General features: G+C 44.2%; 82 protein-coding genes and 1 tRNA gene (1 of these 83 running past the window's edge). 63 read left to right on the forward strand and 20 right to left on the reverse strand.

Annotated features, from left to right (window positions below; genetic code table 11):
- Positions 1–646, reverse strand: the 5' portion of a protein-coding gene (locus ABMY42_RS20290) for a LysR family transcriptional regulator (RefSeq protein ID WP_005452341.1). 245 nt of this gene lie to the left of the window's left edge; only the first 646 of its 891 coding nucleotides appear in the window; it begins with the start codon at positions 644–646; its stop codon lies beyond the left edge, outside the window.
- 478 nt (positions 647–1,124) lie between these two features.
- On the opposite strand from ABMY42_RS20290, the gene ABMY42_RS20295 reads away from it, so the two are divergent.
- From ABMY42_RS20295 to ABMY42_RS20400, 22 genes are all read left to right on the forward strand, one after another.
- Positions 1,125–1,331 (forward strand): Flp family type IVb pilin, encoded by a 207-nt coding sequence (locus tag ABMY42_RS20295; protein ID WP_005452340.1) that lies wholly within the window; start codon positions 1,125–1,127, stop codon positions 1,329–1,331.
- Positions 1,332–1,482: 151 nt separating this feature from the next.
- The gene (locus tag ABMY42_RS20300; protein WP_005452337.1) at positions 1,483–1,920 is read left to right on the forward strand and encodes a prepilin peptidase; all 438 of its coding nucleotides are present in this window, start codon (positions 1,483–1,485) and stop codon (positions 1,918–1,920) included.
- 21 nt (positions 1,921–1,941) lie between these two features.
- The gene (gene cpaB / locus ABMY42_RS20305) at positions 1,942–2,766 is read left to right on the forward strand and encodes a Flp pilus assembly protein CpaB (protein WP_005452335.1); all 825 of its coding nucleotides are present in this window, start codon (positions 1,942–1,944) and stop codon (positions 2,764–2,766) included.
- Positions 2,766–4,136 (forward strand): pilus assembly protein N-terminal domain-containing protein, encoded by a 1,371-nt coding sequence (locus ABMY42_RS20310; RefSeq protein WP_349266713.1) that lies wholly within the window; start codon positions 2,766–2,768, stop codon positions 4,134–4,136. The genes cpaB and ABMY42_RS20310 overlap by 1 nt, the downstream gene beginning before the upstream one ends.
- Complete coding sequence (locus tag ABMY42_RS20315) at positions 4,133–4,609, forward strand: hypothetical protein (protein WP_017190738.1); 477 nt, start codon at positions 4,133–4,135, stop codon at positions 4,607–4,609. Before ABMY42_RS20310 ends, ABMY42_RS20315 begins: the two co-directional genes overlap by 4 nt.
- A 2-nt stretch (positions 4,610–4,611) precedes the next feature.
- Entirely contained in the window at positions 4,612–5,853 is a 1,242-nt protein-coding gene (locus tag ABMY42_RS20320; RefSeq protein WP_050907103.1) for a chromosome partitioning protein ParA, read from the forward strand.
- On the forward strand, positions 5,850–7,121 hold the full coding sequence (locus ABMY42_RS20325; RefSeq protein ID WP_005452328.1) for a CpaF family protein: 1,272 nt from the start codon (positions 5,850–5,852) through the stop codon (positions 7,119–7,121). Before ABMY42_RS20320 ends, ABMY42_RS20325 begins: the two co-directional genes overlap by 4 nt.
- A gap of 1 nt (position 7,122) precedes the next feature.
- Positions 7,123–8,025: a type II secretion system F family protein gene (locus tag ABMY42_RS20330; RefSeq protein WP_005452326.1), complete on the forward strand. Its 903-nt coding sequence runs from the start codon at positions 7,123–7,125 to the stop codon at positions 8,023–8,025.
- A complete protein-coding gene (locus ABMY42_RS20335; RefSeq protein ID WP_005452324.1) occupies positions 8,022–8,864 on the forward strand; it encodes a type II secretion system F family protein in 843 nt (280 codons plus the stop codon). Before ABMY42_RS20330 ends, ABMY42_RS20335 begins: the two co-directional genes overlap by 4 nt.
- Positions 8,865–8,875: 11 nt before the next feature.
- Positions 8,876–9,598: a tetratricopeptide repeat protein gene (locus ABMY42_RS20340; protein WP_050937542.1), complete on the forward strand. Its 723-nt coding sequence runs from the start codon at positions 8,876–8,878 to the stop codon at positions 9,596–9,598.
- Between the two features lie 2 nt (positions 9,599–9,600).
- Complete coding sequence (locus ABMY42_RS20345; RefSeq protein ID WP_009697305.1) at positions 9,601–10,083, forward strand: TadE family protein; 483 nt, start codon at positions 9,601–9,603, stop codon at positions 10,081–10,083.
- Positions 10,070–10,630, forward strand: a complete 561-nt coding sequence (tadF, locus tag ABMY42_RS20350) for a tight adherence pilus pseudopilin TadF (RefSeq protein WP_009700149.1) — start codon at positions 10,070–10,072, stop codon at positions 10,628–10,630. The genes ABMY42_RS20345 and tadF overlap by 14 nt, the downstream gene beginning before the upstream one ends.
- Before the next feature lie 4 nt (positions 10,631–10,634).
- Positions 10,635–12,182, forward strand: a complete 1,548-nt coding sequence (locus ABMY42_RS20355) for a TadE/TadG family type IV pilus assembly protein (protein ID WP_274884315.1) — start codon at positions 10,635–10,637, stop codon at positions 12,180–12,182.
- Positions 12,183–12,190: 8 nt separating this feature from the next.
- On the forward strand, positions 12,191–12,871 hold the full coding sequence (locus ABMY42_RS20360; RefSeq protein ID WP_005452313.1) for an OmpA family protein: 681 nt from the start codon (positions 12,191–12,193) through the stop codon (positions 12,869–12,871).
- 118 nt (positions 12,872–12,989) lie between these two features.
- Positions 12,990–14,384, forward strand: coding sequence for a hypothetical protein (locus tag ABMY42_RS20365; protein ID WP_202987171.1), 1,395 nt, complete (start codon positions 12,990–12,992; stop codon positions 14,382–14,384).
- A 273-nt stretch (positions 14,385–14,657) separates the two neighbouring features.
- Positions 14,658–15,263 carry a VTT domain-containing protein gene (locus tag ABMY42_RS20370; RefSeq protein ID WP_029788542.1) on the forward strand — a complete coding sequence of 202 codons (606 nt, stop codon included), beginning with the start codon at positions 14,658–14,660 and terminating at the stop codon, positions 15,261–15,263.
- Entirely contained in the window at positions 15,241–16,371 is a 1,131-nt protein-coding gene (locus tag ABMY42_RS20375; RefSeq protein ID WP_069687692.1) for a D-alanine--D-alanine ligase, read from the forward strand. Before ABMY42_RS20370 ends, ABMY42_RS20375 begins: the two co-directional genes overlap by 23 nt.
- Before the next feature lie 263 nt (positions 16,372–16,634).
- A complete protein-coding gene (locus ABMY42_RS20380; protein WP_005452306.1) occupies positions 16,635–17,075 on the forward strand; it encodes a YHS domain-containing (seleno)protein in 441 nt (146 codons plus the stop codon).
- 29 nt (positions 17,076–17,104) lie between these two features.
- Positions 17,105–17,557 (forward strand): hypothetical protein, encoded by a 453-nt coding sequence (locus ABMY42_RS20385; protein WP_069687691.1) that lies wholly within the window; start codon positions 17,105–17,107, stop codon positions 17,555–17,557.
- 1 nt (position 17,558) lies between these two features.
- Positions 17,559–19,322 carry a lysophospholipid acyltransferase family protein gene (locus ABMY42_RS20390; RefSeq protein ID WP_349266714.1) on the forward strand — a complete coding sequence of 588 codons (1,764 nt, stop codon included), beginning with the start codon at positions 17,559–17,561 and terminating at the stop codon, positions 19,320–19,322.
- 24 nt (positions 19,323–19,346) lie between these two features.
- Positions 19,347–19,814 carry a GAF domain-containing protein gene (locus tag ABMY42_RS20395; RefSeq protein ID WP_005452302.1) on the forward strand — a complete coding sequence of 156 codons (468 nt, stop codon included), beginning with the start codon at positions 19,347–19,349 and terminating at the stop codon, positions 19,812–19,814.
- Between the two features lie 218 nt (positions 19,815–20,032).
- Positions 20,033–21,295, forward strand: coding sequence for an amidohydrolase family protein (locus tag ABMY42_RS20400; RefSeq protein ID WP_050907112.1), 1,263 nt, complete (start codon positions 20,033–20,035; stop codon positions 21,293–21,295).
- Positions 21,296–21,804: 509 nt separating this feature from the next.
- Here ABMY42_RS20400 and ABMY42_RS20405 read toward each other — a convergent pair.
- Positions 21,805–21,966 (reverse strand): hypothetical protein, encoded by a 162-nt coding sequence (locus ABMY42_RS20405; protein WP_009697120.1) that lies wholly within the window; start codon positions 21,964–21,966, stop codon positions 21,805–21,807.
- A 236-nt stretch (positions 21,967–22,202) separates the two neighbouring features.
- On the reverse strand, positions 22,203–22,523 hold the full coding sequence (locus tag ABMY42_RS20410; protein ID WP_005452298.1) for a hypothetical protein: 321 nt from the start codon (positions 22,521–22,523) through the stop codon (positions 22,203–22,205).
- Between the two features lie 206 nt (positions 22,524–22,729).
- On the opposite strand from ABMY42_RS20410, the gene ABMY42_RS20415 reads away from it, so the two are divergent.
- Entirely contained in the window at positions 22,730–23,803 is a 1,074-nt protein-coding gene (locus ABMY42_RS20415) for a sensor domain-containing diguanylate cyclase (RefSeq protein WP_050907113.1), read from the forward strand.
- Between the two features lie 68 nt (positions 23,804–23,871).
- Here the strand turns inward: ABMY42_RS20415 and ABMY42_RS20420 are convergent, their stop codons facing one another.
- Complete coding sequence (locus ABMY42_RS20420) at positions 23,872–25,098, reverse strand: aldose 1-epimerase family protein (RefSeq protein WP_349266715.1); 1,227 nt, start codon at positions 25,096–25,098, stop codon at positions 23,872–23,874.
- Positions 25,099–25,804: 706 nt separating this feature from the next.
- Here ABMY42_RS20420 and betI point away from each other — a divergent pair.
- From betI to choV, 6 genes are all read left to right on the forward strand, one after another.
- The gene (gene betI, locus ABMY42_RS20425) at positions 25,805–26,404 is read left to right on the forward strand and encodes a transcriptional regulator BetI (RefSeq protein ID WP_041060594.1); all 600 of its coding nucleotides are present in this window, start codon (positions 25,805–25,807) and stop codon (positions 26,402–26,404) included.
- Positions 26,405–26,420: 16 nt separating this feature from the next.
- Complete coding sequence (betB, locus tag ABMY42_RS20430) at positions 26,421–27,881, forward strand: betaine-aldehyde dehydrogenase (RefSeq protein WP_069687688.1); 1,461 nt, start codon at positions 26,421–26,423, stop codon at positions 27,879–27,881.
- A 19-nt stretch (positions 27,882–27,900) separates the two neighbouring features.
- Positions 27,901–29,601, forward strand: a complete 1,701-nt coding sequence (betA, locus tag ABMY42_RS20435; protein WP_349266716.1) for a choline dehydrogenase — start codon at positions 27,901–27,903, stop codon at positions 29,599–29,601.
- 26 nt (positions 29,602–29,627) lie between these two features.
- Positions 29,628–30,566 carry a choline ABC transporter substrate-binding protein gene (locus tag ABMY42_RS20440; protein WP_005425881.1) on the forward strand — a complete coding sequence of 313 codons (939 nt, stop codon included), beginning with the start codon at positions 29,628–29,630 and terminating at the stop codon, positions 30,564–30,566.
- A gap of 62 nt (positions 30,567–30,628) precedes the next feature.
- Positions 30,629–31,471 carry a choline ABC transporter permease subunit gene (choW, locus tag ABMY42_RS20445; RefSeq protein ID WP_005425967.1) on the forward strand — a complete coding sequence of 281 codons (843 nt, stop codon included), beginning with the start codon at positions 30,629–30,631 and terminating at the stop codon, positions 31,469–31,471.
- Position 31,472: 1 nt separating this feature from the next.
- Positions 31,473–32,657 carry a choline ABC transporter ATP-binding protein gene (choV, locus tag ABMY42_RS20450; protein ID WP_349266717.1) on the forward strand — a complete coding sequence of 395 codons (1,185 nt, stop codon included), beginning with the start codon at positions 31,473–31,475 and terminating at the stop codon, positions 32,655–32,657.
- A 163-nt stretch (positions 32,658–32,820) separates the two neighbouring features.
- On the opposite strand, the gene ABMY42_RS20455 is transcribed toward choV, so the two are convergent.
- Positions 32,821–33,477, reverse strand: coding sequence for an NAD(P)H-dependent oxidoreductase (locus ABMY42_RS20455; protein WP_005435698.1), 657 nt, complete (start codon positions 33,475–33,477; stop codon positions 32,821–32,823).
- Between the two features lie 287 nt (positions 33,478–33,764).
- Between ABMY42_RS20455 and ABMY42_RS20460 the strand changes: the two genes are divergently transcribed.
- Complete coding sequence (locus tag ABMY42_RS20460; protein ID WP_041060632.1) at positions 33,765–34,169, forward strand: hypothetical protein; 405 nt, start codon at positions 33,765–33,767, stop codon at positions 34,167–34,169.
- 88 nt (positions 34,170–34,257) lie between these two features.
- Here ABMY42_RS20460 and ABMY42_RS20465 read toward each other — a convergent pair whose 3' ends face one another.
- The 5 genes from ABMY42_RS20465 to ABMY42_RS20485 all read right to left on the reverse strand — a co-directional run bounded on the left by ABMY42_RS20465 (position 34,258) and on the right by ABMY42_RS20485 (position 43,564).
- Positions 34,258–35,049 (reverse strand): slipin family protein, encoded by a 792-nt coding sequence (locus ABMY42_RS20465; RefSeq protein WP_005435702.1) that lies wholly within the window; start codon positions 35,047–35,049, stop codon positions 34,258–34,260.
- 9 nt (positions 35,050–35,058) lie between these two features.
- A complete protein-coding gene (locus tag ABMY42_RS20470) occupies positions 35,059–36,426 on the reverse strand; it encodes a nodulation protein NfeD (RefSeq protein WP_281188032.1) in 1,368 nt (455 codons plus the stop codon).
- Positions 36,427–37,092: 666 nt separating this feature from the next.
- Positions 37,093–38,760 carry a response regulator gene (locus tag ABMY42_RS20475; RefSeq protein WP_349266718.1) on the reverse strand — a complete coding sequence of 556 codons (1,668 nt, stop codon included), beginning with the start codon at positions 38,758–38,760 and terminating at the stop codon, positions 37,093–37,095.
- Between the two features lie 58 nt (positions 38,761–38,818).
- Positions 38,819–39,961, reverse strand: coding sequence for an EAL domain-containing response regulator (locus ABMY42_RS20480; protein ID WP_017190715.1), 1,143 nt, complete (start codon positions 39,959–39,961; stop codon positions 38,819–38,821).
- Entirely contained in the window at positions 39,962–43,564 is a 3,603-nt protein-coding gene (locus tag ABMY42_RS20485; RefSeq protein WP_349266719.1) for a transporter substrate-binding domain-containing protein, read from the reverse strand. It lies immediately after the preceding gene.
- 259 nt (positions 43,565–43,823) lie between these two features.
- Here ABMY42_RS20485 and ABMY42_RS20490 point away from each other — a divergent pair, with 259 nt between their 5' ends.
- From ABMY42_RS20490 to ABMY42_RS20515, 6 genes are all read left to right on the forward strand, one after another.
- On the forward strand, positions 43,824–44,801 hold the full coding sequence (locus tag ABMY42_RS20490) for a cytochrome c peroxidase (protein WP_349266720.1): 978 nt from the start codon (positions 43,824–43,826) through the stop codon (positions 44,799–44,801).
- A complete protein-coding gene (locus ABMY42_RS20495) occupies positions 44,794–47,154 on the forward strand; it encodes an ATP-binding protein (RefSeq protein WP_349266721.1) in 2,361 nt (786 codons plus the stop codon). Before ABMY42_RS20490 ends, ABMY42_RS20495 begins: the two co-directional genes overlap by 8 nt.
- 120 nt (positions 47,155–47,274) lie before the next feature.
- Entirely contained in the window at positions 47,275–47,742 is a 468-nt protein-coding gene (locus ABMY42_RS20500) for an OsmC family protein (RefSeq protein WP_349266722.1), read from the forward strand.
- 495 nt (positions 47,743–48,237) lie between these two features.
- Entirely contained in the window at positions 48,238–49,248 is a 1,011-nt protein-coding gene (locus ABMY42_RS20505; RefSeq protein ID WP_349266723.1) for a DUF2804 domain-containing protein, read from the forward strand.
- A 9-nt stretch (positions 49,249–49,257) separates the two neighbouring features.
- Positions 49,258–50,115, forward strand: a complete 858-nt coding sequence (locus tag ABMY42_RS20510) for a sterol desaturase family protein (RefSeq protein ID WP_349266724.1) — start codon at positions 49,258–49,260, stop codon at positions 50,113–50,115.
- A gap of 103 nt (positions 50,116–50,218) precedes the next feature.
- Complete coding sequence (locus ABMY42_RS20515; protein ID WP_349266725.1) at positions 50,219–50,626, forward strand: hypothetical protein; 408 nt, start codon at positions 50,219–50,221, stop codon at positions 50,624–50,626.
- Between the two features lie 182 nt (positions 50,627–50,808).
- Here ABMY42_RS20515 and ABMY42_RS20520 read toward each other — a convergent pair.
- A tRNA-Gly gene (locus ABMY42_RS20520) sits at positions 50,809–50,883 on the reverse strand.
- Between the two features lie 325 nt (positions 50,884–51,208).
- On the opposite strand from ABMY42_RS20520, the gene ABMY42_RS20525 reads away from it, so the two are divergent.
- From ABMY42_RS20525 to ABMY42_RS20535, 3 genes are all read left to right on the forward strand, one after another.
- Entirely contained in the window at positions 51,209–51,727 is a 519-nt protein-coding gene (locus tag ABMY42_RS20525) for a DUF4136 domain-containing protein (protein WP_005452270.1), read from the forward strand.
- A 137-nt stretch (positions 51,728–51,864) separates the two neighbouring features.
- Positions 51,865–52,272, forward strand: coding sequence for a hypothetical protein (locus ABMY42_RS20530; RefSeq protein WP_069687680.1), 408 nt, complete (start codon positions 51,865–51,867; stop codon positions 52,270–52,272).
- 50 nt (positions 52,273–52,322) lie between these two features.
- Positions 52,323–53,000 carry a VTT domain-containing protein gene (locus tag ABMY42_RS20535; protein WP_005435728.1) on the forward strand — a complete coding sequence of 226 codons (678 nt, stop codon included), beginning with the start codon at positions 52,323–52,325 and terminating at the stop codon, positions 52,998–53,000.
- A gap of 85 nt (positions 53,001–53,085) precedes the next feature.
- Here the strand turns inward: ABMY42_RS20535 and ABMY42_RS20540 are convergent, their stop codons facing one another.
- From ABMY42_RS20540 to ABMY42_RS20550, 3 genes are all read right to left on the reverse strand, one after another.
- Positions 53,086–53,403 (reverse strand): hypothetical protein, encoded by a 318-nt coding sequence (locus ABMY42_RS20540; RefSeq protein WP_005452266.1) that lies wholly within the window; start codon positions 53,401–53,403, stop codon positions 53,086–53,088.
- A gap of 82 nt (positions 53,404–53,485) precedes the next feature.
- On the reverse strand, positions 53,486–53,905 hold the full coding sequence (locus ABMY42_RS20545; RefSeq protein ID WP_349266731.1) for a hypothetical protein: 420 nt from the start codon (positions 53,903–53,905) through the stop codon (positions 53,486–53,488).
- A gap of 210 nt (positions 53,906–54,115) precedes the next feature.
- Entirely contained in the window at positions 54,116–54,757 is a 642-nt protein-coding gene (locus ABMY42_RS20550; protein WP_005452264.1) for a murein L,D-transpeptidase catalytic domain family protein, read from the reverse strand.
- A gap of 574 nt (positions 54,758–55,331) precedes the next feature.
- On the opposite strand from ABMY42_RS20550, the gene ABMY42_RS20555 reads away from it, so the two are divergent.
- The 4 genes from ABMY42_RS20555 (at position 55,332) to ABMY42_RS20570 (ending at position 58,048) form a co-directional block, all read left to right on the forward strand.
- A complete protein-coding gene (locus ABMY42_RS20555) occupies positions 55,332–55,769 on the forward strand; it encodes an NUDIX domain-containing protein (protein WP_045490919.1) in 438 nt (145 codons plus the stop codon).
- 466 nt (positions 55,770–56,235) lie between these two features.
- Positions 56,236–56,934 carry an aspartate/glutamate racemase family protein gene (locus ABMY42_RS20560; protein WP_074051375.1) on the forward strand — a complete coding sequence of 233 codons (699 nt, stop codon included), beginning with the start codon at positions 56,236–56,238 and terminating at the stop codon, positions 56,932–56,934.
- Positions 56,935–56,982: 48 nt separating this feature from the next.
- Complete coding sequence (locus ABMY42_RS20565; RefSeq protein ID WP_009696122.1) at positions 56,983–57,156, forward strand: hypothetical protein; 174 nt, start codon at positions 56,983–56,985, stop codon at positions 57,154–57,156.
- 136 nt (positions 57,157–57,292) lie between these two features.
- Positions 57,293–58,048, forward strand: a complete 756-nt coding sequence (locus ABMY42_RS20570; protein ID WP_005452257.1) for a 5'-methylthioadenosine/adenosylhomocysteine nucleosidase — start codon at positions 57,293–57,295, stop codon at positions 58,046–58,048.
- A 94-nt stretch (positions 58,049–58,142) separates the two neighbouring features.
- On the opposite strand, the gene ABMY42_RS20575 is transcribed toward ABMY42_RS20570, so the two are convergent.
- Positions 58,143–60,479, reverse strand: a complete 2,337-nt coding sequence (locus ABMY42_RS20575; RefSeq protein ID WP_349266726.1) for an EAL domain-containing protein — start codon at positions 60,477–60,479, stop codon at positions 58,143–58,145.
- Between the two features lie 541 nt (positions 60,480–61,020).
- Between ABMY42_RS20575 and rbsD the strand changes: the two genes are divergently transcribed.
- The 10 genes from rbsD (at position 61,021) to ABMY42_RS20625 (ending at position 69,946) form a co-directional block, all read left to right on the forward strand.
- Positions 61,021–61,440: a D-ribose pyranase gene (rbsD, locus tag ABMY42_RS20580; protein WP_009696124.1), complete on the forward strand. Its 420-nt coding sequence runs from the start codon at positions 61,021–61,023 to the stop codon at positions 61,438–61,440.
- A 24-nt stretch (positions 61,441–61,464) separates the two neighbouring features.
- Complete coding sequence (gene rbsA, locus ABMY42_RS20585; RefSeq protein WP_050907146.1) at positions 61,465–62,970, forward strand: ribose ABC transporter ATP-binding protein RbsA; 1,506 nt, start codon at positions 61,465–61,467, stop codon at positions 62,968–62,970.
- Positions 62,967–63,950, forward strand: a complete 984-nt coding sequence (gene rbsC, locus ABMY42_RS20590; RefSeq protein ID WP_349266727.1) for a ribose ABC transporter permease — start codon at positions 62,967–62,969, stop codon at positions 63,948–63,950. Before rbsA ends, rbsC begins: the two co-directional genes overlap by 4 nt.
- A gap of 92 nt (positions 63,951–64,042) precedes the next feature.
- Positions 64,043–64,921 carry a ribose ABC transporter substrate-binding protein RbsB gene (rbsB, locus tag ABMY42_RS20595; RefSeq protein WP_005452246.1) on the forward strand — a complete coding sequence of 293 codons (879 nt, stop codon included), beginning with the start codon at positions 64,043–64,045 and terminating at the stop codon, positions 64,919–64,921.
- 204 nt (positions 64,922–65,125) lie between these two features.
- Positions 65,126–66,043: a ribokinase gene (rbsK, locus tag ABMY42_RS20600; RefSeq protein WP_005452244.1), complete on the forward strand. Its 918-nt coding sequence runs from the start codon at positions 65,126–65,128 to the stop codon at positions 66,041–66,043.
- 15 nt (positions 66,044–66,058) lie between these two features.
- Positions 66,059–67,066, forward strand: coding sequence for a substrate-binding domain-containing protein (locus tag ABMY42_RS20605; protein ID WP_005452243.1), 1,008 nt, complete (start codon positions 66,059–66,061; stop codon positions 67,064–67,066).
- A gap of 226 nt (positions 67,067–67,292) precedes the next feature.
- Positions 67,293–67,511 (forward strand): hypothetical protein, encoded by a 219-nt coding sequence (locus ABMY42_RS20610; RefSeq protein WP_005452242.1) that lies wholly within the window; start codon positions 67,293–67,295, stop codon positions 67,509–67,511.
- A gap of 158 nt (positions 67,512–67,669) precedes the next feature.
- Positions 67,670–68,407: a nicotinamide riboside transporter PnuC gene (pnuC, locus tag ABMY42_RS20615; RefSeq protein ID WP_005452241.1), complete on the forward strand. Its 738-nt coding sequence runs from the start codon at positions 67,670–67,672 to the stop codon at positions 68,405–68,407.
- 4 nt (positions 68,408–68,411) lie between these two features.
- The gene (locus tag ABMY42_RS20620; RefSeq protein ID WP_017190705.1) at positions 68,412–69,143 is read left to right on the forward strand and encodes a nucleoside phosphorylase; all 732 of its coding nucleotides are present in this window, start codon (positions 68,412–68,414) and stop codon (positions 69,141–69,143) included.
- Positions 69,144–69,265: 122 nt separating this feature from the next.
- The gene (locus ABMY42_RS20625) at positions 69,266–69,946 is read left to right on the forward strand and encodes a Crp/Fnr family transcriptional regulator (protein ID WP_005452238.1); all 681 of its coding nucleotides are present in this window, start codon (positions 69,266–69,268) and stop codon (positions 69,944–69,946) included.
- Positions 69,947–70,030: 84 nt separating this feature from the next.
- Here the strand turns inward: ABMY42_RS20625 and ABMY42_RS20630 are convergent, their stop codons facing one another.
- Positions 70,031–70,186, reverse strand: a complete 156-nt coding sequence (locus tag ABMY42_RS20630) for a DUF3012 domain-containing protein (protein ID WP_005452237.1) — start codon at positions 70,184–70,186, stop codon at positions 70,031–70,033.
- Positions 70,187–70,433: 247 nt separating this feature from the next.
- Between ABMY42_RS20630 and ABMY42_RS20635 the strand changes: the two genes are divergently transcribed.
- From ABMY42_RS20635 to vctC, 4 genes are read left to right on the forward strand one after another with little or no spacing between them, the layout of a single operon-like run.
- The gene (locus ABMY42_RS20635; protein ID WP_009703143.1) at positions 70,434–71,342 is read left to right on the forward strand and encodes a siderophore ABC transporter substrate-binding protein; all 909 of its coding nucleotides are present in this window, start codon (positions 70,434–70,436) and stop codon (positions 71,340–71,342) included.
- A gap of 22 nt (positions 71,343–71,364) precedes the next feature.
- A complete protein-coding gene (vctD, locus tag ABMY42_RS20640) occupies positions 71,365–72,300 on the forward strand; it encodes an iron chelate uptake ABC transporter permease subunit VctD (protein ID WP_009696070.1) in 936 nt (311 codons plus the stop codon).
- On the forward strand, positions 72,293–73,243 hold the full coding sequence (gene vctG, locus ABMY42_RS20645; protein ID WP_038899439.1) for an iron chelate uptake ABC transporter permease subunit VctG: 951 nt from the start codon (positions 72,293–72,295) through the stop codon (positions 73,241–73,243). The genes vctD and vctG overlap by 8 nt, the downstream gene beginning before the upstream one ends.
- A 2-nt stretch (positions 73,244–73,245) precedes the next feature.
- On the forward strand, positions 73,246–74,001 hold the full coding sequence (gene vctC, locus ABMY42_RS20650; protein WP_050907016.1) for an iron chelate ABC transporter ATP-binding protein VctC: 756 nt from the start codon (positions 73,246–73,248) through the stop codon (positions 73,999–74,001).
- 87 nt (positions 74,002–74,088) lie between these two features.
- On the opposite strand, the gene cueR is transcribed toward vctC, so the two are convergent.
- Both cueR and ABMY42_RS20660 read right to left on the reverse strand, forming a co-directional pair.
- On the reverse strand, positions 74,089–74,475 hold the full coding sequence (gene cueR / locus ABMY42_RS20655; protein WP_005437780.1) for a Cu(I)-responsive transcriptional regulator: 387 nt from the start codon (positions 74,473–74,475) through the stop codon (positions 74,089–74,091).
- Positions 74,476–74,835: 360 nt separating this feature from the next.
- Entirely contained in the window at positions 74,836–75,807 is a 972-nt protein-coding gene (locus ABMY42_RS20660; protein ID WP_272759943.1) for an AraC family transcriptional regulator, read from the reverse strand.
- Positions 75,808–75,923: 116 nt separating this feature from the next.
- On the opposite strand from ABMY42_RS20660, the gene ABMY42_RS20665 reads away from it, so the two are divergent.
- Together ABMY42_RS20665 and ABMY42_RS20670 are read left to right on the forward strand one after the other, a co-directional pair.
- A complete protein-coding gene (locus ABMY42_RS20665; protein WP_045487382.1) occupies positions 75,924–77,930 on the forward strand; it encodes a TonB-dependent siderophore receptor in 2,007 nt (668 codons plus the stop codon).
- 374 nt (positions 77,931–78,304) lie between these two features.
- Positions 78,305–78,586: a DUF2218 domain-containing protein gene (locus ABMY42_RS20670; protein ID WP_017818692.1), complete on the forward strand. Its 282-nt coding sequence runs from the start codon at positions 78,305–78,307 to the stop codon at positions 78,584–78,586.
- Positions 78,587–78,946: 360 nt separating this feature from the next.
- Here ABMY42_RS20670 and ABMY42_RS20675 read toward each other — a convergent pair whose 3' ends face one another.
- Entirely contained in the window at positions 78,947–79,195 is a 249-nt protein-coding gene (locus ABMY42_RS20675; RefSeq protein ID WP_349266728.1) for a hypothetical protein, read from the reverse strand.
- A 307-nt stretch (positions 79,196–79,502) separates the two neighbouring features.
- Here ABMY42_RS20675 and pcp point away from each other — a divergent pair, with 307 nt between their 5' ends.
- From pcp to ABMY42_RS20695, 4 genes are all read left to right on the forward strand, one after another.
- Complete coding sequence (gene pcp / locus ABMY42_RS20680; protein ID WP_038899545.1) at positions 79,503–80,141, forward strand: pyroglutamyl-peptidase I; 639 nt, start codon at positions 79,503–79,505, stop codon at positions 80,139–80,141.
- A gap of 166 nt (positions 80,142–80,307) precedes the next feature.
- Positions 80,308–80,571, forward strand: a complete 264-nt coding sequence (locus ABMY42_RS20685) for a hypothetical protein (RefSeq protein ID WP_005452225.1) — start codon at positions 80,308–80,310, stop codon at positions 80,569–80,571.
- Positions 80,572–80,634: 63 nt separating this feature from the next.
- Positions 80,635–81,621, forward strand: a complete 987-nt coding sequence (locus ABMY42_RS20690; protein ID WP_038899544.1) for a GTP-binding protein — start codon at positions 80,635–80,637, stop codon at positions 81,619–81,621.
- 164 nt (positions 81,622–81,785) lie between these two features.
- Positions 81,786–83,405, forward strand: coding sequence for a sensor domain-containing diguanylate cyclase (locus ABMY42_RS20695; RefSeq protein ID WP_009696016.1), 1,620 nt, complete (start codon positions 81,786–81,788; stop codon positions 83,403–83,405).
- A gap of 25 nt (positions 83,406–83,430) precedes the next feature.
- Here ABMY42_RS20695 and ABMY42_RS20700 read toward each other — a convergent pair.
- Positions 83,431–83,552 (reverse strand): transposase (locus ABMY42_RS20700; RefSeq protein WP_137408763.1); only part of this gene is annotated, 122 nt, incomplete at its 5' end.

Raw genomic sequence — 83,552 nt, forward strand, 5'->3', positions numbered from 1 at the left:
TCGTGCCTAAATCGTCCAATCTCCACAAGTTATATGAGGCAATGTTCGATAAGTTGAGCAACTCTTCACATCCATCCATAAGAAGAACACGCTGAGAAGGGTTACTGGTCACTGAGGCTAAATCTTCATGTGCAACCCACCAACAGTTAACGTGAAACAATTCGTCAATGTTAAAGTCGTTGTTTGTTTTGTGGTATGGGTTCCCCAAGGCAAGATCTATTTTTCCCTCGTTGATGTAATTTCCCAAAATAAAGCTTGGCTTGGTGACTACTACCAAATCGACATTTGGAAAGGCTTCCGAGAAATCCAACAGTGTTTTTTTTACATCTTTATTGAATACCAATGGATCGATCCCGACACGGTAAACAATTTGTTCTGAAATATTCATTTGTATCGCTGTTGTAATCAATTCTCGGTACCTTGATACAACGGGGGCGGATAAATGAAATAGACGCTTCCCTTTCTCAGTCAACCAGACTTTTGAATTTTGCCTATTAAATAAATTGAAGCCTAAGTCTGACTCAAGATTCTGAACAGCAGTGCTAACAGTAGATTGGGATTTTCCAAGCTTACGAGCAGCGGAGCTAAATGAACCTTCCTCAACTACAGCTACGAACGAAACAATATTTTCGAATTGTAGTTTCATGATTCGACCAACCTTTTAAAAGCAAGCAAATTATAGGTTTTTGATTTGTAATTTGTATATTTGCAACACAATAGCGTGATGAAACTCGTATTTCAACTCGTTTTATAAAGCAAAATTAATTATTGGTGCTAAATTCAACGTAAGTATATTCCTACATTGCATAAACAATCATCACATTTATCTATCTTTTTGATAAAAATAATTTTTGAAAATAATAAAGTAATGACTCTATTGATGATCTATGTCTCACCGTGTGAATTAATTACCTTATAGCGAGTATTGTAAAGAATACTCGATATATGTCTGTAAGCTATTGTAATTTAAGTGCTTGTTGGTTCTTTATGATTTTTTCAGCATAACTTGATGTGCCGGTCTTTGCCAAATCTATCGATTCTATCGATAGGGGCTATTTTTCCATACCTTTTGGTATTCAATAGAATGGCAAAGCTTTTGTAAATCAACTTCATAGGAACTAAACATGATTACTAAACTGTACGTAAAAACAAGCCTGTTTTTGTCACAATTTAAAAACGACGAGCGCGGTGTAACTGCAATCGAATACGGTCTAATTGCTGTTGCAATGGCTGTATTAGTAACTACAGCAGTAGGCTCAGACGGTTTCATCGGCAAGCTAGAAGGTGCATTCGCTCAAGTTGCGACTGCTATCGATACTGCGAGCAAATAAGCCAAGTAATTACCTTACTGGTTTATGTAGATAATATCGCTAGATATTTGTGCCAGACCTCTGTTTTCATTGGTCTGGCTCAGTTAATTTAGAATATCTAATAAATGTTATTTGAAGCTAATCTCGATAAATTCAGGCAAGAGTCTTAATTTTGAGTCATGAATTGTATTTATTAGTATTGGCAATCGCGTGTTTGTATGTATCTATTACCGATTTTCTTCATCGTAAAATACAAAATAACGCTTTGCTTTTACTCCTCTTGTTGCAGAGTTTTCTTTCACCATTAGATCTTCAGATTACAACCTTTTTGCTGGTGCTAGGGATAGGGTTAATACTTTATGCTCTGATTTGGATTGGAGCTGGTGATATTAAATATGCCGCAGTGTTGTCACTGACAATCCCTCTCAATGACCTACCATGGGCCTATATTATGACGGCGTTTGCTGGTGGTTTTTTAGCGATTATTTATTTAATTACTAGAAAATTAATAAGCAACACGTCGAGTAGCCAAGAAGGCATTCCGTATGGGATAGCAATTAGTGTTGGATTTTATTTAATAATTTTAACTCAAAATACGCCACATATTTAAACCTCCAAGAATGGGCACATTATGAGATCTCGACTGGTTTTACTTGTTGCTATTGTTGCCTTGATCGTAGGCGCGCTTGGCGTTGTCGACTTGTTCAAGAGTCAACCTCAACCCGAAGCTGTCGCTGAAGTGGTCGATAACAAAGATGAACAGCATGTTGCTGTATGGATGACCACCGAAGCTTATGAAAAAGGACATGCGATTAGTGCACAAGGAGTTATCAAACAACAGCTCCCACTTAGTGAAGCACTAACGCTTGGCGTCAGAGAAGACGCACAAATCAGTTTTTCACCATCCGTTTTATTAAACCGAAGCCTAAATCCAGGCGATGTTGTGTTACCAGAGTACCAAGTTTCTCCCGGTCAACCAGGGTATATCGATCTACTGGTAACGGAAGGCATGACCTTGTATCCACTGAAAGTGAGTGATCAGAACTTAATCAAAGATTACATTCGTCCTGGCTCATATATCGACATTCTTACCGTGAGCTCTCCAAACGCTAATCTTGCTGAAAATATGGATAAGCCGAAGCGCTTTCGAGGTGTAAAAGCGTCCATGTTCCTAAAACATGTCAAAGTACTCAATATTGGTGATGGCGAGGGTGAAAACAGCAACATTACCGCTCGAACACCAAATAAAGAAGACGGTATGACGACGGTGGTTATCGAAGTGAAGCCAGATGAGTTGGCAAAGCTAGCGTTGGCTCAACGAACTATGCATATCGAAATTTATCGAAGCCAAACCTATACGCAGCCGGAATACGCGGAAGTACGCAATGTTATCGATAATTATACCGGAATCGAAGAGTTACGCGGTAACGTTAATAATCCTAGAGAGGCTTTGTAATGATGATACACCATCGAATTAAGCAAGTACTGTGCGTCTCCTTTACCTCTCTTTTGATTGGCTTGCTTTCTATAACAAACACTTTTGCTGCTGACCGATCTATCACACTTAATGAAGGTCAGCACATTCAATTAAAGATGCCGATTGGAAAGGTGTTTATCAGTAACCCTGATATCGCCGACTACAAAATCATTAATGACAATACGCTAGTGGTTTTTGCCAATGGCATTGGTCAGTCTCGCTTGATTGTCTATGGAACAGACGATGATGTGTTGCTTTCTGACCGCATCATCGTTGATTTGGATCTAAGCGAGGTTAGACGTCAACTCAAGTTCCATTTTCCTGATGCCAAAGTCAAGGTTCAATCGGTGGGCGAGCAAGTCGCAGTGAGTGGTGTTGTTGATTCTGAAGAAACTCGTGATGACATTTATCGCATGGTGGCAACCTTACTCGGACGAGAAAAAACCGAGAAGTGGGAGAAAGTCGAAAAGCTGGAGTTCAAATCTGACTATTCAGATTATGAAGAGCCAGAGAGCATGGTTTTCGCTCGCAATATGACTTGGAAAGGAATCATTGAACGCATTAAGGTTGCAACGACACAACAGGTAAACGTCAAAATCTCAGTCGCTCAAGTTAATGAATCTTTTAGTAAAACAGTTGGGGTCGATTGGAGTTCTATTGGTTCTAAAGCGGGTGAGTTCGTATTTGACCAATTTGATGCGGCAAACCTAAGTACCTTGATCACTGCATTGGGTGACGATCAGGTTGCAGAAGTCTTGGCGGAGCCAAACCTGACGGTACTTTCCGGTGAATCGGCGAGCTTCCTTGTCGGTGGCGAAGTGCCCGTTATTGTGTCGAACAACAACAACGTGAATATTTCGTTTAAAGAGTTTGGTATTAAGCTCGACCTTACAGCGAAAGTACTTAGTCAAGACAAAATCCGAATGCAGCTAGCTCCGGAAGTGAGCGAAGTAGAAAGCTACGTCGAAGCTGCAGGCATTAAAGTGCCACAGTTGTCATCACGACGTGCAATGACAACCGTTGAACTGGCAGACGGAGACAGCTTCATCCTTGGCGGGTTAATGAGCAGTGCTGATTTAGAGAAAATGCAAAAGATTCCTTTCATTGGAGACATTCCTGTACTTGGTGCTGCATTTCGTAAAGCAACGACAGAAAGAAAGCGAACTGAGTTGATCATCGTGGCAACAGTAAACCTCGTGGAACCAATCAAACCGAAAGATATTCAGCTGCCACACATCAAGAAAACCTCAACGTTAGCGCGTTGGTTGAATATTGATTCTGACGATAATTCTAACACGTCATCGGATGCGACGATTCGTCTGCTATCTGAAGGAGGGTTTATTCAATGAAGAAGCTAGTACTTATTGCTTTATTGACATCGTCACTCTTTGGTTGCGCAACAGAGCGATATTTTGGCGGAAATGGCGCTGAAGCCGTGGTGTATAAAGAGCATCATAGCTTTGAGTTTGCAGTAAAGAATCGTGCAGAAACAGAAAAGCAGATTAAGCAACTGATTCAAAAAATCGAATCGATGGATAAAGAAGCCACTTACGTGATCGATTACAAATCCGCGCGCAGTAAAACGATGTTAAAGAAGACATTTGAGCAGTATCCGTCACACATTATTGCCCCGCAAAGAGTGGAATATCGTTATACGCCAGCTTTACCAAGTGATCTGAATATCCAAGTGACGTTAACGCGTTTGCAAACCCAGCAATGCTCGCCTGCACAGATTCAAGTTCAGTTAGGTGAACCAGACTGTTTTGTTGAATCGATGCGTCTTAAACAAGTGTCCTACAAGTCTAGATTAGTAGGAGAATAATAATGTTTGATTTAACTAAAGCATTAACAACGAAAGCAAAACCGGCACAGTCTTCGACGACAGGTGTTGCTGGATGTACGTTGTTTTATCAATCACAAGAGTGTTTAAACCTCGTTCAGGAAGTGTTTCGATTCGAAGGTTGGAATGACCCTGAATGTGTAAGAGCTAACGCAGGCTTAACCAAGCTGACGGAACAACATAGCAGTCATATTGTTATCCTTGAACTGAACGAATCGAACAACGTCGTTGAAGATGCTAAGTCTTTCGCTAGCAAACTACCAACACACAAAGGTGTCGTGGTCATTGGTAAAGAAGATGCAATTTCGACGCTTCGTTCCCTCAAAGACATGGGCTTTTACTACGTCTTTTGGCCGGTGAACAAACAAGAGTTCGCAGACTTCTTAAACCATGTTAGTAAGAACTTGAAGACGTTCTCCGGTGTTAGCCAGAAGCGTAAGGCGAAACGTGTAGCAGTGGTGGGTTCAAAAGGTGGTGTTGGTGCATCATTCATTACTACTGAATTGAGTTCGTTACTATCCACTCAAGGTTCCGATACCATTTTGGTTGATCACCAATACGCAGATACCAACATCGATGTTTTATTGGGACTGAAAGATTTTAAACCGCGCGGTATCGATGAGTTTACTGCTCCCTTGCATGAAATGGATGAAGAGGGAGCACTTAGCTACCTGTTTAACGCACGAAAAAATCTGCGTCTGTTGGCTATCGATGGCGACATGAGTCAAAGCGATATTCTCAACTATAACCAGACGCTCTGTGATCTTTTAGCTCGAAACACGAACTTCATTATTGAAGACTTCTCGGGCGGTGTGGACTTCAAAGTTGAACCTCAACTCTTGGTAGAAAACTTTGATGTGGTTGTGCTGGTTTTGGATGCGTCGGTATCTTCTGTAAGAAGTGCCAAACGACTGTTTGAGAAAATTTCCAATTTACAGCTCACATTATCGTCCCGAACTCGTGTGATTACGTTGGTGAATTATCACCGTCCGGAAAACGCGTATGTATTACAGCATCCTGACCTTACCAAATACTTAGGTGCGGATGTTGATCTCGAAGTGGGGTACTGCAAGTCGTTGTCGCACATCATTATTGATGGCAAACGAGGTCATAAGCACGATCGTCATATTAACCGTTCTATGGAACTACTGGTCAAGCTGATTAATGGTCAACCTGTTGATCAAAAAGGCATGGGATCTTGGTTGAAGAGGGTGCGTGCTAAATGAGTTCGAATAAAGACTTATACCTCGCGTTTCGCGGGCAAATATTTGAAGCACTAGATGCTGAAGCGGTTCAGAAAATGAGCCGCCGAGACTTAGAGGCTCAAATCCAAGCCGCTGTTGATCTTCTTGCAAACAGCTACCAACGTCCGATCACTTCGATGATGAAGTCAGGCTTGGTGAAAAGCTTAATTGATGAACTGTTTGGCTTAGGTCCATTGCAGCCTTTGGTTGAAGATCAGTCTATCTCTGACATCATGGTAAATGGACCTAACAACATCTTTTTTGAAAGACACGGTAAAGTCCAAAAGTCAGAGGTGTCTTTTGTCAACGAAGAGCAGTTGTTAGCAATTGCTAAACGCATTGCTTCGCGTGTTGGACGACGTGTTGATGAACTGTCTCCAACGGTTGATGCCAGACTTGAAGATGGCAGCCGTGTGAATATCGTTATCCCACCCATTGCGTTGGATGGGACCTCGATTTCAATACGTAAATTCAGAGAGCAGAACATCGGCTTTGAAGATTTGATTGGTTTTGGTTCTATGTCTCCTGACATGGCGAGAGTGCTGATGATTGCGTCTCGTTGTCGAATGAATGTGCTGATTTCTGGCGGTACGGGCTCAGGTAAGACGACGCTGCTTAACGCATTGTCTCAATACATCGCTGAAGATGAGCGTATTGTCACCATAGAGGATGCGGCGGAATTACGCTTGCAACAACCTAACTTGGTTCGATTGGAAACGCGAACTTCGAGCGTTGAGCAGACTGGGGCGGTGACGCAGCGTGATTTGGTGATTAACGCACTTCGTATGCGTCCAGACCGAATCATTCTCGGTGAGTGTCGTGGCTCTGAAGCGTTTGAAATGTTGCAGGCCATGAACACGGGACACGATGGTTCTATGTCTACACTGCACGCCAACACACCGAGAGATGCGATTGCGCGTGTGGAATCGATGGTCATGATGGCGAACTTAAACCAGCCGCTTGATGCGATTCGAAGAACCATCGTCAGCGCTGTGCAAATGATTGTCCAAGTTAACCGACTGCGCGATGGGTCTCGTAAGATCACCAGTATCTCTGAAATCGTCGGTTTGGAAGGCGATAGTGTGGTGATGGAAGAGATCTACCGTTTCCGTTATGACGATGCACATTTTGGAGAAACCGTTAAAGGTGACTTCGTAACCAGCGGCATCATGCAACGATCTGAGCTTGTAAAGAAAGCCCAATTCTTCGGGCTGTATGACGAGCTGATGGCATCGTTTAAGGGGATATAACATGCTTTGGCTCTCACTTATCCTCTTTGCGTTCGTACTGCTTTTGGTCAGAGACTCAAAGGTCAAAAAGGTCGATCAGTTTTTCAACATCGAAGAAGCTGAAGCGGAAAACTTCAATGCTATCAACGTAAAATCACTGGTACGAAAACAAAGTTGGCAAAAGTTCAAAGAGTCTATTTCTCCAACACTAAAAGTACTTGGACCACGTTCATCGCTGTATATCGCTTTGTATATCACGGCGAGTCTGATCGCCTCTTGGTACGTCGTGGTTAAGCTGTTGTTGATGACGAACACCGGGTTGATCGTAGGCTTGTCTTTGGTGTTTACCATCATGGGTTACCGCTACCTAGTGACAAGAAGGCGACGTGATTTTGAAAACACTTTCCCTGATGCGCTAAACATTCTGATGAGTGCGGTAACCGCGGGTGACAGCTTAATGCAAGCCATCAGTTATGTTGGCGAGGTGATGGATAACTCGATTGGGCGCGAGTTTAAACTGATGGGGGACCGACTTAAGTTGGGTGAGTCTCCGGAAGTGGTACTTCAACGTTCGTGTAAAAACTACCCTTACCCAGAGTTTCTGTTTTTCACTGTAACCCTTAGAGCAAATATTGCGCGAGGCGGTCAGCTGAAAGGCGTACTAGCAAGACTTATTCGAGTTTTGGTGGACGCAAGAACCCTAGAGAAAAAGAAGATGGCCATGACGTCTGAAGCGCGAATTTCTGCCAAGATTGTTGCGGCAATTCCGTTGATTTTCATGATCATTCTTAACTATGTAAACCCTGACAACGTCAATTTCGTCTTGTATGACCCTTCTGGTCGTATCGTGTTGTTTTATGTACTTGGCAGTGAGTTATTTGGCTTGTTCATTGTTTGGTTGTTAGTCAGAGGAGTACGCGCATGATGCTATTGATTGCCCTTATAGTACTGTTTGTTTCGTTGCTTTTCTTGATTTTCGATTCGCTTCGTACAGAACAACGACGCAAAAAAGTCGCCCTTTATATTGGCGGTGATGCTGTACGTGCGCCTTCCCGTGTTAACCGCTTTTTTGTTCGTTTCGGTAAAGAGCACCGACATGAGCTGGAACAAAAACTCATCGAGGCCGGCTATTACAACACAGAGTGGGCGAAGTTCTACTTCCCTGCCAAATTAGCGGTGCTCGTGGTTGTTACAGGATTGGTGTTGTTGTCGGATATGACAGCAAATAATCAGCTAATCATCATTATTTTTACGCTTATTGCTGTGATTGTCTTGCCGGATACTTTGCTTCAAATGCGACGCAAGATGTTGATTTTTAAGACATCATCTCAGTTGCCGTACTTGCTGGACATGATGTCAGTTTGCGTGCAAACCGGTATGACGATTGAGGCGGCATTGGTTTATCTGGGCAAAGAGTTGGCTGAGTTTGACTCTGACCTTTGTTATCAAATTAAACGCACCTCAGATTCGGCAAAAATCCACGGGCTAGAAAAAGCGCTAAATGACCTCAGTGATCGTATTCCAACGCCGCCAATACGAAGCTTCGTGCTGACTATCATTCAAAACTTGCAATACGGTACATCAGTGGCTCAGGTGTTGAGCGATCTCGCTGAAGACATGCGAAAAGTGCAAATCCTGACCGTTGAGGAAAAGGTAGGCAAACTCTCCGCTAAGATGAGTGTCCCGCTGATCCTCTTCATCATGTTCCCGATCGTTATTCTGATTCTCGCACCGGGAATCATGCAAATGACATTAAATATTTAGGAGAGTAACCAGTGATTGGAAAACGCATTTCTCTCGTTTTGTTAGTGCTGGGCGTGTTGGCAGGTTGTCAATCGACACCTTCGCAGCAGAGTCAGCTACAAGATGACGTCGCGAGCATGGAAAAAGTGAAAAACTACGATGGTTTAATCTCTCACTACAAATCTCAGTTAGAGCAAGGTTCGCAAGATCCTGAAGTGAAAGAAAAGCTGGCATGGGCGTATTTCCATAAAGGGGATATCGAGTCGGCAAACTTTTATGTTCAGCATTTGCAAAAAGAGGGGATAGAGAGCCCTGACTTGTACCAGTTAGAAGGGCAAGTGTTTGATGCAAAAAATGACACTGATAGCGCGGTAGAGGCGTATTTATCTTCCATTAAAACGGGTAATGAATCGGGACAAATCCATGTATTACTGGGTGTGTCGTACGCCAAGTTAGGTAAATACGAAGATGCTTACCAAGAGCTGAACAATGCACGTTTGCGTGGTTATGATGATGTCGCGATCAAGAACAACATCGCGATGATTCATATGGCAAATGGTGAATACGAGCAAGCCATCGAAACACTGATGCCAGTACTAAAAGATAACCCGGAAAATAAAGTAGTGAAGGCGAACCTAGCGATTGCCCTTATGAAAGCGCAGCAGATGGATGCAGCGAAGAAACTACTCAAAGGTGATTTTTCGGATCAAGAGCTCCACAGTATCGCCGTCGAATTAACTCAATATAGGAGTTAATGATGAAATTGCTTTCTAAACAAAAAGGGGTAACGGCGATCGAGTTCGTCATGGGCGCGCTCGTTTTGTTCTTTGCTACTTTTGCCATCTTTGAGTCGAGTTACCAAATCTATGTTGTGAACATGACGGAATATTCTCTTCGAGAAACTATACGAAACACCAAGATTTACGAGGGCAAAGGCATAAATCAGCAGTATGAGGACAAGTTTAAATCTCTGATCGAAGCTGATGGTAACTTGTGGCATTTCTTAATCGATAGCTCGCGATTTTCTATCAAAGGTCGTTACTACAAAACCTATGATGACTTCATTGCGAATAGAGGATATTCGGATGAGGGCTTGAACTTCAACTACAACTTAGCGGAGATAACGGTCACTTATCGTTACTCTCCGATCATAAAACTTGCCGGTGCAGCAGATCGAGATATCTCAAGCACAATGGTACTGAACTTAGAGCATGAGGGGTGGAAAGATGACGCTCCGTAAACAAGGTGTATGTTCTCCAAAACGCCAAAAAGGCTCATTTATGGTTGAGCTTGTGTTTATTCTTACTGCGTTATGGGGTGTTTACCTTTTTGCCGCGGATTTGAGCTATCAGTTGCTTTTGCGAGCCAAGCTTGATCGTTCTAGCTTTGCGTTGGTGAACGTAATCAAAGAGCGTTCGCGTTACTTTGAGGGCGACGTGTTAGGTGGAAAAAATCTAGCGGTAACCAATGCCGATTTAGAAGACTTATCCAAAGTCGCGAGTCGAATGCTCGGCACGCCCCCAAACGATGTGGCTATCAAAATCGAGTCATTGACCAATAAAGTGAATGTGGCGGTATTTACCAGCAGTAAATACAACAGACTAAATTGCAAAACGGATTCAATACTCGCACACGCAGATTTGGCTCCGGTGGAAAAGGGCGTGGTGTATCCATTGTACCGCGTCAGCCTTTGTGAGGAGCAAAGCTCTTGGTTCAAGCCGTTCTTTAATGGCGGTACCGGCACAACCGTGAAAGTTGGCTCTTCTTCAATAATGCCAGGGAGATAGTGAAATGGGAATGCAGCAATATCAGCATCGAAGTCTCCAACAACAAAAGGGCGTCGCCGCTGTATGGATGGGCTTGTTGCTCGTGCCTATTATGGGCGTCACTTTTTGGGCTGTTGAGGGCACCCGTTATGTGCAGGAGTCGAGCCGACTAAGGGATTCAGCGGAAGCTGCGGCAATGGCCGTTACGATTGAAGACCAACCGGGAGCAGCCCGTGCGCTGGCAACGAAGTATGTCGAAAACTATGTGAGAGACATCAAGTCAACCAACCTTTCTGCTCAACGTTTTTATCAAGCGGAAGACAAGGATACTGGTGCTCTTGAGTATATCCAATACACAGTGAATGCCAGAACAACGCATGACTCTTGGTTTGCAAGCAGCTTTATCCCATCGTTTGATAAGCAGCAGGAATTAGCCGGACGATCGCTGGCAAGAAAGTACCCTGCTTATCTAGGGGATAACAACATTGATATCGTTTTCGTCTCGGACTTTTCTCGCTCGATGAATGATAAGTGGGGCTCAAGTCGGAACAAAAAAATTGACGATTTGAAAACCGCGATCGATCAGATATCAAACAAGATTCTTTGTAAAAAAATCCGCCAAGACTTCGTCGACGGAGAGTGGAAAGACGTTTGTGATGAGCCTGGAGAAGACACCACCGGGGACAAACTGCTTAACCGAGTTGGTTTTGTGCCGTTTAACGTTCGCACCAGAGAAATTGTGGCAGGTAATAGAGCCAATGCGACAAGCCAACTAAGTTACAAGAACGGGTACAAGGCTTACTTGTCACCTTATAGCTACAACGATGTCGATTGGGACTACTGGCGCACGTATACATCAAGCGAAGTGAATAATTGTGCTTATTGGCAGTCGAGCTGTCGAAGCCCTCGGGCAGAAAATCACAATTATGCCAAACGTATTCGTGATGTTCTCGAAGCAGATCGCTACGCCGTAGCTGATGTCTACAACTATGTTGATTTACCGACTTCGGTATCGACCATGTTTACTGATAAATCAGGATTAAAGCCTAATTTCTATGGTGTGAGCGGCACCCGGCTGTTTAATGCTCATGGTTCTTCATATTCATCGCAATTTTATAACATCCCGTTGTCGAACAAACTTTCAGATTTGGACTCGATTAAGTCGATGTGGGCAGACGGTGGTACTGCAGCGTTTCAAGGCATATTAAGAGGATCTCAGGTTCTTCATGATGGAGACCCGAACAGTACCGATGAAGAAGAGCAGCAAGCTTACAACAAGAAAATCAAGATGTTGCTGATTTTGAGTGACGGGCAGGAAAGCCCTAACAACGGCATTCTGAAGGGGCTAGTAGACAACGGTATGTGTGACAAAGCCAGAGCAGAGATTCCGGGCTTATACATCGGTGTTATTGGTATCGATTTCCGTGCATCTCAACAAAGTGGTTTTCAAGACTGTGTTGTTAATCCAAGTGAAGACATCATTGATGTATCTAACTTAGATGAATTGATTGAAAAGATAGAAGAACTCATCCGCAAAGGCTCAAAAACAAGCGGAATAACTAAGTTGTACTAGAGGAAAATATGAAAAAGTTAGTCATTGGTGCATTCGCTATCTCGACGTTGCCGTTTAGCCTGATAGTTAAGGCAGAAGAGGGGATTAGCGTTTATTGCGACAATACCTTCAGCGAGTACCAACATAGTATCAAAGTGGATGACGTTGTCGGAATTGCTCAACATCGACAGGGCTTTTTGCAAATAGAGCAGAAGTCTAACAATGGTGAGCTCAAACAAGCATTGGCAGGTAAATCAAAGTTAGGGTTGGATCAAACAGGCTGTACGACATGGATTAGCAATCAAAATAACAATCATCAAGGTGATGGCTTGGTTGCGCGTCTGCATTTTGGTTTTGATAAATCCAACTTAACACCAATGGGCAGCAAAGCTCTGAATCAACTCGCAGGTTCGCTTAAAAATAGCGATAGTGCTATTGCGGTAGATGGTCATACCGACAGCAAGGGCTCTGAAGGCTATAACCAATCGTTAGGCTTGCAACGTGCGTTGACAACGTCTAACGGTTTGATTGCGCAAGGCGTGGATAAAAGCCGTATTGTCGTTCGTTCATTTGGTGAAACTCAGCCGATTGCGTCGAATTCAACCGCTGAGGGGCGAGCACAAAACAGACGCTCAGAAATATGGGCTTCTAAGAATGATCAGGCAAAACCAGATCAAATAAAACCAGACGAAGTAAAGCCAACGGAATAGGTTTTAATCGTAGAGCGTTCACCTTGCCTAAAACGCAAGGTGAAGCATTAACAACAATGGTGTCGTGGTGGGTCAATTTGGAGTGGCAGTGGGTAAATCTAAAACAATAATAGCCATTATGGTGGGGGTAGCGTGGAGTGGTATGACCGCTGCCTCAGAGCTCATTAACTTTAACGAGCAAGATACATTAAACAGCATTAATACTGCTTACGACCAGCAGTACAGTGCGCTGAGAATTGATGAAAACATCTCGCACTACAATAAATTGAATGCTGAAATAGAGTCCACCAAGATCAAATTGGCGACCAATGTCGAGATGATCAAATCTGACTCTAATCGCTTGAAAGACAAGTTGGTTGATGGTGTATATGACGAATCCTTAATTCTGACTTTGCGCAATATGTCTGCCAAAGTGAATTCAATGAAAAAGGAAATTGAAACCGCAGGGAAGTTGTTGGTCGAAACTAAGCAGCAATTGTCACAAGACCAACAAGAGGCAAGTCAAATCGAGCGGGTGAAGAATGACGCACTCCTTGCTCTGTACGAAAAGATAAAAGCGCGTCATTTGAATGAATCAAAACGTGTGATAAACGATACTTATTCTGGTCAATTGCAGTGTAACGTTGCGGAAAGTTTATCAACGTGCGTAAATCGAAATCTCCCTTCTATCAAGAACGCTTTTGTATTAAGCAAAGGTGGTTTATCTCGAATCAAACTCACGAGCTTTAAAGTCGTGGATGCAAACCAAAAATTAAACGGCGACCTTTCTTTCACTGCGGACGCAAGCTACAAGCACAATTACAGTGCGAATACAGAGGTTGAACTGAGACAAGCACTTGATCTTGATAACGTGCGCTTTGTGTTCCGTTCAAACTCACCACAAACGGTTTTCTACATTAATGACCAGGAAGTCGGCTCTGGCGAGCGAGTTGATGTAACGGGCAACTATGTGGGTATTTATAGTGTGCGAGCCGTGAACAATCATAAAACTCAGTCGCTTAAGCTAAATCTTAAAAATGGTGGCGACTACTTCTTCCCGTTTGCGAGCAAAGCCAGTGCTCCGAAGGCGGTTCCTACACGTTTAGCGGTAGAAGACAAGACTGATGCGAACAGTGAAAAGGCTCAACCTAAAGATACAGTAAGATTCTCTGAGAGTTTGTTACCACCTAAAGTCGTCGCTGAGCTGGAGTCTGCAGAAGAGCCCGATCTTCAGCGTTACACCAATAAGGTACTGTACAAAGATGAAGCCTTTACTTATCTATTGCCAAGATTCAGAGGTAACAAAAAGTCTCATGACATCTTCTTAAGTCAGGCTGACGCACAGAAATATTGTGAGCGTCTATCGTCTCGTTTGCCAAACAAAGCCGCTTATGAATACTTGCGCCTCTACACCTATCTATCTCCGGGAGATTACTGGACGAAAGATGGCAAAGTGTATTCATCGGAGAAGCATGAAGAATTGGATCAAGCATTTGATACAAATAAGTTCATTTGTATGGTGAACATGAACTAAGACATCGTTCCCCCTTTAAATCTTATTAGTAAACAAGCACATTTAAGAGCCGCATTTCGCGGCTCTTTTTGTTCCTATTACTGGAAACTTCCTGAATTCGACTGACGCAACAACGTTGGGCGTTATCGACTTTCTCTGTATTGCAGTGAAATTTTGTTACTGATGATCCTGTCTTTAACCATAGCCTCTAGTTATTTCTGTTCATCAATATGGATCGAAAAATCATCTCGTAGAGGCCTTGAATGACGAGTGAATAGCAATGGAACAGAGAATATGAGTGAAGTGGCAACGTTAGAAGCTTGGCTGTATCAAGGCAATGTGCCTCTGTCGATGCTATTTCTCGGAGTCGTATTGTTGTCATACTTACTTGAAGATTTGGCTATCGTTACTGCCGCTACTTTAGCGGTAGAGCAAGTGATGCCAACACCTCTTGCGTTATTGGCGATTTTTACAGGTATCGCCACAGGAGACATAGGGCTTTATTGGCTGGGGAAATTGGCACAAAAGGTACGTTTTTTCCGCTATCGCTTGCTTCGATATCAACGTGCTAGGCGCGTGCGACGCACACTTCATCATAAAGCTTTCATTACGTTATTCATCGTCCGGTTTATTCCCGGATTAAGAACCGTAGGATTTACGCTTAGCGGATTTTTGGATGTGCCCAAAATGAAGTTTCTCATCGCCGTGTTAAGCGCGACGAGTTTATGGACTGCGTTGATTTTTGGCTCTTTCTTCCAACTAGGCAGCATGCAATGGCTTCAACAACATCAAATAAACAGTTTGTTGATTCCGATTGGATTGGTCGTGATGTTGCTGCTCAACAAACTGATTTCAAAAACATTGTTAAGGAACACATATGGTGCAACTCGCCCACGTTGAAATGATCCCAAACGGAATGGTTAATGCCGGTATGCCCATTCTTCAAGAACCAAAGCGAGTAGTCTCTCCGTTTGAGTTTTTACCAGCTTGGTTTTTTTATACACCCGTGGTGATTCAAAGCGCGGTCCTCAGCGCTATCCACCGAGATTGGGCATTACCTTTGATCGCAAACCCTTCAATCAAGTTAAGCGGTATGGTGGGGGAGTCCAAGCATGACATTTTCGCTTCTTCGGGAGACAAAACTAAGCAGTGGATATTGCCTTTTATCACATTAACTAAGACGCATGAACAGCTTGAAACTGTTTTAGAAGACGCAACACAGCAGTTAAAACGATCGAGTTTAGAGTATCCATTGGTGGCGAAACCTGATCTTGGTTGCCGTGGTGCTGGCGTGAAGTTATTGCGTTCAGATGAACAGCTAAGAAGCTACATTAAAACGTTTCCCGTTGATGGACGTTTCCTGTTACAGAAGAAATCAGAGTACAGCGCTGAAGCTGGGGTATTTTACGTCAGGCAGCCAGGCGAAACCCGAGGGAAAATCATCTCACTGACATTAAAATATTCCCCTCGAGTGATTGGTGATGGGCAGTCTACGCTTAAGCAGCTTATCGAGAAGTGTCCAAGGGCTGGTAAGTTACAGCACCTTTATTTACCAAGGCACAGTGAGCAATTAGAAGTGATCGTCGCGAAAGGTGAAGAATTTCAACTAGCCTTTGCAGGAAGCCATTCACGTGGTGCCATTTTTCGCGATGGTAACCGATTCATTACGCAAGAGCTGGAAAAGACGCTCGATCAAGTGCTAGGGGATTTTAATGGGTTCCACTACGGGCGATTGGATATCAAGTTTAAAGATATTCACGCTCTAATGAATGGTGAACATTTTGATATCTTAGAGATTAATGGTGCGAGCAGTGAAGCGGCACATATCTGGGATAGCGATACACCACTAACTCATATCTTCGCCACATTGCTAAAGCAGTACCGATTACTTTATCAAATCGGATCAAAGCAGAAGCTGCGAGGGCATCAAACGCCGACACTGGGTGCTCTCATTCAAGCATGGCGAGAAGAGAAAGTCCTGACGCAGCTGTACCCGATGACAGACTAAAAGCATTGATCTATACCCAAGTATCTTGAGGTTATTTGGGTATGGATACCCCAACAACGGGTGATGAATGGGGACATCTGTTATTCAACTTCACGCCGTAAAACAGTTATTCAGTACTTTTCTTATTTAATTTTCAATTCTTTGTAATTTTTATCTCATTTGCCCTGTCTTTTTATTAACACCAAATAAATCACACAGTGAATATGCTTTCTTAGTGAGGGCAATACCTCGATAGAACGTATTTCCGAATAAGGAATTTAATGATGAGAAAATTATTCGCATTACTGATGGTATTAATCAGCTTCTCTTCTTTTGCGGAAGATGAAATTTATACCGGATTTTTTAGTAATAAGGCATTAAGCGGTTATGACACGGTCTCCTATTTTACAGAAGGTCAGCCTGTGAAAGGGAACAGTAACTGGAAAACTGAATACAAAGGGGCAGACTGGTATTTTTCTTCTCAAGATAATTTAAATAAATTTATAGAAAATCCAGAAGCTTATGCGCCACAGTATGGTGGCTATTGTGCATGGGCGGTATCCGCTAAAAATGATTTTGCCCCTGCGGATCCTAAACAATGGGCAATTGTTGATGGCAAGCTGTATCTAAATTACGACGCAGAAGTGAAGCAGTGGTGGGATGATGACCGCGCAGGACATATTGCTGCAGCCGATAAAAACTGGCCAACATTGATTCAGCAGTAATAAGACTCAGAAATAATAAGGTTCATCTCATGACATTTATTCCAAAGAAACATATACCTTCGATTTTTATTGCTTTCGTTTTTATTCAATCATTATTTTTTAAGTTTACTGGTTCATATGAAACCGATCATATTTTTGGCACGTTAGGAGAATGGTCAGGGATTCATTGGTTTGGTGTTTATGGCGGGTATTTAATTGGGATTGCTGAGTTAATTGCAGCCATTTTACTGTTTACTCGTTTCCATGGTGTTGGTTCAACAATGGCCGTTGGGATTATGACAGGAGCCATTTTATTCCACTTGTTTACGCCGCTAGGTTTTGTCATGCCTGAATTTAGCGCTACGGGCGAAGTGATAGGTAATGATGGTGGATTGCTATTTGGTATGGCTTGCCTTGTTTGGCTATCCGCTATTTTCTTAACCATTCGCGATATTAGAGCTCAGGGCTCTTTTACAAACACCTTGCTAATGAAAGGAGCCTAATATGGTTGAAAGTCCTTTCCGGTTATCAAGAAAAACGCCATTTGGAATAGGTGAGTCTGTTGTCGAGTGGGCTACTGGGCTTTCCAAGTTAGATTCCTTGTACAAGCAAGAACCGTTACCTGAAGATAGTCATTCATTTATGCATGAAGCGCTTGCTCGAATTGGTACTCAATATCGAGTTCAACATGGCAGCTTAGAGAATATTCCCAGTGACGGCTCGGTTTTGGTTGTTGCTAACCATCCGTTTGGTGGAATTGAAGGGATCATTTTAGCTTCCTTGATTTCCCAAGTGCGCAAGGATGTCAAAGTGCTTGCTAACGAACTGTTAAAGCGAATTCCTGAGCTGGATGAATTGTTTATTGGTGTTAATGTGTTTGGTGGTGAAAAGGCAAAGCAAACCAATCGACGAGCAATTAAAGCGGCGAACCAACATCTCAAAGAAGGTGGGGTGTTGATTATCTTCCCTGCTGGAGAAGTCTCCTCTTGGCAAGCCAGTGAAAATAAAATCACGGATAAAACATGGAGTCACTCAGTAGCAAAATTTGTTAAGCATGCTCAAGCGACGACTGTGCCTTTGTTTATAAGTGGTATGAACAGCAAATTATTTTATCAAGCAGGGAGAATTCATCCGCTTCTTAGAACGGCACTGCTGGGACGAGAACTTCTCAATAAGTCTGGTGAGATCATTTCTGTTTCAATCGGCAATCCAATCCCTTATCGCGAGATACAAGGGTTTGAAAATGATGAAGATATTACCCAGTACTTCCGTTTGAACACCTATTTAATGGGAAGTATGGACAGTCGCAAGAAGCTCACTCAACAAACTCTTCATGCAGAACCAATAATTGCGCCTATTCTTACAGAGACTTTAGAAAATGAACTTCTGGATCTGTCTGAGTTTAAATTATTAGAGCAGGCTGATTTTGAAGTGTACTGTGCGCCTACACCAAAAATGCCGCAAATGATGCGTGAGATTGGGCGCGTACGAGAAGAAAGCTTTAGAGATGTTGGAGAAGGCAGCGGCTTGAGCTGTGATGTCGACCTCTTTGATCCCAACTACCATCAGCTCTTTGTTTGGCATAAAACCAACCGAGAACTTGTGGGTGCTTATCGTTTAGGTCTGGTTGATGAGCTGATTGAACAAGGCGGAATTCATGCCCTCTATTCAACCAGTTTGTTCAAATATGATGAGGCGTTTATCAAAACTCTAGGTTGCTCGATTGAGCTGGGGCGCTCGGTGGTTGCGAAGCAATACCAACGCAACATGCACTCATTGCTCTTATTGTGGAAGGGCATTGCCTCTTTTGTTCAGCGCAACCCAAAGTACACCCATCTCTTTGGTCCCGTAAGCATCAGCAACGATTATAGCCCAGTGGCAAGGCAGCTCATCGCCTCCGTTATGTCGGTTCATTATTACGATAATGACAAAGCCAAATTGGTTTCGCCAACAACGCCTTTAGAGAGAAACGATCAAGAATTTTGGCGACCGGATATGTTGAGCTCACTCTCTCAGTTGCCTTTGTTATCCAAAGTGCTCAGTCGTCTTGAACGTGGTATGGGAATTCCGGTGCTTCTCAAACAGTACCTGAGCATGAATGGCAAGTTAGTCTGCTTTAATGTCGACCCTGCGTTTAACTTTACGCTAGATGGTTTGATTGTCGTGGATCTGACTTCGGTGCCGGAGAAAAAGCTTGGTAAATATATGGGTTACGACAATGCCGTGAAGTATCAGTTAGCCCATAAGAAAATGGATTTAAGTGAATAGCTATCTATAGGAGTAAGAAATACGATGCCTTTTATCAAATTAGCCAATTATCGTGATGAGCTGACAGCTCAACTCGAAAATATCGCCCATCAGTTTCAACTGCATTCCTTATTGATTATGGAATCTAAGCCGGATCAAATGGTGGTGTTTGCGGCGAATGAGCAACCTATTTACCACGTTGGTGATGCTGGTCCTAAAAGTAATCAACAAGGCTGTCATGAGCTGTACTGCGAACGCGTCGTTGATACTGCACAGCCGTTGCTGGTGGCGGATGCAAGTATGGATGAAGAGTGGAAGGGCAATGAAGACTTAGTGAAATTTGGTCTCGGTGTGTATTACGGTGTGCCAATCACCTTTAAAGGTGAAGTTATTGGGACGGTGTGCGCACTGAATAATGAGCCTTTCGATTTCGCGAAAGGTACGCCTAGTGCGATTGATCAAATCCATCAACTTCAACTCAACGTAGAGCAGCATCTCCAAGCCACTCACTGATTACTGTGAACTAAAGAAACTCTGACAATTCTTGGTCAGAGTTTCTTTGTTTGTCTGCTTCCTTAGTATTTAACACTTCTACTCCGACACTTTTTCTGGTTATTGTTGATTCACTGCTTAGACCAAGAATGTGTACTTGTCGTGAAATGGCAATTCTATTTCCGAGTCACTCGATATGATGCACCTGTATTGAGACAACTGACTCGGAGATAGAAACCATGAGTATCGTAATTAAAAATGCAAACGTGTTTAACGGTGTGGATGAGCAACTTCTGAAGAATGTGGACCTTCTGATTGAAAACAACTTAATCACACAAATCGGGAAAGTAGATGACTCGAATGCTGAGCAAATCATCGATGCCGAAGGCAAAACGGTGATGCCTGGCCTGATTGATGCGCACGTACACATCACGATGTCAGCACCATTTAATGTGATTGACACTATGACACGTGAAGAAGTCGCGATTCGATCAGCGAAAATCTCAGAAGAGATGTTGATGCGCGGCTTTACGACCATTCGTGACGTGGCAGGTAATACATTAGGTTTGAAAAACAGCATTGATAAAGGTTACGCCAAAGGTCCTCGAATTTTGCCTTGTATGGCAGCGATTTCGCAAACTTGTGGTCACTCAGACTACCGCCAAAACCAAGCGCAAGAACGTCTAGCGAGCGGTCATGAAGACTCGCCATTAATGAAGACGGGCGCATTTAAAGTCGCGGATGGTCGTGCAGAAGTATTGAAAGCTGTTCGTGAGCAACTGTTCATGGGTGCTTCCCAAATCAAAGTGATGGCAGGTGGCGGTGCATCCTCGACCTTCGACCCGCTGGATACGTTGCAATACACGTTAGATGAAATGAAAGCAGCGGTGGAAGCGGCAAGCGATTATGGTACCTATGTAGCAGCTCACATTCACACAGCACCAGCGATGAAGCGTGCAGCAGAAGCGGGTGTAATGTCCTTTGAGCACGCTACTATTATGGACGATGAAATTGCTCAAATTGTAAAAGAGAAAGGCATTTGGCTTGTTCCGTCATACTTCACGTCATCACTAATTGCGGAGCGTAAGATCCCGTTGCCAAACGAAGAGACTTACCGCAAGACAGAACGCGTAGGTAAGGCAATGTTTAAGTCTGCTGAGCTTATCAAGAAATACGATATTCAAAACCTAGCGTTTGGTACTGACTGTGTCGGTAAAGCAAACGTTCATGAAACTCAGATGCAAGAGCTTGGTGCGATTGAAAAAACGTTCGACACCATCACTGCACTGCGCATGGCAACTTCAAACTGTGGTCGTTTGTTTGAATTGTCGACTTACAAGCACCCTTATCAAGAAGGCAAATTAGGTCAAATTGTGGAAGGTGCGTATGCTGATTTACTTATCGTCGATGGTAATCCACTTGAGGGTGTCGATTGTGTAATGAAAGACGAAACTAAGAAAGTCATCATGAAAGATGGCGTGGTTTATAAGAACACATTGTAAAAACATTATCCTGTTATCAAAGGCGCTCATCGAGCGCCTTTTTTGCGTTTTGGGATTAGAGTGTATGTCACTTTTCAAAAACCTTCTCGGCTAATCTATTGTTGGCTTCATCCATTTGGTTCTTACTGCCAACATCTACTCGTGTTAAACCATCGTGCCCATTTTAAACTCATCCGTATTGGCTATCGAGAGCGCCTTTGTGTTCTTCTAGCATTGAGTTTAGTTATGTTCTACCACGGGAGTGTCGAAGGGAGAACACCATAAATTAAGCGGTATAGGAGAAGACAGAGGCAGAGATTTCATCTCTTAGAGCGACATCGTTACTGGCTGGTTATTAGATGGCGTGCGTAAAGAAAAAAGATAGGGGAAGGAGATGTCCCAAGCATCTCAAGGCTACTTGGGTAAAGCATAAAAGGGTTGATGAAATACAAACAAGGCAAACAAAAAAACGCGCCTTAAATAAGGCGCGGTTCGGACTAAAAAGGTTTTGGTGAAAGGACTTGTAGGGCTTACTTCATCACATAACGATAGGTTTTGATTACCAACCAGCCAAAGGCTTTGCTTAGAATTTTTACGGCTTTAAAAGCAACTTTACCAATCGTTACCATCAATTCGCCAGCAACAGTAAGGCACGTGTGTAAATCAGTTTGTTTGAACTCTGCGTAAGTCATGTTGGTCTCTCATTTTTAAGTGGGGGACTCCTGTCGCTCAATGCATACCCTGTAGCGATATAGTAGGAATAAGTGAGATTAGGGACTTACCATTTGGCGCCACCTCGCACGTAAAGATAGAAAATGAGTATTGCTTGGAATGGTTATAAATAACCAAGGTGAATTTATGATGAGTGGATTACAGATGCAAAAAAGCCACCACTAAACAGTGATGGCTTTGTCGGGCACTTGATCGACTAATATTTTACGAACAACATTTTTCTTAAGCTGTTACAGCGAGATTTATCTAACGGGTCACCAAGGTATTCGCCATCTTCAGCGGCTTTCTTCATTACTAAGGCTCTTGCTCGGTCACCGCTGTCTAGGTCTTGATACTCTTCCAGTGTTTTCAGCTTCAACAAACGGTATTTCGATTTGTCTTTGCCAGAGGCGACGTGGTCGTAGCAATAACTCATTGCTCCTGCATTCGCACCGATCTTGCTGGCGTCTGTAATCGCGTAAGCGTTAAAGCCAATTGTGCTCGTCAATAAGATTAAAAGGGCATTGCGTGCTTTCATTTCTGTTTCCTAATTCAAATAAGTTGACGAATAAGGTAGGGAGAAATGGATAACAAAAATTGCCATTAAGCGACATTTGCGAACAATCAATCACTTTGTCTGTTTTGTCAGAGCGAGGTTAGCGATAAACCAGTGGCGCGAATTGGTAAATTTCTATTCTCCGAATTGAATAACCTCTGCTCATTGAATTATTCGGAGCATACGTCATGAATGCGAGACAATTTACTAACGACAATAAACGGAAGTTGCTGCCCATTGTTTATCTGTTGACGATAACCGGCTGGGGTATTTACACACTTACGTATGATTACAGTTGGCAGGCACTGATGCTTTTTGCCATCGGGTTATTGATGGTTATTCGTAATTATTATCTTGAGAGCGAACGAATTGATGAAAAGATTGCCAGTATTGCTGCTCACTCAGTCATTGGTGTGGTGATTCTTGATCAATATTTGCGAGTAGACTACGTCAACAAAAGTTTCTTGAGGCTGACGGGGTACACAAGTGAACAATTAAATGGTGAAAATCTAAAGCAGTTTGGCTTTCGTCCATTAAATGAAGCACTTACTAAGTTGGGCGCTAAAGCGAATTGGAAAGACGAGATCAAAGTGACCAATCGTTTTGGAGACCACTTAACGTTAGATGTGCACATCACACATTATAAAGTGGGGGTAGGTACGCGAGATCGTTATGTCGTGAGTTTTCGAGATGTTAGTCATCGTGCTCGACTAGAGAGCAAATTAAAGAGCTTAGCAGAAAAAGATCCTTTAACGGCGTGCTGGAACCGTCGTCGTTTTGACGAAGAATTAGCTCGCTACGCAAACATCGCCGGTCGATATGGGTTTTCTAATGCCACCTTAGCCATCATAGATATTGACCATTTCAAACAAATCAACGACCAGCACGGTCATGATGTGGGCGATGTCGTACTCAAAGACCTCGCTAGATTGATGAAGTCGGAGTGTCGTGAAACTGATATTGTTGCACGTGTTGGGGGAGAAGAGTTTGCCATCATTATGCCTGAGACCAATACTCGAAACGCGTTTGAAGCGATTTACCGGCTGAAAGAAATCATTCAGTCGAAAAGTGTATTGGGCATCACGGTCAGTGGTGGCATTACGGCAATCAATCGTTCGGTTGAGCAAACCTATCGTCGAGCAGACAAGGCTTTGTATCAAGCCAAAAATTTAGGGCGAAATCGTGTTTGTGGCGCGAAAGGTGAACCGCTAAGCAAGCACGTTTCTGAGATGGAAGCGCTGATTGCTACTAGTTCTCGATAGTCGACTTCCTAAAGCATACATTAGATTAAGAGCCGCACATCGCGGCTCCTTTTATTGCTGAAGCATTGTTAATTATCTAGGTTTACGAGTGGCTTGCTGATCAGTTCCACTTTTTGACCCTGTTGGATTTTAGCGACTTCAGTGAGTGCTTGTTTGACTTCATTTTGGTTTCTAAGTACTGAGTAGGTTAGATCAAAGTATTTGCTTTCACCTGCTCGTATGGTCGGAACTAAGCCTAATGGGCGTTGGTACTTCGTGTTGTAGGCGTAACTGGTTCCGGGCTCAATGCCAGTCACATAACCCTGTTTGTATGTATCGGTATTTTTCCATAGTGTCAGCACAGGCAGTTGCTCTACGTTATAACTGAGCGCCACACCTTTATCGCTTTTTTTGTTGTGAAGCACCGCTAAACTTTGTCCGGAATCGTCACCTATTGGCTTCAAGTTAAAAACCATTTCATCATAGCTTTTTGTTGGTCCTTGATAGGTTTGCCAACTATCTAAGCCCGCCTTTGCATAGTTGTTGAATGGAGAGACTTCCTTGACTGCTGCGGAAAACTTCGCCCCTTTTTCAAGAATAGGTCTACCAAAGTTAGAGTGGTAAATAATCTGGTACTCGTCATCGTAGTCAGACATGTTGGTTAACTTATCGTGTAGAGAGAATGAGTTGCTACCTGGCAGTATTGATAACTCTGTATGAGTCACCAGTTCTGCTTTTTTGAAAGTGCGTTCTGAAACGGTACCTTGCACCCTAATTCTGTGTGGGGGATTATCATCAATGATCACTTTTACTGTAGAAGCGGGTGTATTTTGGACTCGACCATGCAGGCTTAGAAGCTGACCGTTATCATCAACGCCCGGGTGACCTGTCCATTCATACCCACAACGTACAAGCATTTCATTGAACCCATCGAGCCAGCCAAGACCATTGCGACTTTCCAGCTCGATGAATGCTGGGTTAACGATCTCTTTGACAGGTGAGTCCCAGCCAAGAATTCGCTCTCCATCCATTTTGACATCAAAGATGCCCATCCCACGAGTTGGGATAAGGGTAACTTCCAAAATGCCGTTGTCTATGACGAGAACATCAACACCAAATTGTTTTCCACCGTGCAAACGTTTTTTTTCAATGCTGAAGGGCAAGTCTGGATTAAAGCCGAGGGAGCGACTAGTCACTTTCCAATCTCCAACGTCTTGATTTAAAGCAGAATTAGTTAGAACAAATTCTGCTGAAGAAACAGGTAGGGTAGTAAGTCCGAGTAGCATAGCGGTACAAGCGAGGTACGAATTTTTCATCCTTTATTCCTTATTTATTTTTCAAATCTAAGTATTGCTGAATCGATTCAGCATTATTATATAAATTGCGCTATTTTTGAGCAAAGTAGGCTGATATGAGTTGTGATCAATATGCTCATTAGAGGGTTTTTTAATGATCTTTTTGATTGCTGAATCAAATTCAGCAGAAATATTGAGTGCGAAAATGAAAGTCGTTTTGCTGAAGCTCGCTCTTAGTTAACTAAATAGGGGCGTCAAACGACTCGGAGACACCTAGCTATTCCGGTTCGTTGTTTTCCTTGCTGTACTGGGCGATTTTAATTGACACGAAACGTTTACATTTTGTTGCTGTGGATTCGCTGTGGTGAAGTGGTATGCCATTCCTTGGTCAATTAACAAACTTAAAAATAAAATGTGTAGAAAATATTTGAGCTCATTGTATTTGTCTTTGTTTGTACTTTTGATAAGAACGGGGTCTTCATGGGTCTTTGTATCTATAATTTGCGTTATAAAAATTCTAATTATTGATTTTAAATGTTTTTATTTTTCTGTTTTTACGTATTAAATCTTCGTAAGTTCTATCTTTTCTCAAGTTTTAGTAATGATTGTAGTCGAAATGATTCGGCTGTATCTGTCATTTTTTCTAGATAATTAGTTTGAGTTCGAACTAAATTTAAGGCATTTTATATTTAACTAACCGTTCAATTAAAAATAACAAGGATGCAAAATGCCCAAGGTTGGGATGCCTGAAATCAGAAAACCGCAGCTAGTCAAAGCGACGATGTCGGTCATCGACAGAGTAGGTTTGCACGCCGCGAGTATCTCGTTGATCAGCAAAGAAGCAGGGGTATCAACAGGGATCATTAATCACTATTTCGGTGGAAAGCACGGCTTGTTAGAAGAGACCATGCGTGAAATCCTGCGCCAGCTTTCTGCCACCATCAAAGAGAACCTAAGCCAGCTGCCAGCTGATGCGCATCATCAACGTATTAATGCCATCATCGACGGCAACTTTGTGGGTTTCCAAGCCGAGAACCAAGTGGCAAAAACTTGGTTGGCATTCTGGTCGTACTCTATGCATGACGCACAGCTCAAACGTCTGCAACGAGTGAATGAACGACGACTCCTTTCTCATCTAAAAAAAGAATTAAAAGCTTTGTTGGATCAAGACCAAGCAGAGCTGGTGGCGCATGGTATTGCGTCACTGATTGATGGCATTTGGCTGCGCGGAACGCTCAACCCGCAAGGCATCGATGCCGAGAAAGCACGCGTCATCATCAACGACTATCTCGATAAACAGCTCACGTTCTACTCAAAACAAAAATAAAGAGTCAAACCTTCAAATGGATATGAAAGCACACTACATCGATGGTGCCATGCACCTAGGATGCTCAGAAGAACACTTCACCACATACAATCCAGCCAATGGTGAACCGCTTGCAAATGTGAAGCAGGCTAACCAGCAAGATATGCAAGCGGCAATTGAATCTGCCAAGCGCGGCTTTGCGATTTGGTCTGCCATGACGGCGACAGAACGCAGTCGCATTTTGCTTAAAGCGGTGGCGCTACTTCGTGAAAGAAACGACGAACTGGCAGCATTAGAAGTCGCGGATACGGGCAAACCGATTCAAGAAGCGAATTGCGTAGACATAGCAACGGGCGCAGATGTGATCGAGTACTACGCAGGTCTTGCGCCTAGCATGCATGGTGAACAGCAACCACTGAATGAATCACAGTTTTTTTACACTCGCCGCGAGCCTCTGGGTATTTGTGCGGGCATTGGGGCGTGGAACTACCCAATTCAAATCGCGATGTGGAAATCTGCCCCTGCACTTGCTGCGGGTAATGCGATGATCTTTAAGCCATCAGAAGAAACTCCGTTAACTGCACTCAAACTAGCAGAAATCTACAGCGAAGCGGGATTGCCAGATGGCGTGTTCAACGTTATTCAAGGTGATTACCGAGTAGGGCAAATGCTCACCGCGCATCCTGACATCGCTAAAGTCTCTTTCACGGGTGAATCGGGTACGGGCAAAGTCGTGATGGGTGACAGCGCCAATACACTAAAGCAAGTCACTATGGAACTTGGCGGTAAATCGCCAATGATCATTTTTGATGATGCCAAGCTAGACGACGCGGTTTCTGCTGCAATGGTTGCAAACTTCTACACCCAAGGTGAGGTTTGTACGCACGGTACACGCGTGTTCGTTCATGAAGGTATCTATGATGAGTTTGTCGCTCAACTTAAGAAACGTACCGAACTGCTGGTGGTTGGCGATCCGCTTGATGAGCAAACCCAAATTGGCGCGCTAATTTCCAAAGAGCACGAATCAAAAGTCCTTTCCGCAATTGAACAAGCGAAAGCAAGCAAAGCAACGCTACTAACCGGCGGCTACAAAGTCACAGAAAACGGTTTGGCGAGCGGCAATTTTGTTGTGCCAACGGTTTTCACTGATTGCGAAGACGACATGTCGCACGTGCAGCAAGAGATCTTTGGTCCCGTAATGTCAGTGCTTAAGTTCAGTGACGAAGACGAAGTGATTGCACGCGCTAACAACACCGATTACGGACTTGCAGCTGGCGTGTTCACGCAAAACCTCTCTCGTGCACACCGCGTCATTCATCAAATCCAAGCTGGCATTTGTTGGATTAACACCTGGGGTGACTCCCCAGCTGAAATGCCAGTTGGCGGTTACAAACTGTCTGGCATTGGACGTGAAAATGGTGTCGAGACCCTTAAGCATTACACCCAAACCAAGAGCGTGTTAGTGCATTTGGGTGATTTCGACAGCCCTTACGCCTAATCAGTCAGGAGGATTTGTAATGCAACAACGCTACGATTACATCATCGTTGGTGCTGGCTCGGCAGGTTGTGTTTTGGCGGATCGCCTGAGTGAAAGCGGTCAGCACCAAGTCTTACTGCTGGAAGCGGGTGGCTCAGACAAGAGCATCTTCATCCAAATGCCAACGGCGCTGTCTTACCCAATGAACACCGAAAAGTACGCATGGCAGTTCGAAACTGTAGCGGAAGAGGGGTTAGACGGACGCCAACTGCATTGTCCACGCGGCAAAGTGTTAGGCGGCAGCTCTTCGATCAACGGCATGGTTTATGTTCGTGGTCATGCTTGTGACTTTGACGAGTGGGAAGCAGAAGGCGCAAAAGGCTGGAATTACCAAGCGTGCCTGCCGTACTTCCGTAAAGCAGAAACATGGACAGGTGGCGCAGACGAATACCGTGGCGACAGCGGTCCGGTAGGGACGTGCAACGGCAACGACATGAAGTTGAACCCACTCTACCAAGCGTTTATCGAAGCGGGTAAAGATGCAGGTTACCCAGAAACGCAAGACTATAACGGTTACCAGCAAGAGGGCTTCGGTCCGATGCACATGACAGTAGACAAAGGCGTACGCGCTTCTACCTCTAACGCTTACTTAAGCCGTGCAAAAAAGCGCAGCAACTTCACCTTGATGAAAGGCGTAACTGCTCATCGCATTTTGCTTGAAGGCAAGAAAGCAGTCGGCATTGAGTTCGAGCAATCTGGCAAAATCAAACAGTGCTTTGCCAACAAAGAGGTTGTGTCGAGCGCAGGTTCTATCGGCTCGGTACAACTGCTGCAACTCTCGGGTATTGGTCCTAAGACTGTACTTGAGAAAGCGGGCATTGAAGTGAAACACGCTCTAGAAGGTGTGGGTAAGAACCTGCAAGACCACCTTGAAGTGTATTTCCAGTATCACTGCAAACAGCCGATCACGCTCAACAGCAAGTTAGGTTTGATCAGCAAAGGTTTAATTGGTACGGAGTGGATTTTGACGCGCAAAGGTCTGGGCGCAACCAACCACTTTGAATCGTGTGCGTTCATACGTTCTCGTGAAGGCTTGAAATCGCCAAATATTCAATTTCACTTCCTACCAGCCGCAATGCGTTATGACGGGCGTGCTGCGTTTGATGGTCACGGTTTCCAAGTGCATGTTGGTCCAAACAAGCCAGAGAGTCGCGGCAGTGTCGAAGTGGTTTCTGCCAACCCAAATGACAAACCAAAAATCGAGTTCAACTACATCTCGACGGAACAAGATAAGCAGGATTGGCGAGACTGTATTCGTCTAACGCGTGAAATCCTCAATCAACCAGCAATGGATGCGTTTCGCGGTGAAGAGATCCAACCGGGTCTTAACATCACCAGCGATGAAGCGATTGATGAATGGGTAAAGCAAAACGTGGAAAGTGCTTACCACCCTTCGTGTAGCTGCAAAATGGGTGCAGACGATGACCCAATGGCAGTTCTGAATGAAGCCTGCCAAGTGCGCGGCATTGAAGGCTTGCGCGTGGTGGATTCATCCATCTTCCCAACCATTCCGAATGGCAACTTAAACGCACCAACCATTATGGTTGCAGAGCGTGCCGCGGACATGATCTTGGGGAACGTACTCGAACAATCGAATAACACACCAGTTTGGATTGCTCCGAACTGGCAAGAGACGCAAAGAATGCGTCCGCCGAAAAGAGACTTAAGCTCAATCTCATAAAGTCAGTAATTACAAGGAATTTAAACATGTCTACGATGACAAAAATCTTTTCATCTATCGCGCTGAGTGCAGTGGCGACAGGTGCTTACGCTAACCAATGTGAAACTGTTCGATTTGCCGATGTAGGCTGGACAGACATTACTGCAACTACTGCTGTTACCTCTGAATTGCTAAAAGGCTTGGGCTACAAAACCAAGACCGATCTTCTGTCTGTACCTGTGACGTACTCTTCAATGGCAAACGGTGACATTGACGTATTCCTAGGTAACTGGATGCCAACCATGGAAGGCGATATCGCCAAATACCGTGAAGCTGGCACAGTGGAAACAGTTCGCGCAAACCTAGAAGGCGCAAAATACACACTAGCTGTACCAAAGTACGTATATGACGCAGGCGTGAAAAGCTTTGCTGATTTGGCAAAACATGCTGATAAATTTAAAGATCGCATCTACGGCATTGAGCCGGGTAACGATGGCAACCGCCTTATCCAAGATATGATCGACAGCGATGCATTCGGCTTGAAAGACTTCAGCCTCGTGGAATCAAGCGAAGCGGGCATGGTGTCTCAAGTGTCTCGTGCTGTTCGTCGTAACCAATGGATCGTTTACCTAGGTTGGGCACCACACCCAATGAACAGCAATGTTGAGATGGAATACCTATCTGGCGGTGACGACTTCTTTGGACCTAACTACGGCGGTGCAAATGTTTACACCAACGTGCGCCAAGACTACCTATCTGAGTGTCAAAACGTGGGTCAACTGCTTAAGAATCTAGAGTTCAGCCTAGAGATGGAAAACCAGTTGATGGAAGCGATTCTAAACCAAAAACAGAAGCCAGCGAAAGCAGCGCAAGAATGGTTGAATGCTAACCCACAACAATTTGAAGCGTGGCTAGAAGGCGTGAAGACGCTAGACGGTAAAGACGCAAAACAAGCGATTACTTCTTACCTAAAAACAAACGCTTAATCGTTCCTCTCTTTAGGAAAAGGTGGGCAGCGATGCCCGCCTTTTAACACAAAGGTTTTATTGTGAATTTTATTACGGACAACAAACTTCCGTTGGGCGAATGGATGGAAACTGGCGTTGATTGGTTAACCATGAACGCGTCGGGTTTCTTTGATGCTATCTCTATTTTTCTCGAAACCATCATTTTATTCGTGGTGGATATTTTCAAATGGATGCCACCGGCAGCGCCGATCATCATGACCGCAGCGATTGCGTGGTTCTTACACCGCAGCATTCCTCTAGTCGTGTTTATCGTGCTGGCGCTGCTGACTATCCTTAACCTCGGCTACTGGCAAGAAATGCTGGAAACCTTTGTTCTCGTCTTCGCTGCGACAACGATTTCCGTATTAATTGGCGTGCCGCTTGGCATCATGGCGGCGCATCGCCCGTGGTTGTACACCTTATTGCGCCCGATACTCGATTTAATGCAGACCGTACCAACGTTTGTGTATCTGATCCCAACATTGGTTCTATTTGGTTTAGGCATCGTTCCGGGGCTGATTTCCACCATTATCTTTGCTATCGCCGCGCCAATTCGTCTGACTTACCTTGGCATCACCAAAGTGCCAGAAGAGCTGATTGAAGCGGGTAAAGCGTTTGGTGCAAGCCGAATGAAATTGCTATTCAAAGTCGAACTCCCAGCAGCATTGCCAAGCATTATGGCGGGTGTGACCCAGTGCATTATGTTGTCGCTTTCTATGGTGGTGATCGCTGCGCTAGTCGGTGCTGATGGTTTGGGTAAACCAGTAGTACGAGCACTGAACACTGTGAACATTTCTCAAGGCTTTGAAGCGGGTTTAGCGATTGTTTTGGTCGCGATTATTCTCGACCGTTTGTGCAAAGCACCAAACCAAAAGGAGGCATAACATGGACGCAATTACGATTGAAAACCTCGACGTTGTGTTTGGTCAGCAGCAAGAGCAAGCATTAGCGCTACTAGACCAAGGCAAATCTCGCCAAGAGATCATTGATGAAACCGGACAAGTGGTTGGTGTTGATAAGGTCTCAATGAGCGTCAAACAAGGTGAGATCTGTGTATTGATGGGGCTGTCCGGTTCGGGTAAATCAAGTTTGCTTCGTGCCGTTAATGGTTTGAATGAGATCTCTCGTGGCTCCCTCAAAATCAAAGATGGCGAAGATATGGTGGAGCTTGCCAATTGTGACGAACAGACTTTACGTAACTTGCGTACTCACCGCGTTTCTATGGTGTTCCAAAAGTTTGCGCTTATGCCGTGGTTAACGGTATTGGATAATGTGGCGTTTGGTCTTGAGATGCAGGGCATTGGCAAAGCGGAACGTCGAAATAAGGCGCGTGAACAACTAGAAATGGTTGGGCTAAGCGAGTGGGGGAGCAAGTTCCCACATGAGCTTTCCGGCGGTATGCAGCAGCGTGTTGGCTTGGCTCGCGCCTTTGCTATGGATACTGACATCTTGCTAATGGATGAACCGTTTTCTGCGCTCGACCCACTGATTCGCGCTCAGCTTCAAGATGAGTTGATTCAACTGCAAGAGAAACTCAACAAAACGATTTTGTTTGTGAGCCATGACTTAGATGAAGCGCTGAAAATCGGTAACAACATTGCCATTATGGAATCGGGCAAACTGATTCAACACGGTAAGCCTGAGCAAATCATCCTTGCGCCAGAAAACGACTATGTGGCGGACTTTGTGGCTCACACTAATCCGCTCAACGTGTTGAAAGGTCGTTCATTGATGCAAGCTAGTGCCGAGCTTAAGCAGCAGAATGACCGCGTGTTGGTGTGTGCAGATAAACAGATTTGGGTCGAGCAAGAGCCGAAAGGCTTAACGCTGGTGGATTCCGATAAGTCATTGGTGAATTGGGAAAGCGATTTAACCACACTCGACGACATCGGTGAAAGTACGGTCGTTCAAGCTAACCCAGACATCAGCATGCGTGAGGCGATTGAACTGAAGCAGCGCAGCAATCAACCTATCTTGCTGGTGGAAGAGAACAAGTTAGTGGGCGTATTGAGTGATAACGAGTTGTATGACGCGCTGCTTGGTAATTTTAAGTCCAAGCAAGTGGCGTAACTGTCTCTTATCTCAAAACGTTTGTTGATTCCCCCTCAGCAAAACAAAAAAAGAGCCGTACTCTTAGACTGAGAAACTAAGAAGTACGGCTCTTTCAATTTGAACAATGATTTAGATAGCTGAGCTCTAGGCTAGGAACCAAGGAGCTAGGAGGCGATACTCATTAAAGAGTAGTAATTACGTCATCCATGTTTAGACGCGCTTTTGGTAGACCGTGGTTGTAGTCTTCGCCGTCTTTGTGGTAGCCGATTGCTAGTGCAACTTCACATACGTGACCGTCTAGTTCTGCTTTGAACTCTTCGCCGATCAGTGTTGGGTCAACACCCTCCATTGGAGTAGAGTCGATACCTAGGCGCGCTAGTGTGTGCAGTAGGTTACCAAGTGCGATGTAAACTTGCGCTTTAGTCCAGCCGCCGTTGTAGCCGTTCTCATCTGTGTTTGCTTCAGCAAATGCGTAAGCACCCATGAACATGTCGTACATGTCTGCTGGTAGGTGACCAGAAGTTACTTCAGCATCAACACGCTTCGCAAACTTCTCTTTAGTGAATTTTGGATCGTACGCTAGCAGAATAGTGTGGGATGCTGCTTTCGCGTGCGGTTGGTTGAACTGGTGCATGTTAGCAAACGTGTCATGGAAACGCTGTTTCGCTTCGTCGCTCTCAATTACGATGAATTTCCAAGGCTGAGAGTTGATAGAAGACGCAGATAGGCGGATTGCTTCTTTGATGATTGCCATATCTTCTTGAGAGATGCGTTTCTCTTCGTCGTATTTTTTAGCTGTGTAACGGTTGTTTAGGTCTGTAATGATTTGATGAGACACGTTTATATCCTCTTAATATTATTAGACAAATGAGGATGCGCTTAGCATCGACAACCATGCGTACCTCGAAAGTGAGTCCATAATATCGACTTTTATCGAATTGATAATACGTGTTTCGTTTAAATCACTTTCTATTTTTTATTGAAAATCGAATTTGAATGCCTATAAGGCAGGTTGGAATTCTCCGTACGCCGACGTTCAGAAACCGCAGAAAACACCAACGAGCTTGGTAGGATTATCAAATTACATTCATAATGAAAATAGATAAGTTGGCTAGAGGCTAGGCTATGAACGTAATCGAGGTATTTAACGACAGCTACGAACGCTGCGTAATCCATGAGGACTTCTTTGATTTGTTCTATGAGAACTTTTGGTCGAAAGGTGAAAACTTCAGACAAAAGTTCGATGGCGTGGACATGAAAAAGCAAATCCGGATGCTTAAAGGATCTATTGTGTTTGTGATGATGGCAGACACCTCTGTAGATGCTCGAGATATGATGCGGAAATACGGCAATAAGCACGGACATAATAATATCGGCGTCGCCCCTGAAGACATCGATGTCTGGTTTGAAAGCCTGTTAGAAACCGTCGCCCAATGTGATCCTGACTTTGATGAAAGGGTCGAGTACGCGTGGCGCCACTGCTTTGAGACTGGATTGGCAATTATGAAGAAAGAGTGCACCGACGCCTGAGTTCAACCAATGGTGAATTCGTAAAGGGAGTAGCAAACGACTACTCCCTTTTTCGTTTTTCTACTTCTCTCTTCAATGACTACAAAGCTTACTCTTTCCCTTCTTCCGATTCTCCCTGATTTTTCTTCACTGCTTTGGCGATATCGGAGACTGCTTCGACGAGATTAATCGGCATCGGGAAAATGATGGTCGATGTCTTGTCTGTGGTGATTTCAGTGAGCGTCTGCATGTATCGAAGCTGCAACGCGTTAGGTGCTTCGTTGAGCATTTCTGCCGCTTCTTTTAGCTTGTTGGAAGCTTCCAACTCACCAGTTGCGTGGATGATCTTCGCACGGCGGTTACGCTCTGCTTCGGCTTGGCGGGCAAGGGCGCGCACCATGCTGTCGTTAAGGTCGACGTGTTTCACCTCAACCGTTGCGATCTTGATACCCCAATCGTCAGTTTGCTGGTCGAGAATGGATTGCAGGTCTTTATTGAGGCGTTCACGTTCAGAAAGCAACTCATCCAATTCATGCTGACCAAGTACAGAACGTAACGTTGTCTGTGCTAACTGGCTGGTGGCATCGCTGTAGCTTTCGATGTTGTTGATCGCCATTTGTGGGTCGACAACTCGGAAGTAAACCACGGCGTTGACTCTGACTGATACGTTGTCACGGGTGATCAAATCTTGAGTCGGAACATCTAATACGATGGTACGTAAGTCGACACGAACCATTTGTTGAATGAAAGGAATTAAGATGATCAAGCCCGGTCCTTTTACTTCTTGGAAGCGACCTAGGAAGAACACCACGCCACGCTCGTACTCACGCAGCACCTTGAACATTTGCGTTGCCAGTGCAACCAATAAAACAATGATAACGGCAACAGTGTAAAGCATCATAAGCGCCTCCTATTCCTTAGGGCGGTCACTGGGTTTCACGGTTAAGGTCAACCCTTTTATGGTTACCACGGTGACGTGGTCTCCTTGTTTGAGCTGTGCGTCAGCTTTGGCTTGCCACAAAGCACCATCCAGTTGAACAAGCCCAGTTCCATCGACAAAATCATCGCTCACAACAGCGAGTTTGCCCGGGTAGGTTTCGAGTCCGGTGGTGGCTTTTTTACTGCGAATTTTAAGAAGCAAGCCAACGGTAATAACGATTAAGCCAGCAGAGAAAACAGCGATACCAATGATTAATGGCAGAGCGATTTGGAAGCCGGGGATGTCGCTGTCCATCAGGAAGATGGAGCCGAGAACAAACGCAACGACGCCACCTAAGCCGAGTATGCCAAAGCTCGGGTTAAAGGCTTCAGCAATCATCAGAGCAATACCGAGCAGTAGTAACCCTAAACCAACGTAATTCACAGGCATCATTTGTAGGGCATACATGGCGAGTAACAAACATATCCCACCGAGCACACCTGGTAAGCCGATGCCAGGGTTGTAGAACTCTAATAACAGACCGTAAATACCAATCAGCATCAGGATATAAGCCACGTTAGGATTGGTGATCACCGCCAACATCTCGGCACGCCAGTCGGGGACGCGCTCGACCCACGTTGGGTTATCTAACGTCAGCTTATATGGCTTGCCGTTGAGTTTGACTTCGATGCCATTAATCGTTGAAACCAAATCTTCCGGTGAGTTGGCTATGAAGTCGATGACGTTGAGTTCTAATGCTTCGGTGGCGTCCAAACTAGCCGCCATGCTGACCGCTTTTTCTGCCCACTCGGCGTTTCTATCGTGCAAACGCGCTAAGCCTTTGATGTACGCTTTGGCATCATTAATGACTTTCTTTTCCATTGCGGTTTTGGCAGGGACTTCGTCCGAGGCTTGTTCTGTGGATTCCGGTTGCGAATCTGTTGAATCTTTACCTTCGTCTGAAGACGGCTGTTGTGGTGCGCCACCCAAGGCAACGGGAGTCGCGGCTCCTAAATTAGTGGCTTCTGCCATCGCGGCAACATGACTAGCCAGCAGAATGTAGGTGCCAGCGCTGGCTGCCCGAGAGCCTGACGGACCAACCCAAGTAGCAATGGGTACGGAAGAGGTTGTGATGGCGTGAATGATGTCCCTCATTGAGCTATCAAGTCCGCCGGGGGTATCCATTTTTAGTATGACGAGGTCGACGCCGTTTTGCTGAGCCTCTTCAATCTCTCGCGACAGATAATCGCTCAGGGCAGGACCAATCGCACCTTTGACAGGCAATACCCAAACGGTGCTCGCTAGCGCTTGGCTTGCAAACACGAGTAGGGGAAGAAGCCACAATCGTATCTGTTTCATACAGCCCTCCTTGTGTTACCACTGGGACTTATTGAAAACGCTATTTAAAGTATATACCCAAGTGACTTCAAGATGCAGGATTCAGAGCGTTGTCATTGATTCGAGAGCAAGGAAAACAACGCGGTGTAATAGCTAGCTCTTTCCAAGTTGTTTGACGCAGCAATCGGGTCAATGACACGCTCCCAAAAGGCGAGCTGCCTTGGCTTGTATACTTTGTTGTCGATTCTTGATTTAGACCCACTAAACCTTTAAATCGCCGCCGCGTCTACAAACCAAGTCAGTCTCGCTGAACCTAGCATCTCGAGGTTACTTGGGTATAGATACGAGTAGGCGGGAGAATGGATTTATCCGTCGCCTCCAAATGTATAAGCAAATGTACAAGGGTGAGGCTTAAGCTGTGATACACACTTTCTCACGTAATCTGGGTTTTCATGCGTTGTGGTTCGTAAGAAAACCAGTAAACTGCGAGGAATCAACGACACTCAAACAAGAAGATAAGTGGGAAGTTATGATGTTAATTGCGATTCGATTGGTGAAGCTTGCCGTTATCTGTGCAGTGTTCTTCACTATCTACGATTTGATTGCGTTCGGTGAGGTGACTTGGATTAATCGTTTCTTCAACCTGTAATCCGAAATGAAAGGGGCAATCGTGCCCCTTTTTGCTACCTAGTTTGCCAGTTCTGGTTGCGTAGGTGGGGTGTTCACCACAGACATCTGTTGACATCGATCTTGAGCCAGAAAAAGAAACTTGTCGTAGCCGCTTTTCTCAAGCTCTTCACTAGAAACCAATTGTTTCACAATGTTATCGCAGCGCTTAATTAGCAGTTCGACCTCTAATGACGATTTGTTGCTCGGAAAAGCACGTGTTAGCACTTTGATGATGTTAATACACACGGTTCTTAGCAGCGGACAACGAGCCTGAAGCTCAATTAAGGCATCGATCAAAGCTTGGTAATCTTGTTCAGCAGCACGAATCTTCTTGTACTGTTCTTGCATCCAAGCTTGGCGCTCCGCGTTGTCGGTTTCTAAAGAGCGACCAAGGGCAATTTTACTCGATAGAATCGTATCGCTTGAGTCGGTTTGTAGGTTTTCAAAACACCAAGTTATGGCTTGAGAAAACTCAGATTCGAAGTTCATCTCATGCAATAACCAAGCGAGATGAAACTGCGCATAAAAGTGAGCGAAAGGCTTACGGCGATACAAATCACTGAGCACTTTAAACGCGGCAACGTACTGGTTTTCCTCAATCGCAATGTGCGCGGCAATTAAATCCAATTCGTCCTTAATTGCTTTGTTTTCAGGTCCGCTTGTGATCGACTTAAACAAGTTTTTCGCCTGAGCCAGCAAATCCTCACGACCTTCTAATTTTCGCACGCAGTAAAGCAAATTGCGGATCAAATTTAGCTTAGAGAAGGTGTTGTTGCGATAGGTATCTTTGTTGATATCCATGTACGCATGATAGTGTTGCAATGCTGAATGGTAATCGTGCTCTGCAAGGCACAAGTTTACAATCACCAGTTCACGTTCTGAATTTCCTTCAACCAAGCTGTTTGCTAGCTCCAAGTGTTTGATAGCTAGCGGCACTTCGCGGTTCAGCATATTGAAGTTCGCGGCACATTCACGTACTTCTACGTTGTTCGGAGACTCTTCTAGCAGAGTACGCACTAAGCGATGCGCTTCGTCGTTTTCACCCAGAGAAACCAATGTGTTCGCCAAGCCGATTTTTGCCCAGTTAACGTCTTTGCGTTCAATGACTTGTTCGTAGACGATTTTGGCTTCGTGATGCAACTTTAGGCGCGTTAAGAAATCAGCGCGGAACTTCTCAATGATGAAAAAATACTCGGGATGAAAAGGCATCAGCTCTTCACATGCTTCTAAACCGGCGTGAGAGTCGTTGTTGAGTTCTGCTTGATAGATAGCCTGCAACACGTTCTTGCGTTTCACCGCTGCTGAGATGCGTTCTCGCAACGTAATGGAATTAAAAGGCTTGAGTAGGTACTCGTCTGGTTTTAGCTCGATAATAGCGCGTACGATGGTCGCAGAGCTTTCACCGGTCACTAGAATAAACACCGTGTCATGGTTGAGTAATTTGAGATGTTTTAGTTCTTCAAACAGCTGCTTGCCATTCATACCTCGACCGAAGTTATAGTCACAAATGATCAGATCGATACGCTCTTGGTGAGCAATGGAAACCGCCCCCTTGGCTAAGCGAGCGGTGAAGATGCGTTTGTCAGAAAAGCCAAGCTTGGTCAGCATGTTACGTAATGTCAGTACCACGATAGGTGCATCGTCGACGATTAACACATTGTACTGTGAGAAAGATTTGGTATTCATTTCAAAGAGACTCATCATATGAACCATGTGACCGCGAATGAACAGCCACTGGCTAGAATTAGATCAAAGCTTCCAACTGCTCAAAGGGAATAGGGCGACAGCGAACAAATCCTTGGTACAGTTCCACACCAAGTTCGCGCAAATAACTCAACGTTTCAGTGTCTTCCACACCCTCTGCCACTGACTTAAGCCCCAAAGACTTAGCTAGATGTAGGCTCGATATGGTGATCTGCTGGCTTTTGAAGTTCGTCAACGCATCTTTGATGAACTGGCGGTCAATTTTCAACTCGGTGTATGGCAGTGTCGCCAGTTGACTGAGTGATGAGTAACCCGTACCAAAATCGTCAATCGCTAAGCCAACGCCTGTTAAACGTAAGTTAGCGAGATTCGCCAAGGACGTGACGCTGCAGTCGTATACTTCGTCCTCGGTGAGTTCAAGCGTGATGCGTTCAGGTGCGATTTGGTATTGATCGCACAACGCAAACAAGCGAGCACTCATAGGTTGCTTGAGTGTTTTTTGATTCATGTTTACCGATAAATTGATATTTACCTTCAGTTGAGACATGTCTTGCAGCGCGTTCTCTAATACAATCCAGAACAGCTTATCTAACTCGTTACGAGCCTGAATCTCAGTAATAAACTGTGCGGGTGCAATAATGCCGTGTTGTGGATGTCGACAACGCACCAATGCTTCGACGCCGATCAGGCGGTTATCTTTCGCGGAGTATTGAGGTTGGTAATAGTTGAGAAACCAACCTTGCTCAAAAGCAGTGCTAATTTCATCCCTACCTATCAAAATGGGCAAGGACACCACTTGTTCTTCCAATGTGTATTGTTTGAACTCATTAAAGATCTGATTCAACTGCTGATGAGAGATCGGCTTAGTTAACGCTCGAACAAAGCCATAACCCGCAGACAAACACATGTTGTAGGTGATTTCGACCACATCTTGGCTCATTGCACTTAAAATCACGACACCTTTAGGGCGAGCGCTTTCTGCCAGGTTGGACAGCAGGTTCACCCCGTTAATGTCTGGCAAATCAATATCGCAGAACATCAGATCGACAGGCTGAGTCTCGCAAATGGTCGCGACTTCAGCACCTCGATGGACGATAGTAATCGTGCCCTCAAACAGACGATTGAGCAAAATCTTAAGATTAGTTGCTTGTAATCGATCGTCTTCAACAATCAAAATATTCAATTAATTGCTCTCACTCATTTCCAGCCACTGTTGTGTGGTACTGACTATGGTTTCTAATTCGTTAATAAGCGCGGTGCGAGCCTGAGTTTCTTGCTCACTGCCTACTGAAGACTCACATTGCATTGCCACATATCCAAGCTGGACTAAGTTGAGGGCGGCGGCTGATCCTTTGATGCGGTGCGCGATGGACTTGAGGCTTTCTTCTCCAGACTGAATCAACGCAATATCGTTGCTCAAAGCCTCACAAATCACCTGTGCCATTTCGAGCTTTTCTTCGTAGCTGTAGTCTTCAAGCCAGCCTTCTTGACGCTCACTGTTAAACGCTCTCGATAAGTATTGCTCGCATAAGGCTTGTAGATCGCCCAAGTTGTATGGCTTAAACAGTACTGCTTCCATGCCATTGTGTTCCGCTTTTTCAATCACATTACGTGAGTTTTCTGCGGTACACGCTACAACGGGAATAGAGGCAAACTTACTATCTGCTTTGAGTACTTTAGTCAGTTGGTAGCCGTCCATATCAGGCATGTGGCAGTCAGTAATCACCAAACTAAAAGAGGTGATCGTATTGTCGCTTTGCGCTTGTTCTAACACCTCAATGGCTTCGATGCCACTGGCTGCAAGCTGGCAATTAACCCCCAGTTTTTCAAACTGACGCTTAAATAGCAGTCGATTGATAGCATCATCATCGACGACCAATACGCGACCATCCCAATGATACGCTTCTGTTAGTTCCAAAGGGCTTTGCGTGGTCGTATTACGGTTCAATTTCTGCAAAATCAAATCGGGATACACATTAGAGTAATGCGGATCTACCTCGACAACATGATGCTTGCTCTCAAATTCATCTAGCGTGACTTGCCATGTATTCAGCCAACGCTGGACTTGGTTGCTTTCTGTATAAACCGGAACCAAAGCAGTCAAATCAAGCGGTTGACTGGTCATCGGAAGTTGCACCTTGATGGTTGTGCCTTGCTCTTTTTGGCTTTCAACCTCAATGCTACCCTCCATGATGTCGACCAAGCTTTTGACGATAGACATACCAAGTCCAGTTCCCCCAAAGCGGCGACTGATACTTTTATCCCCTTGAACAAAAGGTTGGAAAAGAGCAGCCAATTGCGCCGTGCTCATGCCGCATCCGGTGTCTTGTACACTAAATTCAAGCTGATTTTTGCTGACATGGACGCTTACAATGACTTTACCGTGTTCGGTGAACTTAACGGCATTGCTCAATAAGTTATTGATGATCTGGTTGACTCGCAACCAATCAAGAACCACCAACGCATGTGGCGTCGGAGTCCAGTTCAACTCAAACGTTAACGATTTTTGCTCTATGGCTTTCTCAAAGCTTCTTAGTGTTGAACCAAGCTCTTGATAAACATTGCCTGCATGAACATCCAACTGAAGCTGGTTCGCATCAATCTTCGAAAAATCTAGAATGTCATTGACGTGCAGCTGTAATCGCTCTGCAGATTGCATTGCGCTTTTTAGCAGCTCTTTGCTTTCTGAACGTTCTAAATCTTGTTCTAACAACTCCATTAAGCCCAACATTGCAGCGATTGGGGTGCGGAGTTCGTGACTAACCACGGCTAGAAAATGCTCGCGAGCCTCGATCGCTTGCATTGCCTTTAAGTTGGATGCTTTCAGTGCGGTTTCTTTCTGTTTAAGTTCACTGATGTCATCAAATACCGTCATGCAATATTGAGCCCCTTCTTCCGGGTGGAGTAGGGTCTGCTTACGAACGCGGTAGTGTTTGTCTCCCAAAGAGCATAAAGACGTTTCTGAGCTTTCTGAATCTGTGTTTACGCACTCTCGGGTCAACTTGAGCACTTGCTCTCGTTCATCATCTGGAATGCTCTTATCGACATTGCAGCGCGAAAGCATGTTAATAAACGGCTTGTTTGCCAGAATCTGCTTGTTATTGTCATCCGATATCAGAATTTTATTGGGCAGTTGATCCAGTACGGACGACAACCACTTGTTTTGCTTTTGGCGAATCTGAGTTTCGTATTCCTTGCGTTTGATGGTTCGAGTCAGATGTCCGGTTCTAACGATGTAAATCAGTACTGCAACCAACAAAAGGCAGATGCCACCCAACGCCCAAATGACGACGGTTTCTTTGTCGACACCGTATTGCACCGTTACTTTATTGTGGCGATCCATTAACTGTTTTAGTTCAGCGTCGGTCGTGATCTTAAGTACCGTGTTTAGTACTCTGCGCAGAAACTCCGAGTCTTTTCTTAACTCCATACCCAATTTGATTTTCAACTGCATATCGTTGGGTGGTGTCGCTGGCTTAAACTTTACCCCTTGACCACCGTAGTAATGATTGTCAATCAGGCTTTGGTTGACGAATGCGTGAGAAATGTCGCCGTCTTCAAACGCTTTCATCAAACAGTCAAACTCTCTATAAACCGCAGCAAACTCATATTCTGGATGCTCGAGAAAATGAGGGTAAAAGTTCCCTGAACGATCCAGAATTGCGACGGATTTCTTCGCTCGTTCGTTGAGTGACTCAATAAAACCATATTGAAGGAACCCAAGTGTGCGAGTGGTAATAAAGCGCTTTTTATCTGTTAGGTTGATGTTTCTTGCAGGCAGCAAATCGACCATCTTTTCTTGAAGCATCAAATCCACATCACGCCCATTCGTTGGCACGTATTCGAATTTGATCATGCTCTTTTGTTCCATAAGCTTTAATAAGTCATGGACATAGCCTTTTAGTTCACCTGTTTCTCGGTCGAGGTAAGACAATGGGTATACGTTATCTTGAATCGTATAACGAACTGTTTTGTGCCCTTGTTGCTGCTTCAAAATATCCAACATCAACTCGTTGTGAAGAATGTTGATGTTGGCTTCAATGTGTAAACGACTATGTTTAGACTCTTTCGAGTGCTTAATGTACTTGTCGATGATGCTCATCAGCTTTGGTGAGTTCTTGCCAGTAAACACCGTGACCTCTCCCGGTTTAAGAGATCGGTTGTAAACCACCTTACCAACAAGTTCGCCATTCGGATTTTTAAAACCGTAAGAACTCAGTGTAGAGAGACCCACGACAGCAGCATCAGCAGCGCCACTGTTGAGTGATGCTGTCATCATTAAGTTGTTCTTAACCGCATGAACGTGTTTGAACCCCAGAGCGTGAACTTGGTCGCACGCGCTGGAATCTTTAACACAAACCCATTTCAGCTCATCAAGAGGTTTGTCTGCGAGGCTGTCATCTCGAAGCCATATCAGTCTTAGCGTATTGAAAATAGGTTGAGAATACAGAAAGCGTTGCGCACGTTTTTGAGTCGCAACAAAGCCGACAGTTAAGTCGATTTCGCCGCTTTCCAAGCCATCAAATAAAGTGTTGAGGCTTTTATATGGCACGTACTCAGCACCAACATGCAAGTCGTGCAGCATGGATTCCGCGTATTCGATGTTGATGCCTTCTTTTGATGCTAGGTCTCCCCAATAGGGTAGCCAGTCACCTTCGAGAACACCGACTTTTAGTGATTCTTTGTTATTTAGAAATTCTCTCTCTTCAAAGCTCAGAAAGTCTTGAGCAAAGGCGTTGAATGAAAGAGTAGTAAGTAATGCGGTGATGAAAGCGAAAAGTTTCACTAGGTTCAAATTTCCAGCCAAGGACGGAATCCAAAAAAGGGGGCGGAATCGTATAGCTTTTCGCCACTTTCCGCCAATCAAGGATGTTTGTCCTGTCGACAAGTTCCGCTTGATATTAAAGAGGGGGATTTGTGCAAACTTGCGCACGATTAATCAATAAGTTATGGGAGGGTGCTCAATATCCATACGGGCAGTAATGGAAAAAAAGTCAAAAGCAACTAAGTTCATATTAAGAGGTTAGGTAGGGATACCCAGAACGATGAACAAAAGGCTTACCACAAAAGGGTTATATGGATGTTTGATGATAGGTTTTTGCGCTTTCGCTATTGCCGGTACTACGCATGATGACGAAGTGAATTTTCAGTTGGTGCAACCAATTGATGGCAAACCTACGATCGACATGGATCTAGCTCGAGTTGGTTGGCACTTGTTCCGAGACCCAAAGCTTTCATCTAATGGCACGATCAGTTGTGAGACTTGCCATGATCTCTCGACGAATGGTGCAGAATTGACGCCTGTTTCTACTGGGGTGCATGGCGTTGGCTCTCGCAATTCAATCTCCGTTTTTAATGCCGCCTTAAATTATCGATTTCTATGGGATGGTACAGCAAACTCGCTAATGGCTCAGATCGATGGTCCAGTTCAAAACCCATTGGAGATGGACTCTAATTGGGAAGAGATAGAAAAATATGTTCAGACCAACCCGTCATATCAGGCGCTTTTTAAGCAAGCGGATAACCGAAGTATTGATGTGAACAACATTAAGCGTGCAATTGTGGAGTTTGTTAAAGGGCTCCAGACACCAAGTTCTCCATTTGATGCTTATTTGCTTGGTGAGACAGATGCTATGAATGAACAGGCAATACGAGGCTGGGAGACTTTTCAGCAAGTGGGTTGTGTTCAATGTCATCAAGGACGAAATATTGGCGGGGCGATGATTCAACGGTTTGGCTATTTTCAAGTACCTGATGACAACCTCGACACAGGACGGCATTTAAGAACCTCTGATGGAGAGGACAAGTTCTACTTTCGAGTGGCAAGCTTACGGAATGTAGGACAAACCAGCCCTTACTTTCACAATGGGCAAATTGATAAGTTATCGGATGCCATACAAATCATGTCGCAGACTCAATTGGGTGTAACGATGAGCGACGATAACGTGGCAGATATCGAAGCCTTCCTTAAGACCTTGAGCGCCCCAAGACCTGCAATTTTGGAGGTGTTTGAAAATGAATAAATTCCGTTTAGTGAACGCCGCCTTATTCGTCGTTATTGCCGTAATGGCGGTGTTAGCGTGCATGAGCCATGTGAATTCAAAAAATACTCAAGGGTTGCACGCATCGCTTTCTGAAATTGGTCACCATTTGATAGAAGCCCGAGACAGAGTCGTCAATCGCTATTCAATGGAAGAGAGAAAAACGTACGAAATTACCGAAAGTTTGGTTGAGCTTGAACTTGCCGCCGAGAATCTATGTACGGTTTTCAAACAGTCAATTTGGTTTGAATTTACGCCTACGAAAAATCGTGTAAAAAATATCGTAGCTCAATTTGATGGTAAGGTTCGCGATGCGACGCAAACCCTGGACATGTTAATTGGTGTTCAAGTTGCAAACCAGTACGAGTCACTCACTCTACACAATATTTATCAACGTCAGTTTGCGGCGCAAAATGATGACTCTTGGTTAGAGAAGCACTATTTTAACTTTCTAACCAATGCCGCATTACAAGGCGATAATCCTCAAAGTCAAAACATCTCATTGTTCTTGAATCGACTGCGCCAAAGTGAGCGAAAGATAGAGTTGCTTACTAACAAGATTTTAGAAAGCCATTATTTTGAGTTTGTTGAGTATTCTGAACACCAGTTACTTGAGATCGCACAGCGTGAAGCTCGACTCACATGGGTGTTTGTTCTTTTGTCCATCATCTTATTGGTAACCGTATTTGTGCTGCAAACTCAACATCGTGTGAATAAGCTCAAACATCTCAATGACGAATTAACTGAAGCGACAGAAAAGGCGGAACGTGCGGCAAAAGCCAAGTCACAATTCTTAGCAACCATGAGCCATGAGTTAAGAACGCCAATGAATGGTGTATTGGGCATTTCGCAAATCATCGCCAGCGAAACTCAAGAAAAGACAACCAAAGAGCATGTAAAAGTGATCTTGGATTCTGGTCAACACCTCATGACGATTCTCAATGACATTTTGGACTTTTCTAAAGTTGAAGAGAACAAGTTGGAACTAGAAGCCGCGCCATTCAATTTACCTCAAGTGCTAACCCCGGTTTGTAGTGCGATTCAGCCTTTAATCGAAGAGAAAAACATTCAGCTTTACGTCGAGAACGAAGTGCCAGAAAACATCGAGTTTAACGGTGACTGCGCGCGTATTCGACAGATCTTGTTCAATCTCGCAGGCAATGCCGTGAAGTTTACGGGTGATGGGCATGTATTGATCCGCGCTGAGCTTGATGAACAGAGAAAACGTCTTCTCCTCTCGGTGAACGACACTGGTATTGGTATTCCGGAAGATAAACAAGGTCGCATTTTTAACTCGTTCGAACAGGCTGATACCTCTACCACGCGTAAGTTTGGAGGTACAGGGCTTGGTCTCGCGATTGTCAAAAAGCTCACTGAATTGATGAGTGGAGAGATTAAGCTCAAGAGTGTTGAGAGCATTGGGACTCAGTTTTTAGTGGATCTTCCTATCCCTTGGGTAGAGAAAGAACAGCCGGCAATGCCAAACACCAAAGCTGAGCAACAGCAGGAGAATAAACGCAATCTGCACATTCTCCTTGCCGAAGACAACCGTGTGAATGCGATTGTAGCGAAAGGTTTCTGTGAAAAGTTAGGGCATACGGTCGAGATTGCTGAGAATGGTTTGATTGCGACTAAGAAAGCACAAGAGAACCAATATGACTTGATACTGATGGACAATCACATGCCGGAGATGAACGGGGTTGAGGCGACGCGATTTATCCGAGAGAAGCTTGGTGTGAAGACCTTATTGTTTGCTTACACCGCCGATGTGTTTAGAGAAGCGCACGATAACTTTATCGACGCGGGTGCTGACCATGTACTGACCAAACCATTACAGCGAGAGAGCTTTGCTGATGCGCTCAAGCAGTTCGCCTCTCGTTTACCTGTGCAAAATGACGTATCGGATCAAGCTGAAAACGTGGTTGAGTTACATCGTGAACCAATTGAGAGGCTGAGACTGACAGAAGAAGAGCTGACTCATTCTGAGACGGTAGAAATGCTCAAAGAGGAGCCTGATGCACTGTTAGATCTGCTTGAAAGCATAGTGAATGATTTCGAAAAATCGGTTGATGAGTTGATTGAGTATTTCATGGTAGAAGACTTATCGTCACTTTACAGCACCTTGCACACCACCAAAGGGATGGCGTTGAATCTTGGGTTAGACACACTGGCGAATCAGGCGCTAGAAATCGAAACTCAAGTTAAGAACAAGCAGATTCCTGATATTGAACAATTGCAAAAGTTGATCAACCGACTGCAAGTTAATATTCATCAAGGGCAGCGTTTGATTGATCGTTGCCGAAAACAACAAACAGATTCAAACCAAGTGATTTGATCGCTCTATACCCGCATTTTCTGCCTTGTGAGTGGGAGTAAGCCCTAGGTTGTGGTCTACTTAGCTCTCTTTTGAAATCATCTCCTTTTGGAGTGCGCAACGACAGGGCAGGGAATTGCAATGAGTCAACATACCGCAGTGATTAAATGGCAACGTCAAACCGACGAAATTTTCAGTGATAATCAATACAGCCGAGCGCACGTTTGGCAGTTTGATGGTGGGCTTTGTGTTCCTGCTTCGCCATCTCCTCATGTTGTTCCATTGCCTTTATCTGTAGCTGAGAATGTGGACCCAGAAGAAGCGTTTATTGCGGCACTTTCAAGCTGTCATATGCTGGTCTTTCTCTCTATTGCTGCTAAACGCCGTTATGTGATCGACTCCTACGTAGATGAAGCGGTGGGCAAACTTACAACGGGAGAAAATGGTAAAGAGTGGGTTTCAAAAGTGACACTTAGACCAAACATTGTCTTTTCAGGAGACAAACAGCCGACACGTGAACAGTTAGAAAAAATGCATCATATGGCACATGAAAACTGCTTTATCGCTAACTCTGTAAAGACCGACGTCGTGACAGAGTTATTGGATTAGGAGAATGAGCCATTAAAAGCGTTAGTGAGGTGAAGCTTTCATAATCTTGCTTGTTGTGTAACCTAAGTTATACCCAAGTGACTTCAAGATGCAGGATTCAGAGTGTTGTCATTGATTCGAGAGCAAGGAAAACAACGCAGTGTAATAGCCAGCTCTTTCCAAGTTGTTTGACGCAGCAATCGGGTCAATGACACGCTCCCAAAGGGCGAGCTGCCTTGGCTTGTATACTTTGTTGCCGATTCTTGATTTAGACCCACTAAACCTTTAAATCGCCGCCGCGTCTACAAACCAAGTCAGTCTCGCTGAACCTAGCATCTCGAGGTTACTTGGGTATAAAGCTCTAATTAACCGTTTAATAGTTTGAATATGGGTGACTGGTTTCACATTTTGGTTCATTTTAAGTCGGTATGTGAATCAATGTTGTGCAGTGGCGCAAACTGTTTGTTGTTAAATTAATGTTAATATCGAATGGTGTGTCATTGATTAATAGCGAGCATGGATGTGCAAACGCCTTTGAATCCCTTTATTCAAGCGAATGGATTACCTCAATTTGGTCATTTAGCATCGGTTCCCGAATCGCTTCAGTTGGATGCGTTTCAGTATCTTAATGAGATGGACCAGCCTGCATCGAGTTGGCGAAAGCGATTCGACTATAAGCAGTTCCAGTTCGTCTCGATCGTGACAGAGAAACACATCATTGGTGTTGCGATTGCTGATATTCGCTATTTGGCGTCTGGCTTTTGCTATGTGTTTGATATCGAAACTCATGAACTTGTTGCGCAGCAATGGCTAAAGCCGCTCAATATGGGCTATCAAACACAACCTTCTAGTTGGAACAGCCAAGCCTATCTCGCCAGTGACACCATCCAGTTCAACATTGAAAATGGACTCTGGCACATACAGCTTTCAACAGACCTTATTCAAGCTGACTTAAGGTTAACGCCTGAGCTAGAAAGTTTGCCTTTGATGCTCTGCACGCCAACAGCATATTCGGGCTGGACTTACACTCAAAAACACAACGCGCTCGCTATACAAGGTCAAATGAGTGTGAAAGGGCAGCCACAAGATCTCACCAATGCAGTCGCTGGGTATGATTTCTCTGCTGGTTACATGCGCAGAGAGACCAGTTGGCGATGGGCGAGCATCAATCACCAAAGGGAAGGCAAACGGATAGGACTGAACCTTGCGGCTGGTGTGAATGAAACTGGGTATTGTGAAAACGTCATTTGGATTGATGGCGAACGCCACTTGATGCCGCCTGTACAGTTCGAGTTTTCTCGCATGCATCAAGAAGCGTCATGGCGAATTACCTCACAAGACAAGCGCATCGACTTGATCTTCAAGCCTAAAAATCAACGATCAGAGAAAAAGAACTTCTGGTTTTTGAAGAGTAACTTTCGTCAGTTTGTCGGTTACTTTTCTGGTTATTTGATTGATGACAATGGCATTAAACATGAACTCGATGAGGTGATGGGACTCACCGAAGATCATTACGCGAAATGGTAGGAACGGACTATGGAATGGTCACAGATTACGGAACATCCTGATTTATTGTTGATGTTGCTCGCGCCAATATTCTTTCTTTGTATTGCGGCAGAATATTGGTTTGGGCAACGTGGTGGTCGATTACCTGAGAGTGCGCGATATTACTTGCCAGAAGTCGTGTGTAACTTTGTATTGGCTGGGCTTCATCAAGCTACAGATATCTTAACAGGACTGCTGATCGCTAAACTGTATTTGTGGTGGTTTGGTTGGCGCTTGTTTGATATCGAGATGACGGTTTCTACCTTCCTGTTACTCATGGTCTTGCAAGATTTCTTCTATTATTGGTTCCACCGAGCAAGCCATCGTATCCGTTGGATGTGGGCAGCGCATGTGGTGCACCACAGTTCAGAGCGTATGAACTTCAGTACCGCATTTCGCCAAAGCCTAATGTACCCACTAGCGGGTATGTGGTTATTCTGGTTGCCACTGGTCATTATTGGATTTGATCCTAAATGGGTGGTGTTTGTTGTACTGCTCAATCTTGGTCTGCAATTCTTTGTTCATACTCAGTCGATTCGATCCCTTGGTCCTTTGGAGTGGGTCTTCAATACACCATCCCATCACCGAGTTCATCATGGTGTGAATCGTCAATACATTGATAAAAATTACGCTGGTGTGCTGATTATCTGGGATCGTATGTTTGGAACATTCGAGCCTGAAGTAGAAACCGTCCGTTATGGCATCTCAAAGCCCGTTAACAACTTTAATCCTATTACCGTGACGTTTGCAGAATGGAAAGACATGTTCAAAGAGGTGACCCGTCCCAATTTGTCTTGGCGTCAGCGCTGGCGGTGCTTGTTTGCTCCACCGTCCGATACAATTGAGTAACTGTTCTGAATGATTAACTAAACGCCATACCATTAATGCTTGACAGTGTTCGGTGATGTTGTTTTAATGCGTACGGTGTTTTGTAAGTTTTAAGGAACGGACGATGACATTTAATCGAGTTTTCTCAATTGTAACGATGACCGCCGCTATGCTCAGCTCTGGGTACGCATACGCAGCACCTGCTTTTAGTGCAGATCAGTTGTGTAAAGCAGGGTTGGCACTGGCTATTGATAAGCAGCCTCGCGGGATTAAATTAGCGGGAACATCGGGTCAACGTATTTTGCTGGCTTTGAAAAATGGCAAAAACGATTGGGATTACCGCTGCACGGTGAATCGTCAGAATCGTACGTTAAAGATTGATGCTAGGGACTTGAAGCGAAATGATAAATATCTTGCTCAAGCCATACGTTATCGCATCAATGAAGGGAAGCGATCGGTTGAGGTCACCATGAAGAAACGCGCTGGTGGCGGGCTGAAAAACGACACGTTCACGACACTTCAGTTGGATTAACCCCAAAGATATGGGGAACACAATAACGAAGACGCGCCCCTGCACTCTGCAGGGGCTTTTTTATGCCTGCAGTTAGAGGTAGCAAATACAGAGATCGATTACAGCCACAGCATGATAGCAATGAAGTACGAGTTTAAAGGGTATTTTAGAGAACTGATAAAAAAGTTAGCTTAGGGAAAGCTTGGAGCGGGCAGCGGGAATCGAACCCGCATCATCAGCTTGGAAGGCTGAGGTAATAGCCATTATACGATGCCCGCGCATCGATAGGACTCATTCAATATGCCAGATTGAGTGCAAAAGAAAAGTCTTTTTTGCTCAATAAGTTGCTTAGTGAGTAAATAAATACCGATTCGTTCAAAAAGCACACAGTACTGTTAGCAATATGTCGCTCTGAATACGATTTCACTCTCTTTCTCAACCAGTGTTTTACTCTGTTCTTAGTCTCTATTACGTCTTGAATTTGAACACTTGGCATTCATGGTCAAGACTAAATGTTGAAATGATTCAATATTTTCTCAGGTTCGTAAGATTAAACACCACAACTTGCCGAGAGACCGGCGCGATAGAGAGAGGAGAAAGAGTATGTGGAAAGGTTTATTGGCAACGTTGTTTGCTATCTCGGTGGTTGCTTGTACCACGGTAACCACTGATGTTGACAAGCAAGCGGATTTCTCATCCTACAAGACGTTTGATTTTGGTGAACAATCAGACACCCCAACCAGTTTGGATGCTCGTCGCATTGAGCAAGGGTTAGCAGCTCAACTGGAATCAAAAGGAATGTCGCGCGTGAAAAGCGGCGGTGATCTGTATGTGCACCACGACATTATCAAAGAATCGGAGATCGTATCTTCTGGTTCAAGTTTTAGTGTCGGTTACGGTTGGAACAGTTTTGGTGTGGTGACGTCCAGTCCTGAGCGTTACAAAGAGAAGAAGTACGGCAAATTGGTCGTTGAGCTTGTCGATACTAAAGCCAATCAAGTGGTGTGGAAGGGGGTTTCTAGCCGTAAGCTCACCGAGTCAATGAGTACTGAAAAGCGCGAAGAGTTGATCTCGGAAGAAGTCACGAAAATGTTTGAAAACTACCCGTATGGTAAAGAGTAAATTGAAGGTTAAATCATCGCCTGATCGCGCCAACAATCATTTGCAAAACGCTCTTTTTATTATCGATTAAGAATTTGAATTGCAAATTTGCACGCACGGAGTTACAACAGCGTATCGTTGTGGTTTAGGTGAATTCTGTGCGTGCTTACTTAGTCTCTGTATTAGGACTCTTTGTTGCGCTGATGGCTTTTGGGTTGAGTCAGGCTTCACCGTCACCAAAAATCTCCTACGCCGTCAGTTACACCTCTTCATTGATTAATGGTGAGGCGCATCTAGAGAAAGCACCGTTTTCTCCTTCACGTAAAGTCGCTGTGAGTTTATTCAGCCGCAATGCACTCCGCGTCAACCATTCCAATACGTCGCCAGATTCGGATGATTTCGATGTGCTGCCTGCACGTTGGCTAAATGACGTGCAGGATTTCAACAAACGCGAGTTTACTGACGTAGCGTTGCCTGTCATTCAAATTTTTTATTCGCACTCCAAATATCGGCTGGGGGCAGGGCAAGAGTCCAACCTGATCTATCGCTTTATTCATGCACGGTAATTCCTATTCATTAATTTTCGAAGTTTGATTGTGATGTTTAGGAGTTTGTTATGTTTGATTCAATTACGCAGGTGCTGTTTGCTTTGTGGCACCAGGATTTTACTGCACTGATGGCACCCGGTAGTGCAGGACTTATCTACTTTGTTGTGGGTGCGCTTATTTTTCTTGAGAGTGGTTTTATTCCTGCGGCGCCTTTCCCTTGTGACAGTGTTGTTGTGCTTTCTGGTACTTTAGCGGCGGTGGGTGTATTGGACCCAGTGATGATCATGTTAGTGATCGTAGTGAGTGCGGCAATGGGAAGCTGGGCTGCTTACCTACAAGGCAAATGGTTAAACCGTTTACCAAAGGTGCAGGGTTGGGTAAATGCAGTTCCTGCAAAACGCTTGGAGCAAGTTGACATGCTACTTGGTAAGCATGGCTTGATTGCATTGTTTTGTGCGCGCTTTATTCCGGTTGTGCGTTCTTTGCTGCCTTTAATGATGGGTTTGCGCGTTAATCGCGTGAGTAAGTTCCATTACTTCGCATGGTTGAGTGCGATTCTATGGACGCTGCTGCTGTGTGGTTTAGGCTTATTATTGCCTCTACTGCCAGAGAAGCTTAACAAGATTGTGACCATGGGATTGATGGCTGCACCGGTGATTACCCTGACCATTGCCATTATGAGCTTTGTATTGGTGAAGGTGCGTAAGGCTTGGAGTAAATCGAAAACCACGCCGCAATTGCCATAGTCTTATAAACCTGAAGCTCGAAAAGCAAAAAAGGCGCGATGATCGCGCCTTTTTGGTTCTCTACGTAAATTGAAATGAGCTGGAATCAGTAACCATTGTTATAAAGGTATTCGCCTGCTTCTTTGCACTCAGTTTTGTAGAGCTGTTCCATCTTGGTTTCATCCATGCCTTTTGCTTTGAATTCGGTCTCTGCCGAAGAAAGCTGGCTGAATGTGTACCCACGTTCTGCCATTAAGTAATGACGAAACATTGCACGGTGTTCAGGAACCGCAGTTCGGGCGTTAGAAGCATTGGCACACTCCATCAGAGCGCTGTTGCTCATTTCTTCTGGTTTTGCTGCGTGCGTAGTTGTTGTGAATAAAGTAATAAGCGCCAAAGTGGCAATAGTCGCGATTTTTTTCATAATCAGGATCTCGAGTTAATTCGGTGTTCAGATGAGATCATCCATGGCTGGTACTGACGGTTTCCATATTGTGTCAGTACAGTCAATGTGCGAGCCAAGCGTCGCGACTGTGTGCAAACACGTACAGTAAATTGGCTTGCTTCCATCTAGCTAGATGATACGAGCGACGGTATGCAAATACATCGGCAGCATCGGGTAATGGCGTTGCTTTGAGCGCTATGTCCAACAGTGATGGAGACAAAAACGCGACTAACAGGTGATAGTCGGGCGTTATATTTAGTGGTAAATCACCATCGTTACCGGATGTACGGCGACAAGGGAGTAAACCAAGCAAATCACGTTTTAGGTGACGAAAGTAACCGTCTGGACTCCAAGAGTCGCGAGTATTCCATGCACGATAAGGCGCTTTTATTGCGTGATAATCGTATTGAGTGAGCTTATAAAGCTTTTCTGAATGCGTGTAGTGGAATTCTGAGGATGGCTGATTTTGCGCTGCAAGCATTTGCCCTGAGAACAGGGAGAGTGACAACAAAAGCAAAAGGCGAAATACGTGAACCAAAACTAACCCTAAAACACTATGGAATCGATATTCGTTTGCTGCCTGAAGGTGGCGCTTGCGTATACTAACGACTTGCTGAAAGGATGAACAGTTTTTTGTCGCATTAAAAAAGGGAGCGTATCAGCTCCCTTTTCAACATTAGGTCAAGAAACCTCAAGCGCTAGCGTAGATAACACTGCCACCTTTAATGGTGTCGATGATTTCTCGTGATAGCTTCTGTGGCAGAGCGGGGCAACCCCAACTGCGACCAAGATAACCATTCTTCTTAATAAAAGAAGGATTCGCGTAGTCTGCACCATGAACCACGATGTAACGCTCTCGTGCTTTATCGTTAACGCCGGATGTCAGTCCATCCAAGCGAAGTGAATAACCGTTAGAACCATAGTATGTGGTATCGGTTAAGAATGTTCCTAGAGAAGTTTTACGAGAGTTCACAACATTAGAAAACTTCGTTGCGGTCTTCTTGCCGCTGTTTACGCCGTGAGAGACATAAGTATTAAAAATGAGCTTCTTCTTGTCCAAGTCGACCACATAAAAGCGTTTTTCAGTAGATGGTTTACTGTAATCGATGATAGTCAAAAGTGGCTTTTTGCGGTCTGAGGTTTTCTTATAAGCTAAGAACGCATCATTGAATAAACTGAAGTCAATGACGCCTTCCAACTTGGCTTCTTTATATGTCTTTTCAACAAGTTGTTTAGTGGCTTTCGTTTCTGTCGCTTTGCCTGAATGATGAGCAAAGGCAAAAGGAGAAACTGCCAGCGATGTCCATATCAATAATAAAAATAGCTTTTTCATTTGTACTAAATAAAACTCTTGGTGCAACAAATTTAGCGATTGCTTCGTGCAGTCGTTAATACAGCATGTTCATCAATTTAACTCTATTCCCAATGTTGCTTATTATGCGTAGTGACGCCTATTACTCAAATATTTTTAGTATTTGGTAAAGACTATCCAACTAACTTACTGAATTTAATCAATATTGAGAGGTTAATTGATGACTTTAAAAATCTTCAGAACAAATACTAGCCGATTTGGCTAATTAATAAAACTGTGTTTACCAATATTTACTGAGATGGATACTCAATAAAACATTGTTTAATTATACTTTTAATAAAAATATTGTTTGAATTCAATGAACTTATTTCTAACTGGTCATTCGGCGAAAAGTTTTTAGACTGTGATCCTAGTCGTAACAAATCATGACTGAATAAAGGTGAATGTATTGATAGCTACTATGGGTTGCGGAGCATATTCAACCAAACGGCCAGCTAGATTGTTGTATATCGTCAACTTATCCGTGTTCACTGTTCACATCATCCAAACTTTTTATGTTAGCGTGCTATAAAACTGTTAGCAGAAGGCATTGAAGATGGAAGTTTATGAGTGTGTCTCATTTATCCTAGTTAAGGATGATGAAGTGTTATTAGAAACAAGATCGAAGGACAAGGACTCTGACCCAGGTATGATCGCGATACCCGGTGGGCACATGGAACAAGGCGAAAGTCAGTCCATGACATTGCTGAGAGAATTAGACGAGGAACTAAACATCAGACCGCAAAGGTGCGGGTATTTGTGTTCTTTATATCACCCAACCACCGAACTTCAATTGCTTCATTATTATGTAGTCACTGATTGGGTGGGAGATATTCAGAGCCTAGAAGCAGAATCTGTCAACTGGTATCCAATAATAAATGCGCCTGTTGCTACAGAAGTGGATCGCATAGCTTTAAGTGAATATCAAAGATTAAAGCATGTATTAAAATCGGTATTTAATGATGACTTCTCAATAAATAATGTTTGTGGATAATCATAATATTTTTAATTAATGATTAAATGACGAGTACATTTGAAATAAAGTTTTTCTGATAAATAGTTTAAATGAATTGTATACCCAAGTGATTTCAAGATGCAGGATTCTGAGCGTTGTCATTGATTCGAGTTCAAGGAAAACAACACCGCGTAATAGCCAGCTCTTTCCAAGTTGTTTGACGCAGCCATTGGTTTAATTAAAAAAGCGAGGCAATGACACGCTCCCGAAGGGCACTCTTTGCAAATAGTAAGGGTCTTGGCTTGTATACTTTGTTGCCGATTCTTGATTTAGAGTGACTAGATCTTTAAATCGTCGCCGCGTCTACAAACCAAGTCATTCTCGCTGAACCTAGCATCTCGAGGTTACTTGGGTATAAAACATTGATCAAAAATAAACTTTTCTCTCAGTAAGTTATGCTAGTTTCTGTAAAAGTTGAACAAAAGCTAAATATACAAGGAAGAAAATGAAAACGATAGGTCTGATTGGTGGCATGTCATGGGAGTCTACCGCAAACTATTACCAAATTATTAACCGAGAAGTGAAAGCGCGCTTAGGTGGTTTGCATTCAGGTAAAGTCTGCTTGTACAGCGTCGATTTCGCCGAAATTGAAACGCTGCAACACCAAGGCCGTTGGGATGATACTGCAATCATTCTCGCGCAGGCAGCAAAATCAGTGGAAGCGGGCGGTGCAGATTTTATTTTGATTTGTACAAACACGATGCACAAAGTCGCAGACCAAATTCAGCAGGCTGTTAATGTACCGCTTGTTCATATTGCCGATGCGACCGCAGAGCAGCTGGTGGTGGATGGCATTAAGAAGGTTGGTTTACTTGGTACGCGTTTTACCATGGAACAAGACTTCTATAAGCAACGACTTATCGATAAATTTGGTGTTGATGTCGTCGTACCCAGTTCAGATGACCAGACGATTGTTCATGACGTTATCTACAACGAATTGTGTAAAGGCGAAGTGCATGATGATTCGCGCCAACACTACCTTACTATTATTGAGAAACTCGTGGAACAGGGGGCTGAAGCAGTCATTCTGGGTTGTACTGAAATCGCGATGTTAGTTGAATCTCAGCACACTGACGTCAAGCTTTATGACACAACTGAAATCCACGCGAAAGCAGCGGTAGAAAAAGCCCTCGACTCAAAGTGAGACTTCGCTTAACAGGCTTAATCAGATCAACGAACTCAAGGAAGAGTGATGAACTATCGATGCGGGCAATGCCGCCAGTTTACTCGTCAAAAAGGTAGCGCAGATATTTGCGGTGCATGGGGGCATCCCACTGATGCAAAACGTCCAGCGTGTGACTATTTTATGCCAACCGTTAGCGCAAAAGAGCGTGTCGCTTCTTCAATGAAAACCAAAAATGGCTAAGTCTTTCTCATTAATTGAGAATTTCTTAGCCAATCAGTATGCATTGACCAATGCAAACGATTGCTCGGTTTGGGATGTGTTGTATAATCTGCGTCGCGTCACACTTTGGTGACACGTATTACATTTCAGGACTCCCATGTTGAAGAAATCTCTTGCTCTCATGCTTGCTGCGTACTCACTTCCTTCCGTTGCAGGTTCTACCATCGGTATCGTTGGTGCGATGGATGTTGAAGTTGAAGCGCTATTACCAAAAATCCAAAATCAACAAGTAAAGAAAATCGGTAGCCATCGCTTTTATATGGGTGAGTTAGAGGGAAAAACGGTCGTTGTGACTCAATCGGGTGTTGGTAAAGTCAATGCAGCGATGACGACCACCCTTCTGATTGAATCTTTCGGTGTTGACCAACTTATTTTTACAGGAATTGCGGGCGCAAGTGATCCGAAATTGGATCCGCTAGACGTGGTCGTCTCTACGCGTTTGGTGCAACACGATGTGGACCTAACCGCATTTAACATGCCGAAAGGCTTGCTGCCTGATTATGAAGAGCGTTACTTCTACGCCGATAAAACACTGCAAAAGTATGCATTCGATGCCGCCGTTGACACACTTGGGAAAGAGAGTGTTTATCGAGGCATTATCGCATCAGGTGACCAGTTCATTGCGAGCAAAGTGAAGGTAACCGGCATTTACCAAGAATACAACGCGATGGCGGTAGAAATGGAAGGCGCAGCGCTAGGTCAAGTCGCGGATGCATTCAACGTACCTTACGTGGTTATCCGTACGATCTCTGACAAAGCGGATGGCTCAGCAGATGTTGTTTACTCAGACCTGAAGAAGGCAACTGCAGACAATTCTGCAAACATTACTCTGAATATGCTGAAACGCATGTAATTGAAAATAGGTTCGGCAAACTTTTGCAAGCCGTAATAAGACGAAAAAGCAGCACTTAGAATGCTGCTTTTTTCTTGAAGACTCGCTTCACCCACTAAGCGATGTGCGTGCTCTTGAACGGCTGATCGTTTGCAGATTTCCACCAATGATCGAGTTGCTCTTTGTTCATTGGCTTACCAAACAAATAGCCCTGCATAAAGTCGCAGCGGTAAGAAGAAAGCCACTCGTGCATCACGTTATGCTCAATGCCCTCAGCCGTAACGGTCTTATTCTGTGCATGACACAGTTCTATAATTGGTTTGATGACATGCCCATTATCGGTGTTCATCAGGGTTAACAAAAACTCTCGGTCAAATTTGATTTTCTGGACCGGGTACTGCACTAATTGCGTCAAAGAAGTATAACCAGAACCAAAGTCGTCTATTGCCAGTTTGTAACCTAGTCTCGATAGCTCATCGAGTAGGGCTGTACCTTGTTTATCAGACGCAAAAGTTTCGGTAATTTCTAGCTCAATACAATGCGCAGGAACACCATTTTGTGATGCTTTATCATGGATGAATTCCGCCATAGACAGTGAGTTCAGTTCTGCAGACGATAAGTTGATGGACAAAATAATGTCTTTCCCAAAGATATTTTTGAGCTGATGGTATTCCGCCATGGCATTCGCGAATACCCAGCGGTCAATCTTTTCGAACAAACCGGTTTGTTCAGCAATAGGAATGAACTCTTTTGGTGGTACTGAACCGATCCCTTCAGCTTCCCAACGTAATAGGACTTCCAAGCCTTCTATCTCGTTGGCATTACTGTTCATGTATGGTTGGAAAACAAGATGAAACTCTTCTTCAACGTTAGCTTTGCGCAATGCGCGTTCAATTTGGCTACGACGTTGAGCCTCGATATTGAGTGCTGCAGAATAGTAAGCGTATTGGTTTTTACCAGCACGCTTAGCTTGGTACATTGCTGCGTCTGCACTCGATAAGAGCTTGGCGATATCACCACCGTCTGTTGGGTATTGAGCGATACCCACGCTGGCTGTTACTGGAAATGAGTTTTTCGCTGACTGAGTTAAGTTGTTAATTGGCTTTAGCAACTCCGCGGCAAACAGATCGGGTATGTCGCTATTCTCTTGATTAGAACTGAGTAAGATTGCGAACTCATCACCGGACAAACGCGCACCGAAACATGGGCTATTGTATTGTTGAGTGAACTTCTGACACGCATTTTTGATGTGTCTGGAGAAGACTTGCAGCAACTTATCGCCCAGTTCGTGACCGTATTTGTCGTTGACGTATTTGAAGTTATCTAGGTCAATATAAATTACCCAAAGCTGATCTGAAGGATCCGCCAGTTCACGGCTTGCAAGTTCATGGAAGCGATGACGATTAGCAAGTTGAGTTAAGTGGTCGGTTTCTGCCAAACGCTTGGTCTTGTGGTAGACGTTGTTCAGCTCTTCATACATATCAAAGAAGCGAGAAGAAAGGCGTCCAATCTCGTCATCAGTATCTAGTTTTTCAATGTTAGCACGCTTGTTGGACTCAATTTCTCTAAGCTGTTTGTCTAAGTGGGATACCGGGCTAAGTACGTAACGATACAGCACCAAGACAATTAATGTGATGGTACAAAACGAGGCAATGCCAAACGACAATGCCAGTTCTAGCCAGACCTTATCGACCTTATTCCACATCAGATATTCTGCTGGCGATAAAATGGCATAGAAATGGGGTAGAAGTTCAATCGTCTGGGCGAGGGGAATATCTAAGATAATCGGCTTGTCAGAAAAGGTAATCACGCTGTGCGTATCAAATTCGATCTCATGTTTGATGTCATTGAACGCTTCGAGTGACACAGACACGATAACAAAGAAAACGTTTTGTGGGTCAAAGCTTAACGGGGGTTCTCCGGTACGTTTATCAAACAACTCATATTGCAATAGAATGCTTTGCCCGCTGCTGTTGTAAATAAAACCGGTATGGTTGACATCCCCATTGGCTTTATAGCTTTTGTCGACATACTCAAGGATCTTAGGGTCCACTCGACCATTTGATTCGTAATATTGATTTTCGGTGTAGTAGAGAAGGTCTTGTCTACCATCGAGGATCGCCATGTTGGCATCCCCTCGGTACCCGTGGCTGAGCACCTCTATGGTTTCATCTAAACGTTTGAACAGTTGCCTCTCACGATAGCGGTTATCATGATTTACAAAATAATCTTGCAGTACCTCGCTTTTACCCAAGGTATAGGCATAACTGTTGAGAAAAATGTTGGCTTGGCGAAACTGTCCAGCGAGCTTTTCCATTTGCAGCTGGATATAGCTGTCTTCCCTTTTGATTAGCGTGACTTTTTGAATGCTATAGATGATGTAACTCGACACCAGTGCGCTAATTAGAATGACAGGGGCGACAAGCAAAACGACTCTGTTGCTTAATTTCATGTATTTCTTACTTTCCGTTTGTGTCCCTACAAACGCTTCTAACCTGAGAGTATTACCTATTGGTGCCTACCTGAGGTATCGAACGGATGATGATACTTTCCTTGTATTCGAGGAAATTGTAAGTGTGTGTTTTTCGAAAGTCAGTCAGGTTTCCGATATTTGTGATGCTGTGTGAGGTTTTTTCATGTTCACAGGTGTCACCGTCTCATAAATTGAACAGATTTATTCCAGCGAAAAGGTCTTCAACTCATTCATCCGACTTATGAATTCAGATTAATATCGATTGAATGGAAGTCTCTCTCCCGTTCAATAAATGTCATCGAAACGTTTCGATGGCGAAGTGTGACCTCAATATCTTTTTCTTAATCAGTTAGCACTCAATTACGGATCATTCTCACACCTTATCGATCTACGACTGGTCAATTCTCCTTGGCGTTCTATTATTGCATCGAAACGTTTCGATGAGTGTTTTGTCAATATAGAAATTAGTCCAAGAGAGACACTCACAGTTGTATGAACGTGTAACCGAAAGGTCGATGAGATGAAAAAAAGTACCCTAATTAACTCAGAAATTTCTTACTTGGTGGCGACGCTGGGTCATACCGACGAAATCACCATTTGTGACGCGGGCTTGCCAATTCCTGATCATGTGCAACGTATTGATTTAGCGTTGACTCATGGCGTACCTGGTTTCCTTGATACCGTTCGCGTGATTCTGTCTGAGTCCCAAATTGAAGGGGTCATCATTGCTGAAGAATTCGCAACAGTTAGCCCAGTTCACCACGATGCGCTGATCTCTGAACTAACCAAAGAGAGTGAGCAAACAGGTAAGCAAATCGCGATTAACTATGTATCGCATGAAGATTTTAAAGTTCGTACAGAACAGAGTCGCGCTGTTGTTAGAACAGGCGAGTGCACACCGTATGCGAACGTGATTTTCCAAGCTGGCGTGGTGTTTTAAGCCACAACTAATTGAGGACAAATTATGACTCAAGCCATTCTACAACTAAGCGACATTGAGAAAGCCTTCCCGGGTGTTAAGGCGTTGGATAAAGCCAGCCTTAATGTATACCCGGGTCGAGTGATGGCGCTGATGGGCGAGAACGGGGCAGGTAAGTCGACCTTGATGAAAGTGCTTACAGGCATCTACCACATGGATGCAGGAAGCATCAAATATCAAGGTCAGCCAGCGGCGTTTAAAGGTCCGCGTGATTCTCAAGAAGCGGGCATCAGTATCATTCACCAAGAATTGAACTTGATCCCTGAGCTGACGATTGCTGAAAACATCTATTTAGGTCGTGAATTTACCGGCACGATGGGACGTATTCAGTGGAGCAGAATGTACGAAGAAGCAGATAAGTTGCTTCAACGCCTTAACGTAAAGCACTCTTCAAAAACATTGCTTGGTGATTTAAGTCTTGGTGAGCAGCAAATGGTGGAGATTGCCAAAGCGCTGTCTTTCGAATCCAAAGTCATCATCATGGATGAACCAACAGATGCGTTGACCGACAAAGAGACGGAATCGCTGTTTAAAGTGATTAACGAACTTCGCGACCAAGGTTGCGGCATCGTTTACATCTCACACCGTCTGAAAGAAATCTTCGAAATCTGTGATGACATTACTGTGTTACGTGACGGCAAGTTCATTGGCGAATGCCAAGTTAAAGACACCAACGAAGATGGACTCATCGAAATGATGGTTGGTCGTAAGTTGGAAGAGCAATACCCGCGTATCGATGTGACGCATGGTGATGTTTGTCTTGAAGTGATTGGTTTGACGGGCTCGGGTGTTCATGACATTAGCTTCACGCTTCAACGTGGTGAAATCCTTGGTGTGTCAGGCTTGATGGGCGCGGGGCGTACAGAGTTGATGAAGGTGATTTACGGCGCGCTACCAAGTGAGCGTGGCGTCATCAACTTAGACAATAAGACCATTAACCCGATTAGCCCACAAGATGGCTTGGCGAATGGTATTGCTTACATCTCTGAAGACCGTAAAGGCGATGGCTTGGTGCTTGGCTTATCCGTGAAGGAGAACATGTCTCTGTGTGCATTGGATAAACTTACCAAAGGCTTCCAAATCCAACATGGCGAAGAAGTCGTGGCGGTAGAAGACTTCATCAAACTGTTCAACATCAAAACGCCAACCCGAGACCAAATCATTGGCAACCTGTCTGGTGGTAACCAGCAGAAAGTGGCAATCGCAAAAGGGCTGATGACCAAACCCAAAGTTCTGATTCTGGATGAGCCAACTCGCGGCGTCGACGTGGGTGCGAAGAAAGAAATCTACCAGCTAATCAACAAATTTAAAGCCGATGGCATGAGCATCATCTTGGTTTCTTCTGAGATGCCTGAAGTGCTAGGCATGAGTGACCGCATCATGGTGATGCACGAAGGTCGAATCACGGGCGAATTTGAAGCGAAAGACGCCGACCAAGAAACACTACTCGCTTGTGCCGTAGGCAAGAAGATCAATGAGGAAGCAGCATGAGTACTAATACCATGAGCAAACCAAACGAAACGGGCAGCAAGAAGCTGTTCACTAAAGAGTGGCTGATTGAACAAAAGTCACTGATTGCACTGTTATTTTTGATTGTTGTCGTGTCATTTTTGAACCCGAACTTTTTTACGGTAGACAATATTCTTAATATCCTTCGTCAAACCTCAGTTAACGCAATCATCGCGGTAGGTATGACGTTGGTTATCCTGACCGCAGGCATCGACCTAAGCGTAGGTTCTGTACTCGCACTATGTGGTGCGTTTGCCGCGAGCATGATTGCATTAGAAGTGCCTGTGCTTATCGCAGTTCCGACTGCATTGTTCGCTGGTGCTGCTTTGGGGGCGATCAGCGGTATCATCATTGCCAAAGGTAAGGTTCAAGCCTTTATCGCAACACTGGTTACCATGACGTTACTACGCGGCGTAACCATGGTTTACACCGACGGTCGTCCTATCTCTACGGGCTTTACTAACACAGCAGATGCATTTGCATGGTTTGGCACAGGTTACGCACTTGGTATCCCGGTTCCAGTTTGGTTGATGGTGATTGTCTTTGCGGCAGCTTGGTACCTACTGAACCACACTCGTTTTGGTCGCTATGTGTACGCACTTGGCGGCAACGAATCAGCAACGCGCCTTTCTGGTATCAACGTTGACCGTGTAAAAATTGGTGTATACGCCATCTGCGGTATGTTGGCAGCGCTTGCTGGCATTATCGTGACGTCTCGTCTGTCTTCGGCACAACCAACAGCGGGTATGGGCTACGAGCTAGACGCTATCGCAGCGGTTGTTCTTGGCGGTACCAGCTTGATGGGTGGTAAAGGTCGCATAATGGGAACATTGATTGGTGCTCTGATCATCGGCTTCCTAAACAACGCGCTGAACCTACTCGATGTTTCTTCTTACTACCAAATGATTGCGAAAGCAGTGGTTATCTTGCTAGCAGTACTGGTAGACAACAAAAACAAGTAATTGATATTTAAAATAAAGAGCTCCATTACATCCTGAATACAAACCGAGCCAGAGGACGTGTGCTGGCTCACCCTACACAAAGGACTAGAACGATGAAAAAACTCGCAACTCTTATCTCTGCTGCACTTCTTTCTTCAACCGTATCGGTAGCGGCGCACGCTCAAGATACAATGGCGATTGTAGTTTCTACATTGAATAACCCGTTCTTCGTAACGATGAAAGACGGTGCAGAAGCGAAAGCGAAAGAACTGGGATACGACTTGATTGTACTGGACTCGCAAAATGACCCGAGTAAAGAACTGTCAAACATCGAAGACCTAACGATTCGTGGCGTAAAAGCGATTCTGATTAACCCAACAGATTCAGACGCTGTGTCAAACGCAATTCGTATGGCGAACCGTTCTAAGATCCCTGTGTTGACACTAGACCGTGGTGCAAGCCGTGGTGACGTAGTGAGCCACATCGCTTCTGACAACGTAGTTGGTGGCGAAATGGCTGGTCACTACATCATGGAAAAAGTAGGTGAGAAAGCGAAAGTTATCCAGCTAGAAGGTATTGCCGGTACGTCTGCGGCGCGTGAGCGTGGTGAAGGCTTCATGACAGCAGTGAAGGGCAGCAACATGGAGCTACTAGCAAGCCAACCTGCTGATTTTGACCGTACTAAAGGTCTGAACGTAATGGAAAACTTGCTTGCAGCGAACCCTGACGTTCAAGCAGTATTTGCTCAGAACGATGAGATGGCACTGGGTGCGCTTCGCGCAGTTCAAGCGTCTGGTAAAGATGTACTCATCGTTGGCTTCGACGGCACTGACGACGGCATTGCAGCAGTTAACCGTGGCAAGCTAGCAGCAACTATCGCGCAGCAGCCAGATCTTATTGGTGCTTTGGGTGTAGAAACGGCCGACAAAGTATTGAAAGGTGAGAAGGTTGAGGAGTACATTCCTGTTCCGCTTAAAGTCGTGACTAAGTAAGTTTAACTCCCAACTCAGTGATTCTTCTTTGTTGAAGATAATGGAATGACCCAATGAATGTGTTGGGTCATTCCAAACAACAAAAATGGTACGTTAGAAAACTGAATCTATTTGAATCGTAATACGCTTACGTTTTTTCAAAGAGCGTAAACCTATTACTCCTGTTCAAATATAAAGGGTTCATTCAGAACCGAGGATAACCGTATGAATAAGTTAGTGGTGTTAGGTAGTGTAAACGCTGACCATGTTCTTCAAGTGCCTTCTTTCCCTCGTCCAGGCGAGACGCTGCATGGTCGCAACTATCAAGTTATCCCAGGTGGCAAGGGTGCCAACCAAGCTGTTGCGGCAGCTCGATTAAACGCAGATATCGGTTTTATTGCGTGTGTGGGTGATGATTCATTCGGCATCAACATTCGTGAGAACTTCAAAATGGATGGCATCGATATTGCTGGCGTGAAAATGCAGCCGAACTGCCCAACGGGCATTGCCATGATTCAAGTGGCGGACAGCGGCGAGAACAGCATTTGTATCTCCGCAGAAGCCAACGCCAAGCTGACTGCAGAGGCGATTGAGCCAGATCTAGAGCGCATTCGTCAGGCTGATTACTTGTTGATGCAACTAGAAACGCCAATGTGCGGCATCGAGAAAGCTGCGCGAATCGCGAAAGATGCCAAAACCAACGTCATTCTGAACCCAGCGCCGGCGCGTGAATTGTCTGATGAGTTACTGTCTTGCATTGATGTCATCACACCAAATGAAACGGAAGCGGAAGTACTAACAGGTGTGACGGTAACGGACGATGACAGCGCACAAGAAGCGGCAAACATCCTGCATTCGAAAGGCATTGAAATCGTCATGATCACGCTCGGTGCGAAAGGGGTGTGGTTGAGTCAAAACGGCCGCGGTGAAATCATTCCTGGTTTCCGCGTAGAAGCAACAGATACCACAGCGGCGGGCGATACGTTTAATGGGGCATTAGTCACTGGTTTATTGGAAGACTTACCTTTAGAATCAGCGATTAAGTTTGCCCACGCAGCAGCAGCGATCTCAGTAACTCGCTTTGGCGCGCAAACCTCCATTCCAACCCGAAAAGAGGTTGAGGAGTTTCTGGTTAAAAACTAATTAAGGAGTAATAACATGGCAACGATGAAAGACATCGCAAAACTGGCAGGGGTTTCCACCTCAACTGTGAGCCATGTTATTAACAAAACTCGCTTTGTCAGCGAAGAGATTTCGGAACGAGTCAACAACGCTGCCAAAGAGCTCAATTACTACGCGCCTTCAGCTTTGGCGCGTAGCCTCAAAGTCAATCGCACCAAAACCATTGGTATGCTGGTGACTACCTCAACCAACCCATTTTTCGGTGAAGTCGTAAAAGGTGTTGAGCGCAGTTGCTACCATAAAGGCTATAGCCTGATCTTGTGTAACACTGAAGGCGATAACGAACGCATGCGTGATTCCATCAATACGTTGCTACAAAAGCGAGTTGATGGTCTGATTCTAATGTGTTCATCGTTAGAAGGGGAGCGCATTGATGTATTCGAACGTTACCCTGATATTCCAGTTGTAGTGATGGATTGGGGACCAATGCTGTTCACAAGCGATAAGATCCAAGATAACTCACTTCGTGGTGGTTACTTGGCAGCCAAATACCTTATCGATTGTGGTCACAAAGAGATTGGTTGTATCACTGGACCATTAATTAAGCATCAAGCGCAAATGCGTTACGAAGGCTACAAACGCGCGATGATCGAAGCAGAGCTTGAGTTCAACGCCAACTGGATTGTTGAATCGGACTTTGAATGCGAAGGTGGTTATCAAGCCTTCAAAAAAATGGCGGAACGTGGTCCGTTACCAAGTTCTATTTTTGTTTCCAACGACATGATGGCCATGGGCGCAATTAACGCGGCAAATGAGTTGGGTATTCAAGTACCTGAGCAGCTTTCTATCATTGGTTATGACGATATCCACATCGCTAAGTTTATGTCGCCATCCCTCACCACTATTCATCAGCCTAAGTACCGTCTTGGACAAGCTGCTGTAGAGACATTGTTGCGTAAATTGGATGATAAGTCTGACGAAGCTCAGGTTGTGCAATTAGAGCCGACACTGATTGAACGTAAAAGTGTGAAGCGTCTCTCTTAGCTCAAAATTTATTCATTCTCAATAAGTTATAGACCTATACTTTTATTGAAGGTGCTTTTTACAAGGATTTAGGAAGCAACCCCACGCCTTTTGAACAATAAGCCCAACAAAATGTGATTTTTTGCGCGTAAAGTAAAAGATTTCGTGTAGAAATATTCCAAAAAGCTTATTATTAAAAGGGTCTATAAATAGATTTATAAATTATTGTAGCAAATGGAAAATTTTTATGTTCGTCAAGAGATACGCACTGCATTCAGTTAAGAGACCGTGGTTTCACCGTATCAATATTCTCTTAGTCTTATTCGTGTTTTCTTTGAGTGTTTATGAGTTGCTTGCCAATGAAGAATTCATTTACTTATTGGGTATCGCATTTACGTTCATAGCTACAGCACTATTTGCTGCGGCATCATCTTTCAAGAAGCGTTACTTGGGACATGAATCCTAAATAGTGGCGAAGGAATAAGTGTGCTTCAGGCACTTTAAAGCAAGTATTGATCTGATTTATGATCGGGTACATCGAAGGGAGGACAAATGTCCTCCTTTTTGTTTGCTGCGAGGCAATAAGATGAGCACATCCCAAGCACAATAATAAAGGACATCTTCATGGACCTATTTGCCCTGTTAGACATCAATAACACCCTTGTTAATATTCCTATTGGTGGTGGCTATGCGATGAGTTGGATCGAAGCTTTTGGTACGGTTTTCGGTCTGCTTTGTATTTGGTTTGCGAGCCAAGAAAAAACCATTAACTACTTGTTCGGTTTGCTGAACGTAACACTTTTCGCCGTTATCTTTTTCCAGATTCAGCTTTACGGATTGCTTCTGCTTCAATTGTTCTTCTTCTGCGCCAACATTTATGGTTGGTATGCGTGGACAAGACCAAATGCACAAGGTGAGACACTAGAGGTGCGCTGGTTAAGCAAGCAGAAGCTCATCGCGACAGGTTCAGTAAGCATTGTTGCGATTGCGCTGTTAACCATCTATATCGACCCATTCTTTTTTGCGTTGGCTAACATTGCCGTTGATACGTTAAATGTGTTCGGTGCAGGTTTGTCTGAACCTGTGTTGGAGCCAGATGCTTTCCCATTCTGGGATGCAACTATGACCGTTCTGTCTATCGTGGCGCAAATCTTAATGACACGTAAGTACGTTGAGAACTGGATTCTTTGGGTCGTAATCAACATCATCAGCGTTGGTATTTACGCAACACAAGGCGTGTACGCAATGTCGGTTCAATACGCGATTCTAATGTTCATCGCCGCAAACGGCACAAGAGAATGGGCACGTAGTGCGAAACGCAATGGTGATAAGACCCTAACTCAAGCGACAGCGCAAGGTTAAGCCAATGATGAAACAACCTCATATTGGCGTAGACAACACCCAGATAGCATCGCGAGTGATCGTCTGTGGTGAGCCAGATCGAGCAAACCGTATTGCCGCGTTGTTTGATAACGCAGAATTGGTCTCTGAAAACCGTGAATATAGAGTATTCACTGGCACATACCAAGGTCAGCAAATCTCAGTATGCAGTACAGGCATAGGCGCTCCTTCGATGATCATTGCGGTGGAAGAGCTAAAACAGTGTGGTGTGACAGACGTGATTCGTGTGGGATCGGCTGGTGCGATGCAATCAGGCATTCAACTCGGTGAGTTGATAGTGGCTGAAGGCGCAGTAAGAGACGAAGGTGGTTCGAAAGCATACGTTCGCTCTTCGTATCCGGCTTACGCAAGCTTTTCGTTACTGAAAGCGCTGGATAGCTATTTAGCCGAAAAAGAGGCGCACTATCATTTAGGTGTGGTTCGCTCCCATGACAGCTTCTACACCGACGACGAAGAAGCGATCTGTGAGTACTGGAACAAGAAAGGTATTCTCGGTGCGGATATGGAGACCTCGGCTCTGTTTACTGTCGGTCGTTTGCGTGGACTGAATGTTGCCTCCATTCTGAACAATGTGGTTTTGTATCAGCAGGATGTGAAAGAAGGCGTAGGACAGTACGTAGACGAAGCGCAAGTGATGATGGAAGGGGAGCGTTTAGCGTCTTACGCTGCTCTTGAAGCCTTAATTGCGCAAAGTTAACTGGATCACAGCTTAGTTAATTTTTAAAGCGGCACTTTGGTGTCGCTTTTTTATTGGCTGTCATCAAACGATTCTAGCGAGTACAATCTATTTGAGATTGTTGTCATTAAAGAGAAACTCACGTGAAAATCAGCCCTTACTCAACCGGACGTTTCAAAAGCTTTCTAGAACAGAAAAGTGCCGAGTTTCGTGACTTAATCTATCAATGCCAAATCGGCAGTCGATACTTTGACTCTGGTGAAGAGATCCTTCGCCAAGGCGAGCAGCTTCAATATCTGTATGTTGTGCCAGTCGGTCGAGTTTCAATGAGTATTATTGCTGTCAACGGTCGTCGTTTTCAATTGGGTGAAGCCAATTGCGATTATCATATCTATGGTGAAATGGAGTACTTCACGCAAACGCCTTGTCAGTGGAACGTCGTCGCCGATGAACATATGCAAGTGGATATTATCTGCATCCAAAAACTGACTGAGGCATTGCATCAGCAACCTGACATGATGTTTTTCTTTGCTTCTGCTTTGGCGGAGGATTATCAAGATTCAATGGATATCTATACCAATCGCTTGTTGCACCCAATTACTTACAACATTGCTTATGATTTGCTAGTACAAAAGCAGACCAACACCTTGTTGGGTGGGTTTGACAAAGTAAACCAAGAAGCGGAAAGATTTGGCACGTCAGGACGCGTTTATCGTCGAGCGGTAAAAGATCTGATGGACAAAGGTTTGATCAGAAAAGGCGAGCAGGGGCTTGAGATTGTTGATGAAGCGGCACTAAAAACATTTCTTGATGCTTACGAATAACCCACAACGTTAGAATTCCGAAATACAATGTTGTGGGTCATCATGAGCACTTTTTACGAAGAGCGATAAGCGCTTATTTCTGAATTAGAAAACGCAGTGCTTAGCAAAATCAGAAGCTTCGTTAGCAGTCCAATCGCCTTTTGGTTTCTCTTTCATATCGTTACACCACGCTTCACTGCCAACTTCCGTACATGCCATTAGCTGTGCTGCTACAAATAAAACCAATGCTAACTTCTTCATTATCTAGTCCTTTTTAGTGAGTCATTTAAAAGAAGTATAAACATTCATTAAAGTGATAAATATTAATTTGATAACTTTGCGCTTACCGTCTCAAATTCGATATAGGTACAGTGTAATTTGTTGATTTATTAAGCCAATTTAGAAGTGTAACGAATGTAAAGTTATTAAATAATCGGTTGAATGCCTATGTGAGTAACGATATATTGCGAATGCGCATGATAATGGATCTCATTTAAGGTTTAAGATAATGGAAAAACTCGTCAGTGCGGCTCTTGTTTCGCTGCTCACAATCTCACCTGCTTTTGCTGCAACCGTCAAAATCGATCACTACATGGGAACGACAGAAGTCGAACAATCGCCAAAACGTGTGGTTGTGATTGGCTTTGGTCCACTCGATACACTCGACAGTTTTGGTATTGACCCTGTAGCGGTATCGAACGCCTCCCATCTTCCAAAGTACTTATCTAAGTACAGTAAAGCTCATTACAAATCGGCAGGTAGTCTGTTCGAACCAGACTTCGAAACCATCTACATGCAAAAACCAGATTTGATTTTGGTTGGTCCTCGCGGTTCGTCAAAATACGATGAGTTAAGTGAAATTGCCCCAACGGTAGTATTTGCTTCAGGCGAGAATGAAGATTACTGGCAAGGGACCAAAGCACAATGGCGAAATATTGGCAAAATCTTCAATATCGAGGATAAGGTCGAGCAAAAAATTACGAAGTTAGACGCTCAATTCAAAGCAATTCATGACTATAACCAAGCTCATAATAATGATGCGCTTACGATTCTAAGTATTGGTGACAACATCAGCGCATTTGGTGCGAAATCTCGTTTTGGGGCGATTTACACAGATTTTGGCTTTACAGAAACAGTGAAGAACCTCAAAACAGGCACGCACGGTGACGTAATCTCTTATGAGTTTATTCGCGAAGCTAATCCGAAAAATATTCTAGTTATTGATAGAAATTCACTTCACGCAAAGTCTGATCATGACCTCGCTAAAGCGCTGGATAACGATTTGGTTAAAGCGACTTCGGCTTACAAGAACAAGAAAATTACTTTTCTAGATGTTGACGCATGGTATTTAGCAATGTCCGGCGTGACCGCAACGGAAAAGATGGTGAGTGAAATTAAACACACGATCGATCTGTAAGCGAAGCTAGCTGAGGTTAACTTTGAAAAAGTTATTGCTTGTTCTTGTTGTTCTAAGCGTTGCATCGTTGTTTGTTGGGGTGGCAAATATGACACCCCAACAGTTGTTTTCGGGCAATGCAAAAGCACTAGAACTTTTCTTTACTAGCCGGGTTCCGCGTTTATTTGCCATCCTTCTTGCGGGAGCAGGGCTAAGCATCGCTGGATTAGTGATGCAGCAAATTAGCCAAAACCGATTCGCCGCGCCTTCGACGACAGGCACCATTGAGTGTGCCATGCTTGGTTACGTAATGAGTGTGGTGTTTTTTGGCAATGGCGAACAGCTTTGGCTTGTCTTTGCTGTTTCTATCCTGGGTACCTTGATGTTTGTCCAGTTCATTCAACGTATTCAATTCAAAAGCGTCGTGTTTGTGCCACTCGTGGGCATCATCTTTGGTAACGTTGTTGACGCTGTTACTACTTTCATTGCCTACAAATACGATGCACTACAAAGCCTGTCAGCATGGAGCGTAGCAAACTTTGCAAACATTTTGCGTGGTGATTTTGAGCTGCTTTATATTGCTGTTCCCGTCGCTCTTTTAAGTTACCTATTTGCCGCACGCATTTCTGCGGTTGGCATTGGTAAAGACTTTGCAGTAAACCTTGGGCTGAACTATCAGCAAGTGGTGACGTTAGGCGTACTTTTGGTGTCGGTAATGTCAGCCAGTGTGGTGATGATCGTAGGTCAACTGCCATTTCTTGGGCTTATCGTGCCAAACTTAGTCAGTTACTTCTACGGTGATAATCTCAAACGCAATATCCCGCTTACCGCTATGTACGGGGCAATACTTGTTTTAGCTTGTGACTTGGTTAGCCGATTGATCATCTTCCCTCATGAAATGCCGATTTCAATCGTGATCAGCATCTTGGGCGGAGTGGTGTTTATCGCGATGTTGTTGCGAGGTAAGCAAAGTGCGTGATTCCAAGAAACTGTTCTTATTGGCAGCCGTCGCGCTGCTTTTTGCTTTTTTGTTTATTGGTATTGGCTTAACAGCAGATAACTACCAGTACTTTTTGTCGCGACGTGTGCCTAAAGTGTTAGCTATGGTATTGGCGGGTATTGCGATTGCTCAATCTTCGTTGGTGTTCCAAACCATTACCCACAACCGGATTCTTACTCCAAGCATCATGGGGTTTGATGCGTTGTATGTGTTAACGCAAGTGCTGATTGTTTTGTTGTTTGGTGGTTTAAGCGCTCTCGTTCTGAATGTCTACATCAACTTCTCGATTGCTGTGCTGGTCATGGTGGGATTTTCGCTATTGCTGTTTGGGTTTTATTTTTCAAAAGGCGGGCGCAATCTCATCACTTTGCTATTGGTTGGGCTGATCTTTGGGCAGTTGTTTAACAACATTGCGGTGTTCTTCTCCCTTCTTATGGACCCAAATACTTTTGCGTTTGTGCAATCTAAACTGTACGCGAGTTTCAATAATGTGAAGGTGAACTTGGTGTATCTCAGTTCACCAATATTGCTCATCGCTTGCTGGTTGTTGTATCGCATGCATCGTACTTTAGATGTTTTTTGGCTAGACCAAGACAATGCTAAGAGTCTTGGGGTTGATGTCCCTAATGTGACGCGCAACGTCTTTATTCTCTCTGCGGTTCTCATTGCCATTTCGACGGCTTTAGTCGGACCAATCATGTTCTTTGGTTTATTGGTGACAAACTTGAGCCGTGAAATGTTCCGCTCTTACCAGCATCGTACCTTGTTAATAGGTTGTTCTTTGATGGCAATTTGTGCCTTATTGTCGGGGCAATGGATTATAGAAAACGTCTTTTCATTTGAAACGACGCTGAGCGTAGTGATTAACTTTATTGGTGGTATCTACTTCTTGTATCTACTGCTGAAAAACAAAGTCGTATAAACATGATAGTTATAGATAAATTAACCAAAGCATTTGGTTCCAACAAAGTGGTTGATGGCGCGAATACCCAATTTGAGAAAGGGAAGGTGACATCGATTATTGGCCCAAACGGAGCAGGAAAGAGTACCTTGCTGTCCATGGCGTCACGATTGACTGAGCGAGATGGTGGTAGTGTCATGATCGACTGCAAAGAGATTGCAGATTGGGACACCAAAGAACTTGCGAAAAAGTTGGCGGTATTACGTCAAGCTAACACGATTACGATGCGTTTTACCGTAAAAGAATTGGTATCGTTTGGGCGATTCCCTTATTCAAAAGGCAACTTGTCCAAAGATGACCATGCGATTATCGACCAAGCAATCGACTACTTAGATCTGAAAGAAATTCAAGATAAGTTCTTAGATGAATTGAGTGGTGGTCAACGACAGTTGGCGTTTATTGCGATGGTGATAGCCCAAGATACGGATTATGTTTTCCTCGATGAACCATTGAATAACCTTGATATCAAGCATTCGCTACAAATCATGAGAATCGTTCAACGTCTTGCGCACGATATGAATAAAGCTATGGTTGTGGTGATCCACGATATTAATTTTGCAGCTTGTTATTCCGATGAGATCCTTGCTCTGAAGAAGGGTAAAGTGGTTGCCAGTGGCAAGGTAGATGAGGTAATTCAGGCGTCTACGTTAGAAGATATCTACGAGACACCTTTTAATATCATTGAGCTTAATGGCAAGCGTATGTGTACTTACCATTAAAACGATATTTACTAAAACAGAATTACGTTAAAACAGTACCTTACTAGAACAATAGCCCTGTAAACCGAAATAGAAATGTTGATGAGCTTATTTGGTGAGCTCATCAATGATTGGACATCGGCTCTCGGCATCGCCCGGACAAGATGAAACCCAACCTTCTAATTGCTTTTTAATTTCCAACAAGTGAGCGATTTTTTGCTCTACTTCATGAAGTTTATCCATCGTACGCGCTTTCACTTCGCTACTTTTGCGATTTGGATTATGCGCCAGTTGCACAAATTCTTTGCATTCTTGCAGTGAGAATCCCGCATTTTTTGCCCGGGAAACAAGGTTGAGCTCTTGGATGTGTTTGTCAGAATATTCGCGATAACCTGAATCGCTACGAGCTGGTGATGAAATGATGCCTTTGTCTTCATACATACGAATCGATTTAGAAGACAACCCCGTTAGTTTCGCAACTGCACCAATATTCATGATGACCTCTGTATTTCAGATAACCTTTCTCGCGAGTATAACGCCAAGTGTTTGTCTTCCCAAATAGCTTTGAGAGCAAATTTATATGGATATATACCCAAGTGACTTCAAGATGCAGGATTCAGAGCGTTGTCATTGATTCGAGAGTAAGGAAAACAACGCAGTGTAATAGCCAGCTCTTTCCAAGTTGTTTGACGCAGCAATCGGGTCAATGACACGCTCCCAAAGGGCGAGCTGCGTTGGCTTGTATACTTTGTTGCCGATTCTTGATTTAGAATGACTAGATCTTTAAATCGCCGCCGCGTCTACAAACCAAGTCATTCTCGCTGAACCTAGCATCTCGAGGTTACTTGGGTATACTCAATGGCTGTTGACGACTTCATGTGGGGGAACACCAAATACTTTCTTGAAGGCGTTGGTAAAGTTTGATGGATGATGATAGCCCGCTTCGTATGCCGCTTCTGTGATAGTCACTAATCCGCGTTCCAAATGCTGGCGAGCGATCTCTAAGCGGCGATGGCGGATGTAACCATTAATGGTCATGTTAAAAGCCTGTTTGAAACGTCGTTGGAGGTTTGAAACGCTCATTGAAAACTCTTCTGCTAGACGCTCTAAGGTTAAATCTTCATCGAGATGTGTTTCTATGTAACTGACTACATTTTCTACGCGAGTGTCAGCGGAGCGATGCTGTTTTTCACATACCGCGCAGTAATCGTCAGGCATTTGCCCGATTGAGTGGGAAAGCACTTGGTAAATCAAGCTTTCGACCTCTATACGATCTTTCATATTTGTCGGAGATTCACGTTGAGTGAGAGAGTGTGCAAGCTCAATTAACGTCTCATTAAGCTCCAGTGTGTAAAAAGCTTGGTGAGTTTCAATGAAGCGCTTGTGTCCACAATTTCCCGCCATTCTCGATTCTAACCAAGGTGGTTTAATAAGAATGTTGATCTTATTCATTCTGTTATTTTGAATAAGTGAGCGGCGGAAGTTAGCGGGTTTTGCTAGGTTAACAACCACACCTTGTGGTGCTTTGTTAGCGTCAAAGTCGAATTGAAGATCGTCATAGCCAAAAGATAGCTTTCCCTCAAGAAGGATAGTAATCAGTAGGGCTGAATGGGCAGTAGAGACTATATTGGAATCGACTAATTCGATGCATCGTCCGCCATGGACAAAGATCTGGTCGTTGTATTGGTAGGAGAGAAATTTCCCTTCAGCAAGCTGAGTTTGGCTGCTTTGACCTTGCGTAACAATTATTTGTTTTTCCGTCTGCTCAAGCTTTTTGGTGAGAGCTACTTTGGCAATTTTAGTTCTTTTTTTGGTCTCTGCCGCCATTTGACGTTTCCTCATAACACCTATGCGATTTTGCATAAGTGATTCGTCTTTGTATTTATGAATTGAGATCCTATCATGCGTGAGAATTATTATCATTTATATTTAGGAAGACGTTTATGGAAAGCCCTGTTCGCTCACCAATTAAGCTCTCAAGCCTATGCCTAGCAGTGGGGATGGCGCTTGCCCATCCAGCTTTAGCTCAAGATCAAGACTCTCACTTCGAAGAGGTAGTTGTGTGGGGGACGAAAGTATCCAGCAACACCGAATCAATGTTTGCTGACGATATGTCGCTCAAGCAAGCCGATCACATGTCGGATTTACTTCGTGATATTCCGGGCGTTGATGTGGGTGGTACGCACTCTGTCAACCAACGCATTACGATTCGCGGTCTTGGTGAAACCGACCTTGATATCCGTTTGGACGGAGCCTCTCAGCACGCCAACATGTTCCACCATATTGGTAATCTTACGCTTAACCCGGACATTTTGAAGTCAGCGGATATCCAAGTGGGTAATAACTCGGTAACTCAAAGTGGTCTTGGTGGGGCGGTGTACTTTGAAACCAAAGATGCACGTGATCTGCTGCGTTACGATGAAAACTTTGGTGCGCGTGTTTACGGTGGTTATGCGTCTAATGATAACCAACAGGGCTCTTTAACGCTTTATGGGCTGTTGTCTGAAAGCGTGGACGCTATGGTCTACGGTCACTATGTGACGCGTGATGACTTTAAAGATGGTGATGGTAATAAAACCTTTGGCTCGGAAGGTGACGTTTACAATATCCTAGGGAAATTGGGGTACGAATTTGGTGATATCCATCGCATTGAAATCTCTTACGACATGTACCGTGACAGTGGTGATTATAACCCACGACCTGATATGTCTGGTGGCGCGAACAATGGTCTATCCAACAACTTATTGATTCCGACTGATTATGATCGTGACACGGTCACTCTTAGTTATGAATTGCGCGGCGATCAACACCAAGGTGACGTAACACTTTACAACACCGAGACTGAAATTGTTCGTGATGAATCCGTAATGGCACCGCGTTGGCCGGCAAATCGTTTGTCGAAAAACACGGCGAAAAACCAGAACTTTGGTTTGAGTGCAAAATTCCAATCACTGCTGACATTGGGTGATTTTGATCATCGTGCGACGTACGGTCTTGATTACATGGATAAGACTTCGGAAAGTTACTACGGCAGCAGTAAGTTCATGGATGAATCCGCGGTCTCTACAGCGTTATTTGTTGAAGACCAATTCTTCATTTCTGATGCTCTCTCCATCACAGCGGGTCTGCGTTTTGACGATTACCAGCGCAAAGCAGAAACAGGTAACAACGATTACGATGAAGTGACATGGGCACTGGCAGCAGAGTGGGCAATAACACAAGACTGGACGCTATTTGCAAGCTCTCGTTCACTCTTTAAAGGTCCAGAATTAATGGAAACCTTTATTGCTTACCAAGATGTGGCTTACCTACAAGATGGTTTGAAACCTGAAACGGGGCAAAACACGCAAGGTGGCGTGCGCTTTGACAAAACCATGGATGCGCATTCATTTGGTGCAAATTTAACCTTCTTCCAAACTGATATTGATAACTACATTGCTGAAGAGTACCAACGTACTACGAAAACTTATCTTATTTACAATTTGGGTGATGTGGAAATCAAGGGCTTCGAAGCAAGTGCCTTCTATGGTTATGAAAGCTTCGGTAGCAAACTGTCATACTCTAAATCAGATACAGAGAACAAAGATACTGGTGGTCCTGTCGCGGGCGGTAATGGTCGCAGTATTGATATGGGTGACAGCATCTCGCTGACGTTGGATTACCAATCTGATTCGCTAGAAACCATCTTCGGTTGGAACTCAATGTTTGTTCTTGAAGAAGACAATGTGTTTGATGGTCAACCTAAGAAAGACAGCTACGATGTACATAACTTGTACGCACAATGGGTGCCTTCTGACATCGATGGTCTATCGGTAACATTTGGTATCGATAACGTCTTTGACGAGCTATATACGTCTCATGCATCTCGTTCGGGGACGGCCCGAGGTATTACTTTGGATGATTACGAGCCAGGACGTAACTATAAGTTATCGGCGGCTTATCAATTCTAATATACCCAAGTAACCTCGAGATGCTAGGTTCAGCGAGAATGACTTGGTTTGTAGACGCGGCGGCGATTTAAAGATCTAGTCATTCTAAATCAAGAATCGGCAACAAAGTATACAAGCCAAGGCAGCTCGCCCTTTGGGAGCGTGTCATTGACCCGATTGCTGCGTCAAACAACTTGGAAAGAGCTAGCTATTACACTGCGTTGTTTTCCTTACTCTCGAATCAATGACAGCGCTCTGAATCCTGCATCTTGAAGTCACTTGGGTATAACAACCTTAGCTATTTGGCTCTCATCAGAGAGCCATTTTTTATTCTGGAGAGCTCGAAAGGTACAGCCTAGCGAGAGAGATTTGTTTATGAAGGGAAGTGTAAACCAATGATCAAAGAAACGACGAAAATCGAAAGCGAGCATGCGAGTAAATACCTTGTCACCTTATGTCGCCATTTTGCTCGCAAGGTACCTGCGACTTGGAATGACGAAAAGGGCTTAGTGACGTTTCCTGTCGGAAGCACGGAATTTAGGTTGGAAGGGGAGTGCCTCTTAGTTATCTGTGAAGCGGAATCTGAAGAATTGTTGGTAAAAGTGAAGGCTGTTGTGGCTTCTCATATCGAGATGTTCTCACGAAGAGAAACAATCGAGCTCACTTGGGTTCGCTAATTAGCCGTTATCTTTTCGTTGATGCTAGAAAAAAGCCCCGCTTAGTCCAAGGCTGTCAAGCGGACTAAACGAGGCAAACAGAGCAACTAGGAACACTGCTCTGCGATGGTGTCCGGAAACGAACATTAGAATCGCTTCCGAGATAAATTCTAGGAGTTTCTTTCGCAGTTTTGTCAGCGAAATGTCACGAGTTAAGTCGTTGGTAGCAAGCTTATTTTTTATTTTTGAACAATAGCTTAGAAACCAAACAGGGCTTGTAGGAATTACCTTAAACCTCTGACAATAGACATAAAAAAGCTCGCTGTTTAAGCGAGCTTTACTGTTTTAGAACCCTCTAAGATTAGAGGTAAAAACATTCGATTAGTGTTTGCGCTGTGAACCGTTACGAACGATGTCTTTACCGTTATCGTAAACGTGCTGAGAAACCCAACGACCTAGGATCAATTGGTGTTTGTCACCCAATACTGCCACAAATGGACGACCATCTGTGTTCGTTGTCGCAAGTGCCACACCGGTTACGCCCTCAAGACCCAGTGCGCCACTTTCAATAAGGTGTAAGAAGGCTTCAAGCTCTTCTAGTGTTTCGATAACTTGATTATCAATGTTCATCGTATTCAATCTCTTCGAATTGTAGATACTCAATGGTCGCGTACTCTACCTAAGTTACGGACAGAAACCAAGAAAGGATTTGTACTAACCAAATGGCACAAGGGACGAGGAGTAGGGACATGCGAGTGGTTTGAATTCAAGCAAGCAATGGTGAAATCAGGGTGGATCTCAGATTTTCAATCCGAAGCGCAGCGTAATCTTTGGTGGGTGGGAAAAGCGATGTAATAATGCTTCACGTTCTAAAGCTAAGCTGTTGTAAATTCATCATCAACAAGTCGTTAAGACCACTACTATGAGACCCGCCACTATGAAGAAAGTTTTGATTACTGGTTTTGAACCCTTTGGTGGGGAATCTATCAACCCTGCCTTAGAGGCCGTAAAGCGCTTAAACGGTAGAAAACTCGATGGGGGTGAAGTGGTAATGTGCCAAGTGCCTGTTACTCGATATGAATCCATTGAAGCAGTGATTGAATCAATAGAACTGCATCAGCCCGATATTGTTATCACAGTTGGTCAAGCGGCAGGACGTACTGCGATTACTCCTGAGCGCGTTGCAATTAATGTGGATGACTTTCGTATTCCGGATAATGGTGGTCATCAACCGATAGATGAACCAGTGATCCCTGATGGTCCGGATGCTTATTTTACGACGTTACCGATTAAGGCGATAACAAGAGCACTGCAACAAGAAAACATTCCATGCCAAGTCTCAAACACGGCAGGGACCTTCGTATGTAATCATCTCTTTTATGGTGTTCAACATTATTTACGCGATAAATCGGTACGTCATGGTTTTGTGCATATCCCACTTTTGCCAGAACAAGATAGCTCGGGCAACCAGCCTACGATGTCACTGGACGTCATTGTCGAAGGGTTGGCGCGATTGGCTCAAGTAGCCATAGATAATGAATCAGATATCGCCGTGACCGCAGGGCAGATTTGCTGATGAGATATCACCGAGCCTCTGTCATTAGGCACATCGCTCGGTGTTCTTGTATCTGTTAAGTTGCTCAAATTTTGTGGACTATGAAAGGAGTAGCATTGAAGTGACAGATGAAAGAGTTCAACTCATTCATTTCGCTCTCTCGTTTCAATAAAAAAGGCGAACTATCATGAAAAGCAATAGAAGTAAGATCATTGCGCTTTCCTCTGCGGTTGTTTTCGCTTTGGCTATTGCGGCCCTAAAATTCGAAAACACCCTCGGACTGCTTCCTATACTCGTTGCCATTGTGGCGTTCTTTACTTGTGTCATTCATACCAGCATGCATCTATCTGGCGTAGGCAATGCAGATGCGTTTGGTTATTACGAACGATCACAGCAAACTAAAGCAAAAGCGCTTCATCAGGGGTTAAACTCCCGAGATAAAAAGCGTTGAAGCATGTCACATTCTCCGTATACTTTGGCTAAGCATTAAAGCACAAGCTTGTCGGAGAAAAGCATGTCAAATCGAGTACCTACCAACATACTGACGGGATTTCTTGGCGTCGGTAAAACCACGACTATTCTGAACTTATTGAAAAACAAACCAGAAAATGAAAACTGGGCAGTGTTAGTGAATGAGTTCGGCGAGATTGGTATCGATGGCGCGATGATGACTGACCAGGGTGCAATGATCAAAGAAGTTCCTGGTGGCTGTATGTGTTGTACGGCTGGTGTGCCGATGTCTGTTGGTATTACGGCATTGTTACGCCAAAAACCTGATCGTCTTCTTATTGAACCAACGGGCTTGGGGCATCCAAAACAAGTCATTGCAACGCTGACTTCTGATCAGTACCTGCCGTATGTTGATTTAAAAGCAACCATCGCGCTGGTGGACCCTCGTAACCTCAGCGTTGAGAAGTACCTATCAAATAAGAACTTCGTCGATCAGCTAGATAGCGCGGATGTGGTTATTGGCAGCAAAGTTGATCTGTGTACCAGCCATGACATTGATGTTTTCAACGATTGGGTAACGGACCAATCGCCTTCAAAAGTGTTCAGCAAACTGATTCATGATGGTGATCTTCCTATTGAAGTGTTGGATATTGAACGCGTGCACGGTAGTGCTTCTTCTCATATCGAAGCTCATCATCATGATCACGCGCATCAAGAGCCACAATTTCAGTTGCCTCCTGGCGAAGCGTTCATCCGTAAAGAAAACAAAGGACAGGGCTATTACAGCTGTGGCTGGTTGTTTGGTGCCGAATACCACTTTAATTTTGATCAACTGTTCTCCATGTTATCGGATCTGACAGCAGAACGTGTTAAAGCGGTTGTTAACACAGACCAAGGTTGTTTCGCGTTTAACGTGGCAAATGGCGTGGTGTCGGTAAACCAAATGAGCCTAGAAGGTTTCGAATCTCGTCTTGAGGTGATCGACTCACAACTAATGTCATGGGACCAGCTCGAAGCGATTCTACTTAAGCTTTGTGGCATCGATAACTGAGCGTTAAGTGCTCAAAATTAAGACCTGAGTATCGACTTGGGTCTTTTTCGATAGAATCTTGTTATTGAGACGATAGAAATTTATTATCGCCGTTGCTCTATATATATGCGACGTGTGTCACTATAATCGCCGGTTTTCTCGCGCTATAAGAAACCGGAGATCTCTTGAATCCTACCTTTACCCTCTCGGAACTGAAGTTCTTTTGTTTACGCTTTGTCGCGATTTTCTTTTTGTTAGTTGCCGTATTTGGCGCCATCATTCATTACGACAAATCAGCATCGGAAGAAGCGGCTAAAAGCAATATTCGTGTGCAGCAACAAGCGCTATTAAAAGGCAAGAAACAGTACATTGAGTGGGTGATGGGGTCTGTAGTGAGAGAGACGGCTCTGTTGGCGGATATCATGGCAGCGAGACGAGTTTACGAAACCCTTGAGCTTCCTTCTGAACAAGCGCAACGTGCTGAATTGTCTCGCTTGAATTCGATTCTAGAGGCTGTGAGTCAACGTAAAGAAGTGTATGACCAGCTCCGCTATCTTGATATGCAGGGTAATGAAGTTATCCGAATCAACTTTAATGGTGGTCATTCTGAAGTCGTACCTAAGAAAGAACTACAGAATAAAGCGAAACGCTACTATTTTTCAAAAGCCCTTAAGCTTGGATGCCGTAAAATCTATGTATCTCCTCTGGACCTAAATATAGAGCACGGACAGATCGAAGTTCCTCTCAAACCAATGATTCGTTTGGCGACGCCAGTATTTGATAAGCAGGGAAACAAGCGGGGGATCGTGGTGGTTAACTACTTAGCCAAGTACTTGATGGAAGGTATGGCGTTGTTCAATCTCGACATGGGTACTAACTACATGCTTTTGAATAAAGATGGCTATTTCCTTTTTAACAAGCAAAACCGAGACGCAGAATTTGCGTTTATGTATTCCGATAGGCAACAAGAGACCGTCTACAATGCTTACCCTGAATTAGCTGCTCAAATCAAGCAAACGCAATCCGGTCAGATTGAGACTGAACATGGCATCATGACCATAGAGTCTGTTGGCGCTGTGGACAGAATTAACCCCTATTGTTTCCAGAATTACCATGTGAGCGAAAACAGCTCAACAGCATGGAAGTTGGTGTCTTATGTTGATTTTGCGAAACGCAAAGAGATCAGTAGTGGCATTTACGAACGTCAATGGTTAATGCAAGTGGGTATGGTTTTGGCTGTCGCTCTGGCGTATTTTATCGCTCGATTCCAGCTACGTGCTTTCTCCGATAATCAACGCATTCATTACCTTGCACACCACGATAGCTTAACAGGATTAGTGAACCGCGCTGCGTTTCAAGAACAAGCGACGCTAACCCTAGCGCGTTGTTTTAAAGAGGGCAAAAAGGCGTGTTTGATCTATCTCGATTTGGATGGCTTTAAGTTCATTAATGATGAATATGGGCATGCTGCAGGGGACAAAACACTGGTTCACATTGCATCGGTAATGCGTCGTGTATTCGGTTCTAGAGCGTTGCTCGCTCGCTTAGGTGGCGACGAGTTCGCCATCCTTTTGAGCAATACCGAACATATGGAAAACCCTGAGCATTACGCGGCGTCTCTTATTCATTTAATTCAAGACCCAATCGAAGTGGTAGAGGGCAAGTTCCATCAAGTGACCAGTTCAATAGGTGGCTGCTATTCCTGCGAGCCGGAATGCACGTTTGATGACCTCATGCACCAAGCCGATATGGCGATGTATGAAGCGAAGAAATCAGGGAAAAATCGTTATTTCTTCATTCAGTAAACGAAAGTTGGGCATAAAATAAGGTTCATCGCGGCTTTCCGGGGAAAGCCGCTTTTATCTTTAAGAAGAAATAATCGGTATCTCGATAGCCATACCCCATCCGCTTGATTAACTTTATCTTGTTATTTATCCCTTCAAGCGTACAGG

Source organism: Vibrio sp. SSH13-20, assembly GCF_040104475.1.
Classification (GTDB): Bacteria; Pseudomonadota; Gammaproteobacteria; order Enterobacterales; family Vibrionaceae; genus Vibrio; species Vibrio harveyi.

Bases quoted from the DNA above. Each gene is read 5' to 3' on its own strand.
- ABMY42_RS20295 (WP_005452340.1), top strand. From the start codon at position 1,125: ATGATTACTAAACTGTACGTAAAAACAAGCCTGTTTTTGTCACAATTT.
- cpaB (WP_005452335.1), top strand. From the start codon at position 1,942: ATGAGATCTCGACTGGTTTTACTTGTTGCTATTGTTGCCTTGATCGTA.
- ABMY42_RS20310 (WP_349266713.1), top strand. From the start codon at position 2,766: ATGATGATACACCATCGAATTAAGCAAGTACTGTGCGTCTCCTTTACC.
- ABMY42_RS20315 (WP_017190738.1), top strand. From the start codon at position 4,133: ATGAAGAAGCTAGTACTTATTGCTTTATTGACATCGTCACTCTTTGGT.
- ABMY42_RS20320 (WP_050907103.1), top strand. From the start codon at position 4,612: ATGTTTGATTTAACTAAAGCATTAACAACGAAAGCAAAACCGGCACAG.
- ABMY42_RS20325 (WP_005452328.1), top strand. From the start codon at position 5,850: ATGAGTTCGAATAAAGACTTATACCTCGCGTTTCGCGGGCAAATATTT.
- ABMY42_RS20330 (WP_005452326.1), top strand. From the start codon at position 7,123: ATGCTTTGGCTCTCACTTATCCTCTTTGCGTTCGTACTGCTTTTGGTC.
- ABMY42_RS20335 (WP_005452324.1), top strand. From the start codon at position 8,022: ATGATGCTATTGATTGCCCTTATAGTACTGTTTGTTTCGTTGCTTTTC.
- ABMY42_RS20345 (WP_009697305.1), top strand. From the start codon at position 9,601: ATGAAATTGCTTTCTAAACAAAAAGGGGTAACGGCGATCGAGTTCGTC.
- tadF (WP_009700149.1), top strand. From the start codon at position 10,070: ATGACGCTCCGTAAACAAGGTGTATGTTCTCCAAAACGCCAAAAAGGC.
- ABMY42_RS20355 (WP_274884315.1), top strand. From the start codon at position 10,635: ATGGGAATGCAGCAATATCAGCATCGAAGTCTCCAACAACAAAAGGGC.
- ABMY42_RS20360 (WP_005452313.1), top strand. From the start codon at position 12,191: ATGAAAAAGTTAGTCATTGGTGCATTCGCTATCTCGACGTTGCCGTTT.
- ABMY42_RS20365 (WP_202987171.1), top strand. From the start codon at position 12,990: ATGGTGGGGGTAGCGTGGAGTGGTATGACCGCTGCCTCAGAGCTCATT.
- ABMY42_RS20370 (WP_029788542.1), top strand. From the start codon at position 14,658: ATGAGTGAAGTGGCAACGTTAGAAGCTTGGCTGTATCAAGGCAATGTG.
- ABMY42_RS20375 (WP_069687692.1), top strand. From the start codon at position 15,241: ATGGTGCAACTCGCCCACGTTGAAATGATCCCAAACGGAATGGTTAAT.
- ABMY42_RS20380 (WP_005452306.1), top strand. From the start codon at position 16,635: ATGAGAAAATTATTCGCATTACTGATGGTATTAATCAGCTTCTCTTCT.
- ABMY42_RS20385 (WP_069687691.1), top strand. From the start codon at position 17,105: ATGACATTTATTCCAAAGAAACATATACCTTCGATTTTTATTGCTTTC.
- ABMY42_RS20390 (WP_349266714.1), top strand. From the start codon at position 17,559: ATGGTTGAAAGTCCTTTCCGGTTATCAAGAAAAACGCCATTTGGAATA.
- ABMY42_RS20395 (WP_005452302.1), top strand. From the start codon at position 19,347: ATGCCTTTTATCAAATTAGCCAATTATCGTGATGAGCTGACAGCTCAA.
- ABMY42_RS20400 (WP_050907112.1), top strand. From the start codon at position 20,033: ATGAGTATCGTAATTAAAAATGCAAACGTGTTTAACGGTGTGGATGAG.
- ABMY42_RS20405 (WP_009697120.1), bottom strand. From the start codon at position 21,966: ATGACTTACGCAGAGTTCAAACAAACTGATTTACACACGTGCCTTACT.
- ABMY42_RS20410 (WP_005452298.1), bottom strand. From the start codon at position 22,523: ATGAAAGCACGCAATGCCCTTTTAATCTTATTGACGAGCACAATTGGC.
- ABMY42_RS20415 (WP_050907113.1), top strand. From the start codon at position 22,730: ATGAATGCGAGACAATTTACTAACGACAATAAACGGAAGTTGCTGCCC.
- ABMY42_RS20420 (WP_349266715.1), bottom strand. From the start codon at position 25,098: ATGAAAAATTCGTACCTCGCTTGTACCGCTATGCTACTCGGACTTACT.
- betI (WP_041060594.1), top strand. From the start codon at position 25,805: ATGCCCAAGGTTGGGATGCCTGAAATCAGAAAACCGCAGCTAGTCAAA.
- betB (WP_069687688.1), top strand. From the start codon at position 26,421: ATGGATATGAAAGCACACTACATCGATGGTGCCATGCACCTAGGATGC.
- betA (WP_349266716.1), top strand. From the start codon at position 27,901: ATGCAACAACGCTACGATTACATCATCGTTGGTGCTGGCTCGGCAGGT.
- ABMY42_RS20440 (WP_005425881.1), top strand. From the start codon at position 29,628: ATGTCTACGATGACAAAAATCTTTTCATCTATCGCGCTGAGTGCAGTG.
- choV (WP_349266717.1), top strand. From the start codon at position 31,473: ATGGACGCAATTACGATTGAAAACCTCGACGTTGTGTTTGGTCAGCAG.
- ABMY42_RS20460 (WP_041060632.1), top strand. From the start codon at position 33,765: ATGAACGTAATCGAGGTATTTAACGACAGCTACGAACGCTGCGTAATC.
- ABMY42_RS20465 (WP_005435702.1), bottom strand. From the start codon at position 35,049: ATGATGCTTTACACTGTTGCCGTTATCATTGTTTTATTGGTTGCACTG.
- ABMY42_RS20470 (WP_281188032.1), bottom strand. From the start codon at position 36,426: ATGAAACAGATACGATTGTGGCTTCTTCCCCTACTCGTGTTTGCAAGC.
- ABMY42_RS20475 (WP_349266718.1), bottom strand. From the start codon at position 38,760: ATGAATACCAAATCTTTCTCACAGTACAATGTGTTAATCGTCGACGAT.
- ABMY42_RS20490 (WP_349266720.1), top strand. From the start codon at position 43,824: ATGAACAAAAGGCTTACCACAAAAGGGTTATATGGATGTTTGATGATA.
- ABMY42_RS20495 (WP_349266721.1), top strand. From the start codon at position 44,794: ATGAATAAATTCCGTTTAGTGAACGCCGCCTTATTCGTCGTTATTGCC.
- ABMY42_RS20500 (WP_349266722.1), top strand. From the start codon at position 47,275: ATGAGTCAACATACCGCAGTGATTAAATGGCAACGTCAAACCGACGAA.
- ABMY42_RS20505 (WP_349266723.1), top strand. From the start codon at position 48,238: ATGGATGTGCAAACGCCTTTGAATCCCTTTATTCAAGCGAATGGATTA.
- ABMY42_RS20510 (WP_349266724.1), top strand. From the start codon at position 49,258: ATGGAATGGTCACAGATTACGGAACATCCTGATTTATTGTTGATGTTG.
- ABMY42_RS20515 (WP_349266725.1), top strand. From the start codon at position 50,219: ATGACATTTAATCGAGTTTTCTCAATTGTAACGATGACCGCCGCTATG.
- ABMY42_RS20525 (WP_005452270.1), top strand. From the start codon at position 51,209: ATGTGGAAAGGTTTATTGGCAACGTTGTTTGCTATCTCGGTGGTTGCT.
- ABMY42_RS20535 (WP_005435728.1), top strand. From the start codon at position 52,323: ATGTTTGATTCAATTACGCAGGTGCTGTTTGCTTTGTGGCACCAGGAT.
- ABMY42_RS20540 (WP_005452266.1), bottom strand. From the start codon at position 53,403: ATGAAAAAAATCGCGACTATTGCCACTTTGGCGCTTATTACTTTATTC.
- ABMY42_RS20545 (WP_349266731.1), bottom strand. From the start codon at position 53,905: ATGCTTGCAGCGCAAAATCAGCCATCCTCAGAATTCCACTACACGCAT.
- ABMY42_RS20550 (WP_005452264.1), bottom strand. From the start codon at position 54,757: ATGAAAAAGCTATTTTTATTATTGATATGGACATCGCTGGCAGTTTCT.
- ABMY42_RS20555 (WP_045490919.1), top strand. From the start codon at position 55,332: ATGGAAGTTTATGAGTGTGTCTCATTTATCCTAGTTAAGGATGATGAA.
- ABMY42_RS20560 (WP_074051375.1), top strand. From the start codon at position 56,236: ATGAAAACGATAGGTCTGATTGGTGGCATGTCATGGGAGTCTACCGCA.
- ABMY42_RS20565 (WP_009696122.1), top strand. From the start codon at position 56,983: ATGAACTATCGATGCGGGCAATGCCGCCAGTTTACTCGTCAAAAAGGT.
- ABMY42_RS20570 (WP_005452257.1), top strand. From the start codon at position 57,293: ATGTTGAAGAAATCTCTTGCTCTCATGCTTGCTGCGTACTCACTTCCT.
- ABMY42_RS20575 (WP_349266726.1), bottom strand. From the start codon at position 60,479: ATGAAATTAAGCAACAGAGTCGTTTTGCTTGTCGCCCCTGTCATTCTA.
- rbsD (WP_009696124.1), top strand. From the start codon at position 61,021: ATGAAAAAAAGTACCCTAATTAACTCAGAAATTTCTTACTTGGTGGCG.
- rbsA (WP_050907146.1), top strand. From the start codon at position 61,465: ATGACTCAAGCCATTCTACAACTAAGCGACATTGAGAAAGCCTTCCCG.
- rbsC (WP_349266727.1), top strand. From the start codon at position 62,967: ATGAGTACTAATACCATGAGCAAACCAAACGAAACGGGCAGCAAGAAG.
- rbsB (WP_005452246.1), top strand. From the start codon at position 64,043: ATGAAAAAACTCGCAACTCTTATCTCTGCTGCACTTCTTTCTTCAACC.
- rbsK (WP_005452244.1), top strand. From the start codon at position 65,126: ATGAATAAGTTAGTGGTGTTAGGTAGTGTAAACGCTGACCATGTTCTT.
- ABMY42_RS20605 (WP_005452243.1), top strand. From the start codon at position 66,059: ATGGCAACGATGAAAGACATCGCAAAACTGGCAGGGGTTTCCACCTCA.
- ABMY42_RS20610 (WP_005452242.1), top strand. From the start codon at position 67,293: ATGTTCGTCAAGAGATACGCACTGCATTCAGTTAAGAGACCGTGGTTT.
- pnuC (WP_005452241.1), top strand. From the start codon at position 67,670: ATGGACCTATTTGCCCTGTTAGACATCAATAACACCCTTGTTAATATT.
- ABMY42_RS20620 (WP_017190705.1), top strand. From the start codon at position 68,412: ATGATGAAACAACCTCATATTGGCGTAGACAACACCCAGATAGCATCG.
- ABMY42_RS20630 (WP_005452237.1), bottom strand. From the start codon at position 70,186: ATGAAGAAGTTAGCATTGGTTTTATTTGTAGCAGCACAGCTAATGGCA.
- ABMY42_RS20635 (WP_009703143.1), top strand. From the start codon at position 70,434: ATGGAAAAACTCGTCAGTGCGGCTCTTGTTTCGCTGCTCACAATCTCA.
- vctC (WP_050907016.1), top strand. From the start codon at position 73,246: ATGATAGTTATAGATAAATTAACCAAAGCATTTGGTTCCAACAAAGTG.
- cueR (WP_005437780.1), bottom strand. From the start codon at position 74,475: ATGAATATTGGTGCAGTTGCGAAACTAACGGGGTTGTCTTCTAAATCG.
- ABMY42_RS20660 (WP_272759943.1), bottom strand. From the start codon at position 75,807: ATGGCGGCAGAGACCAAAAAAAGAACTAAAATTGCCAAAGTAGCTCTC.
- ABMY42_RS20665 (WP_045487382.1), top strand. From the start codon at position 75,924: ATGGAAAGCCCTGTTCGCTCACCAATTAAGCTCTCAAGCCTATGCCTA.
- ABMY42_RS20670 (WP_017818692.1), top strand. From the start codon at position 78,305: ATGATCAAAGAAACGACGAAAATCGAAAGCGAGCATGCGAGTAAATAC.
- ABMY42_RS20675 (WP_349266728.1), bottom strand. From the start codon at position 79,195: ATGAACATTGATAATCAAGTTATCGAAACACTAGAAGAGCTTGAAGCC.
- pcp (WP_038899545.1), top strand. From the start codon at position 79,503: ATGAAGAAAGTTTTGATTACTGGTTTTGAACCCTTTGGTGGGGAATCT.
- ABMY42_RS20685 (WP_005452225.1), top strand. From the start codon at position 80,308: ATGAAAAGCAATAGAAGTAAGATCATTGCGCTTTCCTCTGCGGTTGTT.
- ABMY42_RS20690 (WP_038899544.1), top strand. From the start codon at position 80,635: ATGTCAAATCGAGTACCTACCAACATACTGACGGGATTTCTTGGCGTC.